The organism is Robinsoniella sp. KNHs210, from assembly GCF_000686105.1.
Lineage (GTDB): Bacteria > Bacillota > Clostridia > Lachnospirales > Lachnospiraceae > Robinsoniella > Robinsoniella peoriensis.
Genome location: NZ_JMLZ01000002.1, coordinates 3,805,757 through 3,921,099, shown reverse-complemented (window position 1 = coordinate 3,921,099; position 115,343 = coordinate 3,805,757). Strand labels below are relative to the sequence as shown.

Annotated in this window: 81 protein-coding genes, 1 tRNA gene, 1 pseudogene and 1 riboswitch (1 of these 84 cut by a window edge); of the genes and pseudogenes, 24 read left to right on the top strand and 59 right to left on the bottom strand. The window is 41.8% G+C overall.

Annotated elements, in window-relative coordinates; genetic code table 11:
- Positions 1-349: 349 nt before the first annotated feature.
- From CD03_RS34565 to CD03_RS0123520, 3 genes are all read right to left on the bottom strand, one after another.
- The gene (locus tag CD03_RS34565) at positions 350-610 is read right to left on the bottom strand and encodes a recombinase RecT (protein WP_027295723.1); all 261 of its coding nucleotides are present in this window, start codon (positions 608-610) and stop codon (positions 350-352) included.
- Positions 610-762 (bottom strand): hypothetical protein, encoded by a 153-nt coding sequence (locus CD03_RS38040; protein WP_156043007.1) that lies wholly within the window; start codon positions 760-762, stop codon positions 610-612. Before CD03_RS38040 ends, CD03_RS34565 begins: the two co-directional genes overlap by 1 nt.
- Positions 763-906: 144 nt before the next feature.
- Complete coding sequence (locus CD03_RS0123520; protein WP_027295722.1) at positions 907-3,432, bottom strand: hypothetical protein; 2,526 nt, start codon at positions 3,430-3,432, stop codon at positions 907-909.
- A 101-nt stretch (positions 3,433-3,533) separates the two neighbouring features.
- Between CD03_RS0123520 and CD03_RS0123515 the strand changes: the two genes are divergently transcribed.
- The 4 genes from CD03_RS0123515 (at position 3,534) to CD03_RS0123500 (ending at position 7,953) form a co-directional block, all read left to right on the top strand.
- Entirely contained in the window at positions 3,534-5,309 is a 1,776-nt protein-coding gene (locus CD03_RS0123515; RefSeq protein ID WP_027295721.1) for a hypothetical protein, read from the top strand.
- Positions 5,310-5,328: 19 nt separating this feature from the next.
- Positions 5,329-6,444, top strand: coding sequence for a hypothetical protein (locus CD03_RS0123510; RefSeq protein WP_027295720.1), 1,116 nt, complete (start codon positions 5,329-5,331; stop codon positions 6,442-6,444).
- Positions 6,434-6,607 (top strand): helix-turn-helix domain-containing protein, encoded by a 174-nt coding sequence (locus tag CD03_RS37390; RefSeq protein ID WP_081820357.1) that lies wholly within the window; start codon positions 6,434-6,436, stop codon positions 6,605-6,607. The genes CD03_RS0123510 and CD03_RS37390 overlap by 11 nt, the downstream gene beginning before the upstream one ends.
- Positions 6,608-6,684: 77 nt before the next feature.
- On the top strand, positions 6,685-7,953 hold the full coding sequence (locus CD03_RS0123500; protein ID WP_027295719.1) for a tyrosine-type recombinase/integrase: 1,269 nt from the start codon (positions 6,685-6,687) through the stop codon (positions 7,951-7,953).
- 62 nt (positions 7,954-8,015) lie between these two features.
- On the opposite strand, the gene CD03_RS0123495 is transcribed toward CD03_RS0123500, so the two are convergent.
- A tRNA-Pro gene (locus CD03_RS0123495) sits at positions 8,016-8,089 on the bottom strand.
- 306 nt (positions 8,090-8,395) lie between these two features.
- Here CD03_RS0123495 and CD03_RS40165 point away from each other — a divergent pair.
- Together CD03_RS40165 and CD03_RS40160 are read left to right on the top strand one after the other, a co-directional pair.
- Positions 8,396-8,461 carry a DUF6783 domain-containing protein gene (locus CD03_RS40165; protein WP_394910230.1) on the top strand — a complete coding sequence of 22 codons (66 nt, stop codon included), beginning with the start codon at positions 8,396-8,398 and terminating at the stop codon, positions 8,459-8,461.
- 36 nt (positions 8,462-8,497) lie between these two features.
- The gene (locus tag CD03_RS40160) at positions 8,498-8,566 is read left to right on the top strand and encodes a hypothetical protein (RefSeq protein WP_416389808.1); all 69 of its coding nucleotides are present in this window, start codon (positions 8,498-8,500) and stop codon (positions 8,564-8,566) included.
- On the opposite strand, the gene CD03_RS0123490 is transcribed toward CD03_RS40160, so the two are convergent.
- The 8 genes from CD03_RS0123490 to CD03_RS0123455 all read right to left on the bottom strand — a co-directional run bounded on the left by CD03_RS0123490 (position 8,547) and on the right by CD03_RS0123455 (position 32,560).
- Complete coding sequence (locus CD03_RS0123490; RefSeq protein WP_156043005.1) at positions 8,547-12,635, bottom strand: family 43 glycosylhydrolase; 4,089 nt, start codon at positions 12,633-12,635, stop codon at positions 8,547-8,549. The two genes, CD03_RS40160 and CD03_RS0123490, sit on opposite strands and share 20 nt — an antisense overlap.
- 197 nt (positions 12,636-12,832) lie before the next feature.
- The gene (locus CD03_RS0123485; protein ID WP_027295717.1) at positions 12,833-15,697 is read right to left on the bottom strand and encodes a LamG-like jellyroll fold domain-containing protein; all 2,865 of its coding nucleotides are present in this window, start codon (positions 15,695-15,697) and stop codon (positions 12,833-12,835) included.
- Between the two features lie 17 nt (positions 15,698-15,714).
- Positions 15,715-17,961, bottom strand: coding sequence for a family 43 glycosylhydrolase (locus CD03_RS36415; RefSeq protein ID WP_052377941.1), 2,247 nt, complete (start codon positions 17,959-17,961; stop codon positions 15,715-15,717).
- A 19-nt stretch (positions 17,962-17,980) separates the two neighbouring features.
- The gene (locus CD03_RS40155) at positions 17,981-18,061 is read right to left on the bottom strand and encodes a DUF6783 domain-containing protein (protein ID WP_394910253.1); all 81 of its coding nucleotides are present in this window, start codon (positions 18,059-18,061) and stop codon (positions 17,981-17,983) included.
- A 211-nt stretch (positions 18,062-18,272) separates the two neighbouring features.
- Positions 18,273-26,021: a LamG-like jellyroll fold domain-containing protein gene (locus tag CD03_RS38035; RefSeq protein WP_044289619.1), complete on the bottom strand. Its 7,749-nt coding sequence runs from the start codon at positions 26,019-26,021 to the stop codon at positions 18,273-18,275.
- Between the two features lie 257 nt (positions 26,022-26,278).
- Positions 26,279-27,679, bottom strand: a complete 1,401-nt coding sequence (locus CD03_RS0123465) for an RsmF rRNA methyltransferase first C-terminal domain-containing protein (protein ID WP_027295715.1) — start codon at positions 27,677-27,679, stop codon at positions 26,279-26,281.
- A 44-nt stretch (positions 27,680-27,723) separates the two neighbouring features.
- The gene (locus CD03_RS0123460; protein ID WP_242849143.1) at positions 27,724-31,800 is read right to left on the bottom strand and encodes an FtsX-like permease family protein; all 4,077 of its coding nucleotides are present in this window, start codon (positions 31,798-31,800) and stop codon (positions 27,724-27,726) included.
- Positions 31,801-31,840: 40 nt separating this feature from the next.
- On the bottom strand, positions 31,841-32,560 hold the full coding sequence (locus CD03_RS0123455; RefSeq protein WP_044289618.1) for an ABC transporter ATP-binding protein: 720 nt from the start codon (positions 32,558-32,560) through the stop codon (positions 31,841-31,843).
- 363 nt (positions 32,561-32,923) lie between these two features.
- Between CD03_RS0123455 and CD03_RS0123450 the strand changes: the two genes are divergently transcribed.
- The 3 genes from CD03_RS0123450 to CD03_RS40150 are packed head-to-tail and all read left to right on the top strand — an operon-like array spanning position 32,924 to position 34,961.
- Positions 32,924-34,240: a glutamine synthetase family protein gene (locus CD03_RS0123450; protein WP_027295712.1), complete on the top strand. Its 1,317-nt coding sequence runs from the start codon at positions 32,924-32,926 to the stop codon at positions 34,238-34,240.
- 54 nt (positions 34,241-34,294) lie between these two features.
- A complete protein-coding gene (locus CD03_RS0123445) occupies positions 34,295-34,867 on the top strand; it encodes an ANTAR domain-containing response regulator (protein WP_027295711.1) in 573 nt (190 codons plus the stop codon).
- Positions 34,854-34,961 carry a DUF6783 domain-containing protein gene (locus CD03_RS40150; RefSeq protein ID WP_442969728.1) on the top strand — a complete coding sequence of 36 codons (108 nt, stop codon included), beginning with the start codon at positions 34,854-34,856 and terminating at the stop codon, positions 34,959-34,961. Before CD03_RS0123445 ends, CD03_RS40150 begins: the two co-directional genes overlap by 14 nt.
- On the opposite strand, the pseudogene CD03_RS40145 reads toward CD03_RS40150, so the two are convergent.
- Positions 34,917-35,018 (bottom strand): annotated as a pseudogene (locus tag CD03_RS40145) (DUF6783 domain-containing protein); the annotation flags it as partial. The gene CD03_RS40150 and the pseudogene CD03_RS40145 overlap by 45 nt on opposite strands.
- On the opposite strand from CD03_RS40145, the gene CD03_RS40140 reads away from it, so the two are divergent.
- On the top strand, positions 34,992-35,096 hold the full coding sequence (locus tag CD03_RS40140; protein WP_442969727.1) for a hypothetical protein: 105 nt from the start codon (positions 34,992-34,994) through the stop codon (positions 35,094-35,096). The pseudogene CD03_RS40145 and the gene CD03_RS40140 sit on opposite strands and share 27 nt — an antisense overlap.
- 8 nt (positions 35,097-35,104) lie before the next feature.
- On the opposite strand, the gene CD03_RS34550 is transcribed toward CD03_RS40140, so the two are convergent.
- The 12 genes from CD03_RS34550 to CD03_RS0123385 all read right to left on the bottom strand — a co-directional run bounded on the left by CD03_RS34550 (position 35,105) and on the right by CD03_RS0123385 (position 47,577).
- On the bottom strand, positions 35,105-35,995 hold the full coding sequence (locus tag CD03_RS34550) for a hypothetical protein (RefSeq protein WP_044290282.1): 891 nt from the start codon (positions 35,993-35,995) through the stop codon (positions 35,105-35,107).
- Positions 35,996-36,240: 245 nt separating this feature from the next.
- A complete protein-coding gene (locus CD03_RS0123435; protein WP_027295710.1) occupies positions 36,241-37,641 on the bottom strand; it encodes an alanine/glycine:cation symporter family protein in 1,401 nt (466 codons plus the stop codon).
- 85 nt (positions 37,642-37,726) lie between these two features.
- Positions 37,727-37,829, bottom strand: a riboswitch (glycine riboswitch).
- A 110-nt stretch (positions 37,830-37,939) separates the two neighbouring features.
- Positions 37,940-38,512, bottom strand: coding sequence for a hypothetical protein (locus tag CD03_RS0123430; protein WP_027295709.1), 573 nt, complete (start codon positions 38,510-38,512; stop codon positions 37,940-37,942).
- A 322-nt stretch (positions 38,513-38,834) separates the two neighbouring features.
- Positions 38,835-39,617 (bottom strand): uridine phosphorylase, encoded by a 783-nt coding sequence (gene udp, locus CD03_RS0123425; RefSeq protein WP_027295708.1) that lies wholly within the window; start codon positions 39,615-39,617, stop codon positions 38,835-38,837.
- 32 nt (positions 39,618-39,649) lie between these two features.
- On the bottom strand, positions 39,650-40,390 hold the full coding sequence (locus tag CD03_RS0123420; protein ID WP_242849142.1) for a Crp/Fnr family transcriptional regulator: 741 nt from the start codon (positions 40,388-40,390) through the stop codon (positions 39,650-39,652).
- 39 nt (positions 40,391-40,429) lie between these two features.
- On the bottom strand, positions 40,430-41,524 hold the full coding sequence (locus CD03_RS0123415) for a BMP family lipoprotein (protein ID WP_027295706.1): 1,095 nt from the start codon (positions 41,522-41,524) through the stop codon (positions 40,430-40,432).
- A gap of 11 nt (positions 41,525-41,535) precedes the next feature.
- On the bottom strand, positions 41,536-42,201 hold the full coding sequence (gene deoC, locus CD03_RS0123410; protein WP_027295705.1) for a deoxyribose-phosphate aldolase: 666 nt from the start codon (positions 42,199-42,201) through the stop codon (positions 41,536-41,538).
- Positions 42,202-42,291: 90 nt separating this feature from the next.
- Entirely contained in the window at positions 42,292-43,245 is a 954-nt protein-coding gene (locus CD03_RS0123405; RefSeq protein ID WP_027295704.1) for an ABC transporter permease, read from the bottom strand.
- Positions 43,242-44,342 carry an ABC transporter permease gene (locus CD03_RS0123400; protein ID WP_027295703.1) on the bottom strand — a complete coding sequence of 367 codons (1,101 nt, stop codon included), beginning with the start codon at positions 44,340-44,342 and terminating at the stop codon, positions 43,242-43,244. Before CD03_RS0123400 ends, CD03_RS0123405 begins: the two co-directional genes overlap by 4 nt.
- The gene (locus CD03_RS0123395; protein WP_044290279.1) at positions 44,326-45,867 is read right to left on the bottom strand and encodes an ABC transporter ATP-binding protein; all 1,542 of its coding nucleotides are present in this window, start codon (positions 45,865-45,867) and stop codon (positions 44,326-44,328) included. Before CD03_RS0123395 ends, CD03_RS0123400 begins: the two co-directional genes overlap by 17 nt.
- A gap of 73 nt (positions 45,868-45,940) precedes the next feature.
- Entirely contained in the window at positions 45,941-46,357 is a 417-nt protein-coding gene (gene cdd, locus CD03_RS0123390) for a cytidine deaminase (protein WP_027295701.1), read from the bottom strand.
- 44 nt (positions 46,358-46,401) lie between these two features.
- Positions 46,402-47,577 (bottom strand): phosphopentomutase, encoded by a 1,176-nt coding sequence (locus CD03_RS0123385; RefSeq protein ID WP_027295700.1) that lies wholly within the window; start codon positions 47,575-47,577, stop codon positions 46,402-46,404.
- 310 nt (positions 47,578-47,887) lie between these two features.
- Between CD03_RS0123385 and CD03_RS0123380 the strand changes: the two genes are divergently transcribed.
- Positions 47,888-49,009 (top strand): dipeptide epimerase, encoded by a 1,122-nt coding sequence (locus CD03_RS0123380; protein ID WP_330377489.1) that lies wholly within the window; start codon positions 47,888-47,890, stop codon positions 49,007-49,009.
- Positions 49,010-49,126: 117 nt separating this feature from the next.
- On the top strand, positions 49,127-50,584 hold the full coding sequence (locus tag CD03_RS0123375) for an alanine/glycine:cation symporter family protein (protein WP_052378094.1): 1,458 nt from the start codon (positions 49,127-49,129) through the stop codon (positions 50,582-50,584).
- Between the two features lie 183 nt (positions 50,585-50,767).
- Here the strand turns inward: CD03_RS0123375 and ybaK are convergent, their stop codons facing one another.
- From ybaK to CD03_RS0123355, 4 genes are all read right to left on the bottom strand, one after another.
- The gene (ybaK, locus tag CD03_RS0123370; RefSeq protein ID WP_027295697.1) at positions 50,768-51,244 is read right to left on the bottom strand and encodes a Cys-tRNA(Pro) deacylase; all 477 of its coding nucleotides are present in this window, start codon (positions 51,242-51,244) and stop codon (positions 50,768-50,770) included.
- A 5-nt stretch (positions 51,245-51,249) separates the two neighbouring features.
- Complete coding sequence (locus CD03_RS0123365; protein ID WP_027295696.1) at positions 51,250-51,816, bottom strand: NUDIX hydrolase; 567 nt, start codon at positions 51,814-51,816, stop codon at positions 51,250-51,252.
- Between the two features lie 140 nt (positions 51,817-51,956).
- Positions 51,957-52,391, bottom strand: a complete 435-nt coding sequence (locus CD03_RS0123360) for a hypothetical protein (protein ID WP_027295695.1) — start codon at positions 52,389-52,391, stop codon at positions 51,957-51,959.
- A gap of 3 nt (positions 52,392-52,394) precedes the next feature.
- Positions 52,395-52,592, bottom strand: a complete 198-nt coding sequence (locus CD03_RS0123355; RefSeq protein ID WP_027295694.1) for a helix-turn-helix transcriptional regulator — start codon at positions 52,590-52,592, stop codon at positions 52,395-52,397.
- A 188-nt stretch (positions 52,593-52,780) separates the two neighbouring features.
- Here CD03_RS0123355 and CD03_RS36410 point away from each other — a divergent pair, with 188 nt between their 5' ends.
- From CD03_RS36410 to CD03_RS0123330, 4 genes are all read left to right on the top strand, one after another.
- A complete protein-coding gene (locus CD03_RS36410; RefSeq protein WP_052377939.1) occupies positions 52,781-54,586 on the top strand; it encodes a sensor histidine kinase in 1,806 nt (601 codons plus the stop codon).
- Entirely contained in the window at positions 54,583-55,380 is a 798-nt protein-coding gene (locus tag CD03_RS0123340) for a response regulator (protein WP_027295693.1), read from the top strand. The genes CD03_RS36410 and CD03_RS0123340 overlap by 4 nt, the downstream gene beginning before the upstream one ends.
- A gap of 53 nt (positions 55,381-55,433) precedes the next feature.
- Entirely contained in the window at positions 55,434-57,788 is a 2,355-nt protein-coding gene (locus CD03_RS34540) for a sensor domain-containing diguanylate cyclase (RefSeq protein WP_044289617.1), read from the top strand.
- Positions 57,789-57,856: 68 nt separating this feature from the next.
- Positions 57,857-58,174: a DUF6951 family protein gene (locus CD03_RS0123330; RefSeq protein ID WP_027295692.1), complete on the top strand. Its 318-nt coding sequence runs from the start codon at positions 57,857-57,859 to the stop codon at positions 58,172-58,174.
- Positions 58,175-58,243: 69 nt separating this feature from the next.
- Here CD03_RS0123330 and CD03_RS0123325 read toward each other — a convergent pair whose 3' ends face one another.
- From CD03_RS0123325 to CD03_RS36405, 10 genes are all read right to left on the bottom strand, one after another.
- Positions 58,244-59,560 (bottom strand): RNA-binding domain-containing protein, encoded by a 1,317-nt coding sequence (locus CD03_RS0123325; RefSeq protein WP_044290277.1) that lies wholly within the window; start codon positions 59,558-59,560, stop codon positions 58,244-58,246.
- A 234-nt stretch (positions 59,561-59,794) separates the two neighbouring features.
- Positions 59,795-60,079 (bottom strand): HPr family phosphocarrier protein, encoded by a 285-nt coding sequence (locus tag CD03_RS34535; protein ID WP_044289616.1) that lies wholly within the window; start codon positions 60,077-60,079, stop codon positions 59,795-59,797.
- Positions 60,080-60,159: 80 nt separating this feature from the next.
- Positions 60,160-62,325 carry a 1,3-beta-galactosyl-N-acetylhexosamine phosphorylase gene (gene gnpA / locus CD03_RS0123315; protein ID WP_044289615.1) on the bottom strand — a complete coding sequence of 722 codons (2,166 nt, stop codon included), beginning with the start codon at positions 62,323-62,325 and terminating at the stop codon, positions 60,160-60,162.
- A 20-nt stretch (positions 62,326-62,345) separates the two neighbouring features.
- Positions 62,346-64,148, bottom strand: coding sequence for a sensor histidine kinase (locus CD03_RS0123310; RefSeq protein WP_197041692.1), 1,803 nt, complete (start codon positions 64,146-64,148; stop codon positions 62,346-62,348).
- A gap of 37 nt (positions 64,149-64,185) precedes the next feature.
- Positions 64,186-65,706, bottom strand: a complete 1,521-nt coding sequence (locus CD03_RS0123305) for a response regulator transcription factor (protein WP_027295688.1) — start codon at positions 65,704-65,706, stop codon at positions 64,186-64,188.
- 129 nt (positions 65,707-65,835) lie between these two features.
- Positions 65,836-66,651, bottom strand: a complete 816-nt coding sequence (locus CD03_RS0123300; RefSeq protein WP_027295687.1) for a carbohydrate ABC transporter permease — start codon at positions 66,649-66,651, stop codon at positions 65,836-65,838.
- Between the two features lies 1 nt (position 66,652).
- Complete coding sequence (locus tag CD03_RS0123295; RefSeq protein WP_044289614.1) at positions 66,653-67,561, bottom strand: carbohydrate ABC transporter permease; 909 nt, start codon at positions 67,559-67,561, stop codon at positions 66,653-66,655.
- Positions 67,562-67,658: 97 nt separating this feature from the next.
- Positions 67,659-69,080: an ABC transporter substrate-binding protein gene (locus CD03_RS0123290; protein ID WP_027295685.1), complete on the bottom strand. Its 1,422-nt coding sequence runs from the start codon at positions 69,078-69,080 to the stop codon at positions 67,659-67,661.
- An 85-nt stretch (positions 69,081-69,165) separates the two neighbouring features.
- Positions 69,166-70,326, bottom strand: coding sequence for a serine hydrolase domain-containing protein (locus CD03_RS0123285; protein ID WP_027295684.1), 1,161 nt, complete (start codon positions 70,324-70,326; stop codon positions 69,166-69,168).
- A 171-nt stretch (positions 70,327-70,497) separates the two neighbouring features.
- On the bottom strand, positions 70,498-76,389 hold the full coding sequence (locus CD03_RS36405; RefSeq protein ID WP_052377938.1) for a glycosyl hydrolase family 95 catalytic domain-containing protein: 5,892 nt from the start codon (positions 76,387-76,389) through the stop codon (positions 70,498-70,500).
- Between the two features lie 1,211 nt (positions 76,390-77,600).
- On the opposite strand from CD03_RS36405, the gene CD03_RS0123275 reads away from it, so the two are divergent.
- Together CD03_RS0123275 and CD03_RS0123270 are read left to right on the top strand one after the other, a co-directional pair.
- Complete coding sequence (locus CD03_RS0123275; RefSeq protein ID WP_027293389.1) at positions 77,601-78,020, top strand: HTH domain-containing protein; 420 nt, start codon at positions 77,601-77,603, stop codon at positions 78,018-78,020.
- A gap of 11 nt (positions 78,021-78,031) precedes the next feature.
- Positions 78,032-79,045, top strand: coding sequence for an IS3 family transposase (locus CD03_RS0123270; RefSeq protein WP_027294394.1), 1,014 nt, complete (start codon positions 78,032-78,034; stop codon positions 79,043-79,045).
- 209 nt (positions 79,046-79,254) lie between these two features.
- Here the strand turns inward: CD03_RS0123270 and CD03_RS39020 are convergent, their stop codons facing one another.
- Positions 79,255-79,377, bottom strand: coding sequence for a hypothetical protein (locus CD03_RS39020; protein WP_255348111.1), 123 nt, complete (start codon positions 79,375-79,377; stop codon positions 79,255-79,257).
- Between the two features lie 99 nt (positions 79,378-79,476).
- On the bottom strand, positions 79,477-80,742 hold the full coding sequence (locus CD03_RS0123260; protein ID WP_027295683.1) for a hypothetical protein: 1,266 nt from the start codon (positions 80,740-80,742) through the stop codon (positions 79,477-79,479).
- A gap of 198 nt (positions 80,743-80,940) precedes the next feature.
- Here CD03_RS0123260 and CD03_RS0123255 point away from each other — a divergent pair, with 198 nt between their 5' ends.
- Positions 80,941-81,801, top strand: coding sequence for an AraC family transcriptional regulator (locus CD03_RS0123255; RefSeq protein WP_027295682.1), 861 nt, complete (start codon positions 80,941-80,943; stop codon positions 81,799-81,801).
- A gap of 44 nt (positions 81,802-81,845) precedes the next feature.
- Here CD03_RS0123255 and CD03_RS0123250 read toward each other — a convergent pair whose 3' ends face one another.
- Positions 81,846-82,553: an MBL fold metallo-hydrolase gene (locus CD03_RS0123250; RefSeq protein ID WP_027295681.1), complete on the bottom strand. Its 708-nt coding sequence runs from the start codon at positions 82,551-82,553 to the stop codon at positions 81,846-81,848.
- A 209-nt stretch (positions 82,554-82,762) separates the two neighbouring features.
- Between CD03_RS0123250 and CD03_RS0123245 the strand changes: the two genes are divergently transcribed.
- On the top strand, positions 82,763-83,944 hold the full coding sequence (locus tag CD03_RS0123245; protein ID WP_052377937.1) for a GGDEF domain-containing protein: 1,182 nt from the start codon (positions 82,763-82,765) through the stop codon (positions 83,942-83,944).
- A 48-nt stretch (positions 83,945-83,992) separates the two neighbouring features.
- On the opposite strand, the gene CD03_RS36805 is transcribed toward CD03_RS0123245, so the two are convergent.
- From CD03_RS36805 to CD03_RS0123205, 8 genes are all read right to left on the bottom strand, one after another.
- On the bottom strand, positions 83,993-85,861 hold the full coding sequence (locus tag CD03_RS36805) for a substrate-binding domain-containing protein (protein ID WP_027295679.1): 1,869 nt from the start codon (positions 85,859-85,861) through the stop codon (positions 83,993-83,995).
- Positions 85,851-87,656, bottom strand: a complete 1,806-nt coding sequence (locus tag CD03_RS0123235) for a sensor histidine kinase (RefSeq protein ID WP_027295678.1) — start codon at positions 87,654-87,656, stop codon at positions 85,851-85,853. Before CD03_RS0123235 ends, CD03_RS36805 begins: the two co-directional genes overlap by 11 nt.
- A gap of 93 nt (positions 87,657-87,749) precedes the next feature.
- Positions 87,750-88,730, bottom strand: coding sequence for a galactofuranose ABC transporter, permease protein YjfF (gene yjfF, locus CD03_RS0123230; protein ID WP_197041691.1), 981 nt, complete (start codon positions 88,728-88,730; stop codon positions 87,750-87,752).
- Complete coding sequence (locus CD03_RS0123225) at positions 88,727-89,758, bottom strand: ABC transporter permease (RefSeq protein ID WP_027295676.1); 1,032 nt, start codon at positions 89,756-89,758, stop codon at positions 88,727-88,729. Before CD03_RS0123225 ends, yjfF begins: the two co-directional genes overlap by 4 nt.
- Positions 89,742-91,271, bottom strand: coding sequence for a sugar ABC transporter ATP-binding protein (locus CD03_RS0123220; RefSeq protein WP_027295675.1), 1,530 nt, complete (start codon positions 91,269-91,271; stop codon positions 89,742-89,744). Before CD03_RS0123220 ends, CD03_RS0123225 begins: the two co-directional genes overlap by 17 nt.
- A 99-nt stretch (positions 91,272-91,370) precedes the next feature.
- Positions 91,371-92,468, bottom strand: a complete 1,098-nt coding sequence (locus CD03_RS0123215; RefSeq protein WP_027295674.1) for an ABC transporter substrate-binding protein — start codon at positions 92,466-92,468, stop codon at positions 91,371-91,373.
- Between the two features lie 169 nt (positions 92,469-92,637).
- Positions 92,638-93,843 (bottom strand): response regulator transcription factor, encoded by a 1,206-nt coding sequence (locus tag CD03_RS0123210; RefSeq protein ID WP_027295673.1) that lies wholly within the window; start codon positions 93,841-93,843, stop codon positions 92,638-92,640.
- Positions 93,844-94,055: 212 nt separating this feature from the next.
- A complete protein-coding gene (locus CD03_RS0123205; protein ID WP_081820352.1) occupies positions 94,056-99,641 on the bottom strand; it encodes a PA14 domain-containing protein in 5,586 nt (1,861 codons plus the stop codon).
- 307 nt (positions 99,642-99,948) lie between these two features.
- Here CD03_RS0123205 and CD03_RS34525 point away from each other — a divergent pair, with 307 nt between their 5' ends.
- The 3 genes from CD03_RS34525 (at position 99,949) to CD03_RS39620 (ending at position 102,202) form a co-directional block, all read left to right on the top strand.
- Positions 99,949-101,046 carry a VanZ family protein gene (locus CD03_RS34525; protein ID WP_052377936.1) on the top strand — a complete coding sequence of 366 codons (1,098 nt, stop codon included), beginning with the start codon at positions 99,949-99,951 and terminating at the stop codon, positions 101,044-101,046.
- Between the two features lie 98 nt (positions 101,047-101,144).
- On the top strand, positions 101,145-101,870 hold the full coding sequence (locus CD03_RS0123195) for a glycerophosphodiester phosphodiesterase (RefSeq protein WP_027295671.1): 726 nt from the start codon (positions 101,145-101,147) through the stop codon (positions 101,868-101,870).
- A 110-nt stretch (positions 101,871-101,980) separates the two neighbouring features.
- Positions 101,981-102,202, top strand: a complete 222-nt coding sequence (locus tag CD03_RS39620; RefSeq protein ID WP_334291682.1) for a DUF6783 domain-containing protein — start codon at positions 101,981-101,983, stop codon at positions 102,200-102,202.
- Here CD03_RS39620 and CD03_RS0123190 read toward each other — a convergent pair.
- The 3 genes from CD03_RS0123190 to CD03_RS0123180 all read right to left on the bottom strand — a co-directional run bounded on the left by CD03_RS0123190 (position 102,182) and on the right by CD03_RS0123180 (position 106,207).
- Positions 102,182-102,805 carry a manganese efflux pump gene (locus CD03_RS0123190; protein ID WP_027295670.1) on the bottom strand — a complete coding sequence of 208 codons (624 nt, stop codon included), beginning with the start codon at positions 102,803-102,805 and terminating at the stop codon, positions 102,182-102,184. The genes CD03_RS39620 and CD03_RS0123190 overlap by 21 nt on opposite strands.
- A gap of 336 nt (positions 102,806-103,141) precedes the next feature.
- Positions 103,142-104,893: an adenine deaminase C-terminal domain-containing protein gene (locus CD03_RS0123185; protein ID WP_027295669.1), complete on the bottom strand. Its 1,752-nt coding sequence runs from the start codon at positions 104,891-104,893 to the stop codon at positions 103,142-103,144.
- A 9-nt stretch (positions 104,894-104,902) separates the two neighbouring features.
- Entirely contained in the window at positions 104,903-106,207 is a 1,305-nt protein-coding gene (locus CD03_RS0123180; protein WP_044289613.1) for an NCS2 family permease, read from the bottom strand.
- Between the two features lie 146 nt (positions 106,208-106,353).
- On the opposite strand from CD03_RS0123180, the gene CD03_RS0123175 reads away from it, so the two are divergent.
- Complete coding sequence (locus CD03_RS0123175) at positions 106,354-107,268, top strand: LysR family transcriptional regulator (RefSeq protein ID WP_027295667.1); 915 nt, start codon at positions 106,354-106,356, stop codon at positions 107,266-107,268.
- Between the two features lie 43 nt (positions 107,269-107,311).
- Here the strand turns inward: CD03_RS0123175 and CD03_RS0123170 are convergent, their stop codons facing one another.
- The 6 genes from CD03_RS0123170 to ltrA all read right to left on the bottom strand — a co-directional run.
- Complete coding sequence (locus tag CD03_RS0123170; RefSeq protein WP_027295666.1) at positions 107,312-107,737, bottom strand: Hsp20/alpha crystallin family protein; 426 nt, start codon at positions 107,735-107,737, stop codon at positions 107,312-107,314.
- A gap of 122 nt (positions 107,738-107,859) precedes the next feature.
- Positions 107,860-108,285 (bottom strand): Hsp20/alpha crystallin family protein, encoded by a 426-nt coding sequence (locus tag CD03_RS0123165; protein WP_027295665.1) that lies wholly within the window; start codon positions 108,283-108,285, stop codon positions 107,860-107,862.
- A 241-nt stretch (positions 108,286-108,526) separates the two neighbouring features.
- On the bottom strand, positions 108,527-110,485 hold the full coding sequence (locus CD03_RS34520) for a beta-N-acetylhexosaminidase (protein WP_052377935.1): 1,959 nt from the start codon (positions 110,483-110,485) through the stop codon (positions 108,527-108,529).
- Positions 110,485-111,987 (bottom strand): response regulator, encoded by a 1,503-nt coding sequence (locus tag CD03_RS0123155; protein WP_027295664.1) that lies wholly within the window; start codon positions 111,985-111,987, stop codon positions 110,485-110,487. Before CD03_RS0123155 ends, CD03_RS34520 begins: the two co-directional genes overlap by 1 nt.
- Entirely contained in the window at positions 111,959-113,725 is a 1,767-nt protein-coding gene (locus CD03_RS0123150; RefSeq protein WP_044289612.1) for a histidine kinase, read from the bottom strand. The genes CD03_RS0123155 and CD03_RS0123150 overlap by 29 nt, the downstream gene beginning before the upstream one ends.
- A gap of 214 nt (positions 113,726-113,939) precedes the next feature.
- A protein-coding gene (gene ltrA / locus CD03_RS0123145) for a group II intron reverse transcriptase/maturase (RefSeq protein ID WP_027295662.1) crosses the window boundary here: on the bottom strand, positions 113,940-115,343 show its 3' portion. It continues 255 nt past the right edge of the window; 1,404 of the gene's 1,659 nt are visible here — the last part of the coding sequence; the start codon falls outside the window, past its right edge — the gene reads right to left on this strand; the stop codon is at positions 113,940-113,942.

The window sequence follows — 115,343 nt, the reverse complement described above, 5'->3', positions numbered from 1 at the left end:
AATAATGAATTTTTCTACTGCTTATTTAAAACAGCTTTTTTACCCAACTTTTATATTTGCATATGAAATGCTACTAAGCTTTCATGTGAAAATCGTTTGGTTTCACCTCACTTTTAAAAAAGTCGGGAAATTTATCCATTTTTTCTCACCCATCCCATAACACTTGATCCTGAATCAGGCTTTTCCCCAGGTACCCTTTTGCACTACACAATCTGTCTTAAAAGACAACCACACCCAAAATTTTCTGCGTCGTAGATCCTACAGTATCTGCCTCATACAAATTCCACCTTTACATCTTTCATGCCTCCAATTATAACGCCTAATATATTTTGGAATATAATTCATACTTCTACACACCCTGTTCCGTGTAGTTTGCATCAAAAATATCCTCACTATGAATTTCGGACATCTCTTCACTAATTTCAAAGTTAATGGTTTCGTCCGTAGATAACGCCTGTTGGAAATCTGCTTTAATAGGTGAGTATTTCAGCACCTGCTTTATGACTGTCTTTTTTGCCATGCCGATATAATTGCTCTTACATGGACTAAAGGAGGAATCAAATGCTTTAGAATATTCATTCGCATAAGCATCTATGTCTTCCTTGGACATCACTTCAAAACCGATACACCATTGGTAAGTTTAAAAAGGCCATAGAAAAGCTTAACTTCTCCACGGTCCTTCAGCGCTGGGCGATGTATCAATGTTGGCTTCAACCCTAATTCGTATTCAAATTCATCATTTTCATAGACCGCTTGTGCCATACCCCTCTTAAAATTTATTCAATTTTACTCTCCTATATACAACTAAGAGTTGATTTTCTAAAAACATGAAAATCAAACCTTTGCTGTATATATACCTAGACGATAGTCCCACCAGTCTCCCCTCTCGAAGTAAGTTCCTATCAGTCATTTATCAACTTCATTTATAAGTTTTATTGTTCTATTTACTCCATAATTTAGCCTTTCATACGTAATAACACTTTCTACACCTGTATTCTTTATACATTCTTTAGGAATCTTCCTGATAGCCTCAAATAATTTTATTTTGCTTTTTTCTATTTCTTCTTTTGTACCTTTTTTACCTCTTCCTGCAATCACCACTGCAAAAATTTCAGCTATATAAGAAAGTTCTTTAATATTAATCGGCGCATTATCTAATGACGGTCCCAATTTTCTTAATTCTTCCTCATATTGATAAATTATACTTCCACTATTTATATCCCAACCATATTGAAGCAAAATGTAATAGCCAAATATTATCTGTAAGCATTTTATTTTAATCTGGTAATATCTATCCTTCATTTCTGAAAATTTATCATAAACCTTATTTAGTATTATAAACCCTTTATAATAATCACCTAAACAGCAAGATATCAATCCTTCATAATAGCATATTTCTAATCCCAACTTATATTCTTTTTTTATTCTCTGGATTTTATATAAATATTTTACCGAGTCATAAACATATGTTTCAAAGAGCTCCACATTTTCTGATAGATTTGGTATTAAAAAATCTAATTGCTCTTTAATAAAATCTGTTAAAAAGTCAATCAAACTTACTATATCATTCTTTTCATCTCCGGTATTTACTGATTCAATAAGTTTAATTCTTTTTGATAGTGTGTTAATTATTTCTGTATATTTTTCATTTTTTTCCTCTACATTATTTTCTATCCAATAATATTTTGATAAACATGAATTTACTTTCAGACCTTGAATATAATTTCCCACAAAAATATTATCAATCTGATATAATGTCTTCATAATAACTTTAGCATGAGCTGTATCTGCATATTTTATAAAATACAGCAAACACAAATAGACAAACTCCCACCACTCGGATTTAATTCTGCTAACATTTTTTTGCTCTTTATTGTTGTAATTTTTTATTGATCTATCAAATCTTAAGTATAGTGAAAATAATATGTTTCGCATTACTAAAGGATCAACTGTTAGCGCAAATGGCTCTGAAATATCTTTTTTAATTTTATCAATGAATTCTTTACAATCACTAATTGATACTTTTTCACCAAAAAAAATTGATTCTGAAATTAAACTATGCATTCTTATCTTATTTTTTTCATTATCAAATTCAATCCAACCGCCTTCAATTAAGTAGTTTAAACCTTGTACACTATAATCTTTATCCCATCGTTCCAAATATTCTATACACAGATCACAATTCAAAAAACATGACACATGTTTTAACAGATTTACTTCCTTTAATGGTATATTATCGTATAACTTATATATACTAAATATATGCCCTCTAATTATAAGTTCCTTACCGTTATACCCGGATTTAACTTTTGATAAATTGTTTATTCCAAAAATATTCTCTTTATGTAAATATTTTGCCATATTATCAATAGAAATATCAGAATTTTTCATTGCTTTACCAAGTAATGATATTATCATAGTATGATATTCTACCTTATCAAAAATAAACTCCAGTTTTTGTTTATTCACTCTTTGCCCTTGGAGGTAATTACATAGAAATATTTTCTTTAAACTTTCATAATTCATTATTCCTATGTGAATACTTTTAAATATTTTATGTTCAAACTGACATCTTGTAGTTATTAGTATATGCAATGGTAAAAATGATAAAAAATTTAATTCAGACATATATGAATTTATATCCATGCCATCAATGACAAGAATCGAATCTTCTTCTTTATTTAAGAGGTATTTTATATTTCTACAAAACTTTTCATCCACTGTTAAAGATATATCATCATCAGTATTTGTTCTAAATTCAATATTACTAATAGTATTTTTAATGTCAATAGAGTATTTCACAAAATAAAAATCCTTATATTTTCGTTTGATCTCATCTTCACTACTATCTCTATATATTTTATTGTTATTAATAAACTTTTTTGCTAATTGTGTCTTTCCAACACCTCCTATTCCATATAGTATGACCTTAGTATACTTATAGATATTTAATTCTATCTCTCTTAGCTTATCAATTCTACCGCAGAAATTATCGCACACCAGAACTCTACTATTAATGAATCTATAGTTTGGAAGTGACAGCTTACGTACTATAATTCCAATAATAGTATCATCCTCTATCTTATTTTTATTATCATTAAAATAAGGAATATTGACAATTTTCCCATATAGCTTTCTTAATTCTTCAATCAGAATTCTCTTTGTATCATCTTCTTCTGCAATTGTAGATTCTCCCTTGTGCTTACATATAAAACTATCAAGATCCCAATTCTTTTTCTTTAAAATAACTTTCTGCATATTCTTTGGTACATTTCTTTTACCATTAGCTAAACGACTTATTGTCGAATCTTCAAGCCCTTCTTTATTAATAGTAATATCCAGCAAAAAATCCATAGTGTCATATATTGCCAGTCTATCATTAATATGTGATTTAAATAATTCATGTATACTCTTAAACCATATTTCATTCATAATTTTTAATATCGCCCTCCATTTCAAACTTTTTGTCAATGTAAATACCTACTTTTTATTATATTATTAAATCACAAAAAAACATAGATGGAGGAAAAAAAATGTTAGATAACTCAAACGCTTCATACGATCAAACTTCCCAATTAATCCATGCAAATAACTGCCTGCGTTCGCAAATAGACATACTTCGCCAAAAATATCCGAAGGAACATGACAGACAGTATCTTTTGGAAAACCCACATAATGGTTCACTCGATCTCTTGACGCAAAAACCGAACGGAACCGCATTTTATTCTGTTTTCTCATTTTTTAAGATTAAATCCTTACTTTTATTAAGCTCTCCGCTAAAATCGGATAACGACCAGATTATGGATTTCTGCTTTGAACACTTTTCAACACGTGAAGAACACAGCATTAAAATTACTGTAGAACAGTTTAGGAAGCCAGGGCATTTTATTCAAGCACTTCTCCTAGATGGCATTGTTTTTACTGCCAAAGTACGCGATTCGCAAAAAGAAGCGTTAATTAAGGGCTATGCTCTGTCAAATTGCAAAATAGAAATTGCCAATCTTCCTATACTACCCGGTTGGAGATTTACCGAAAAAAATCCAAAACCACTATTTGTTATAAATCCTTACAATACAATTCCTGAATTTTTAGATGGCCCAATAGTACAAAAAAAAATTATTTGCTCTTCGGCTTTACTAAACGATAAACATGAAGAAACCCATTCACAAAGAACTCTTCCAACAATTAACGAAAATCTTACCTATTTACACCTAATTTTCGTAGCTTCTATATTGCAAACTTTATTCAATAAAAGTGAAGGCATATATTGGGATAAAATTGTAAATATTTGTGTGGATAATTTTAACCAAACTACTGATAATTTTATTAAACATTTTTTATGTTTTTATGAGAATCCCACGAAAATCCCTGAGCTTCCCCTTTCAGAAAAAGAGTTAACTAATTTAATTCGTTCAAGTAAAGATGAAATTCTGTTACTTAAAGTCAATAATCAAAAGAAAAAACCCGCTGATATATATCAAATTGAACGTAATCTTAATCTAATTCTAACTTTAAACGGAACTGAAGTTTCTTATTCAGAAGGCACTTTCAATAATTTTATTCCAGTTGTATTATCTACCACACCTATCGCGGGGGTGTCCTCTGATAATATAATAACCATATCTATTGATAGCAATCAACTTAACAATTGTTACAAAGCGAACTATATAATTGGCGACCTAGTTATTCATCTAACTAATTATATCTCCGAAAATTACGACAATATCTTGTTAATGATTCGAAAGATTTTTGAAACTCAATACTCTAGCAACTTAGAAAGTTACAACGCTTGTTTTCTACAGATGTTAGCTGCATATAAGATATCTCAAGAATTCATTAATGCTTTAAGGGACGATACAAATTGTGATAAAAACTTTTCTCTACTTTGTGATATTCAAGGTTGGTTCAAAAAACAGCTAGCAACATCCGATGTTTCCGGAATTGCAGAAATTTTTATTGAACACTTTAAAAATATGTATATGTATGGTGTATTTAAATGTATTAATCCGTACGATAAATACCCTGATGAAGAAAATTGTATCCCTATAATCATAGACAAAAAATCCATCTATTTTCGGAGAAGTGTCTTTCAAAATAAGATAGTTCCTGAAATATTTTCAGATGTATTACCAGTTAGCATTCTTAGATGCTTAGCCGATGCAGACATCTTAGTAATTGACTCGTCTACAAAACGCTGCTTTGAAATAAAAAAAAGGCTTACTACCACAGATGGAGCTTGTAAATATGAACGCTGTATTGTACTTCGGAAATCTGCATTCACAGAAATAGGTGAAGCAAATATATTTTAAAAAATGAGGAGCGATTTAAATGGACAACAAACTATACATAGGCCAAAACAATACCAATCCCATATATTATCTTCCAGACAAAAATATAAATGGGCACATATTAATAACCGGTAAATCAGGAAGCGGCAAGACTAGTGCAATAAAAAATATTTTAAACCAATTATCCCAAACTGATGCATTATTATATGCTTTAGATTTTTCCAAAAGTTTAGAACTAAAACCTACAGATTTCTCAAATCTGGATATACTTTTAGATTTCAGCATTACTAAACCGTTTTCTACACACTATAATGGTAATAATGCTTCCCAGACTCTCCTTCAGAAAGCCGACATTATAAGTTCTGTTTGGAAACTCGGATCTACGCAAAGAACTTGTATAATTAAAGCATTGCTTGCCATGCAGAGCATCTTTTTAAAAAATTCAATGATCTTGAACTCAAATAATTCTTTTTTACCTTATATGAAAGCAAGCACCAATCTCCCCGAACCAGATTTCGCACTTCTGTCCTATTTATTGGAGGAGATTAATACTACCACATCAATCAATTTATCCGAAAAATTCATAGATATAATATTGCATGTGTACAGTGATAATGTTCTATCTCAGAAAATACTACCTTTAGATCATAGAAGACATATCATTTATAACTATCCTTCATCCAATTGCGAGATCAATAAAAAATTGACCGAACTCTTCCTCTGGAACATATGGATAATTCGTTCAAATAATTACGATATTTCTATGCCACCAATCTATATCATTTTAGACGAATGTCAGCAATTAAGTTTTAATGATAATACCATAATGAAAAAACTACTTACCGAAGGCAGAAAGTTTGGTTTTAACCTAATTTTATCGACTCAATCTTTATTTTATGGATTTGATAAAGCAGCTCAGTCTAGCCTTATGCAATGTGGATTGCGCTTAATATTTAACCCTCCAGAAGCAGAACTATCACTCACTGCCAAATCTATTGAGCAATCAAACTGGAAAGAATGGCATGATATATTACGCAATTTATCTGTAGGAGAATCCATAGCTGTTGGTTTTTTTTCGAGTCTCAGAAATAATGCATTTCAAAAAATCAGGCTCAAAACTCCTAGGGCTATAAAGGAGGTCAACCATGTTCAATGATTTCCCTGATGTTGTAGATGTCACAACTTTATGCAAGATGTTGAAAATCGAAAAAAAATCTGCTTATAATCTTTTGCATAAAAAACAGATTCCATACAAAAAAATTGGACGCTTATATAAAATCAGAAAAGATGCTGTTATTGAATTTATGAATTCAACCTAAAATACTGTAAAATTGAGGGCAGATATGGTATAATATAATAACTATTATCTGCCCGCCATGATGAAAAGGAGAGAAATATGACGGGTAATCTTCAAATAAAAACAACTGCTAACGGAAAACAATATTTTTATATGGTTTTAAATTTCCACGATAAACACCTGGGAAAGAGACGTCAAAAATGGATTTCAACTGGTCTGGAAGTCAAAGGAAATAAGAGGGAAGCCGAAAAAATGCTGCGCATCGAATTGGCGAAATACGATGATTGCAATGTATACAACTATAACGCTGATATGCTCTTTTCGGACTGGATTGAGTATTGGCTAAAAAGTATACAACCTGATGTAGAGAAAACTACCTATGAAGGCTATTTGCTTCATAGCAAACATGCAATTGTATATTTTAAGAATTCCATGTTGAAGCTCAAAGACTTAAAAGTGCGACATTTTGAGGAATATTACCATGAAATGCTAACTCATGGGAAAGTTAATCAGAAAACTAAAGAATCTAGTGGCCTGGCAGTCCGAACTGTTAGAAGTCACAAATTCATAATCAATGCTGCATTAAACAAGGCTGTTTTAAATGAAATTATACGTTCAAATCCTGCCCAAAGCGTCAAGGTTACAAATAAAAGCAATAAACAGCTACAACGTAAGATACAATTTTTCACTACCGCTGAGGCCAACCAGTTTCTTGAATTTGTTTATACTCTTAAAGACGTAACATCAGATCTCATCTTTGCTACACTGCACTTTGGACTCAGGCGATCGGAGGTACTTGGACTGACTTTTGATTCTGTAGATTTTCAACGCCATAAACTATTTATTTCCAGGACTGTAGTAAAGATAACTACCTTACATGACAAAAATGAAACAAAGACGCCAGACAGTTACAGAAGCTATCCCATGACACTCGAAATTGAAGACTTTTTTAGAAAGGTCATCTCCAAAAAGAAAAAATACGAGCAGTTTTTTGGAAATACCTATCATAAAAGCAGTTTCCTTTTCACCTGGGAAGATGGTCACCTGTTTTCTCCAGACTTCATATATCATCATTTTTCTTTGTTGGTAAAAAAGTTTGGCAGGAATAATTTCACATTTCATAACCTACGTCATTCCACCGCATCTATTCTTCAAGAAAAAGGATGGCAGCCAAAAGATATTCAGGAATGGTTAGGTCATGCTGACTTTTACACTACAATGAATATATACACACATATTTCTAAATATCATCAAGATGAACGTGCACAGAGCCTGACAGGTACTCTGATGCTACCTTCCCAAGGTGTTAGAACAAATGTTAGAACAGATTCAAATCCATGTAATTCCGAGGTAAAATATATATCATGAAACAAATAAAAAAGACCGGAAACCCTATATAACATAAGGTTTCCGGCGCCCCTGCCAAGGAATCGAAGCGACGGGATTCGAACCCACGACCTCTGCGTCCCGAACGCAGCGCTCTACCAAACTGAGCCACGCTTCGCTATTCAGCTTTATCATTATAGCATTGGATCGCTATAAAATCAAGTATTAATTTATAAACTTTTACATTTTTTTCAATTTATTTTTTATATCATTTTAGACTTTTTTTTCAGGTACCGTACCACGCTTTCTAATATGTAAGTGCCAAATTTAGGCTTGATACCTTCTGGTCTAATCACACAGAGGCAGGATTGAAATCCTTACAAAAGTATCGAATTCTGTACCCTGCCCCGTGTATTTCCGGAAGTGGTGACGTTTCTATATCACTTCCTCTACTAGAGCGTGTTTGAAAATTGCTTTCTGACAGATGTGCGTCACAGTTTGTGGTAGATTTGTCCCGGATGAAGGGCGCGTAGCGGGCTACGCAACCTGAATTCGGGGCAAATATGCCGCAAAGTGGGGCGTGCAGATGGCAGGAATGAATTTTATAACACGCTCTAGCGCGTGTTTTACACTTATTACTTTTTCTTTACATTGATTACTATCTTAGCACTTTTACCATTAAATGTAGTTACCTTAATGGTTGCTTTTCCTTTTTTCTTTGCAGTAACTTTTCCGGTTGATGAAACAACAGCCACTGATGAATTGTTAGATTTATATTTTAGCCTATAACTGGCTGTCTTTGATGGGAAGTTTACTTTTATCCTCCAGGACTTTCCTTTCTTCAGATCCTTTGTTTTTGTACTGATTGAAATTGCCTTTGGTGCTTTTTTTACAGTGACCTTGCAGTAACTCTTTTTGCCATTTGCTGTCTTTACTGTAATCGTAGCCTTTCCAGGCTTTCTTCCGGTGATCTCTCCCTTTGACGTCACCTTCACTACTGACTTCTTGTTTGAACTCCAGGTAACTTTCTGAGATGCATTTGCGGGTTTAACTGCTGCTTTTAATTTTACCTTTTCTTTGGCTCCAATGGTGATTTTTGTTTTGTTTAGCGTCACTTTTGATGCTTTCGGCGTTTCCGGTACCGGCGGTTTGGGCGGAGTCTGAATCTTCGTAAAGTTTGCTGTCAGCTTTTTGGATGCTGTTATATTTCGGTCACTTCTCTTTGCCGTTTTTACTCCGTCACTCCATCCGGTAAAGGTATATCCTGTATTTGCCGTTGCCGTTACTTCAGTTGTGGAACCGCCCTTCACTATGGTCTGGACAGCTGTTCCGCTGATTTTTCCACCCGTCTGTGCCACGTACTCTACTGTTACCTTTTCTTCTGCTTTTTTGGTTACGGTTACCTTTAAAGATACGGTACTGTATGCATCCAGTAATTCTTCTTCATAGGTCATTTTTAATATAGGTGAGCCGTCGGCTGTCCAATGTACGCGTTTTAATCTTGCATGGCGGCAGGGGTCGTTCAGTGGCTCTCCGTTATAGGAGCTGTTATTTCCATTATAATCAGAACCGCATTTCCGGTAATTATGGGAAGTTGGCCTTGCGTGGTATACGAAGATCGCATTCCCGTCCTGATCTACCGTAAAGGAGTTGTGTCCAGGTCCTTCTTCTCCATTTACATCCCTTGATGTAAGCAGCGGATAAGGGCTCTTCGTCCAATTGGCTGGATCCAGCAAATCTTCCCCTCCTTTTGCACTGCACATACCAATGGCGTATTCTGACCCGGTTCCGGATGCAGAGTAACACATAAATATATTGCCGTCTTTCTGTAAAACAGTTGCTCCTTCATTTACGCAATAACGGATCCGTTCCCATCCATAATCAGAACAGGTAATACGGGTAGGCTCTGAAGTCACCAGCCATGGCTGCTGCTCATCCACACTGGCTATAAATAAATCAGTACTGGAGCCCTGATAAGCTGCGGTAGGTTTGCCTGCCCAGATTACATAGGACTGTCCGTTCACTTCATCTTTAAAGTAAGTCATGTCCAGACAGAAGGACCTGCTAAACGGATTTTCCGATACCTCTGAAGTTACACCCAGTTTATAGTCTGTCCATTCGGATTCCTGACCGGATGCCTGTAATGCAGTTTCATAAGGATCACGGTCTCCGGGCAGTACCAGTGCATGGCAATAGATATCAAATAAATTACTGCTGTGGCTTTCTGTGAAATAAATAACCCAGTTATCACCCACTCTGTGTATTTCCGGTGCCCAGATATAGCGGTATCCTCTGGAAGCGTAGTCTGCTCCATCATAGAATCCCTGGTTTCCGGCCTTCCAGACGGTTACCTGGGTACTTCTGTCCTGCAGCCCTTCCAGTGTCTTAGAACGTCTTAAAACTACACGGTCATACTGTTCCAGCTGATCGTTTGAATCAATCTGATCCTGATCCTCCGGGAAATATGAACCGGTCATATAATAATATCCGCTCTGTTCATCCCAGTAAATGCAGGGATCCGCCATGCCTTCCACGAATTTTGTCTCATCGTAATATACCGTACCGGTTTCTTCATTATAATTATCCGGATCATCCGGATTTGCATTCTCCGGATCATCTTCCGGAAGGGTGCTTCCATTTAATTCTTTTAATTTATTGATATACTGGGTCTGAACCACCTTACCGGTTAATGTATACTCTCCCGGTTGGGATAAGCTGATGCCCTGCAGCGCTCCCTCCCAGTCGATACTGAATTTCTGACTGGATCCGTCTGTATAAACTGCATTAACACTTGGGTACAGTTTTTCCAGCTCCTGTTCCGTAAGCCCCTGCTGCGCATCTACATTTAAGCCGGTCAGGGACTCCAGTCCATTATTTACAACTGTCCCCAGTTTATTTACGATATACCGGTACTCTTCTTCTGTCAGGGAAACCGCATTTCCAAGGGTAATCTGCTCATCTGTGTCTAATATATTTTCCCCATTCAGCATTAATGTAAAATTAGAACGTTTCAATGGCAATGCATTTAATTCAGTTTCTGATACCATGATGTCATCATAATAAGCTACTCCATCTGTGGAAGTAAACAGATGGATTCCCCTGGAGGACGTCGCATCCGGTGCCGCCACTGTAAATCCCTCTTCTGTCTTAAAGATACGGGGATCTGTAACCTGAAGCGTGCCATTGGTATTCTTAGTGAAAATCACTGCACCACCATTGTTCAGAACTTCAAAGTTTTTTCCGTCTTTGCTCACAGCCATGTAGACACTGCGGGTTTCCTGGGCTACATTTGCTGCGGAGGCATAGAAGTCTGTAGAAGTGGAATATACAGCTGCATAATATCCCTCCTGCAGTTCCCTGACTGACTCTACTCCATGTACTGTAATTTCAAATGCTTCTGATTCCATACCGCTAACGATTGCTGTCACATGTGCAGTCCCTTCGGAAATTCCTCTTGCAACACCCTTTTCGTCTACCGTAAGTACCTCTGGATTATCAGATACCCAGGTTACTGTCTTGTCTACATTTGTAGATGCGGGCTGCAGTGTAACGCTGAGGCGGATACTTTTATCTTCATCCACCGTATTTTTGCCTGAAATAGTGACACTCTCCAAGGGGATTGGCACCATGGTTTCCTGATATAGAGCAGAAACTTCATCATCAGTCAGTGCTTTTCCATAGAAGGAAACGTCATCCAGCATAGCTCCGGCACATTTCCAGTATGTTGCCAGGCTGGCGCCCAGACGGACATTGGTTGCGGATGGATCTTCGGCAAGGCCTCCTGTCAGATCGCTGATCATCTGCCCGTATTTCTCGGAACCGGAGGTAATGGTATGCTGCTTTTTCACACCGTCGCTATAAAAAGTGATTCCGGACTCTGTGACTGTCATGGTAACCATTTTCCATGCATCCTTTTGGTCTAGTCCCAGGCTGGCAACGGAAAAATCTGTATAAAAAGTATTCTGGTCTGTGGTATTCCAATAAACCATCAGCTGGTTCACCGCAAATGTACCCGCTCTTTTTCCCGTAGAAGGTGCTACTTCAAAGTCTATCAGACATCTGTCACCGCCTGCTTTGCCCGTAGTCTTTGTCCAGAAATTGAGGGTAAGGCCATTCTCCGTCTCCTGTCCTGCAAAAGGATTTCCCGGGAGCAGTGCATATCCGCGGTTGTTATAATCCGCTTCATTTAACTGAAGCACCTGTCCCCTGTATACATCATTTACCAAGGACGGTTTTTTTCCGCTTCCAACAGTCTCCAGTAAAAGCTTCTGACCGTCATATTCAAGCGCCTTTCCATCCGATGACAGCTTATAATCAGTAAAGTCATAGTTCTTAAGAGCCGTGGAGGAGATTTCCCCGGCTGCTTTATTTTCCCCAGACTGTTTCTGATTACCGGACTGTTTCTGATTACCGGGCTGTTCCAGAACTTCATCCAGATCTGTGTTCACGTCCTGCTGATCCAGTGGTTTTTCTGTCTGTAACAGAACCTCCGATTGATCAGTCTCCTTAGCCGATTCACCGTCCTGCTTTTCTGACTCAGGTGTAATGGCTGCACTATCCTGTTCCTGTATTTCGATTGCCGTATTTTCGCTGGCAAATACGGTACCTGACATCGGTGTCGCCGCCACTGCTACCGCGGTTACCACTGCCAAAATCTTTTTATATATTTTATTTTTCATTTTTATACCCATTGTATATTGCAGGCTTGCCTGCAATACTGCCACAATAAAACAGATTGAAAGAATCACACCGTGGCATCCTTTCTATAACATAATTTTCTTTCAACCTTTTCCTCCCTTTACTGCTCATCAAATGTAAATGAACTTCCATAAAAGCATAATTTTGAAATTCTCTTCAGTCTGCAAGCCGGAACCTCTGCCCACAGGCAGACCTGCAGATCATTTCCGGAAGCTCTGAAGTTCTATTTTATTTTGATTGTCTTCTTCATGGTCACCCCTGATACCTTTGCTGTTACCACAACTCCGCCTTTTTTTAAAGCTTTCATTTTACCTTTTGCCGATATCCGGGCTACTTTTTTATTATTTACCGACCATTTCACTTTACCTGAAATACCGGCAACTTTTAAGGTAATTGATTTTTTTGCTTTTACACTGCTTTTTCCGGTTATTCCACCCACCGATATACTGACCGATCGTGTAATACTCTTTCCATCAACTGCAACCGTTACTCTAACAGTCCCTTTTCCGGTTTTCTTTCCCGTTACTTTTCCACTGGAATTTACTGTAACTGCACCGGATGCCTGATAAGTTATCTTGGGATTTTTGGCTTTGACTTCATTTGGACAGCTGACTGCTATCTTCGTTGCAGATCCTTTTGCAATTTTAGTCTTTGCGGATTTTGCAGTCACCTTTGACAAATCCACAACTGCTGCTGGAGGCTGTTTCTCTTCCTCAACTGTTGCTATCGTTATAAAATCCATCGGATATCCATCTGCCCCTGAGATAACTCTGGCAGTGAGAAGTGCATACCCTGCCTTTTGTGCAACTGCTGTACCATTTTCATATTTCACCACATCCGGAGCACTGGAACTGTAGCTTACGGTAACGCTATTTTTTAACTGATCCGGCAGGCGGAATATCGTTGCTGTTCCCTTTACTTTTAATGATACTTTAGAAGCAGGCTCGGCTTTTTTCAGCGTATCCCATACACTGTCATAGCTGTTCTCAAAGCGCAGGCTCTTCACCGCCCTTTTTAACATGGCGGCTGCTGCATCTGCTTCCCCCTGGGAAACAATCCCCGCTGCTGACTCCAGTGCTGCATATAACTGTTTCCTGGATATAGCACTTAAATACGGCGTATCATAAGACCGTGCATCCTGTACAAGTGCATTGAGCTCTATTAGATTCAGTGCCTTTACCTTCACGGTAAATGACTTTTCGGCTGTAACCATTCTGGCTGTGAGAACCACCTGGGTATCAGCGGATGGGTTGTTAACTTTTCCCAGCCCCGTCACTACCTCAGGCACCGATGATTCCCAGACTACATCCATGGCATTAACTTTTAAAGGCAGCTTTAAATCATAAGCTACTGCATCCATACTTCCATTTCTGCTTCCTAGCAATATGCTATCCGTTACCGCATTATCCAGCTTTTCCTGAATGGCTTCCCGGTAAGCGGAATTTGTTCCTGCCACATCTAAATCGGACAAGGCTTTATTGTGAATTTTAAAGGATGAAATTTTGCCCTGGAAATTATCGTCACCTGTCCAGCAGGATTTTCCTATGTATCCCAGTATGTCATTTTCCGTACCCGGAGTTACTACATCATCCATGATGCTGTAACCGGTCTGTTTTTCATCAATTTTAATTCCGTCCACATAGAGGGTGATGGTTCCCCGGTCAAATACCATAAATACAGTGTAATATTCCTCATTTTTATTCAGCGGTGTATTCTGGAATAGAATTTCGGTATTGCTGTCCTTGATTCCTCCCCGAAGATTTCCGCCGGAAAAGGATGGACAGCAGAACATATAATTAGCTCCGCTTTTCCGGACTTTCGAGCCAAGGGTGAATAACCAGGCGTTCGTACCGCCGCTTCTGCTGTAAGTTGCTTCAACGGTAAACTGCTCTTTATCGGCAAGATCATCCATAATGGATACCGGGAACTGTACATAGCTGTTTTTCCCTGTTATATGCATAACATCCCGGTCATTTTCCGTATCAAAGGATACGCCTTGCGGATTTATAATCGTTCCATCATTCCCATGTCCGGATATGTCAAGTAGCCTGTCGCCGTCAACAGATGCCATCTGATATTCAACTGCCAGATTCTCATTTACTTCTTCCGGGTCATTTACGGTAACCGCAGTTGTCTCTGTTTTGGCTGTTTCTCCGATACTCACCGTAGTTGTAATCTGAGTATTTCCTTTTTGGAGTCCGGTAACCATTCCCTCTTCATTTACTTCTGCTATAGTGCTGTCCAGAGACTCATAGGTAATCGTTACGTCTTCCGGTGTTACACCTGCCGGAAGGCTGACATTAATCTTTGCCGCTTCATCCTTCATAAGCAGGATGCTCTTCTGTACATGAAAGCCTTCCTCACCCAGAATCTGCTCCGGAGAAAAGTCTCCATACAGTTTCAGGATCTGTGTATCGGTCAGCGCCTGATCATAAATGCTGATATCATCCGCCAGACCTTTGAATTCTTCATCCCAATTGCTGACTCCCAGATAAATATCCTGATTTTGTCCGCTTAAGGCACTGGATGCCAATCCATAGCCGACCTTTTTACCATTTACGTAAACGGCTGTTTCTTCTCCATTTCCGCAAAGGGTAAGCATACTCCATTCTTCAGAGGGGATGTCTGCTTTGGCAATGACTGTCCAGGCATATGAGGTGCCCTCTTCCCGGGTCCAGAGTTTGTAATTATTTTCCCCTTTATTGCCGGATAGAGCCACCCATTTTTCCGGTGAATGATACCCAAGAAACAGGATTGGACTATTGTCTGTGATAGGGGCATCCGGTTTTACCCACAGGGATATCGTATAGGATTCTCCTATATTCTTCTGATTCATTTTCAAGCCATATTCGCCAAGCTCAATTGCCTGATCACTCCGGCCCCGGGCAAATGTTACATCTCCTTTGTAATCGCTAAGCCCCGTTACAATAGCCCGGGGACCTTCAGCCATTCCGTCATTAAAGTCATAATATGCCAGCGGCACAGGATCTGGCTCCTGGGCTAAAGCTGTGACTGCCTGAACACAAAAAGCTGTTGATACAGCCATGACTCCGGTAAAAGCTGCATATAATAATTTTCTGAACTTCATATTCATTCTCCCCCTCATTATGAAATCTTCTTCAGTTTCATGGTCTTCTTTTCAAACCCTGTCTTTGCAGTGATCAGTTTATTAATTGTTTTATATCTGGAAGAAGGAATCTTAAATACTGCCTTTTTATTGATATTTTTGAAAGCATTTTTTCCTATGCTCTTTATATTTTTTCCCATTGTCACTGTTTTGACTTTTGTCTTTTTATAGAATGCTTTGCTTTGAATGCTGGTTACTTTAAATGCATATCCATTTATTTTTACTTCAGCCGGAATTTTTATGGATGACGGATTCTTTTTTGAAGTTCCTGTCACAGAAACCGTTCCATTTCTGGCTGCTGATTTCGTTACCTTGTATTTCAGTCCCCCGCTTGTATAAGCTGCACCTTTTTTAGGTATGGTCTTTTGCGGCTGCACCGGTTTTGGAGTTTCCTGCCCGCTGGACGCTGAAGGTTTTTGTTCTACCAGAATTTTAATATCCGCCGATGCGGTTGTCCCCTGATCGGTATAGCTGACTTTTAAAGGTTTTTCACCTGACGTCTTCATATCCAGTGCACTTGCATTCGTACTGAATCCCGTTACTTTTTTACGGCTTCCGTCTGTATAGCAGGCCATTACCTGAAGGTCATTGGTGTTCAGGGTATCCCCGACAAGATAAGTACGTTTGGTCTTTAATACACGGATACCGCTTAACTTTGCCTGTTCTTCCGGTTTTTTATCTGCATCTGTATCTATGACAAACGTACACTGTTTTTCATTTGGATTTGTCTGCAATACCAGCTTTCCATCCTCACAGGCGAGATAATATCCAGGCTTAGCCACGCTCTCCAGGGTAACTCCGTAACCTGCAAATCCTTCCAGGGTACGAAAAGTCATATTATCTGCCTCCTGGGCAGTTCCATATGTATCCTGAGTCAGCACTGTCTCTTCTCCTTTTGCAGACAGGTACAGTCCCGGCTTATTGTAGGATTCAATGGAGACATAGGATGCTTTCGTCTTATCCGCCTTACCCGGCACAATCTCCCAGGAGGCATCTTCTATTTCCGCACTGAGGCTGGTCATTACCGAAGCACTGATCGGATAATCCCCATCGTTCCAGCTGTTCACAAAATTCTCATGTGCCACCGGCACTCCCGAATAGTCATAAATGCGGCTGACTTTTCCGGTCAGGCCCGTAGAAGTCTCCTGGATCATGTCAATGCTTCCATCTGCCTGAATGGAAAATTCTTCTACACACACGGAACGCCGAAATCCGCTTCCATGAGGAAGGGAGCCATTGTGGTAAATAAAATATGTTTTTCCCTTAAAATCAAATACTGCCGGATGATTTGTATTGGAAGTGGCAGTAGGGGGCATCAGCAGGCCTCCAAAATTCCACTTTCCGTCAGTGAGATCATCGGTGGTGCAATATGCCATGCCTTCCCGCCAATTTGCCGCAAAGAAGAGATAATAGGGTCCGTAATAATTTCCGCCCTCATCCTGCTGGCGGTAGAGATAAGGCGCCTCCGTATAGGTATAATCCATGCCTTCTATGGTCTGCTGCCAGATATCATCTCCCATGGTAATCTTTCCATCCTGGTTCTGGTCTTTTACCGATATCATATCCTGGTTCAATTCACACAGGTAGAGAAGTCCGTTTCCCCATGAAAGGTAGATATGTTCTTCTCCATTTTCATCTGTCTCTATCCAGGCTGTAGGATCAATATCGTTCCAGGTACTGGTTTCTGGTTCTGTTACGTATCCCTTAATCATAGAATAACCAATATCCCGAAACGGTCCCGTAGGGCTGTCCGATACAGCCACACCGATAGACTGTTTCCCCCATGCCGTATTATCCCAGGAACAGAAATACATATAATATTTGCCGTTATGTTTCATCACCTGCCCTGCCCAGGCAGAGTTATTGTCGCCCCAGGATACGTCTGTCATATCCATCATTACGCCCTCGTATTGCCAGTTCTCCATGTCCTGGGTGGAATAGCATAGATAATTTGGCATAACATAGCTTTCATTTTGTGCCACATCGTGCCCCACATAGAGATACACGGTATCTCCGTCTACCAGGACCGATGGATCTCCCCCATAGGTAAGATTCTCCTGATCATCGAATCCGAGAATGGGATTTCCAAGCGTACTCTTTTCTACCACCGTTTCCTTTGGAACGGTATTCCCTGCCGCCATCGATTTTAGTTCCATTCCGGGAACAATACCCGCCTGAAGCAGAATGGAAGCAGTTAGAATGCCTGCCATTACTTTCTTTTTCATTACCCTTTTCCTCCTTTTTCTATCTGAAAACTGCTGAGCGTATCTTAAAAATACTTTCTGCAAGATTTGGGTCACAATTTGCGGCAGATTTTTCAGACACGCACTTGATATATCAATTATCCCATACCCCTATAATTATTCAATTGAGTTATTTCTTCATTTGTTTCGATTATTTTGTATCTTTTTGTGTTTATCCGTGACAGGGTTTGTTTTTTTATGTATTTTGTAAGAAATCTTTTGATCAGAATGCAAAACAGGATCCACAGCCTTTTATCAGCCATGGGTCCTGTTGTGTTACTTTCATCTGTTTCTTATTTTTTTACTACCTTGATTTTTATCTTTTTATACTTTCCGTTAAATGCTTTTACCTTGATTGTTGTTGTTCCTTTTTTCTTGGCTGTGATCTTACCAGTGGAAGAAACAACTGCAACTGATTTTCTGGTGGAAGAGTACCGGATGTTATAGCTTGCCGTCTTGGACGGAAGATTTACTTTTAGCTGGAAACTCTTTCCTACCTTTAATTTCCTGTCTTTCGTATTTAGAGAAATTTTACTTGGAGCTTTACGAACGGTTACGGTACACTTATAAGATTTCTTATTTGCTGTTTTCACCGTTATCGTAGCTTTTCCTGTTTTCTTTCCTTCAATCTGTCCCTTGCTGTTTACTTTTACTACTGATTTCTTGCTGGAGGACCAGGTTACTTTCTGGGAAGCTCCTTTCGGATATACAGTAGCTTTTAATGTTACTTTTTCTTTCAGCCCAATTGTTATTTTTCTTTTGTTAATTTTTACACTTTTTGCCGCAGGTGTTGCCGGTTTTGGTTTCTCCGTGGATGGCTGAGAAGGTTTTTCTGTTGACGGCTGGGACGGCTTTTCCGTTGACGGCTGGGACGGTTTCTCTGTGGGCGGTGTTTCTGTTTCCGGTGCATCGGTAGGTGGTGTTACCTGGGTTTTTACAAAGTATGCCGTATAAGTAACATCCTTTTCTGCCAGATCGGTACGTGCCGCCTGGGTACTGCCGTCACTCCACTTACTAAATTCATATCCCGAATCTGCCACAGCTTCAACCTTGGTGCCAACCGTTCCCTTTTCCAGTATCTGGGTAGCGGTACCTTTGATTTTGCCATGTTCCCCTGCTTTGTAAGTAATGGTGAATTTTTCTGCTGCAGGTTTTTCACCATACTTATCCGCAACTTCTTTTGCTTCCATTGCACGGTTATATACTTCAATATTGTCGAAATAACCTTTGAAATAATTGTCTTTGCTGTACAAGGATCTGCCAAGGTAAGCAAACAGGTTGGTGCCAAGCTCTGCCATCTTAACCGTAACTTTCTGCTCTCCTAAAAGCTTTCCGTCTTTATAAACTGTAATCTTATCCGGTGTTACCACCATAGTAATATTCATCCATTTGCCTTTAATGGCAGATGTCGTTCCGCTGGCGGTCTGTTCCGAACCGTAAGAACCGGTGGTTATCGATACCCTGGATTGTGTATTCTGTGTTTTTAATAAAAGGTATCTGTTGCTGTTTTTACCAATACCAAACGTAAAGAAGTCTCCGTCAACCATTTCTGCCTTCACATCCATTGAAATGGTCATCTTATTTCTTCCGTCAAAGAATCCCTGGGGCAGTTCCGCATAAGTTCCCTTGGTACCGTTCAGATACAGAACATTTCCTTTTACCTGATCCTCTACATAAGCTGCATTTCCATAAATCTTGCCGTCATGGCCTTTTCCGGAATCATCTTTTATGGTATTGCTGCCGGCAGCATCTTCAAAGCTATATTTAAGTACTGCATTTTCCTCTTCTTCTTCCGTATTTACGGACGCTTCATCATACCATTTTTTCTGGATAGCGTCATACTCCTGACGGGTCAGTGACATAACGGTACCATGTCGCATGGTGGACGGGAAGGAATACTTACTGCTGTCCAGTCTGGTAAATGCTCCGCTGCCCAGATCTGTTGTAATCATCGGATAATATCCCACTCCGCCAAAGTCATCCAGAAGCAGGCACCACTTGTCCTCTCCATTGAACTTAAAGCAGGTTCCACCTTCTACATAGCGCTGGTCTTTTAAGGATGTTACCTCGGTCCAGCCGCCAATTAAGGAGTTACTCTTTTCCACGATTGTGTATTTTCCAGTGCCGCCCTTTACATCATGATCTTCTCCAGCTTCATTTTTAGAAAAACGGTAGTATACTTTCTTACCATTTTCCATGACGGAAATCACGGAGGTATCTATCACGCTGATTGCATTACCTTCCTGGTTGTGAAGCTCTATCCAAAGCTCCGGTTCTGTAAAGCTGTAGAAGTCTCTGGTCTTGCTGTAGTACACTCTCTGTACACCATAGTTGTCTGCGCTGGTCTTGGATGCCCAGAATACAATATATTCTCCTGTCTTTTCGTCATAAAAAGCTTCCGGTGCCCAGGTGCAGCCTGCATCATCCAGGGCAACCTTAGCCATACGCTGATTGGACCAGTTTACCATATCCGTTGATTCCCAGACCATAATACTCTGGCTTCCGGCTGTCTGTGCAGCTCCCCAGCCATTGCCGCCGTTAATCTTCAGATCCGTTGCGATCAGATAGAATTTGTCCCCTTCCGGTGAACGGATAATGAATGGGTCACGGAGTCCTTTTTCTCCCAATTCAGATTTGAGCACCGGTTCCCCGTCATTCATATCCTTCCAATGCAGGCCATCTTCACTGGTAGCAAAGTATATCTGTTCGCCTGTAGCTGATCCCTCACCTTTAAAATAAGCAAATACATAAGCTTCAAAATCTTCTTCTGTTATATCGGATTTTGCCTTTACGGTTACGGTTATCTCCTTTGTATCCTGTGCTTCACCTTTGGAGATCAAAGCAGTAAGAACAACGTTTTTGTCCTTTTCCCCTCTGTTAACCACGCCCGCCGGGGTATTGTCATAGTTTTCATTTACAACTTCTTTTGCGCTGACAACCTGCTCATCGGAACTTGTCCAGATAATTTTTGTTCCATCCATTTCTGCCGGCAGTGTAAGATTACCAAGGATGGCATCTGCATTTGGAATTGTCAGAGCTTCTTTTACTTCTGCTACAGTTTCCGCATCCGTTTTCTGGTATTTTGCATCTTCCTGCTCATAGTTTTCTTTTATCTGCTTTCCGGACAATATGGATTCCACGAATTTTACTTCACGGATTCCACCCTGGAAATCCTTAAAGGAATCGTTGTTGCCGGTTCCAATATAAGCATAGGTAAGTGTTCCCAGACTGGAGATAGATGCAGGTGTCGTTGCCGTACATAACAGTTCTCCATTCATGTAGTATTTCAGTGTTGTTGCAGGTGTTCCGTCTGCTCCGGTTACATCCCGGATTGTCACAGCGATCTGATACCAGGAACCAAGAGGTGATTTTTGGTTACCGGGTGTATCCCCCAGAATACTGGTTCCGTCCTGCGCTCCCCATGCGCCTCCGGCTTCTTTGCCGTTTAACATAAATGTCGTTCTGGCACTTGCCCAGTTCAGTGTTGAGAACGCATATCCGTTTTTCTCATCACTTCCAAAAGCAAATACAGTTGAACGGTCATTGGAATTGGTATTTGTCACATCATTACGTACCCATGCCGTAACGGTTAATTCTTTTGCATCCTGCAGTTTTGTAAGTATACCGTCATCCAGCTTAACATAATTCTTGCCTACGGATGCCGTACCTGCCGGGAATACAATGCCGCCTTTGTCATTAACTGCAAAGTCAGCCTGACCTGTCAGGGCACCGTCAAATCCATTATTTGTACCGTCTTTCAGATCATTTGTCAGCGGATAATATGCGAATGGTTCTGTTACTGCTGCATCTTCGTCATCCTCTGCTTCTGCTTTCCCATATGCCTTCATAACTGCATCATACTCTTTCTGAGTCAGATTCAGAATGGTGCCATGGCGTTTTTTCAGGGTATCAAAAGAGTACTCATCAGATGCTAATTTCTTCCATGCCGTTCCGGTTTTATCATTTAAATCTGTAGTAATAACCGGAAGATATCCTTTTCCTTCTGCAAACTGGTCGCTATACAGTCCAAAGGTTGTGCCGTCATTAAATTTAAACAGCTCCGGACCTTCCAGTTTCCTGCCGGTCATATCCCCGCCTAATCCAAGGCTGTCCAGATTGGTTACAACTTCCCAGTTTCCAAAGATGGAAGTACTTCTTTCCAATGTGATCTGTCCGTCTGCTGATGCACGATAATAATATCCGTCGTTACCCTTAATCATGGTTGTATCAATTATGGATTGATCTGCTCCACGGGTTATATATTCTTTTGCTTCCGTGAACGTAACAAAGTCTCTGGTCTTCGCATAATAAATCTGAAGAACGCCGTCACCGATATCATCGGTCATATCATTGGTTGCCCAGTATACTACATATTCACCTGTTGTCTCGTCATAAATTGCTTCCGGCGCCCACGCACATCCTCCTGTAGGAGAAGATACTGTCACCGCCCGTGGCTCTGACCAGTTTACCAGGTCAGTAGATTCCCATATGATCAAATCCCTGCTTCCGGTGGTGGTTCCCATTGCCTGTCCCCAGCCTCCCCGGTGATAAATGCTCAGATCGGTTGCCAGCATATAGAACCGGTCTCCTTCTGCGGAACGCATAATGAATGGATCACGTACTCCCTTTTCACCCACAGTGCTTGTCAGTACCGGTTTGCACTCATTTAGATCCGTATAGAAATATCCATCCTTACTGGATGCAAAATAAATCTGCTCATCAGTATCTTTGCCTTCTGTTCCTGTAAAACTTCCAAACAGATATGCAACATATGGATCCTGTTTCACCGCTTTTCTTACCGTCAGCTCAAATGTTTTGCTGTCCGTTACATCTCCGCTGGTGATCTGCGCGGTCAGGGTAACCTTCTCATCTTCTTCCCCTCTTGTAACCACACCCGCAGGTGTTACGATATCATCCTGACTCTGTGCCTTGGAGGTAATCACATCTTCATTACTTCCGGACCAGGTAATCGCTGCACCTTCCAGCTCATCCTGAAGTGTAATATTTCCACGTATATCATCAGCATTTGGGATTTCCAGTGCTTCTTTTGCTGCTGCTACCTTTGCGCTGTCATCCCGGCTGGCAGTCTGGGAGATCTGCTCCTGGGTCAGTGCCTTATCATAAATTTTAAAGTCTGCTACTTTTGCTTTTAAACCTGGATCTGCAGACCAAAGAGATCGTCCGATATAACCCATAACGTTATTTTCGGTTCCATTCTCCAGAATTTCTTTTACGCTGGTATTAAACTTAAAGGTTGTTATAATCGCCCCATCCAGATAATAGGACAGGATTTTATCTTTATAAGTAATGGTAATCGTTCCATAGGAACCGTCTTTTGGAAGACTGTGGCAGCCGCCAAAAATCCGTTCCTCTGTTTCTCCTTTGATTCCTCCTCTTACATAGCCTGTGCTGTAGCAGGGATCTACATAGAGATAATTGTTGCCGGTTCCTTTTACCTTTGAACCAAGGCACCAGAGCCAGTGATATGCCCCATTGGATGTACTTACCGTTGTTTCAATGGTAAATTCCTCATCCATAACACCTTCCAGCATGGGCAGTTCTATGTACTGGTTTTTATTTCCGGTAAAGTTCAACGCCGGAACCTCCTCAACTACCAGGATATTTTCCTGTGTCATGCCAACTGCATTCGCATCATTTTTAAGTCCGCTGACGTCCTTTAGCTTTCCGTCTTCAATTGTACTCATATCATATTGTACTAATAATCCGCCATCTTCCACTACATCCGGCGCAACAGGTTTAACCGGTTCCGGATTTTTAATTGAGCTATGTTCTTTGATAAACTCCGGAGATTTTGCCGTATTGTAAATCTTTACATTATCAATGAGTCCCTGATAATATTCTCCGCTTCCCCAGTTTGCCTTACCAATCTGAATAATTCCACCGCTTTCACCCAGAATGTCGCTCAACTTGTAAGTACTGATTTGTTCTCCCACTTTTTCCCCGTTCACATACAGAGTAGAAGTATCTTCTGTAACAACCAGATCCACATGTTTCCATTCCGGGGAAGATCCTGCCGAAATATTATTTCCAGGCCTTTTTCCGGTATTGTTATAACGCTCTACCGTAAGTCCCGATGCCTTATCCATAATACCAAGATAGTGTTCATTTGCAGGATTCCCTACCTGGGCATTCAGATTTGGCGCTGCATAAAATGCCCATCCATTTCCACTGCCGGATGCTTTGCTGTCATAGGATATTGTAATTTCATCCAGTCCCTTTAAAAGGGGAGTTTCATCTTCTTTGGCGATGCCAAACCAGTTAGTACTGCTTATGGACATTGCCTTTCCGGCATTATCATAGCTGTCTTCCAGTACCGGTGTTCCATTTACCGTTGCTTTCGCCCCTGCTCCTGCAAATCCGTTTTCTTCGTCATCAAAGGTGAAACTGGCAATCAGATTCTCATCTGGTATCTCCTCATCTTTTTCAAAGGTTGCGGTTACTTCGAAACTTTCGGTTACATTCTCGTCTTTTCTCACCGCATCGGTAACGCCATCGCTCCACTCTTTAAAGTGATATCCCACGTCTGCAACCGCTTCCACTCCGGTAGTGCTGCCGCCTCTTGGGATCTTCTCTTCTGTTACTCCCTGAAGAGTACCATTGCTGCCAGCTTTGTAGACTGCCGTTACCTGATCCTTGATCTCGTCTTCCGTTCTGGCATAATTATAAATCTGGATATTATCGATCTGACCTCCGAAATATTCTCCGTTTCCCCAGTTTGCCTTGCCCAGCTGAAGCACTCCGCCATCAGCTCCCAATATATCCGTCAGCTTATAATCGCTTGTATTTTCGCTTTTTACACCATCTACATAGAGAGTTGTAGCATTTTCCTGAATAACCAGATCCACATGCTTCCACTCCGCTGAAGAGGTTCCCAGAACGTCATTTCCGGGTCTGGTTCCTTCGTTATAAAAACGTTCTACCTTCATACTGTCCGTTTTGTCTATAACACCAAGATATTTTTCATAGTTAGGGGTCTGTGCCGCCCCGCTTTGAGCTGCAAAAAACGCCCATCCATTTCCGGTTGTCCCGGCCTTGCTGTCATAGGAAATAGTAACTTCTTCAAGATCCTTCAATAAAGGTGTATCATCATCCTTGGTAATATTAAGCCAGCTGCGGCTTCTGCCACCATCCAGGCTCAGTGCCATATCCTGCGATTCACTTCCATGATCTGTAAACAATGCAGCTGCTGCGGAGGCCTCTCCCCCGGTAAATCCGGTTTCATAATCATCAAATGTGAAATCCGCTAACAGTCCCACATCAGCTGCTTTTGAGGTATCTGCAATCTGCTCCTCTGTCAGCGCACCGTCATAGATTTTAAAGTTATCCAGAGTTCCACTGTAGTATTCCCCTTTTTCCCAGTTCGCTTTTCCAATCTGCAGTACTCCGCCGTCTGCTCCCAATATATCAGAAAGCTTAAATTCACTTTGCTGTCGTGCAGTTTCTACACCATTTACATAAAGTATGGTTTCCGTCTCTGTTACAACCAGATCAACATGCTTCCATTCAGAGGAAGTAGGTGCTGAAATGTTATTGCCCGGTCTCTTACCGATATTGTTATAACGTTCTACTCCCAGGCTTGTCTGTTTGTCGATAATGCCCAGATAATGTTCCTGCTGATACTTTTGCTCATTGGTATTAAGTGCCGCATAAAATATCCAGCCTCTGTTTGCCGAGTCCGCATCGTCTCTGCTGTCATAGGAAATGGTAATATTTTCTTTCCCTGCCAGCAAAGGAGTTCCGTCTGCTTTTGTTACATTCAGCCAGTCTTTGGTTGAGGAAGCAAGGCTTAATGCTTTTCCCCCGTCATCCATATCCACCAGCGTATAATCCCGCATCAGAACTGCTGCCGCACCTTCTCCTGCCAGAGGTGTCTCGCCATCGAAGGTGAAATTTGCAATCATCTTCTTTTCCGTGCTGTCCGACACTTCCTCAGCCATAACATTTACGGGTATACTCGTAACAACCATTGCAGCCGCCAGTGAAGCGGCTATCATTTGTTTCGCATACAACTTTTTCCTCATAAAACCTATCTCCTTTTCTGCCTGATTTGATTATCTGCAGCTTGATATAGATATTGTAACAAATTTGACTTTTTCTTGAGTTTAATAATTTTTGCATTGATTACGATTTTATTGGAGATTTTGCGGGATTTTAGTTTAAACTTATGTTTTTTTACGATTTTTGTATTATATTTTATTATCGTTGCAGACCGATCGTCTGATTGCACAAAAAAAGGCACTGCAAAGCTCTATGCCCTGCAATACCTTCTCATATTTCTTTATTTCATCCTCCATCCCGGATGATATTTGTTTTTTAAAGTCCCATTTACCAGCTTGCCCCATCCCAACGGGAATCCATTGATACAGACCAGCTGCCACCCTTTGCTATGCTTCACTTGCATATCATCAATATAAATAGTTTCTCCACGCAGATATTTTCCTACACGGCTGTCTGACCAGTTAAAGTTTACGGTGGAAACATACTGCCCCTTATGAAGTGCCATTGCAAATGACTGGCTGGGTTCAAAGCGGTCTTTTTTCAATTCTCCAAGGTAGAGCCCGTTTCTCAGAAAAGCCAGACCTTTTCGATCTCCTAACAGACCCGGTACATAATATACCTGCCCTTTTCGGACTTCTACATAATTTATATCCATATCCATGGAGATATCTTTCAGGAAATCGTTCAGTATGGTGCGGTCTGCTTTGGATATTTTTAATTTTACTCCATTAGCTTTCACATATTTCTGCGCTGTTTCTTCCTCAGACGGTCCTTTTTTCATTAAAAGCGCAATAAAATGTCCCTCTCCTGACATCTTGTGAGGCCAGATCCGGATACATTTAGTAAGGTCCGGATGGCCACCCGTCTTCACGAGATCCGGACGCCCCCCGGAAAATCCTTCATATCCCGGCATCTCCTGTATTTCAAACTCCGGGCACTCCTCCAGGAGATATTGAATCACTTCTTCATTTTCTTCCGGAGAAAATGTACAGGTAGAATACAGCAGCTGACCTCCCGTGCGCAGCATCTTTGCCGCCTGCATAATGATTTCTTTCTGCTGTTTTGCACAGAGCAGCGGTTTCTGTTCATCCCAGACTTTTGCAACTGCCGGATCCTTACGGAACATCCCTTCTCCGGAACACGGTGCATCTACCAGAATTTTATCAAAAAATCCCTCAAACTGCCCCGCCAGCTTTCCGGGTATCTCATTTGTGATAAAAGAATTCGGGATTCCAAATACCTCTACATTTTTCAGAAGTGCCTTAGCCCTTGATGCACTGATATCATTGGCAACCAAAAGCCCTTCTCCTCTGAGCTTAGCACCTAATTCCGTGGCTTTTCCACCCGGAGCCGCACATAGATCCAGCACTTTTTCCCCTGGCTCAACTGCAAGTCTTGATGCAGGAGTCATGGCACTTGGTTCCTGAAGGTAATACATGCCTGCATAGTAAAATGGATGCCTTGCCGGTGTATCCTGCTCCTCATAATAATAGCCGTTTTCCACCCAGGGGATCTTTGTCAGGTGAAAGGGGGCAATCCGTTCGAATTCCCCGGCAGAGAGTTTTGCCGTATTAACACGCAGCCCAAAATTGCGGGGTGCATCATAACTTTTTAAAAAATCGTCAAACTCATCTCCCAGTATCATTTTCATTTTTTCTATAAAAGCTTCCGGTAAATTCATAAATATCCTCTGTTTCTGTCATTTTATCTTTGTTTCCATAATTCCTATTCCACACTCTTCAATGATTCAACCATATCAATTTTCTTTAACTTGAAATACATGACAACATTTACAATCAGCGAAAATCCACAGGTGAATAATATAGAGTATATAAAACTTGGAAAGTTAATATTCCTTCCAAACATACATGCATCTACCTCAACTGTAACTATAACAAACCGATGCAGAACCATGCCAAGTACAATCCCCAGCAGAACGCCAAAAAACGTAAGTAAAATATTTTCCCGGTACACGTAGGCACAAACCTCATTATCATAAAATCCCAGTACCTTGATGGTTGCCAGCTCCCGCTTTCGCTCATTAATATTAATATTGTTAAGATTATAAAGTACCACAAATGCCAGCATACCTGCTGAAACAATTAATACTACAATTACCACATCCAGCGAACTCAGCATATCATCCAGCTGCTTCATTACACTGGAGGTATAGCTGACGCTAAGAGCCGCCTTATTCCCCAGAATATTCTGCCCAACATCTTCCACGTGATCTTTGGCATCCGGTACCGCCTTAAATAAAATGCTGTTATAATCCGGATTTTTTCCCGTGACTTTTTCATATAGTGACGGTGACATATACACATAATGTGCCAGATAATTTTCACATATATCTGCAATTGGTGCTTTTATAGTGGTTCCGTCCTCATTATGAAGTTCTATGATATCGCCTTTTGACAGTCCCATCATATTAGCCGTTTTCTCTGTTACAATCACCCCATCGTCTCCAAAGCTGACTTGCCGTTTTGTCTTCCGGTCTCTAAAATTCACAAAGGTATCAAAACCATCCATCTCTTTTGGTACGATGATATAAACACTCAGGTCTTTTTTCCCTACTTTTACCGACATTTTCTGCATCATGGAATCTACAGATGCATCAATCTGGCTGTCCGTTTTCATATAGCTCTCAAGATCTGCCCTCTTCTCATCGGATGCATCTTCATCGACTAATACGGTTCCATCATACAGCTGTATCTCCTGATACTGTAAAACTGCGATATTCCGGACAGAATCTCTGATACCGTATCCAACCAGAAGCAATGCCATACATCCTCCAATCCCGAATATAGTCATAAAAAACCGTTTCTTATATCGAAAAAGGTTGCGGATTGTGGACTTCCAGGTAAAACTCAGATGCTTCCAGATAAATGTTACCCGCTCTAGCAAGACACGCTTTCCCTCTTTCGGAGCAGGGGGCCTCATTAACTTTGCCGGCGTCTCTGCAAGCTCTTTGTAGCATGCCGCAAATGTAGCAATCATCGTACAGCACACCGCTGCAACAGTGGCAATTGCAGCAAACTTCAGATTATACGGAAGTTCTACATTAGGCATATGATGATACATAATCCCGTAGGCTGTAATGATAATATACGGCAGGATTTTCTCACCTACCAGAACACCCAGAATACTTCCTCCAATAGTAGCAAACAGCGCATAGTTCAGATATTTGGATGCTATGGAAAACTTGCCGTACCCCAGCGCTTTTAAGGTACCGATCTGGGTTCGTTCCTCTTCTACCATTCTTGTCATCGTAGTGAGACTGATCAACGCTGCTACCAGGAAAAACAATACCGGGAATACTTCCCCGATATTTTTAATCCGGTCGGCATTCTCACCGTAACCTGTGTTCTCAGGAAGTGAGCTTCGGTCATTGACATGCCATTCCGGTTCTTTCAGATCATCGATCTCTTTCTCCGCATCTGCAATCTTCGTCTCTCCGTCAGAAATTTCTGTTTTGGCATCCTTCTTTGCCTTTTTATATTCTTTTTTACCATCTTTTAATTTCTGCTCATTCTCTGTTATTTCTTTTTCGCCATCCGTTATTTCCTTCTCAGCATCTGATAATTTAAGAAGTCCGTCTTCTATCTGCTTTTGACCATCCGCAGTCTTTTGTACTGCGCTGTTCAGCTCAGATTCCTTTGATGCCAGCTCTTTTTTTGCCGCTGCCAGCTGGGCTTCTCCCTGGGAAAGTTGATTTTTACCTTCCTGCAGTTCCTTTTCTTTTTGAATCAGCAGTGCACTCTGGCTGTCCAGTGTCTTCTTTCCATCATTTAATACTTTCGTCTGCTTATCTAACTCTGTCTTGGCACTAACCAGCAGAGGTTCCTTTTCATCAATTTCTTTTTTCGCTGATGCCAGCTTTTTTTGGTTGGAATCTATTTCCTTTTTTGCTGCTGCAAGCTTTTTCTCATTTTCATTAATCTGTACACTTGCTACTTTAAGGGCTGCTTCGTTCTTATCAATTTCTGCTTTGCCAGCCTGTAACCCCGCCTCGCTTTTTGTCAGTTCCGCCTGGGCAGCATTGATTTTCTGCTGTCCTGCCTCTATTTGCTGCTTCGCCGGCGCCAGCGCTGCTTCCATCGCTGCTACTTTCTGCTGTTCTATCCTCAGTTGTTCATTTCCTTTATCCAGTTCCGCCTTTTTCTGGGCAAGAACCGGCTCGCTCTGGGCAATCTGCTCCTTCAGCTGCCCTGCCATGGCGATTTGCTCCGCTGTTGCAGTTCCGGCATCGATAGCCGCCTGGAGCTGTGCCAGTGCATTTTTAGCCTGATTGAGTTCTGCCATCTTAGCTTCATATTCAGCTGCTGCTGATGCCAGCTCCGCCTGCTTCCCGGCAATCTGGCTTTTAGCGGCATCCAGAGCTGCTGCATTTTTATCATATTCTGCTTTGCTAATGTCAAACTTTTCTTTTTCTGCCTGGAAGTTCACCTTTGCCTGCTGTAGAACTACTGCATTTTTTTCATATTCTGTTTTCGCGGCTGCAAGTTGACCTGTTCCGGTTTCATACTGCTTTTTCGCGGCGTCAAGCTGGGAAACTCCGTCTTTATATTGCTTGTTTGCCTGATCCAGCTGGGCTTTACCCGATTCATACTGCTTTTTGCCCTGATCCAGCTGCTTCTTACCGGCTTCGTACTGCTTACTAGCTGCTTCCAGCTTCTTCTTACCGGTTTCATAGTCGCTCTGAGCCTTACTGATCTGGGTTTTACCTGCTGCAATTGCTGCTTCCCCATCCTTTATCTGCTTAGATGCTTCCGGATATTTTGCCTGAAACTCTGATTCTTTTGAAGCAAGGGTATCTTTTCCGTCTTTTAACTGTGTCTTAGCCGAATCCAGTTGTTTTTTAGCGGAATCCAGCTCTTTTTGCTTATCAGTAAGGGTTGCTTTATTATCCTGAACTTCTTTTTTGGCATCAGCAAGCTTTTGCTTACCATCCTCCAGTTCCTTTTCGCCGTCCTTAAGTTCCTTTTTGGCATCGGCAAGCTTTTCGTCCGCTTCCTGTTTCCCATCCTCAAGCTCTTTTCTGGCATCGGCGAGCTTAATATCCGCTTCATCCTTTACTTCAGCAAAGCGTCTGGTGCATTGAACAGATTCTATCCCTTCCACATTTTTTGTTACATTATCAACCAGCCTGTCGTATTCTTCCGTATAAGACGTCAGATCCCTGGAGCCTTCTGCTTCCACATATGCAAATGTATATGCCGCCTGATCAAACTCTTCCGGCATTACATATCCATATCCGGATACCTCTCCGGTGCCCAGGGTGGTATTCCCCTTACTAAAAGAAATATAGGCAGGACTATTACCGGTTCCAACAATTTTGAACTCTTTGTTCTTTAATACTTTGTCACTGTCCTTATTTTCTTCAAGCTGTATGGTATCCCCCACCTTATATCCGTTTGCAGATAAAAATTCTTCGTCTACAATACATTCACCGGTAGTTTCCGGCAGCCTGCCCTCTGATACAGACAATTTATTCAAAGTAGGCAGCATCGATTCCATATGAAGTACTTTCTCATCTTTTCCGCTGCCGCACAATACATCCGTCATATATCCTGATTCTGCTTTGCTGACTCCATCTACCGCTAAAATAGCCTGTATATCCTTATCGGTCAATCCCAAAGTACCAATTATTTTCAGATCCATCAGATTATTCTCATCAAAATAAGCATCACCGGAAAGACGCATATCGGGTGCTGCCGATTGAATCCCAGAATAAAATGCCACTCCCATGGCTACAATAAAAAAGATCGATATAAATCGATTAAAACTCTTTTTTATCTCCATAAAAAAATCTTTATGTAATGCTTTTTTCTTCATATGCCCACTACCATTCAATTAATTCTACCGATATCGGTTCATTATTCATTCTCATACTGGAAACTTTTCCATTTTTAATTTTGATCACCCTGTCAGCCATCGGTGCCAATGCTGAATTATGAGTGATAACAATTACGGTCATCCCTTTTTCCCTGCACATATCCTGGAGCAATTTTAGTATTGCCTTTCCCGTCTGATAATCAAGTGCACCGGTGGGCTCATCGCATAACAATAACTTAGGATTCTTAGCTAAAGCTCTGGCTATAGACACTCTCTGCTGTTCCCCGCCGGATAACTGGGCCGGAAAGTTATTCAGTCTTTCACCAAGCCCTACTTCATCCAATACATCTTTTGCTTTCAGCGGATTTTTACATATCTGAAGCGCCAGTTCAACATTTTCCAGGGCTGTCAGGTTTGGAACAAGATTATAAAACTGAAATACAAAACCTATATCATCTCTGCGGTATCCGGTTAATTTTCTTGGATTATACTCCGCAATATTCTCACCATCAACCCATACTTTCCCCTTTGTGGCAGTATCCATCCCTCCTAAAATATTTAATACCGTCGTTTTCCCGGCACCACTTGGACCTACCACTACTACAAATTCACCTTTTGTAATTTGAAAATCTATGCCGTCCACTGCATGAATGTCTACCTCACCCATATGGTATGTTTTGGTTACACCGGACAGTTCAACGAAATTCTCATGATTTCTTTCTGACATCTGAATCCCTCTTCATTATTATTCTTCTTATGCATTGCATTTTGCATGTTTCTTTTTATTTTATCACATCAGGTTTGAAAAAACACTGTTTTACTTATTAAAAAATAATAAAGAACCACCCGGTTAGATGAAAATATTTTCTGTTTGAGACCATTGACAAGGAAAAAAAATTAGTGTATTCTTCTTATTGAACAAAGGCGTTCATCGTACAGGGCTTGAATTTCAATTCGAACCTCGTACGATGAACGCTGTTTTTTAATAATCCTTTTTAGAACGTATTCGAAAAATGCCGGTGTCAGAATCTTCAGATAAATGCATTGATTTTTCAATATACTCTAACCAAAAAATCAGGAGGAATTAATTATGGATCATACAATACAAGAAGTTTTGGAGTTTGTCCGGGACAATGACGTAAAATTTATCAGACTTGCTTTCTGTGATTTATTCGGTACGCAAAAAAATATATCTATTATGCCTGACCAGCTGGAGCGGGCTTTCCGTGAGGGAATCTCCTTTGACGGCTCAAATATACGTGGATTCTGCGGTGTTGAAAAATCAGACTTGTTCCTGATCCCGGATGCCGCTACTTTAAGCGTACTCCCGTGGCGTCCCCAGCAGGGCCGCGTAGTCCGTTTCTATTGCAGCATTAAAAACCCGGATGGAACTCCCTACGTATGCGATACCCGTCATATTCTGAAATCTGCCATTAAACGATGTGAAACCATGGGCTATCTGCCAAAAGCCGGAACAGAATGCGAATTTTATTTATTTAAAACCGATGAAGATGGTAATCCTGTTTTTCAAACCCATGACGAAGCCGGTTATTTTGATATTGCGCCTCTTGATAAAGGGGAAAATGTCCGTCGTGAGATCTGCCTGTGTCTGGAAGAAATGGGAATCACTCCGGAGTCTTCCCATCACGAAAGCGGACCCGGTCAAAATGAGATTGATTTTAAATACTGCGATCTCCTGGGCACCGCTGATAACTTGCTGACCTTTAAATCTGTCGTAAAAGCCATTGCCGCAAGAAATGGCCTCTACGCATCTTTTATGCCTAAACCCATTTCTTTTGAAAGTGGAAGCGGACTTCATATTAATTTATCGCTCTCACAAAATGGTAAGAATATTTTTCTCAGTGGTGAACAACATAATCCTGTAGCGGAAAGCTTTATGGCAGGCATTATGGAACATGCGGCGGAAATGACTGCTTTTCTAAATCCGATTCAGAATTCCTATGAACGCTTTGGATCCTTTGAAGCCCCCAAATACGTTTCCTGGTCTCATCAAAACCGTTCTCAGCTTGTACGTATTCCCGCACAGGCAGGAGAAAAAGCAAGAATGGAACTGCGCTCACCGGATCCTTCCCTGAATCCATACTTAGCATTTGCCATTTTACTTCATGCAGGTCTTGATGGAATTGAACAAAGTGCCGCTCTGACAGAGGCTGTAGATGTAAACCTTTTTACGGCTGATAAAACAATCATAAACAAACTTACCGCCCTCCCCGGTTCTCTGGAGGAAGCAATCCGCATAGCTTCTAGTAGCAGCTTTATTCGGAAAACCTTAAATCCTGCACTATTAGAAAAATATTTTCTTATCAAAAAAGAAGAGGTGCTTGCTTTTGATAAAACCGCGAACAAAGAGGACTTCTACAAACAGATCTACTTTAAGCTCATATAAGCAACGAGAAAAGCAGTCCTTAGATTGTATCAAAATAAGAAAGGCGGCGATGATATGAACAGCGTTCTAATTATATCCCCCACAGAAAAAAGTATTGCAGTTTTCCGGGATATGCTTTCACAAAGTTCCTACCGTGAGCTGGTCACAGTATCGAATTGCGGAGAAGCCAGACGCTTATTGATCGAGCGCAGTTTTGATCTGTGTATTATAAATTCTCCTCTGCGGGATGAGACAGGTGTCAGTATGGCAAGGAATATCGCCACAGACGGATCTACCCAGGTAATTCTGATCGTGAAAAATGAGCTTTACGACGATATTTCTATGAAAGTGGAAGAATACGGAGTATTCACAATTGCCAAACCAATCAGCAAAGTACTTTTCTGGAGCGCATTAAAGTTATGCCAGGCATCCCATAACCGCATGTCTATGATGCGCAATGAAAATAAACAGCTGCTGCAGAAAATCGAAGATATCCGCATAGTGGACCGGGCAAAGTGTATACTCATTGAATATCTGAATATGTCGGAAGCAGAAGCGCATAAATACATTGAAAAGCAGGCAATGGACACCCGGGTGACCAGAAGAATTATTGCTGAGCGTATCTTAAAGACCTATGAGAATGACTAGAGCGTGTTTTAAAATTGCTTTCTGGCAGCTGTGCGTCACAGTTTGTGAGAGATTTGTCCCGGATGAAGGGCGCGTAGCGGGCCACGTAACCTGAATTCGGGGCAAATCTCCCACAAAGTGGGGCGTGCAGATGACGGGAATGAATTTTCAAACAGGCTCTAGTGCCTCCCTGCTTTTTATGATAAATACCACAAGCCTTTGTCAGTGCAGCAAAAATTTACTGCACTGACAAAGGTTTTAATATAAAGCGAGTTTTTCCATGCGAATCCACTCTGCTTCTGACAGATGGTATTTTTTTCTGATTTCACTTATCGGTATCTGATTATGTATCTCCTCCAAAGCGTTGAGAATGTTATCGGTGGTCTGACTTACTGCTTTATTTACTGCTTTATTTACTGCTTCATCCAGTGCTATCTTTACTTCCCTCTCTAAACGTTCTTTAATAAGATCTTCTAATGCTGCACACAACATATTTTCATTCACCTCCTTAAAAATACGGATATTGTTTTTCACTATGATATCCATCGCCGAATTATATAACTTTTCATCCTTGTGTTCATCGTACTCTTGGATCAGGCTGTTTACCATATCCTTTGATTCTAAATGCAGGTTTAAACTTTTAAGCCATAAATTCTTTTCTTTTGACAATTTTTTTGTGTTTATGATCTGTATTGGAAATATATTGCCGCTGACATAATATATCCCCCTCTCGATTTTCTCTACCTCCCATCCCCTTACCTGCTTCAGGTGTTTGACTAAATTTCTTGGAAAACCACTGCTTACCAGTGTTAATGTAATTTCTGAAATATTGATCTCATTTTGTTTATTCCCATCCGACTTGTAAAAACATACATAGCCATAACATTTATAAAAATCATCTATACTGAGATAGTCCTCAGGACTTTTGTACTCAATAATATTATGCATTCTGAAAATACGTCCAATATTCTTTTTTATGGTTTTATTTACAGATTTTTTTATTACCAGTACATCGATCTGCTTCGGTTTCGTCCCTATCATATGTTCATTTTTAAATGTTAATTCACCTGATTCTTCCTGGAATTCGATCTGCCATGATGCAAAAAATGCCGGGTGCCACTGATGCGCATATGAATTATAACACGCCATAGATCCCCCTTTCATAATGGAAACCCTCATGACGTAATGAATAAAAAGATATACTTACATACACAATCATTTCCTTTATTAATTTTTTCATTGTGATTTTGAAGACGGAAATGTCTTCTTAGAATTGGATATTTAGATTTTATGTTTGTATTATATCACCCTTCAGATTTTATTTCAAGTGATTTTATTTTATATTTAAAAACATCACTTTATCAGAAAGTGATGTTTTTAAATGTTATTGCAGATTATTTGATTTTGGAAAAATATTTTTTCGTTTCTGATACGATAACGCCGCTTAATACCAATATTGCAATTAAGTTGGGCAGTGCCATTAATGCATTGAAAATATCCGCAATTATCCAAACTGCAGATACGGTCATAAACGGACCGATAAAGACTGCCAGGATATACAGCCACCGGTAACCATTTAATATCTTTTTATTATATCCGCAAAGATATTCCAGGCACCGTTCGCTATAATAATCCCAGCCCAATATTGTGGTGAATGCAAAAAATACAAGGCATACCATCAATATAAATGCACTGACCGTATTACTGAATGGAAGCCCCTGCTGAAATGCCGCTGTGGTCACCGCAACCCCTTCCAATCCGATATTCCAGGTATCCGTAATAACGATAGTAAGCCCCGTCATCGTACAGATTACAATTGTATCAATAAAAGTTCCTGTCATAGAAACTAATCCCTGGCGGACCGGCTCATTTGTCTGAGCTGCCGCTGCTGCAATGGGAGCACTTCCAAGGCCTGCCTCATTTGAGAAAATTCCGCGCGCTATTCCCTTCTGCATTGCCACCATTATGCTTCCCAGCGCTCCTCCTGCCGCTGCCCGAAGGCCAAATGCTCCCTCAAAAATTGCTTTAAATGCATTGGGGATATGCTTATAATTCAACACTAAAAGCAGCAGGCAGGCAAATATGTATATCCCCGCCATAAAAGGTACAACAATCTGGGATACACTGGAAATTCGTTTGATCCCTCCAATGATTACCATACCAACGGCAATCGTCAAAATAATTCCTGCGATTACCACTGTCCAGGAATAATCCCTTCCTAAAATAGATACGCTCCAGACATTGCCCGGATCAAAAAAATTATTAACGGCATTGGAGATACCATTCACCTGGGTAAAGGTACCAATTCCCAGAAGTCCTACACCCAGTCCGAAGAATGCAAATAATTTTGCAAGCCATTTCCATTTAACTCCCATTCCATTTTGAATATAATAAAAAGGCCCTCCGATTACATGCCCGTCATCATTGATTACCCGGTATTTAATCGCCAATACGCCCTCTGCATATTTTGTTGCCATACCAAATAATGCAGCAACCCACATCCAAAATAATGCACCCGGTCCGCCTGCTACGATCGCAGTAGCCACCCCGACTATATTACCAGTTCCAATGGTTGCGGAAAGCGCCGTACAAAGAGCCGCAAAGCTGGTCACTTCCCCATGGCCGCCCTCTTCATTTTTAAACATATACTTAAGCGCTTTGGGAAGTTTTGTGATTTGCAGCCCTTTCAGGCGGACCGTCAAATAGATACCCGTAGCTAAGATAAGTACAATAAGGGGAATCCCCCAAAGGAAATCATCAATGTTTCCTAATATCGTGTTCATTTGTTTCAGCATAATTCTCTTCTCTCCTTTATCTGTTTCAATGCAATAGAAAAAGAGCTGATAAAATAATCAGCCCCCTAAAGAGTAGAACTTATACAGATATAGCCCTGTCCTTTTGCCTGAGAGATAGGCGGGTCATCATATCGTACCCACTGTACACCTTCGGCGCCCGTTCTTTGAGACTCTCCAGAGTTGTCATTGTATGCCCTAATTGGACATTTGTCTTTGACAGGAGATACTATACCATATGTTAACCGTTGTTGCAAGGAATTTTCTTGATTTTGTACACAAAAGAGTTGGGTTTTGCCGATTAAGGACGCTCCAGCCTTCTGGTATTGGCAAACTGAAATAAAATTCCTGCCAATGCAAGTACCAGACCTGCCACAACTGCCATAGTGTGGTCCTTCAGACCGGCTGCTGTTAAAATAGCACCAACCGAAGATATTCCGCCATGGATTCCGGAACTTACAATAACAGCCGGTCTCACAAACTTAACTGCAATAAGCCCGATTAACAGACCTAAGACAATGCAGATCACAAATTTCCACCAGATATCCGGTGACATTATTTCATTTATGGCAAAATAGGCAAGTGCTCCGCAAAGAATAAATACCCCTGCAAGATAAACCTTAAATGCCAGTCCCATCAATACAACACCACATATGATTGCCGCAATGACTGTAATGATTGAATTATGAATAAAATAATCGGCAATAAAATATCCAGCTCCCGCTCCGGTAACAAATCCAAATAAAGATACCCAGAATTTAAGCAGCCGATATCCGAAAAAACAATTAACCAATGCCATTATAACCGTAATCGCCAGAAATACACCTGACATTTCTGCCGGCAGCCGTTCTAACATGCCTTGAACCTGACTCATATTAGTCCCCTTTCAACAGCGGTACACCAGCTGTTCTAAATTACGTTTCCAAAAAATAGAAATATTTAATAGATTTTAATCCCATTTAGAAGTAGTGTCAAGATTATTGTGCGAATTATTATGCATTTCATGCAAAATTAAGCAAATCTTTGAATTTTCAAGACAGGCAAAAAAACCCGGCGCAGCTTCTTTTTATTAAGAATGCTTATCCGCCGGGATATTTCCACATATACTTCACATCATTATTCCATACAGACCTTTACCCTATGAATTACTCACATAATTCCATAAGTTCCTTAACTCAACATGAATTCCAGCACTATCATGATTTTTTGCTGTTTCCATCTTCTTTGATCAGTTTCCGAAGTGCCAGAACAGCATTTGTGATAGCTATTTCCGTATCGTGAACAACTTCATTGCTAAGCCCCTGCTTTTCTCTTTCCTGATTCGCCACTACCAGAAATACAGATCCCACTCGGACTCTTAAATAACTTCCCACAATAAACAGTGCAGCCGATTCCATTTCAGAAGCTTTGCATCCCAGGCGCAGCCAGGCATTCCATTTACTCTGAAGTTCATAATTTACCGGCATCTTCTCCGGTTCATGCTGTCCATAGAATGAATCCTTGCATTCTACCACACCTGCATGATAGCGGAAATTTAAATCCTTTGCTGAATCGATTAACGCATTTACTACTTCTATATTGGCTACCGCCGGATATTCAATAGGTGCATATTCCTTACTGGTACCTTCCATCCGAATTGCCCCGGTTGCAATAACAACATCACCGCTTTGTACATCCAGATCCATTCCTCCGCAGGTTCCCACACGAATAAAGGTATCTGCACCAGCCTTCACAAGTTCTTCCATTGCAATCGAAGCGGATGGCCCGCCAATTCCCGTTGATGTGACACTTACTTTTACTCCGTCCAGATATCCTGTATAAGTCACAAACTCTCTGCTGTCAGCAACTAATTTAGCATCATCAAAATGTTTTGCAATTTTTTCACACCTTTTTGGATCTCCCGGTAGAATTACATATTTACCTACATCCCCGCTTCTTACACCAATATGATATTGTAAACCTTCTTCTGCATATTTCATAATAATAATCTCCTTTTCAACCATAAATATTTTTACTTCTTTTCATAATTTGCTACTTTGTCTGCTATGAATTCCTTCATTTTTAGATACTGTTCCTTATTTATCTCAAGCGTATAACCCTTTTTTGTGATATATCCGTCCTCTTCCATTGCCTTCACCGACCGGTTTACCGTCTTAACACAGAGACCTGAACTTTCCGATAATTCCTGCCTTGTCATCCGAAGATCACAGATTCCGTTTTCCTGATTGTGCTCGTATAGCCGCATAAACAGGAGAATCATCCGGTCTGCACCCTGCAAAAACAAAAAAATGCGTTCCTTTTTTGCCTGCTCCAATAAATAGTTCCCCATACTTTTTATTTCCATAAGCAGGACATGCCGGTCACTTCTTACCCACTTTTCAAATTTGTGCCTGGAAATCACCAGTAATGTGCAGTCCGTAACGGTAGAGAGAGTCGTTTCATATATTTCTCTGTCCAGGAGGATTTCCATGGTTCCAAAGACTTTAATCGGTTCAAACCGCATATAATCGTAGGCAATTCCCAATACTCTGTGATCTACTGCCCGGACAACTCCCTTTACCAGAATGTAAATCATATTGACTTCTTCTTCCTCGCGTATAAAGATGGTTCCCCTGGGCAGTCTCTGAATCTGGAATGACTGCATCAGCCAGAGCGGTGCCTCTGCCAGATAATCCTCCAGATATTCCCGCTCCTGCCTACCCAGACTTTCAATCAGAGACAGCAATTGTTCCATAGAATCTTGACGCAGCATGGCAATCCTCCTTTCCAAATATCAATTCGTTCTATACACTTACTTAATTAATTCCGTCACCACGATTTCAGTCGGGATGCCTTTTGCATCCTGTGCCACATCATCTTTATAAATCTGTATTTTTCCGTCCACGATCATTTTGTAAATTTCATCATAGTCCGCCTGTGAAAAAGTCTTAAACTTTGAAGTTTTCATAGGAAGCAGTACATTACCCGATTCTGATCCGAGGACAACGGATACGCCGCCTTCAAACTTTCCTTTGTAGAAGCTGTCCAGGACATCATATACGGATTTCTGCAAATTCTTCACTGCGGAAGTAATAACCGTATCCGATTCACCGGACTGGTCAACGTCAACCCCTATTACGGTCTTATCTACGAACATTGCCGCCTTCATCACGGAATTTCCTACTCCTCCGCCGCAGGCAAATATAGTATCTGTTCCCTCGTTATACCACGCCGCTGCTTTTGACATATTATCAGGGGTAGCATCGAAGTTTCCTACATATGTATATTTCATCTCCAGATCCCCCTTCGAAAGCCCTAATTGCTTTCCGGCATAATCTGCTCCCTGTATAAATCCATATCCAAAACGGATAACTGCCGGTACTGCAATTCCACCCATAAACCCAAGCTTCCTGTTCCCATCCATCACTGCTGCATAACCTGCCAGGAATCCCGCCTGTTCTTCTGCATAAAAAATGGAATGGGTATTATCCAGAATTTCACTGTTCCCGTTGCCGTCATGAGGTGATCCATCCAGAATCACAAACTTTACATCCGGATATTTTTTCTGCATGTTGTATACCGGAACCTCGTACAGATAACCGGGGCATACCACAATTTTTGCTCCGCCTTTTACTGCAAGTTCCAAAGATTTGGTATAAGCATCATCCGATTTTTCGGTAGGTTCATAGTATTTGCTGGATAGATTATGTTCTTTGGCATAGGCCTGAACCCCCTCCCAGGACCCCTGGTTAAAGGAACGGTCATCTATGGACCCCACATCCATCGACAATGCCACTTCATACTTTTTATTTGATTCCGATGATTCCTCTTCCCCACCCTTCTGACAGCCCGCCATAGTGAAAACCATGGCTGCCGCTATCAGAAATGCAATACATTTTTTCTTCATATCCCGTTCTCCTAATATTCTTTTGCTGACCTGCCCTTTAACAATTCAACTGCGGAGCTGGTTCCAATACGGCTGCATCCTTCTTTGATAAAAGCTTCCATATCTTCTATGCTTCTGACTCCTCCGGCTGCTTTTATTTTTACCGCCTCGCCTATTTCCCTTTTAAACAGGCGGATATCCTCAAGTTTTGCACCTGCTGTGCCAAATCCGGTACTGGTTTTGATAAAATCAGCTTTGGCATTTGTAACTGCTTTACATAAAGCTGTTTTTTCCGCCTCATCCAGATAACAGGTTTCAATAATAACTTTTAAAATAAAATCTCCGGCTTCTTTTTTTAATGCTGCGATTTCTTTTTCAACTTTATCAAAATCCCCATTTTTCACATCACTGATATTTACTACCATATCAAATTCACTGGCACCGTCTTTCTTAGCCTGTCGAATTTCTTCTGCTTTCGCCTCCGTTACACTGTATCCCAACGGAAAACCAATTACCGTACAGATATTAATCTGATCACCATATGTTTCTTTTACCCTTTTTACATAGCAGGGCGGGATACATACGGATGCTGTATGATATGCAATTGCCTCCTCACATAATTTCTGAATATCTGCCCAGACTGCAAATGCCTTTAACTGGGTGTGGTCTACATAATTTAATACATTTAATTCGCTCATATTTTCCTCCATTAACGCTTTATGCGTCTTTTATTATTTATTTAGTGTGTTTAGAAAAAGGATATCCCAGGCTGCCTTTACCTGCTGCCCTTACCTGCTGCCCTTATCATATGGTATCCCTTCTGCTTTTGGAGCCTGGGAATTCTTGGATAAGAATGCCAGTACCACAAGCGTTGCAACATAAGGTATCATTTTATACAATCCATCCGGCAGCGGAAGATCCTTTAATACCGGTATTCCGGAATAGGTACTGGAAAGAGTCTTCATGATTCCGAAAAATACTGCCGCCCCGAAAATTCTCCCTACTCTCCATTGCCCGAAGATCAGAACTGCAATTGCCAGGAAACCATATCCCGCCACACTTGCACTGAAATTAGTGGATGTTGGTACTACAAATGCCAGTCCGCCGATTCCGCCAAGGACACCTGAAATGATTACGCCTGCATAACGGATCTTATATACATTGATACCAACTGAATCTGCCGCCTGGGGATTTTCCCCGCAGGCACGCAGCCGAAGCCCGAATTTCGTTTTATTAATCACAATCGCAGCTGCAATTAATATGATAATCCCCAAAAATGTAGTCAGATATGTATGTTTAAAAAACATATCTCCAAGTACTGGAATATCGCCAAGGAGCGGTATCTTTTTAATATGGAATGTATCCAGAAAAGAAATCTGCTGCTTTCCCTGCACCATTCTGGCTACGAAAATTGCAAATGCCGGTGCAAAAAGATTCAGTGCGGTACCGCTTATAGTCTGATCTGCTTTCAGATTCACAGATGCAAATGCGTGAAGCAGGGAAAATACACCGCCTGCAATGCCGGAAACCAGGATAGCCAGAATCATGAACGACTGTCCGCTCAGAGTATTTTCAAAGGTATTAATAAACAGTATACCGGCAAAGGCTCCCATAACCATGATACCTTCCATTGCGATATTAATGACACCGCTTCGCTCTGCAAACATAGCGCCCAGAGCTACCACCAGAAGCGGTATGGCAAAAAACATGGTCTGCTGAACTACGAAATAAAGAATATTCATGATTTTTCAGCCTCCCTTCTCCTTCTGCTTATGAATTTTATAATAACATTTTTAAACAGTAATGCAAACGCCCCAAAATAGATGATCACAGATATAATAATATCAATTACTTCCGGTGCAAAGCTCAATAGCTGAAGATTGTCTCCCCCTACGGTTATATGACCGATAAATAAGCCCGCAAAAAGAATACCGATAGGATTTGAAATTCCAAGCAGTGCAACGGAAATTCCGCTGAACCCTTCCGGAGAAATCACATCCAGTACCTGGATACATTTACCCACATCAGCCAGATACATCAGTGCTCCGCCGATTCCTGCAAGGGCACCTGCAATTGCCATAGAAAGGACAATGTTCCTTTTTTCATTAATTCCCGCATATTTACTCGCCTGTGGACTTAACCCGCAGGCTTTTAATTCGTATCCAAAGGTTGTCTTATTAATTAGTATGTAAATGACGATTACAAGCAGAATTGCCACCAAAATTCCGATATTCATATTTGCTTCCGGAAACAGCCTGTCCAGACCCGCCTTTGGTATGGTTGCGGACGCTGCAACCGGAAGTGACTGGTTTTTGATCTGGTCATAAATCGTACCGGCTACCAGCATGTTTACCAAATACATTCCAATATAATTAGTCATAATAGATGCGATGACCTCATTCACGTTCCGGAAAGCTTTTAAAAGTCCGGGTATCATTCCCCATAAGGCGCCAAACAGTGCAGCTCCCAGAATTGCCACAATCCAGTGTATTCCAGCCGGAAGCCAGGTCCATTTCACGCCAATATAAACTGCTGCAAAAGCGCCCATGGTAAATTGTCCGGATGCTCCGATATTGAATAAACCGGTCTTAAATGCAAATCCAACCGACAAACCGGTCATAATAATAGGTGTTGCAATATACAGCATCTGTCCTACCCCATAGGAACCGGAGGTAAATCCTCCCTTTAAGATCATAGAGAAACCTTCCAGCGCCTCCGATGAATTGCTAAACAGCAAAATAATAAGCCCTACTGCCAGACCAGCCACAATTGCAATCAGGGAAGCCGAGAAATTTAGCAGCCCTTTCCGCTCTTTTTTATTTTTAAGCTTTTCTTTCATAACCTGCGCTCCTTTTCGTTCCTGCCATGTAAAGGCCTAATTCCTGCACAGTGACTTCTTCCGGTTTAACATCTGCAACAATTTCCCCCTCGTACATTACCAGTATCCGGTCACTTAACTGCATTACTTCATCTAATTCCAGAGATACCAGGAGAACAGCCTTCCCCTTATCCCGCTGTGCTACCAGCTGTTTGTGTATATATTCAATGGCTCCTACATCCAGACCACGGACCGGCTGAACCGTTACGACAATATCCGGATCCCTGTCCAATTCCCTGGCAATGACTGCTTTCTGCTGGTTTCCTCCTGACATTCCCCGGACTACGGACTCTTCCCCCTGCCCGCACCGGATATCAAATTGTGTAATCAGCTTTTTTGCATATTCGCGGATTGCCTGGAATTTCAGGAATCCATGATTTTGGAACCGGGGCGTATAGTAGGACTGCAGCACCAGATTTTCCTGTAAATCAAAGTCCAGCACCAGACCGTGTTTATGCCGGTCCTCGGGAATATGAGCCATCCCGTCCCGGCATTTTTTCCGGATACTTTCTTTCGTAATGTCCCTGCCATTTAAGGAAACACTTCCTTCATCCAGGGGCATTAATCCGGTGATGCCATAAACCAGTTCTGACTGTCCGTTACCGTCAATTCCTGCAATACAGACAATTTCCCCTTTTCGCACCTGGAAGGAAACATCCTTTACAATATCCTTCTGGGAATTTGCAGATTTAATGGTAAGGTTTTTAACCTCAAGTACGGCATCCCCTGGATCCTGCTGCTTTTTCTCCACATTTAAATTAACTTTACGTCCTACCATCATTTCAGACATTTCTTCTTTTGAAGTTTCCTTTACATCGATGGTTCCAATATATTTTCCTTTGCGCAGTACACTGCAGCGATCGGCCACTGCCTTTATCTCATTTAATTTATGGGTAATAAAAATCAGGGATTTTCCTTCCTTTACAAGCTGTTTCATTACTTTCATCAGCTCATCAATTTCCTGAGGCGTCAGAACTGCAGTCGGTTCATCAAAAATCAGAACTTCATTGTCACAGTAAAGCATTTTGAGGATCTCCACCCTCTGCTGCATTCCAACCGTTATATCCGATATCTTCGCATCCGGATCGATTTTAAAGTGATAGCGTTCACTTAATTCCATGACCTTTTTCCTGGCATCGTCCATTTTTAAAAATCCATTTTTCAAGGTTTCCCTGCCCAGAATAATACTTTCTAATACCGTAAAATTATGTACCAGCTTAAAATGCTGGTGTACCATTCCGATCCCCAATGCATTTGCATCATTGGGATTATTGATCTTTACCTCTTTTCCGTTCATTTTGATCTGCCCTTTTTCCGGCTGGTAAAGTCCGAATAATACACTCATCAATGTAGATTTTCCTGCCCCGTTTTCTCCTAACAGTGCGTGAATCTCACCTTTTCTAAGCTGCAATGTCACATCGTCATTGGCCTTGAAGCTGCCAAATTCCTTTGTGATATGGTTCATCTCAATAACAAATTCCGCCATATCCCCACCCATGCATGCCGCAGTCCCCTCTGCGGCGCTTCCTTTCATAAATTATAATCGTTTTTGCCTGTATCTATAAGTTATCTTTTGAAAAACTCAGTGGAAATAACTCTTCCAGCCGGTATGTCCGGTAATCCGTTTCGCTTTTTGCAAGCAATACCATAAATTCTTTTGGATTACAGAACTCTGCCATCACCTGCCTGCACACACCGCAAGGAGCGCAATAATCCCTTTCCTCGTCTAAAGCACCCTCTTTATTCCCTACAATAACAATCTTTTCAAACTCCCTCTCCCCGACGGACACCGCTTTAAAAAATGCAGTTCTCTCAGCACAGTTCGTTGGCGAATATGCTGCATTTTCTATATTGCATCCGGTATATACACATCCGCTCTTCCCCAAAAGCGCTGCACCTACCTGAAATCCTGAGTAAGGGGAATAAGAGTATTTCTGGGCTTTATATGCCTCCCGAATCAGCTCCTTGTCTTCCATTAATCTCGTACCATCCTCTCTTTTATTACTTGCTTCCATAACTGTTACTGCTTCCATACTTCCTTTAAAAAACTTTCTCCGTCCACCTGGTTTTCGATTCCGAACAAATCCAATACCGTCGCCGCGATATCCGCAAAGGTTTTTCTTGTTCCCAAGGAGACATTTGCTTTGATGCTGTTCCCATAAATCAGCATCGGTGTATATTCTCTGGAATGATCTGTGCTTGCAGTTCCGGGATCGCAGCCGTGGTCTGCGGTGATTATTAAAATATCGTCCTCTTTCATTCTTCCCAGAAATGTTCCAAGCTGCTTATCAAAATCTGTGGCTGCCTTTGCATAGCCGTCGATATCATTTCTATGTCCATACAGCATGTCAAAATCCACCAGATTCACAAAACAGATTCCGTGAAAATCACGGTCCTGAAGTTCTATTGTTTTCTCCATACCGTCTGTATTGCTCACTATGCTTCTGGTATCCTGTATTCCCCTGCCCGCAAATATATCATAAATTTTTCCAATGCCAAGTGTATCGAAACCTTTTGCTGACAAAACATCCAGCATGGTGTTCTTGGGCGGAACCAGGGAAAAGTCATGACGGTTCGTTGTACGCTTATAATCCGGATATGTCCCTTCAAAAGGCCTTGCAATCACTCTTCCCACACCATGTTCTCCACAGAGAAGTTTTCTTGCGATCTCACAATCATGATACAATTCCTTCAGCGGTACCACGTCTTCATGAGCTGCAATCTGAAAGACACTGTCAGCCGATGTATATACTATCAAAGCTCCGGTTTCCACATGCTCTTTCCCATAGTCCCGGATTACATCCGTGCCGGAATACGGTTTGTTACAGATCACTTTCCTGCCTGTCTCTTCCTCAAATCTTTTAATAATCTCTTTCGGAAATCCATTTGGATAAACAGGAAGCGGTTCCGGGGAAATTACACCAGCGATTTCCCAATGTCCGATGGTGGTATCCTTTCCCATAGATGCTTCTGCCATTCTTGCATAAGAACCGGTCGGGGTCACCTCGCTCTTCCCTTTTTCTACCCCTTCGATGTGAAACATTCCTAAATTCTCTAAATTCGGTGTGAAATACTTCCCTGACTTACGTATTGTTCTAAGTGTATTGCTGCCCGTATCATGAAATTTGTCCGCATCCGGAAGTTCACCGATTCCAAAACTGTCCAATACAATTAAAAACACTCTTTTTGCTTTCATTCTCTTACCTATTGCATATTGCCGGTTAGAGGGTAGGCTCTAACCGGCCTTACTGCCCTTTCTTACTATTTTTATATCTTATATGAATCCTCGTACATTTTGCTGTCGCTTGATAAATAGATCATAGTCCCTTGTTGTATTTTTAGATAGGACTTCTGTCCTTTCTTTTATCTAAAATATTCATTTCGTCTTATTTTACAATTTTTGTCTTCTGTATTTGGTCATAATTCACAATTGGTTCACTTCTTTATTATCTGAATAGATAGAAAAAGCTATACATATTCTTTAACAATACTTTCATTAATTTACAATCATTTTTAAGGAGGAACGCATTATAAAAATTTCTAGAATTGATATCCAGGAAATAGATATTCCGCTGGTAACACCCTTTCGGACAGCGCTGCGTACCGTAAGTTCTATCAATGACATTGTAATCACTGTTCATACGGATTCAGGAGAAACCGGCTATGGAGAAGCTCCTCCAACCGCAGTCATTACAGGGGATACCAAGGGCTCCATAATCTGTGCCATTCGTAACTTTATCGCCCCTTCCATAATTGGTAAGGAGATTGATGACATAGAGGGCATCATGCATGCACTTCACTCCTGTATCCTGAATAATTCATCCGCCAAAGCAGCTGTAGATATGGCAGTTTACGACCTCTATGCCAAGAGCCTGCACCGTCCCCTCTATCAGATACTCGGCGGTGCAAAGCAGACGCTTGAGACCGACCTTACCATCAGTGTAAATCCCACAGAAATTATGATACATGACAGCCTTGACGCTGTAAACCAGGGCTTTCAGATTCTGAAAATCAAAGTAGGAAAAGAGGGCATGAAAGATGTAGAACGCATTTCCCAGATCCGCTCAGCGCTGGGCCCCCAGGTCACCATACGGGTAGATGCTAACCAGGGCTGGAATCCCAAAGAAGCGGTCCGTATTATAGCCCGGATGGAGGATCTGGGACTGGATATTGACCTGGTTGAACAACCGGTCCCGGCTCATGACCTGTATGGCATGCAGTATGTTACGTCTCACTCCTGCACTCCCATTCTGGCAGACGAAAGCATATTCACTCCCCGTGACGCCATTCGGATTTTGGAAATGCATGGAGCGGATATGCTCAATATCAAGCTGATGAAAACAGGTGGTATCCATCATGCCCTGAAAATCTGCAGTATCGCAGAAATCTACGGTGCAGAATGTATGATCGGCTGTATGCTGGAAAGTAAAATTGCTGTCAGTGCCGCCGCACATCTTGCTGCGGGAAAAAATATTATTACAAAAGTAGACCTGGATGGACCATCGCTCTGCAGAACTGATCCATTTGAGGGCGGACCGGTCTATGAGGGTTCCTGTATCAAGATGAATCAGGATTATGGGATTGGTATTACCCAAGTGCCTAAACCCATATTTAAAACACTAAAATAACTTACTGAAAAGTGCTTGTATCTAATTATGCGATCCGTTTTCTTACGATGGGTTGTCATAAATATTTCTTTCATGCGTAGTATTATGTGAAGAACAATTCCCATGAAAGGGTATGCCATGCAGACATTGGTCCACTACATATCTGTCCTGAATGATACAATTAACCGTTTCGTCTGGGGAGTTCCCATGCTGGTATTTTTTCTGGCTGTGGGAGTTCTCTATACAGTTGGAACCAGATGTTTTCAATTTCGTCATTTTAAGCTCTGGTTTTCCGAGACGATTCTCACCTGTTTTAAAAAATCTCCACCAAAATCACCTGAGCCCGGTTTACAATCCGGTAAAAAGAAAAACTCCATATCTCCCTGGCAGGCAATGGCTACTGCCCTGGCCTCTACCGGCGGTGTAGGAAATATCGCCGGGGTTGCCACCGCCATTACGGCAGGCGGACCCGGCGCTCTTTTCTGGATGTGGGTTTCCGCTCTCCTGGGTATGATGACTCATTATGGTGAAACCGTACTTGGCATCTGCTTTCGAAATAAAGATAAGGACGGACACTACAGCGGAGGCCCCATGATCTATATGGAAAAAGGTCTTCACTGCAAATGGCTCGCCTGTTTTTTTTCACTTTTTTGTATCGGCGCAGCACTGGGCATGGGCAATATGTCCCAGTCTAACTCCATGGCAGATGCCCTGAACCATTCCTGGGGTACCCCAAAGCTGGCAATCGGTATTGCTGCTGCTCTTATTACGGGACTTGTTATAACCGGGGGAATTGGCCGCATTACTATCGTAAGTGAAAAACTGGTACCAATTATGTCTATCCTGTATATTATTGGTGCACTCCTTGTAGTTCTGACTCACATTGGAAATGTACCGGCTGCCTTTAGCTCTATCTTTCATGAGGCATTTAACTTTCGTGCCGCAGGGGGCGGAATTCTCGGATACGGAATTGCATCCGCCATGCGTACCGGAATTTCCCGCGGGGTCTTTTCCAATGAGGCAGGACTTGGAAGTTCCGTTATGGTACACGCCGCCGCAGATGTGGATCATCCGGCTATCCAGGGTATGTGGGGAATCTTTGAGGTATTTGCCGATACAATGGTGGTGTGCACCATTACCGGCCTGGCTATCCTCTGCTCCAATGTCTATGACCAGACGGCTTACTTAAATGCCATGCAGTTAGACCAGATGTACCAGACTACCCGCTATATTGATGCGCTTCCAAATGGTGTACCGCTTGCGTCAGCTGCTTTTGCTTCCACCTTTGGCTCGATGGGAGATATCTTTGTCTCCTTTTCTATCCTGCTTTTTGGTCTGGCTACATTGCTTAGCTGGTCCTATTTCGGAGAGCAGGCAGTCATCTACCTCTTTGGCCACAAAGTTGTGCCTGCATATAAGTTTATATATATCTTTTTTATCGTAATCGGAGCTGTTGCCCGGCTGGATTTCGTCTGGAGCGTCTCGGATACGCTAAACGGACTTATGGCGATTCCAAACCTGATAGCCATTACGGTACTGTCGCCTACGGTATTCCGGGTAACAAAAGATTATTTTGTCAAATACAAGGGCGGGTGATTTACAGAAAACGTTAACACGGAGTAATTCTTATGTCAGGACATACAAAAGCGCTGCTTTTCTTTCCGGGAAGGTATATCCCCGGGACCCAGCAACGCTTTTGTACAATAAAGCTTTTATTGTATAGCAACTATTATTCTTTTTACAAGTACCTCCCCAATATATCTGCATTTTGAAAAAGTATTAAACAACGATATCCGCAAACTCAGCTTTCACCAGACTTTGCAGGGCTAACGGCGACAGCCTGATCGTGGTTCCAAGTTTTCCGCCGCTGATATAGATTTCATTATATTTCCGGGCACTGCTGTGTATGATTGTCTTGTATTGCTTTTTCATTCCAACCGGACTGCATCCCCCCCGGATATATCCGGTTATTTTATTGATATCTTTTACATGGATCATCTCCACTGACTTTTCACCCACTGCTTTGGCAGCTGTTTTCAAATGTACTTCTTCTGCAATAGGAATCACAAATACGTAGTATTCCCTGCTCTTTCCCTGGGCCACCAGTGTTTTAAAGGATTGCTCAACGGGCGCACCAGTTTTTTCTGCTGTATGGAGACCGTCTATGAACTCATCACATTCATAGGTGATGAGTTCATAGGGTATCTTATTTTTTTCCAGTATCCGCATTGCATTGGTTTTTTGCTCTTTTGCCATTTCACTTATGCCTCCTGATTGTGTCCATATAAATATGTTCCCAGCAACTCCATTTCATCCTGATAAATACAGTGCTTAAGTTCTCCGTTTTCCATCTGATTCATGCATTCCCGAAAAGATAGCCATATTACGGATTCCACCTCTGATGTCTGCAGGATAAACTCTTCGGGGTTCATATCCCGGTAAAGCACATAAACTGCACTTAACTCATAATTCCGCCAGGGTTTTCCGTAGAATTCTGTTTCCAAAAGGGCATCATGGCGCCCTATATAGTGCAGTTCATCCGCTGCCGCCACCACGCCCAGCTCCTCCTTAAGTTCCCGTATTGCCGATTCCAGGTAGTCCTGCCCTGCCGGTATGTGTCCGGCCGAAGAAATGTCATAACAGCCTGGGAAGGAATCTTTGTCACTGCTTCTTTTTTGCAACAGGATATCAAAATCCTCATCTGTATTATTTCTAATGATCCACACATGGGAAGTCCCATGAATATCTCCGTCTCTATGCACCAATGAGCGTTCTTTGGTTTCTCCCGTGATGTTTCCATCTAAATCACGGATATCAAAATATTCCATATAACCTCCAAGAGTCTGTTTTAAAATTGCTTTCTTTATGGATTATCATAGTTTTTCTATTACCGATGATAGATCAAATTTATCCATTTGTAAAGCAGATATGGAGATTTCTCTTCTTTGTCACCAATGCAATTCTCTTCTTACATATTTTTATTGTATCTGCTGATATAAAACACATTTGCAAAAATAACAATCAGATATGCCACGACAAGTGTAAGTGTAACCCAAAGTTCTACCTGCATCAGGGCATATACCAGCATGAGTGCTCCAAATACATAGATCATTAGATCATAAGCTTTGCCTTTTGCCTGGTTCCTTATGGAGATATTTCGCTCGTCATTTGTATCAATCCTAATCTGCTTTGCTGCTTCCGGATTTTTCCGATAGGAAAGGTTTGTAAATACAGTACCAATATTCTGGCCAAATACACCTGCCCCTATACCGATCATAATAAATGGCAGTACAGCCATAATTCCTTCTGCGTCACCATAAAGCTTTGCCAATACCGCCCCTGATGCTCCTAACACCAGACCAATCACTGTAAATATAACATATTTTCCTATTTTATACCCCATATCCTAATCCTCCTCATAAATAAAAATATCTTCAATTGTCATTTCAAAATACCTTGCAATCTTAAATGCCAGTAAAATTGAGGGATTATATCTTCCGTTTTCCAGTGATCCGATTGTCTGCCTGGAAACCTCAAGATCCTGTGCCAGCTGTTCCTGACGGATCCCTCTTTCTTTTCTTATTTCCTCTAACCGGTTTTTCACCTCACCGCCCCTTTCTCATTATGGAAAGCTTCCTTTACATTTTCATCATATACCTTATTTTCTGAAATGTCAAGCTTGCTTTCCATTTTTATTTTTTCTTTTGGTGTAGTGTTGGTGTGGTATTGATTTTATACTTACTCAATTAGATCATTGTAATTACCCGGGTTATCACAGAGGAGGCCTTACATTTGAAACGACATTTACCTTTGCTAATTTCCGTTCTTTTATGTACGATATCCTTACTTTCTGTTATGCTTCTTATTTACTCCATACAGGAAGAAAATAATTATAAACATCCTGAGAATCTTACCTCTGTGCAATTCATTGGAACTTATCAGGCATCACCGTCAGATCTCCCAAGAGATCTGACATCTGAAACCTATATTAACGGAGCAGAGGTGCCTTCACTAATTTTAACCGGACATTTTGACCATGAAATACAGGATAATGAACAACTCCTTTTCCGGCTGAATAATGTCCGATTTAAAATTTATATAAATGGCAGGGAATATTTTTCCTATGGAGAAAAGGGAACTTACCCCTCATTTGTAAAATCTCCCGGTAATATATGGATTGGCGTTATGTTCCCTCACATTACTTTACAGGATGAAATAAAAATCGAACTAAGCAGTATTTACCATAATAATCTCTCGATATCATATAATAATTTTTACCATCAGATATACAAGGGAGACTCTGGTGCACTATTTCAATTTCTGCTCAAGAATAATTTTACTAAAATTTTCCTGGGGTTTTTTGTCGTACTGTTTGGTATGATGCTTTTAGGAGCACTGATGCTATTGAAAATTTTAAAGACACCCATATCTCCGGCACCTTTTTACCTGGCATTTTTTACGATTGTAAGCGGAATATGGGTACTGATCGATTTCAATCTGATCTCGCTAATAATCCCTTATGGACTGTTCACCAATATTTTAGATGTTATCTGTTTATCACTGGCACCGTTACTGCTCGTACTTTACATGCTGAACTTTGTGACAGGAAATGCCAGGTATTTCCTATTTGCTGTTGCATATTCCCTGTTAGGATTTCTTTTGTTCTTTATTCTGACCCAGGGATGCGGTATTTTAGATGGTTATGAACTTTTAACCCCGCTGTGCATCTTACTGGGCATTAGTTCTATCGTAGCATTTTTCTGCCTGCTGCATGAAATCAGGCATAATTCGAATAAAACGACTAAATTTATACTGCAGTCCTGCTGCCTCTGCTTTTTAGGCGCAGGTGATGTAGTGAATTATTTTTTGCAGATCATTCCCTTTAATATTTGGTTCATTACAGGATTTCTGCTATTTATGATAACCCAGTTTATATTCGTCGTGCGTTATCTTAACAAAAGCATTAATAATGCTTACCTGACCAGACAATTAGAAAGTGAACTGGCACAAAGCCGTATAGCGATAGCTCTAAGCCAGATACAGCCTCACTTCCTGTATAATTCACTGACTGCAATCAAACAGCTTTGCGCCATTGATCCTATCCGCGCAGAAAAAGCAGTTGGTGATTTTGCCAGTTTCCTAAGGGGCAATCTGGATTCTCTCTCAAGCAGTGCCCCCATTCCTTTCGAGAAGGAACTGAATCATATTAAGAACTATTTATCCCTGGAACAATTAAGATTTGGACGCCGGCTTCGGATTGTTTACGATATCCATGCAAATGGATTTCTGATTCCTTCCCTGACTGTCCAGCCTTTAGTTGAAAATTCCGTTCGATATGGTGTTACCAAAAAAATTAATGGGGGTACGGTAACCATATCAACCAAAGAAACTGAGAATGCCTTTATCGTTACCATCTCTGATGACGGCATTGGATTTGACCCATATAAAAAACAGGATGACGGACGCACTCATATTGGCATCGAAAATGTTCGAAAACGCCTTTATTCACAGGGGGGCAGTCATCTGTCCATCACAAGTATTCCCAAAGAGGGAACTACAGCTGTCATTACTATTTACAAAGGAGCGACTGAAAAATGAATATTATAGCCGTAGATGATGAAGAACTTGCACTTGCTTACTTAGTCAGAATTCTGGGGGAAGCTGAACCGGATTGTCAGATACAACCTTTTCTGGATCCTTTTGACGCTCTTCAATACGTGAAATCCCACCCGGTAGATCTTGCATTTTTAGATGTGGAAATGTATGGACTGAATGGGATTGACCTTGCAAAACGTTTTAAAGACACTCAGCCTGACATTAATATTATTTTTGTGACAGGTTTTCCTGATTATGCCGTAGATGCCTTTTCCCTTCATGCCAGCGGATATCTTCTAAAGCCTGTCTCCGTTGAAAGTATTCATTCGGAAATAGCCTATCTGCGTAATCCAATCGTCAAAAAGACGGATAAAAAAATTCGTGTACAGACCTTTGGCAGTTTTGAAGTATTTAACGGAAGTATTCCACTTGAATTTTCACGGATCAAATCCAAGGAACTGTTTGCTTATCTGATCGACCGTAAGGGCGCAGGATCAACTACTGCCGAACTCAGTGCAATTTTATGGGAAGACCGGGAGTACAGTATTTCTCTTCAGAAACAGTTTCAAACGATTGTCAGTGATATGATGAAAACGCTAAAAAGCGCAGATGCAGATGATGTAGTAATAAAAAAACGTAACTTTATATCAGTGGACACCTCCAAAATAGAATGTGACTACTATAATTTTCTAAACGGAGATGTCCGTGCCATCAACAGTTATGCCGGCGAATATATGTCAAACTACAGCTGGGCAGAATTTACCACCGGCTTCTTATACCGGCAAATTCATGAATAACTTCTTAAACTATTCATGTATGCCGCATTCCGAACAGAAAGCAGGAATTTTTCATGGAAAAGAGTACCCTTATACGTACAAATATTATTATTTGCGTGATCATCACACTGGGTTTTACAATTACTTCAATTATTAGTTATCGCTCAAATATAGGCATTTTTCAAAAAGATATTGAAAATGTATCCGCCCTGGCTTCAGATGGCATCTACCATAAAATTGATTCCATCTTTGCTAAACCGGTAAATGTTTCACTTACCATGGCAAATGACAGCTTGCTGGTTGATTTTCTCTCCAAAGAAAAGAATCACATGGAAGATGATACTTACATACAGCAGCTTCGGGAATATCTGAATTCCTATAAAGAAAAGTATTCCTATGATTCAGTATTCCTGGTTTCCACAAATACAAACCGCTATTATCACTTTAATGGCATTGACCGGTTGATTACTGTCGATAACCCGGAAAACAAATGGTATTATGATTTTATCGAACACGAAAATGAATATTCTCTCAATGTGGATAATGACGAAGCCAGTGATAACATCATCACCATTTTTGTAAACTGCAAAATCAAAGCAAAGGACGGGAGTACTTTAGGGGTAGTGGGTGTTGGATTAAAAGTAGATCATCTTCAGGAACTTCTAAAAGAATACGACCGGCAGTTTGGAGTCACTGCCAGATTAATAGATCATGATGGTATTATACAGGTCTCTTCCTCAGAGACGGGCTATGAAAATGTAAATATTTTTAAAGATTCTTCACTTGTTGATTTCAAGGATACCATTCTGCAAAATACAACAGGGAAAGAAACTTTCTGGTGTGACCACCCTCAATACCAAAGCGAATACTGCGTTGCCCAATATATCCCTAACTTAAAATGGCACCTGGTTGTTGCTAACAATTCTACTGCAGTGAGCCATCAGCTCCATCTGCAGCTTGGAAGAAATATTGCGATTATAATATTTATTATCATATGTGTACTCCTAACGATTACAAAGGTAATCCGTAAATACAATAAACAGATCCTAAAACTTTCCATTGATGCCGAGCTGGAATACCATAAGCTCCTTCATGAAGCAACGGAAGGTCTGTATGAAAATATTTATGAACTGGATATCACCCATAACTGTGCCTGCGGTGAAGGTACCAAACAATATTTTGAAAGCCTTGGCATAGATAGGGATTCCCCCTATGATAAAGCACTGAAGACAATTGCACAAAAACAGGTGAAAGAAGATTATATCCAGGGATATATGGCGATTTTTTCTCCCCAGCACGTATTGGAAGTTTATAAAAGCGGTATTAATACCCTGACTTATGATTTTTTATTTTTGGAATCACCGGATAAATACCGTTGGATGCGGATTAATGCCAGAATTTTTTTCTGGGCATCCAACCAGTCCATTCGTATGATCACATACCGCCAGAATATAGACGCGGAAAAGAAAAGGGAAATTATGCTTCTTAAAAAATCACAGATTGATTCCCTTACCGGTTTGTACAACAAAAGAACTACTGAGGATATGATATCAGGTATTCTTTACAAAGATGCTCCTAACAGGCTGCGTCATGCATTTATTATATTTGATATCGATAATTTCAAACACATCAATGATACTTTTGGCCATACCTTCGGTGACTCCGTCATTACAGAATTTGCGGCAGAATTAAGATCGCAATTCCGGGACAGTGATATCGTAGGGCGAATTGGCGGGGATGAATTTGCAGCCTGCATGAGAGATTTCCATGATATAGGTTCTGTTATTCATAAATTAGAAAGGTTCTGCTCTAAATTGAGCCGGAAGAATTTTGGAAAAAACAGTGAATACTATATTTCTACCAGTATTGGCGTGTCCCTGTTCCCGGATCATGGAAGCTCCTACACGGAATTATATGAAAAAGCCGATCAGGCATTATATTATACCAAAGGACACGGAAAAGGCTCTTATTGTATTTTCAATAAAAATATTGAAGGAGATTCTGTGTTTCATGTCAACCAGCAGGATATGCTTGCATTAATCAGTACTTCCATTGACGGCATCTCCAAAATAGCATGGGTGGATGGCAAATTCAGAATGCTGTATTTCAATCAGAAAAGAACTGAGCTTACCGGCACCACCGCAAAAACATTTTCCGATCCGGATTATGATGTCCTCTCACAGATTCATCCGGACGACCTTCCCGGCGCTTTGGACATTTATTATAAATCTTTGCCGGAAAGAGTTCCTTTCTCCTTATCTTACCGGCTGCGCCACTCCGATGGCCATTATATTCCCGTGAAAGCCAACGGCCTTTTTGTGGATGAAGTGTATAAAGAGAAATACCCCGTGTTTTATGTGATCTATACAGACATGTCCTCTGTTCTGGATTTCGAAAAAACAAACAAAATAACTGATAAAAATCTATAAAAAGTCTATGCTTTTTTCAAAAGTCGTCTTATAATTAAATATAAGAAATTTATGAAGGAGGTATACATATGACAAAAGTAACTATTAATCCAGGTGTCTGCGGGCTGATCACCAGTATAGAAGCTTCTTCTGAGGATCAGATGGAAGTTACAGTAAAAGTTGATTCCGGGTGCGCAAGTATCCAAAAAATGTTTGACGACCTGGGGGATACCTTTGATGCTTATGAGGTCTGTCTTGGAAAACCGGGCACAGGCCCCTTATATGAGTATGCATCAGAACATCTCCCCGGACATGCATCCTGTCCCGCTATCGCAGGGATGATTAAGTGCATGGAGGTTGAGTGCAAGCTAGCACTTCCCAAAGAGGCATGGATACGATTTGAATGATCTGCATTGTAACGGAAAGACTCATTATCGATATGACAATTCTTATCGATAATGAGTCTTTTCGTCAAACTACTCTTTTAGTTTATATCTAATTAATCTCCCACCCCCACTTTTTATAATAAACCCCTTCTTTGTCATTTCCCGCAGCAGTACAATTGCTGTTGCCTGTGATACTCCAACGGCTTCTTCAACATCTTTTCGAACAATATAATCTTTTTTATCAAAAAGATTAAGAACTTGCTCCTCTCTCTCCGTATAACGGTTAATACTTGCATTTATATGTTCGTGTGTAAGCCTATTGGCATAAAAATTCCTATTTGGCAAAGTAATCTTAAAGGCATTATTCGTCACATCAAACCGAGGCTTTTCATCAGCCTCTTCATAGCTCTCCACAATCTTAGGTACCCCGGTTCCATATGCTTCAATCAGGTTCAGACGATAGAATATATTTGCCAGTTTTTGATTTCTTAAAATAGATACACCAAGCAAAATATCATCTAATGTCATTCCTTTCACCAAACCGCCTACCGTCACAAATTCAATTCTATCTTCAAAAATACTAATCAATGTACTGGCGCTAAACGAATAATCCCGATGTACAATTGCATTCAAAAGAGCTTCACGCAAGGCTTCTTCGGGATAATCCCTACGATCAATTCTATCCAGACCTTTAAATTCAGCTCTGGTACGATTATATAATTCGATATATTCATATGCATCCTCTACCTGTCCTAGCAGCGATCCGGTAAACTCCTTTCTCTCCTTAAAAACTGCTTTTTTACTTCCTTCAAATACTGCCAGTTTTATTGTATGCTGGCATTGTTCTGACAATAAAAGCCCTAAACACGTATATGCCCCATCCATTCCAATCAAGCCCAGAGAAATCCTTTGATTATCCTCAAACGCAACCTTTTTCCTCTTAAAGTAGTCTGCCGTCTTTACAAAAGTAAGCTGCTGTTCCAGCGACCGTGCTGTTTCATAACAGTCACCGCTAGTTTCCTTGATCATATTTCGAATCCCGGTCTCTGTTGCCGGAACGGTAGACGCTCCCTGCCTTACATATACCCCTTCCGGACGCAATCCTTTTTTAGATATATAATAAGGGCGTGCTGTCCCCCTCTGTACTGAAACAACAACGACTTCTTTATCTTCCATTACTTCATTATTACATTCTACAAAAAGTGTAACATCCGGCCGTATTGCATCTCTGACGGCATTGGTCATACGCAGCATGGTATCATCCACATCATTTACTCCAACGACTGATCCATCATCCTGTATACCAATATATATTGTACCACCGTCAGAGTTAGCAAAACCAACCACTGTTTTCTTTATATCATCTGTAAACTCTCTTTTAAACTCAATTGTTTTACTTTCATTCATACCCGTTTCCTCATAATTCTTTCTGATTATCGTTCTAATTATTCTAATCATTATAATAATTATTATATCATTATAAAATACCTTGTCAACGCTATAAATATAAAATTGTTTAACAACTGTATTCTCCAATCAATATGCACCTCAAAAAAGCTGCCGGCACCTGCCAGCAGCTTTTCCTGTTTGAAGAGATTCATACTATGGAATCATGGTTACAAATCAGAAAGCAGTATGGAATTAACGTCCCGCCTTGTCTTGATCCGGTCTGTGTGAATTCCTGGAAGCCATCATTCTGCGGCTTACAAATGGTCCTACCTCTTGTACCAGTTCCATGCATTCATTATCATGGATGATCATTTCAATATTTTTTGCAGAGCTTAGCGCCAGAGTTCCCACCAGCGACTTTGCATCAACGATATGGTGTCCATACCGCAGGTCTACATCTACATCATATCTGCTGACAATATTGACGAACTGGACAGCGTCATCCGGGGTCTGGAATGTAATGGGTATTTTGATCATGTGTTTATACTCCTTTCATGAGATGTTTCATTAATTGGAGTATATCCAGTTTCTGGAATTATAACGGTTAATATTTCATTCTACAGGAAAATATTTATAACTTCTGTCTGATATGCTTTCAGTCTGCAGGAAATTTCTTTTCCTTCCACCTTTACCAGTGTTTCCTGTTCTGTATCCGTATTATTAATTACTACCAGTGCGTGTCCGTCAGGAAAATAAGCGCATTCCGTATTCAGATTCGATGTGACTCCCTCCTGATCCATTTTCTCCCCTGCCCCGAATAAAATGAGATTTTGCAGCATTCTGGTATTCGCCGGGCAAATCCGGTAAGATGACAGATAGATTCCGCAGCCCCTTCCAAATGAATGAACCGTTAATAACGGCTGACCTTCATTTTCCAACAGCACCCTGGCTGATCCGTCTGTGAGATACATTCCTTCCCCGGATTTTATGCCGGCTCCTTCGGGGATCAGCCCGGGAATTTCCTCGGCTGTAAATTTCCATTTTCCATGGCACACCCTTGCCCCTGTGTCTTTATCCACTCCCAGTATATGCGCCATTCTGAAGTAAGTATCGTATCCATCCACAGCGGAAGGCTCATTTACACCAATAAATGCGCCTCCATCGTGGACCCACTTAGTCAGTCTTTCTACAATTTCACAATCCTTCCAGACATCTCCGCCGCTCCATGCCGTACCTGCCGCGCCTGCATTGATCAGAACGTCTATCTGGTCCAGTGCTCCCTTTTTCACATCTTCAAAATTGATAAAGCTGACCTCAAAGGGAAGACCTGACAGACTTTCATTGATATGGATCAGATCATGCATATAAGTCTCATGAAAATGCCCCGACAGCGTCCAGGAACGAAGTCGCCCCCAATAATGCAAAACAGCAACTCTCGGTCTGAAATTCATCGGTGCCCCTGTTTTATGTAATTCCCGGATCTTACGGAAGTCATCTGCCAATTCTTCCATATAATCGGCAAACTCCGGTTTTCGCTCAACCAGATGCAGATAGCCGCCCAGCCCGATACGGTCGACCGGCTGCCTTAAAATTGCTCTTCGTACATCTTTCCAGTATCTCTGTGCCTCCGCCTTTGGATCACCGTCAGCCAGAAAAGAGGGCGAACCGTCCACTCCTGTTGGAAACAGATAGGGATGAAGTCGCAGTTCATGGGTCTTTACCCTAACCCCGCTGCAGAGTCTGGATTCAAAACCACTGAAAACCGCTTTGATGATGCCATCAAATCCAAACTTTTCAAAATTTTTACCATAAGGTTCATTTCCAACCCAGCTGTCATCGTAGAACACATAGGCTTCCTTACCATAGTCGTGGACGATTTTCACCAGCTTTTTTCCAAACTGAATTACAAAATCGTTTATAAACTTCATCCAATCGGCTTTCTTTTTGTCTCCGGGCATGTGGGTAACATGGAATTTTCCCTTATTTACAAAATCTTCTGCCGTCATCGAGTAACCATATTTCTTCTCAAATTCATCCAGGGCAAGGGGACTGACGGTAAAGTCATAGGACGCCCAGTCCGTAAATAAATGTCTGTTTCTTTCACTGCTTCCCCACATCCACACAAAATTATAGAACATGGAAGTAAAACGGACCACTGTGGTATCCGGGTGCGCCTCACACCAGTCCTTCATCCACCCCAGCATATATTTCTGTGTCTCAGGATACCTGGGATCAATCTGCATCAGATGTTCCTTGTCCCATCCATTAGTAGTATGGTTATACATGGAAATTTCTTCCCAGATGCGGTATGCCAGAAAGCTTACGGTATACTTGTGCCAGAGTGCAGTTTTATTTACCTTCACCGTCTTTTGTTCTCTGTCATAGCTCCACTTTTCCCGGGATATCTCTTCATTACTGGTCCGGTCATATACCTGCCAGTATTTCATTGCATTTTCCGAATCATTCACCTGAAACTGCCCTTCAAAAAAGTCTTCCATCAACCGAAAGGAAACGCTTTCCTCCACAGCCGTTTTCGGCTGTGTCACCAGAAAGGTCTGCTGCAGTTTATCCATATTCTTTTTCGCCCAGTCATTATGGTCCCGGATAATGCAGATTGTAGAATAAATTCCGTAACCTGCATCCAGTATTTCCCGGGATAGTTCGGTGCCGTCACTGTCACGGATTACATCTGCTCCCCACTGCTTTGCCAGTTTTAAGGTGAGTTCTTCGTATCCGGCTTCACCCGGCAGAGTAAATCCACCCTTTCTATTTTCTATATTCATAGATTCCTCCTGTTAAATCGTTAAATACATTTATTTTGATCCAGTTTCAGAAACGGAATATACAGCACTACTTCCGTGCCTTTACCGGGCGTACTCTTAATTTCCATTCCATAATTTTTTTCACCAGTTTCATTTTTACATCCGTTTGCCTGTCTGCTGCCAGACTGTTTCCCGTAGATATGCTCAATTCTGCTCTTGACGTTCCCCACACCAATGGTGCGCATCTGTCCCTGTATGGAATCATCCTGATTCAGAATACGTTTTACAACATCTTCCTCCATTCCAAGACCGTTATCACGTATGGTAATTCGTATATCATCTGTGATCCCTTTTATACGGCAGATAATAATCTCTAAAATCCCTTTTTCTGTTTTCCCCGCCAATCCATGAAAAATAGCATTTTCTACTATGGGCTGGATCAGTACATTGGGAACTGCTGCCTGACATACACTTTCGTCAACATCATAGATGACATCAAACCGCTGGGGATACCGGTAAGATTGCAGCAGCAGATAATTCTTTATATTTTTCAGTTCCTGCTCCATGCTGATAAAGATACTGTCTTTTTGTACCCGAAGGGTATCCTGAAGTAAAGATATAAAAGCATTGGAAAATCTCACGATCTCTTTATTTCCTTCTATTTGCGCCATATAAACAATGGAATTCAACGTGTTATAGATGAAATGAGGATTGATCTGCAGCATGAGCCGGTTAATTTCCATTTCCTTTGTGGTTTTCTCGTATTGAATGCTCTCTTCCATTCTTCTCTTAATATCGGCAACCATAGTATTAAACGCTTCTCCCAATACCATTAATTCGTCGTTTGTACGGATATCCACTGCAATTTCAAAATCGCCTTTCCCTACCTGGACAGCCGCTGTATGAAGCTGTTCCAGGGGTTTGGTAATATTTCGGATACAAAAATATAAAACCAGGGCCAGGATACTGATTGCACCCATAAAAATAGCAAGGAAGAATAATTTTATATATTTTAACTGCTTCAGAAGCAGCGTATTCGATACTTCTGATACCATCATCCAGCCATCCTCCAAACTGCGGTTTACCAGAATGGTATTTTTATTTACAAGCTGTATCTGTCTGCCGGTCTGTTGTTTTACTTCCGGAAATGGCATACTGATGGAACCATTATGCAGTATTGCATTTCCCCCACGGTCATACAGTGCATATCCGCTTAGGAGACCGGTATCCAGTTTTGCGTATTTTTCCATCTCCGGGACACCGGCATGCAAAATGATATCGCCCAGAATATCTTTGCCATTTCGAATATCCTTAAAACTCATGATATAACTTACCACTTCTTTTTTTTGGATTCCCTGTTCCAGGGTATAAATATGCGGTGCAGAAAATCCTTTGTACAGGCCGGTATCCTTAAATTTTGTATACCATATTTCCTCTTCCGGATTAAACTTTCCTTCCGTCTGGTTGCTGGAATAAGAATCCATTTCGGGAGATACAATTGTGACTCCATAAATGTAAGGAAACTGATTGATATAAGTACGCAGTGTCTGTTTTACGCTGCGCTCGGTAATCAGGCTTTCCAGTACATCTTCATTGCGCTCTTCTCTGAGCAGATTTTGCACCTGTTCATCGATTACAATCTGTTTTGCAATATTAATTACATTGTTTTGGATATACTGAAGCTGCCTTGCTGTCTGCGCCAGCTTTTGATCTTCCCCCATAACCGTATGGCTCTCCAATATGCGGTAAAAATATTGGGATGCTCCAATGCCGCTGATTAAAAATGCCGCTATAACGGGAATAAAAACCATCAGCATAATTTTAGTACGGATTGTCCGCTTCATGATTTTTGCCTCCTGCATCCTACTTACCTCCCGTTCTCTATAATGATTTCAGAAATTCGCTGGGAGTAACACCCTCGATCTTTTTAAACACGTAACTAAAATACTGGCTGGACGTAAATCCAACCTTTTCATAGATCTCCGAAATTTTATACTCCCCGCTCTTCATCATTTTTTTAGCCCGCCGGATACGGTAATTTGTGAGATAATCAACCACTGTAATATTCAGTTCATTTTTAAAACATTTCCGCAGATGTCCCTCTGAAATATTTGCCGCATTTGCAATATCCTGGACAGAAATATTTTTTTCAAAATTCTTATGAATATATTCCAGGCACAATCCGATCATTCTGGAATACTGTTCTCCTTTGTATGAATGCAATCTCTCATAGATTTCATTCATGCCTTCATATAACCACTCTTCTACCTGCAGGACGCTGGCAAATACATGATTTTCCCAAATAATCCCCGCTTCCACTTTTTTACGTTCCGCATATCGTTTCAGGATACCACGTATTTCCCGCAAAATTCTGGTGTATTCTGTTTTGGAGTAAGCAGCTTTGTATTTTTCCAGCATCTGATGCAAGGTAAACTCTGATGCATTCTGGTCTTCTTCATCCAGGGTATACATCAGCTGAAGCATAAGTCCATCATAATCAGGGTCTGTTTTACAGCACTTTTGCAGTTCTTCCTGCCAGAGAACCCTGTCCCCACCACAGAAAAAAGTATAGTCAGACAGATCCGCCAGTTCTTTATACAAATCCGGCAGTTCCAGAAACTTTTTTGTAGCCCTGGAAGCTATACAACTTACGTGGATTCCTTTTTGCAGCATGGCACTGCGGATCACTTCTCCTGCCTGCATTAACAAATCTTTACTTACTGCAACATTTACATCAATAAAAAAAATGGTACACCATCTGCCTTCTCCCATTGCCACAGCACTTCTGCATACAAGGCCCCCGGGATATTCCAGCATTTCCAGCAGCTCCCCATCGTATACGGACAGCCGTTTGTTCTCACCATCCAGACTCAGCGGCTGATCCTCACAGATATACAGCAAGCCATATCTTTGCAGGGGATGGTTGCGGTAAATAATATCCTCTTCCTCTGCCGCCTGGCTGGTCAGAAACTTTCTCAGATTGTGTTCTGCATACATATGGGCTTTATGACGTTCTTCCTTCAGGCTGCTCATAATTTTTTCTATTTCTTCCTTCAGGGTCTCCCCGGTCAGCTCATTTTTCAGCATATAAGAGACAACACCCATTTCCATGCCTTTTTTTACATAATCAAAATCCCGGTAAGAAGTCAGCAAAACAATTTTCACTGTTTTATCCGCTTTCAGCAATTTACCGGCTAGTTGAAGTCCATTCATCACAGGCATACTGATATCTACAAATATGATATCCGGCTTCAGCCTGCAGATCTCAGGATATGCCGCCGCACCCTGCAATGCCTCCCCTACAATTTCAATATCATCGGATGCCTCCCTCACCAGGGATTTAAAATAAGCGATCGCCATCATTTCATCATCTACAATATAAATCCTAGACTTTTCGTTCATAAACCTACCTCCAAGAATTAAACGAATATGCCCGTATTCATCGAAAGCATTTTCGGCATGCTTAAGCCCACACATGATATCAGAAAGCACCTTTTCGCCTTTATCTGGTGACTATTATACCATGGACACTCACCCTTTGACTGCTCCCGCAGTCAAACCGTTGATAAAGTTTTTGGATCCCAATATGAACATCAGTAAGAGGGGGATTGTTGCAAACACCAGTCCTGACAGCTGAGCACCATAATCTGTCCGGTATGCATTGGCAAGCCCTTTGATAAATATAGGAATGGTATTCAGGCTTTCGTTGTTTACAAAAACCAAAGGAACCAGATAATTATTCCATGACCAGAGGAAAATCAACAGGCACAGTGTGAGGATACCCGGTTTAATGCAAGGCAATACCATTTTAAAGAATATGCTCATTTCCCCGGCTCCGTCAATGCGGGCACTTTCCACTATTTCCACCGGAAGGGAGCCGCCGATAAACTGAATCATCCAAAAAGCACCAAATCCATTTGCGCACCACAGCAGAATCATGGGCCACAGGCTGCCTGTCAGATGGAACGTACGCATTTCAATCATGTATCCGATAATTCCAATCTGGGTAGGTGCCATCATGGTCAGCATGATGAAGTTGGTGAGTGCTTTCTTAAACCGGAATTTATAAACGGTCATGGCATATCCTACCATTGCGCTGACCAGAACGCAGATAAACATGGATAAGAAGGACACCAGCAAACTGTTCATATACGTCTGTACAAAGTTTGATTGGAACACTGTCTTAATATTCTCCGCAAAATATCCTGACGGTAAAAATGGAAGACCTTTGAAAATCTCTTCTGTTTTGTAGGTAGACATGGTCACCATCAGATAAAAGGGGACCAGTGAAACAAAAGAAATGATGCCTAAAATAATATAAGAAGAAATCTTTGCTGTTCTTTTCATATCAGTTTTCCTCCTTCCGGTTCATAAACCGCATACCGATTAAAGATGCAGCAACAATAATAATGAATAGTGTACTGGATACCGCTGATCCATACCCAAGCCTTGCAGTAGAGCCAAATGCCACATCGTAGAAGTTCCAGACCATAGTCAGACAGGAACGGTCCGGTCCTCCGATAATACTGGTGGTGGAAACATTAAACATCAGATTCGGTTCATCAAATAACTGCAGTGCATAAATCAGGCTTGTAATCGTAATAAAAATAGTAATTGGTTTTAATAAAGGCATGGTAATCTTAAAAAATGTCTTTACGGTTCCAGCCCCATCAACCTTTGCTGCCTCATAGATATCTGTCGATATGGAAGTAATGCCTGCAAGGTAAAGTGCCATATAATAGCCGGTACATTTCCAGATAATCATAATACCGATTACAACCGGTGCAAACTTTGCATTTCCCAGCCAGTTGATTCCTTCACCTCCAAAAAATTCAATGATACGGTTTATGATCCCTGTGTTCCAGTCAAACAAAAAAGTGAAAATAAGCCCGATTGCAACCGGAGTCGTAATATATGGCAGAAAGTTAATTGTCTGAAACAGATTTCTGAATTTTTTCAAATTGCTTAAAAATGCTGCAATTAAAAGCCCCAGGAATACAGAGATGGGAAAACCCAGCACCATGATATATAAAGTGTTCCAAAGAGATTTTAGAAAGGTCGTATCTTTGGTAAATATACGGATGTAGTTATCAAGGCCTACAAAAACTTTCTCACCGATTCCGTTCCAATCTGTAAAGCTTAAGAAAAAAGAATAAATGATGGGAAATAAATTAAAAGTAAAAAAGAATATTATGAATGGTGCAATAAAAACTACAGGCCAGAATACACTATATTTTTTATTTCCTTTGCTGTTCATCTTAGAGATCCTCCTTATAACATTTATTTTTGAGCATAAAAAACGGAGCAGTGTTTTTTACACCGGTAAAAGCTCCACTCCTCCGCTTTTTCATACACTATTTGATTTCTATACCGCTGTCTGTTATCCGGTTGGTACATTCCTCCAGACCTTTTTGGATTGCCTGGTCTGCCGTCATACCGGAATCTGACATCACAGCTGCCGCCAGCAGATCACGGATATCGATCACTGTCTGATCATAGATGGAAGACTTGGGAAGCTTAATGCTTTGCGCAATCTCTCCATATAAGAACCCGCCTACATCCTGTCCTCCAAAGAAATCATCTTTTCCGGAAGCATAAGTAGCATCTTCATAAAATTCTTTTGTCGGTACATAATATTCTACTTCTTTTTTAGCTGTATCTACACCTTCCTTGGTGAAAAATGCCCAGTTTAAAAATTCCCATGCTGCTTCTTTCTGTGCATCTGTGCTTGTATTTGTAATACCAACCGAACATCCTCCATGGCTGTAGCCGCCGGTTGCAGGCATCATTAAGCCCCAGTTTCCGGATCCATCCGGATCGTTGGCTTTGATGTAATACGTTATTGCCCAGTTAGGACATGGATAGAAGAGATGATTCTCATCTGAGTAAGTAGCGTTTGCCTGGGGTGTTCCATTTTCAAAGGTGTCAACCACTTTGTTATCTCTCATGTCGCATAAAAGCTTCATAACAGGTGACATTTTCTCTGTAAAGTTTACTGTATTTCCACTCTGCAGATCCGTAGTATCCGCAAAATACAGCCACTCTGCTACTGCACCGCCGGAATGGAAGAGATAATCCTTTCCGCCTGATTTTTCCTGCACTTCTTTTCCATACTTAATATAATCATCCGTTGTCTTGAAGATTTCTGCTAATTCTGCGGGATCATCTGTTCCAAAGTATTTTTTCGCTAAATCTCTTTTATAAGCAATTGCAGAAGGAGATACCGACTGTTCAATACCGATCAATGCTCCGTCATCCGTCATGGCACGTCCTTTAATAAAGTCAAAGAATTTATCCGGATCTACATTATATGGATCTTGTGTAAGATCTTCAAAAATCCCCAGTTCTTTATAATTTTCAATCAGGGTACAGCTCTGCTGAACCATGGTGGGCAATTCGGAACCCGAAGCAATTGCCTGCTGGATTTTGGTAAAATAGTCGCTGAATGCTACCGTAGTCGCTTCTATTTTGATATTGGGATGGGTTTTTTCAAACTCTGCAAACATTGGTTCATACCAGTTGGTATCCCACCCCCAATAGGTCAGTGTGGTCACTTCACCATCTGATGCTGCTTCACCCGCTGCTGCTTCTTTGGTTTCCTCTGCCGCAGATGTGGTGCTGCCGGCTTTATTATCCTGCGCCGTTGTCTCCTTAGTTTCTGCTGCTTTTGAACCGTTATCCGCTCCTGCTGCGTCCCCTGATCCCCCGCAGCCTGCAAGCGTTCCCGCCAGCATTGCCGCTGCCAATACAAGACTTAATACTTTCCTTCTCTTCATAATACCCTTCCTTTCGTTCTGCTGTTTAAGAACCTGTGTTTTCTTGATGAATTTATGATATCACAAAGATTTCAGGATATTGATTTCAAGATTCACTCATTTTGTTCGAAATCCGAGCATTCACTACTGCTTTCATTTTACGGAGCAGTTCCCAGCCGGAATAGCCGCTGACTTGGGTCATATATAATACTACCAGCTGCCTGGAAGTATCAATGGAACAGTACGGACCGCTCCATCCGTCCCAGCCAAATTCTCCGATGGGTGAGTTCATGCCCGATACACCGGGCTGCATATGGATGCGCATCAGGTTTCCATATCCAAATCCCCTTAAATGGGCAAACGCTTTGCACAGATCTTCTCTCTGACCGGGTCCCAATTGATTCCTTGCCAGCATATCCACCGTATCTTCGGACAAAATCCGCTGCTTTTTATAAATACCTTTTGCCGCCAGCATATTGGCAAAATGAGCATAATCTTCTAATGTAGCGTAAAGTCCGGCTCCAGCTGATTCAAATGCCGGCGGTTCTAAACCAAAACCCAGCCCCAGGTGGCGCTCATGATCTTCCTGCAATACCGTCCCCTCCGGAGTGACCTTTTTACAGTAAAGCTCTGTCAGACGCTCCTGTTTTTCCAGGGGCACATAGAATCCCGTATCCTCCATTTCCAGTCTGTCAAATATATTTTCCTGATAAAATGCACTTAATTTCTGACCGGTAATTACTTCGATTACACCGCCCAGAACATCTGCACAAAGCCCGTAGCGGAAGTTTTCCCCCGGCTGGAAAGCCAGCGGCTGGGATGCAATAATATTCATGATCTCTCTTGTGGTGTAAGCCTCCTGTGTCCCCGTTTTTTGCTGAATATCATCAAAAGCCTTCTGCATAATTTTCCCAGGCCCATCCTCATCGGGATAAACAATTCCCGCCGTCATATTCAGTAAATCCCATATGGTAATCGGTTTACCGGACTTTTTAAGTCCATCCGGTGTCCAGACTTCCATTTCTTCAAATTCAGGCAGAAAAGTACTGACCGGACTCAAAAGATCCAGCCTGCCCTGCTCAAATAAAAGCATTGCCGCCACAGCTGCCACCGGCTTGCTCAGCGAATACAGGCGGTAAATAGTGCCCGGCTGATATCCATATGCATGCTCATATACCGGTAATCCATTGTGATACACACCTATCTGTGCCCCTTTGATCTGATTTCTTTTTACCTGTTCCCATAACAACTCATCTAAGCGTTCCATTTACATTTTCCTCCCTAAATTCTTTTAGATCATCATATCATAGTTCGGACCCGGCGGTATTTACAAAATACGGTTCATTTGTATAAAATCGGAAGAATTTTATGCCTCAAAAAAAGACCGCGGTTATATGCTGTTTTCTTTCCGGCATATAACTGCGGTCTTTTTCACAAATTAGAATTCTCCTATTTTCTCTGAAGCATACTGTAATATCCGTGCTGCATCATCGCTGTCTGTAACTCCATCACGATTCACATCTGCAGCTTTGCCCTGCTCATCCGTAAGTTCTTGTAATTCTGCCGAAAATTTCAGCACATTTGCAGAATCATCTGTATCTACTTTTCCATTCAGATCCACATCTCCCATCAGCCGGGCTTTCAAAATTTCGTTAATCAGTTTCTTCAGAATGGTCCCCACGGTATCCATATCTGCGCTTTCATCTTCATACACGGCCCTGGCTTCCTGATCCACAGTCTCCAGACCGGCAATGCTTTCTTCCAGGTATCTGCCGGATTCCTGCAGAATCTCTTCGGCTTTTTCCAGTCCATTTCTCAATTCTTCTTTATTTGCCTTTCGCACAAGGGCTGTTATGGCCTCTGCCAGACTTTGATAAGCCTCATTGATTTCATTCTCCGTTGCCAGACTGTTCGCATTGACTGCCCTGGCTGCCTCAAGTTCTGTTTTCAGTTTGTCCACGCTTTCCGTGGTGTATTTGTCTGCATTTTTCAAAAGTTCTGCTGCTTTTTGAATGAGAATACCCAGTCTAGCATCTGCTTCTTTCACCAGCAGATTGGTCACCGCGTCCATAAGCTTTCTGGATACACGGTTGATTGTTTCCTGGTCTGCACTGCTCTCAGCAAATGCAAACCGTGCCTCTTTTAGGGCTTCTCTCACTGCCGCAACACTTTCCGGTGTGTAATCAGCCATTGCAGATGTGTCTGCCAGAATAGCTTCCGTTCCATCAATGACTGCTTTCAGACCGGATTTCTGTACACCATTTTGAAGGAGATTACATGCCGTAATTAATTCCAAAAATGCATGGTCAATCTCATCCTGGTCTGCATCCGTCTTCATTAATGCTCTTGCATTGTCCAGTGCCTCCTGCACTGCCTGCCAGCTTTCTGTAGTATAGCAGCTATATGCTGACTGCACTTTCTCCAGCTTTTCAGCCATTGCAACTGCCAGTTCCAGTTCTCTCCATCCTGTGGTTTCCGGCTTCAGGCACAATGCTTCCCTTGCTGCTTTCAGTTCCTGAATTGTCTGTTCCACCTGTGCTTCTGTATACACGCCTTGCTTAAGCAGAGCCAGTGCCCTAAGATAAACCTCCCGGTAGCTGTCCCAGCTCTCTTTTGTGTATTTGTCTGCTTCTGACTCTACTACGGTATATTCCAGTATGCCTGCTTCCAGAACAGAGGTAAGGGATACCAGGTTATTCCAGGCTTCCTTCAGTTCACTGACTGCTCCGTCAACTTCTGACTGCAATGCATCCGCTTTGTCCAGGATAATCCGGGCCTGGTCATATGCCGCTGCATAAATTTCCCAGGATTCTGCAGTATAATCACTTTCTTCTGTCTGTTCCAGTTCCTCAAGGAGCTGTTCCAGTTTCGTCTTATCAACCGTTTCGTCTTCCGGCACACTGAAAAGATAAAATGCGTCCACGGACATTTTCGGGGCTTTTCCTTCCTGATTCTGATTACCCAGCAGCTCTACCGTCACGGTATGGATACCTTTTTTCAGATCCATGTATTTGAATATGCTCTGTCTCTGGTATCCTTCACTGTGGGAATCATAAAGGGAAACTTTCTCGCCTCCCGGTATATCCTCACCGTCCACCGTGATTTTTACATATCCCAGTCCCGGGTTCTTATTGCCCATCATCTCAAATCCAATTCCATCAAACCGGAAGCTAAAAGCTGCGCCGGGATCCGATGTATAAATTTCTTTCTCTGAGAAAAGCCTGTCATCAGCCCATTCCTCCCACTGTCCGGTGAGGTTTACCGTCCTGTCATCATTATAAAGCAGACCCGGACGTTTCAGATTGTCAATTGCCTTTTTTAACGCCTTATATACTTCCTGTATGTCCGCTTCCGGTGATTCCGCGGTAATCTGCTTTGCCCTTTCCAGTGCCTTTAATAGTCTGGAAACAGATCCCGGCTCATACCCTTCTGTGCCGATACTTTTTCCATACGCTATGGCATTTTCCAATCCGTCAAAAGCATTCACTGCCTTTCCGTAGAATTCCAGTTCCGCTACATTGCAGTACTCTGAATCTCCGCTGTAAACCCGGTAATAAGAGTAGGGCTTTAAGGGCCTTTCTTCTTCGGGAAGGTCTGCAAACCAGACGCTGTTATATACCGGATGATCCAGGCTTTCTTCAATGGTGTAAAGGGTATCCCAGTTGGTCATGTCATCGGAACCCTGAACCCGGACTCCGGGCCATCTGTCGCTAAAACCTCCCCGCACAACATACCGAAAACCTTCCAGGGTAAATGCTCCCCCCATCTCTAGTCCGGCATACCCGCCGTTTTGACCGTCATACGCTGTATCTGTATTGCCGTCAAATGCCAGCGCCGGGGGAGAACCCGCTTCCCATTCCCCTTCCTCTCTGCCGAATACCGTGCCCATGAGCTTATCCTGATCTAAAAGTCCCTCTTTAATCTCATAAACTTTTTCCTGTACATAACGGGGCGCTTTCTTTGGGGATACCTGAACGGTTACGGCGCCTGCTTTTTGGGCTGTCAGGACGCCCTGGGCATTGATCTTCGCCCTTCCATGGGTTTCCGTCACACTCCACTGCAGTTCCATATCGTTTTGCATTCCCTCCGCAGTTTCCACCAGGGCTTCCAAAGAAATAGATTCACCGCTGCGTATACTTTTGGGACCTGTTATTTCAATACTGCCCACAGCCAGGTTTTCTTCTGTATATTCCTGAGGTACCATCTGGAAGACCGCAGCCCCACCGGCATCACCGATTACGGGCACCCCATTTTTTATGGTAAGAGCTTTTGTTCTATCCGGGGTAAGAATCCGGCAGCCTTCCTCCAGCTCCTCTATCTGCCATATATCTCCATGGAGCGTCTGCACCACCTTGCCGTCAGCAGCGGAAAGTGCATATCCTGAGTCTACACTGGTGATTAAATACTGTCCGATTCCTCTGCCCGTGAGATTCCACTTCTGGGCTGCCGAATCTGCCGGAGTCCCAAGCACTACATCTGTTGATTCGTCCGTATAAACAGATTCCAGGCTTTTGTCTTCGGCTATTATCTGATAGGTTCCCTGGCTTATCTGCCCTCTGACAAATCGTACCTCAGCGGTCTCACCTTCCTCCATCGTCAGCCTGACAACACCTTCCCCTGTTATGATCTCTCCTCTGCCTTCCAGGATCACAGCGCTGCTGCTGTCCATACCACAGATTAAATCGATCTCCTGTGCAGCATCCGACCTGATCCTGGCTGTGACTTCTCCTTTTTCCATATCCCAATCCAGACGCTCAATTTGCGCACGTGACCTTGCCATCATTCCGGTAATGCTGCCTTTTCCCCAATCATCCGGAAGTGCCGGCAGCAGTTCAATTTTCCCGGTATCTGAATAGGCCAGTGTCTCCAGCATAATAGAAGGTATGGTAATCAGGGCATCTGTGCAGTATGCACTGTCCCGGTTCCTGTCATGATTGGTCATCATGGAACTGTAATACAGTTTACTTCCCGTGAACAGTGGCAGAAGGCTGTCTGTCACTCCCTGCGCATTTTTCAGGCGTGCCTCTGTCAATGCCTGATGCAGCCAGCCGTGGCTGGCATTGTCATCTCCCGTGTTATATTTCTTTCTGTTCTCAAGCGCCTTTTTAGCACCTTCCATTAGTTTGGAGTCATCAGCGCCATCATGGGCCGGCCAGACTCCATACATATGACTTACATGCCTGTGGTTATTCTGTTCTGAGTAATCCCGGAGCGCCCATTCCTTCAGACTGCCGTCAGTGTCATATTTATATTCAGGCAGCAGTTTTTTCAGCGACTTCCATTTTTCTACTGCTTCCTCATACCCGGGACGCTGTACAGCCTCTTCCATTGCGATTGTCATATCCAGTCCGTCTCTGGCTGCGGCAATATCCATGGTAGAATTTGCAGAAATTGCAATTCCTGTATTACCCGGTTTATTCTCCGGCGAATACCCCGGAAGTATCAGGTATTTTTCATTTCCTTCCAGGGATGTCTTCCCCCCGTCATAATGTTTATATCCGTCTTCCCCTTCATAATATCGGGGATCTGCCATCTGTTCCCAGAAATTCGCCTGCTTTGTCAGCAGCGGCAGCAGCAGGTCCTGCTCCAGGTCAAAATACCCCCGCTCCTCTATCTGGCTGATCTGGGCATCCGATAAATCCTGGTCATGGATGGAAAGCACCGAGCGCAGCGCATTCAGGTCGATATCTTTGCCCAGGGGAATCTGGCTGTTGCCAAAGCACTGCCAGTATTCGTATACCGGGAGTAATAGCCAGCTCGCCCCCGCGTTCCAGTAATTAAATGGATAGTCCGCATTGAAGTGCACCAGGTTCCCTCTGTCCCCGTCTGTCCTGGGCGGTGCCAGGAGCGCATCGTGCATGCCATAAACCTGGGTGGCATTCATTTCAAAATCAGGAAGAATCCTGAGAAGGAAATTAATATATCCCTCAGAGGCATTTTGCATATTTCCGATATTAACACCGGAAATCTGGAGATTTACATTTGCATCCGTGGTATAATCCGCCTGCCAATATCCATTCCATGCCCCGATCCACATGCCGCTGAGCCTGGATGTACTATAACCGGAGGTACATACCTGTGCATATCTTCCGGCATAGAAGGCACGCTCCAGCATTGCATGGTTCAACCGGTCAGAATTCCTCTGTTTTGAAATTAATTCTTCGTTGGTCAGGCTGTCATCTGCCTCATCTCCTGCCAGATCAAATTTAATCTTATTAAATTCACTGCCATGGAGCTGTTCGTGTGGCGCAAGTGCCTTGCTGTAATCAAAGTATCCGTTTGTCCGGTACGCTTCATTTTCCGCAACTGCCCGGGTTTCTTCAATCAGACGCTGTACCAAAGGCAGTTCATTTTGTCCGGCAAATGCAGATGCCGGTCCCATCTCTTTATCCCTGGCAGATTTTGTGATCAGTACCACGCCCTCTGCATCCTTTACCTTTATTCCAAAGTTATCCTCTGTTCCGGCATTCAGGTGATCCTGTATATCTCCCAGCCTGACCCTCTCTTTTGTTCCACCGATATTTATCACATAAGTAACTCCGGCGAACCCCGCTTCTTTCAGCTCACTGTTGTCATACACGGGATAATGAGCAGTCAGTCCCAGATAGCTTCCATCCTGTGCCGCAATCTTTTTGTATTGAAGCCCTTCATCTATTTCCCTGCCCTGGTCAATCGCCATATCGGAAAGGTCATCAATTGACAGCGTTGTATTCAGCCTGCCGCCGTTCTCCGGCTGACGAAGCCATGTTATGGTCACATTGTCCTCTCTGGATGTAAATGTGCTTCTCTCCCATGTCTCACCATCCGCCTGAAAACTCACCCCGATCTCGGCAGTTTCATAGTCTGTCCATCTCTGATAATCGGATACATCCGTCTCTTCCAGATCATCCAGCCTCATCCGAAGCTGATGGCCCGGGTGCAGTGTATAGTCATAGTCCAGTTCCGGCTGTACCTGACTCCAGAAATTCCAGTTGTTCATCACGGCCTCTCTGGCATCTCCCAGCTCTCCTGTCAAATCCATGGTTTCCCTGTAATCATCCGTAGGCATGTTAAATGTAGTATTTTGGAAAATAAAAGTATCATTCACAGGATGGCAGGATTCCATCACCCCGTTCTCCCCATTTCCGCTCACCATAGCCTCTCGCCAGTTCAGGTTGCCTTTCTGCGGATCCTGGTACGTATCTGAGAACACTTTTCCGGCAAATAATGGTTCTTTATTTTTAACCTCCGCCCCCAAAACAGGAGCCGGTATGCTTCCAGTCAACAGCACCGCCGCCATTCCTGCACCAATGCAACGGTAAATTTTATGTCTCCATTTTTTCTTTTCCATGCTTATCCCCCGTAAATTTTGTAATATGTTACTGCTGTTATTATCATAATTTTAGCATGGGTTAAAAAAAACACTTAGGACTATATTTTAAAAAATTAGAAATTTTTCAGGATACTTTTTATATTTTAGGACTTTCTTTTGAGATTAGGACATATTCGTGTTTACAATTCTGTCTAGTATTTCAGCGAATAGTTTATAGATGGCTTATGGCTCATTATTCAAAACAATTTTATGAGTCATTACTTGAAATTGAGACTCACTGCAGGTTTATTATATTGGGGTTTAGCTGAGAAATGACGCTTTGTAGATGTAGGTAGTGTACGGAAAGAGAAGGAGGCGGACCAGGACATTGGTTTGGAAGGCTTAACGCAGAACTGGCATTTTCTAACCTTCCCGGAGCACTTTTTGGCGGCACGCGGGCATTCGCTCCGAAATCCTGATGCATTTCGCAGCTCACTGCCCGCTTACAATCCGATGGGAGCCAGTCGAATTGTATCCGCCAAAAATCACTCCGGGAAGGTAAGTAAATGCTCAGCTCTGCTATACGCCTTCCAAACCAATGTCCTGGTCCGCCCCCTTCTCTTTCCGAGATAGCATTCGTTGATACAAAGCTGGTTTTCTCAGCATGATGGGACCCCGGGGTTGTGGCATGCCGGACGCGATTGGCTGAAAGCAGCTTGATCTTATCACTATAGTGGGATTCTTCATTCTAATACAGTATATTTATGGTTATAGTACTTACATCCAGTTACTTCTGTGATTGGAAAGCAAGTAAAATCAAACTTATTTCTCCCAATTCATACTGTACTGCCGAAACACACTCTGCTGAATCCAAAAACGAACAGCTGGTCACAGCCCCAGGGTCTCCACTCGGCTGAGAAAACCAGCTTTGTGGTACAACCTGGATCTCGGAAAGATGGGTGTGGGAAACTGGTATGGGCGGAGGAAGCGTAGAGCAGAGCTGAGTATTTTATAATGTACCCATAAGTGTGGACACATCATTTAGCGGGGCTCCCATTTTTTTAGACATCCCTTCCCATTAGTTCCATATAAATGGACACCCCCTCACCTTTCAGAACCCCAATTGTGGACATGCCTTGCTGGTATACCCTGCTTCTGGGACAACTGTCTTGGATGATTGCTGAGGCCTCTTTTGGCTTAGACACCTCTCTTGGCTTATGGTATTCTTATCTAAGAACAGGAGGAATACCATGACCAAAAACCCTTTTACCAATGAACAAATGCTGCTGCTTCGTCAAAATCCTTACACCTACAAGGTGTCCAAATTCCAATTAACCTTTACCAGGGAGTTCAAGGAGATCTTTTACTCGGAATACCAGTTAGGGGAGATTCCGCGGCAGATCCTCGCAGATCATGGCTATGATCCTGCCGTCCTTGGGGACCGCAGGGTATGGAGCATTGCCAGACACATTCGGGAACAGTACGATAAATATGGCGGGTTTCACCAAGGACATTCCCCTCACAGGATGCAAAGCTCCGTCTCCCCGGCTGCTGATCTGCCGCCATCCGAAAAGGATGAATTAAAACAGCTTCGGCATGAGGTTGATTATCTGAAACAGGAAGTTGAGTTCTTAAAAAAAATTTCCTCACTCAGGACTACAAGGAAGTAGGTGCACTGCTTATGAACGACTCTTCCTGTATATTTGAGATTATCCAGCAAACGATCCGGCAAAGCGCGAATTCCCTTTCTGCCAAAGAACTCTGTTCCATAGCCGGTGTTTCCAGAAGCGGTTATTACGCCTGGATAAAGGCAGCTCCTGTCCGTGCGCTTCAGGAACAGAAGGACCGGGAGGATTTTGATCTGGTTCTGGCCGCTTACAGGCTGCATGGTTATGCCAAAGGGGCCAGGGGCATCTATATGGAACTGCTCCATATGACCCCGCCGGTGATCATGAACCTGAAAAAGATCCGCAGGCTGATGGAAAAGTTCCACCTCTCCTGTCCATACCGAGGCCCAAATCCATATAAAAGAATGGCAAAGGCACTAAGGACCAGCAATGTAGCGGACAACCTGCTAAACCGTGAGTTCGAATGTTATGGACCAAGAATAGTCTTGTTGACGGATATCACTTATCTGTCCTATAGCGGATCCTTTGCCTACCTGTCAACCATCCTGGATGCCTTTACCAGGCAGATACTTTCTTATGTGCTCAGTGACTCCCTGGAAGTGGATTTTGTTCTTGAAACGGTCAATAAACTGGTGGCCGATCATGGGATCTCACTTCAAGCAGAAACAATCATCCACAGTGATCAGGGGTGCCATTACACCAGCCAAAGTTTTCTTCATATACTTTATAACAAGAAGCTGCGCCAGTCCATGTCCCGGCGTGGCAACTGCTGGGACAATGCGCCCCAGGAGAGTTTCTTTGGGCATATGAAGGACCATATCAAGGCAAAACTGGCTGAATGCGTAAGCTTTGTAGAGGTACAGTCTGTCATTGATGACTACATGGCTTATTATAATAATCAGCGGTACCAATGGCATCTGGCGAAGCTTGCACCCAATGAGTTTTATAAATTTGTCATCACTGGAGAATATCCACTGGATGTTCCCAAAATACCTGCGCATCCGGTCATAGCCAAAAAACCGGAAGAACTTGGATGCCAATTATATCAGAAAAATACGGATAGTTAAAAAATTTCATAGAATACCATGACATTTAAAGAGGTGTACCTGTATGCAGGATACTTTGGAAGTAAAGGTGCGAAAAAAGTGCCCCACTTTTTAAAATGTCCTTGACAAGGGGTACAGTTCATTTACTTACCTTTCCGAAGTGTTTTTTGGCGGATAGTATTCGACTGGCTCCCATCGGATACTAAGCGGGTACTGAACCGAGAAATGCATCAGGATTTCTCGGTGAATACCCGCGTGCCGCCAAAAAGCGCTTCGGAAAGGTTAGAAAATACCAGTTCTGCGGCCAGCTGACGGAGCCCATGCCAGTTTCCCACACCCATCTTTTCGTACACTACCTACATCTACAAAGCGTCTTTAATCAGCAAAACCCAAATCTAAGATGAATTTGTTCGCTCCAGTGCTAGTGGAAGGCTTACGAAAAACCCTACTCTTTATTTCCAATTCTCCGCTATCTCCTGGCGAATAATCTCCACATACCTTCTCGCCTTCTTCTCATCATGATTAATCGTATACACATCCCTCTGTGTAATCTCCATCCTGCATCCGCTGGCAGCCAATAAGCTTTTCCGGATATGCTGGCGGAATGCCTCTTCATCCAGGTTCGCCCCCACGCCCAGGAAGTTCGGGCTTGGCTTACGATGGAATATAATATTTCTTTCCCGCAGGCGTTCTCCCATAAATTCTTCATTACACCATGGAGAAATGGATACCTTGCGCAGGTTCTCCAGTTTGCTGATACAACGGTCCCAGATAGGATCTACCGGCTCGCAGCAGCCATAAGAAAGCATTCCATACTGCTGTGATATCTTTTGATAACATGGGAAGATGAACTCTTCATACATTTCAGGAGAAATCCCCACGGTTTCCTGGGAATCCATGAATCCCCACACATCCTTCGTAGTAAACGGACGTTTGGCGAACTCCTCAGCCCCGGGCAGATCATTGGTAAAACTCCAGCTTCCCTGGCCAACGGCTTCAAATCCTGTTGTTGGCAAAATTACCTTCTTTTCCTCCAGAAAGCGGTAGTAAGAAATAGTGTCTTCTGCAATCCGGTTCATCATCTCTTTAAAAAGTTCCGGATAATCATAAATGTTGAACATCATATTTTCCATACTCATAAAGTGAACCAGCATCTGCGTTGGTACACTGTATAAGCAGTCCATTTTCATTTTCACAGGAAGAATATCACCAATGGCATCTTCCACGATCTTCCTTTTCTTTTCCGTGTTTTCCAGATCTACTCCAAACCGGGATGGCTTTAGTTTCTCATAATCGTCCTCCAGATCTTCGATTACTGACACAAAATGATGCCCCAGGCTTTCCTGTCCGTCTTCCGCCATTGTATGGTCAACCTGAACATTAATGCCGAACAATTCAAAATAGGTATCGTAATTCATCCCAAAATAATCCGGTGTCACCCTATCATCGTCAAATAACTCCTGATTTAAAAAATTGCAGTAGATACCCGTCTCAATTTCTCTGGCAAAGCTTCCTTCGCATCTCAGTCTCTGCGGAAGGATTTCCTGGGAAAATGTCCACATTTCCAGATGTATCATGGGTCGCTCTCCCTGAAGTGCATTATGCCTGTACCACTTTTCTATTCTCTGTAGATTGCTCTCCTGATTGGCATATTCCTGCTGCTTTTTAGCCAGTTCCCTTAATATCATCCTGTCTTTATCGGAAATTCTATATTCCATTTGTATAACCCCCTGTGATCTTCTGATTGTTTTATCTGCAATCATCATATCCTAAATATCACATTCTGGCATTACATGGAATTGCCCTTTTATATAAAAAAATTGCGGTAAAAAGCAAACTATATTTGACTTTATCAAGGGCGTAAACTATACTGGGATTATATTTTTTTATTATTCACCTGATTATGGAGGATTTTTATGACAACCATTTCATCCGGCCTGCTCCCGGCATCACAGATTTATTTCCATACTCCTTCGTCCACCGCTGCAAATGGATTTTTATATCCTTTATGTATTGGTCATTTTTACTGCGATCACACCTATCAGATACGCAGGAGCAGTTTCGACAGCTTCCTGGCTATTCTGGTGATACGCGGTACCGGCTTTATAGAAATCGATGGAGTTACCCATATCATAAAAGCCGGGGAGCTTACCATGATTGACTGCTATAAACCACATGCATATGGTGCCAGAAATTCCTGGGAGTTTTACTGGATTCATTTTGATGGAATGACTGCAAGGCATTATTTTAATCTGATTCAGAATAAATACCCCCACATATTCCATCTTTCCCAGGATGCGTTTGCAGAGACTCTTTTACCTGTAAGTGCAATCCTGGACAGCTTTTCCTGCCAGATCTCATGCAAAGAAATCCAGATGTCCAAATTTATTACAGATATGCTGACTTCCATTCTCATATCTGAGGAATCAACTCCGGCGGATCACAGCCCTTCAGCAGGAGTATCCCCGGTGGAACTGGCTACCGCCTATATCCGCCAGCACTATCAGGAAACAATCACCGTAGAGGAACTCGCTGAAAAGGCCGCCTTAAGCCCCTACTATTTTATCCGGGAATTCAAAAAAGAAACCGGGCTGACACCCCATAGCTATTTAACAGCAATGAGAATCAACTCGGCTAAGTTTTATCTGCGCACTACAGGCCGCTCCATTAAAGAAATAGGTTTCGCCTGCGGATTTCAAAGCGAGAACAGTTTCTGTATTACGTTTAAAAAGCAGGAAGGCATGACACCCACTCAGTTTCGGGATGGGGATTTATAATCACCTGTTTTTTATAAACGCTTTACGTATTAGACATCATATATCTATAACTTTTCTAGATCATACGCCCTGCCCTTTTCCATAACAACGGTTCTGCAGCCGCTGCCCTTAAGTCCGTTTACATATTTCATGGGATCTTCCGTATTCTCTGCGAACATTCCATAATGATTCGGTATTCCGGTTTCAGCCTGTACCCGCTTTGTCAGTGTAATGGCTTCGTCCACAGACATATTCCCAAGCTTGCCATTAATACAGACAAAGATGACATCTGCCTTAATCAGCTCTTTATTTTCATAATAACCTACTTCCGGGGTCAAAAGGCTGTCACCGGTAAAATAATAATCCCGCCCGTGATAATGGAGCACATAACCCTGACTGTCCTGTGTATGCTCTGCAAAGACCGCTTCCAGGTCACAACCTCCATATTGAAAATGTTCTCCTCTGTTGATGCAGCGGATATTATCTTCCGGAACACCGCATGCTTTTAATATTTTATAGCCGCTCTGTGGACCGGCAAAAATAGCAGATCCCTTCTCCATCCCTTTGACCATATCGGAATCCAGATGATCAATGTGATCATGGGTATACAAAATCACATCTGCCTTAACATCTTTACAGGCAGCCGGTGCCGGTACCAGCCGCTTTAATCCTTCTTCTTGTTCTACCAAATCCGAAAAATAAGGATCAATTAGTATCGTGTACCTTCCTTCTTTCAGCTCGTAACCTGCCTGTCCCAACCATTTTATCTGCATTATAAAACCCTCCATCCAGTCTTTTATCAAAATTTGCAGTACAAACATCCATATCTTTCTCAACATAATATCATAAATCTTCTATTTTGCGAACACTTTGTTGCAGTGTTTAAAAAATCTTAATAACTTATACGCCCGGGTTGCTTGAAATCACGTTGTGTTTTATATATAATAAGTATAAATTGTTATTTTTAAGAGGAAGGATTTATATGAAAGAAATTAAAAAATATTTGGACTTTCCATTTGAAAAGTCCTACCTGGAACCGATAAAAAAACGCCTGTTCCAAAATGTCATAAGGACGCATATCGCCTTCCAGAGTCTGATTATTATTTTTCAGCTGATTATGATGCTCTCTATCTCCCTAAGACCGGGAGGGCCTTTTTTTAAGCCCAGAAGAACAGCTTATTTCAGCATGTATGTTATCCTGGCTGTGATTACTTTAGGGGTGTTGATTATTAATGTTATCTTAGCGAAAAAACAATCCCTCAATCATCATTTTTATTTTCAACTGAATTTCTTCTATATGGGATTTCTATGCTTTTGGAGTACTTTTGTAACATTAAATGACCAGCTTGGTGGAAATGGATTAAATGTCTTTACCTATGTCATGCTCACCGTTGCTGTGCTGACCCTGTCCAAACCCTGGCATAACATTTTAATTATGGGCGGAAACTTTCTTCTTCTCAACTGTCTGCTTCCGTATTTTCCGGATCCTCATGGCGCTGACCAATCCTTTAATAACCTGATGAACAGCATGTTTACAACGGTACTGGCAATTGCCATCTCGACGATCTTTTACCGGAATCGGATTATGTCAGAATACAATCAAATCATCATAACAGAGCAATATAATCAGATTAATGATATTAATTCCCAGCTTCATCAGGAAGTTCTGACGGACAAACTAACCGGATTATATAACCGCAGATATCTGGACGACACCGTTAAAAACATCTTCCGGAATAATCAGGAGGAACGCAACAGCGCTGCCTGTATGATGCTTGATATTGACTTTTTCAAACAATACAATGATACATATGGGCATCAGGCAGGTGACAACTGCCTAGCAGCCATCTCCCACCTGCTTTCACGGGATATCAAGACAGAGGACGTCTGTCTGATCCGATACGGCGGGGAAGAATTCCTGATTTTCCTCTTTGGGAAATCTTCCCTTGACGCTAACGAGAAAGCTGAAGTTATCCGCAGTTCCGTTGAACAGGGCTTGTACAATACCCCTGATATTCCAAAAAGGAATATGACAATCAGTATCGGATTATATCAGGAATCTCCTATGAAAGAGACCGATATGGAACGTTTTATTTTCCGTGCGGATCAGGCGCTTTATGAAGCAAAAAAGAACGGGCGCAATTGTGTTGTGGAATATAAGTAACATCTGCTGCAGTATCTGAGAATAAGAACATGCCGGGCATAAGAGCAGTTAATATTTTCTGCTTCGAAGATATTCCTTTGCCATACTCTGATCATACCATTTCTCTTCCGTAATGATTCGAAGCGGCAATTCCTTTCCTGCTACAAGATCCTGGATCGCTTTCATAAGCTGCGGTCCAAGCAGAGGATTGCATTCTACCGCACAATTTAATTTGCCGTCAATCATAGCCTCAAAGGCTTCCCTGGTTCCATCTACGGATACAATTTTCACATCTGTACCGGGAGCAATCCCGTTTTTTTCCAGTTCTTCAATTGCCCCAATTGCCATATCATCGTTTTGTGCATAGATAATATCAATATCCCACTCATGAGATTCCAGATAATTCTTAATAATGTTTCTTCCCCCTTCAATGGTATAATCCCCATATTCAGAATGCACGATTTTGTATTGCTTATTGTCTTTCAGAACTTCTTCAAACCCTTGCTTCCGTTCCACGGTAGGGGAAGCTCCTTCGTTACCCTGCAGCTCCATAATCTTCATACAATCTTTGTCCGGCGGAACATTATCCCGAATCCAGCGCATTGCCCTTCTTCCCTCTTCCAGGAAATCCGCGCCTATGTAAGTCATTATCCAGTCATCATTTTCTACTGCAATCTTGCGGTCAGAAGCCAGCACCGGAATCCCCGCCGCCTTAGTTTCTTTAAGAATCTCATCCCATCCGCTGTCAACAACCGGAGATACCACAATTACATCCACACCCATTTTAATAAATTTCCGGATAGCTTCGATCTGTTTTTGCTGGGATTGATTGGCATCTTCAAAGATCAGATTCATTCCGAAATCTTTTGCCGCCTCTTTTATGGACTCTGTATTTGCTTTCCTCCATGCACTCTCCATTCCAACCTGGGCATAACCTACGTCTATAATTTTATCCGGCTTTTTATAAATTTCACTCAAACCTTCTACATATGCCTCAACATTATCCTTCGTAACTACATGGCTCCTTAGAATGACCTGCTTAGGAACTCCGCTTGCCTGTTTTAATATGTCAAGGGCATATTGTATGGCTTCTTTTCCTCCGGTCGGACAGGTGATGGTCTCATCAATTTTGCCCTGGGAGATCAGATCAATCCCTTCATTTTCCCCAAGGAAACCATCGATGCCTACAATTTTTGCTTCTGCTCCGACTTTTTCCATTGCTAAATATGCCCCCAAAGCCATATAGTCGTTATGGGCAAATATCACGTCATATTCTTTTAGGTGCTCTCCCATGGCGAGCATGGTATCTTCCGCATCATCCTTTGATCCTGATTCAATCCTGCAGACACTTTTCTCGATATCCGGATACCTGGATATAATAGAATCAAATCCCTTACTACGGTTCTGGCTCGGCAGCGAGTCCGCACTTTGGCAGATTTCCAGTACTTTTCCCTTTTCATCGTTTAGCAGCCGCATCACACCTTCGCCTGCTCTCCTGCCAATCTGTTCATTATCCGGTCCGATAAATAAAGAGTAATCAAATCCTTCTACCCCCCGGTCCATTACAATCACAGGAATTTTTTTATGGTACACCCCACTGATAATTGATGTCATAATCTCGGTGTCACAGGGTGAAATTATCAACAGATCAATCCCAAAATCAATGAGTTTATCCACATCCTTTACCTGTTTAGTCACATCCGATGTGGCATCCGTCATAATTAATCTGATATTCTTATATTTCTTTGCCTCTTCTTCTATTTCACTGGTCAGGGCCAGTCTCCAGGACTCTCGCATATTTGCCTGTGAAACACCGATAACATATTCAATTTGCTGATATTCTCCACCGCCTGAACCTCTATTATAAAAATGCAGCCCCAGGAACATAATAAGGAGCAGCGAACATATTGATGCGGAAACGATCATCTTATTTTTCATCCCTGTATCCTCCTTCCAGTACATCCACACTCTGAGGTATCAGGATCGTTACCTTTGTTCCTTCTCCCAGTTCACTGGTTACCCTGACACAGAACTTATCCCCGTACCGGATTCGTAACCGTTCTTTAATATAGAACAATCCAAAGCTTTGATTTTCTTCCAACCGGGAATGTTCGTTGAGTAATGCATTGATCTGCTCCGCTTTTTCCCGGGTCATTCCTGCACCATCATCTTCTACCGTAAATTCCATCCAATTGTCTGCTGCGCTTTCACACCGTATAATCAGATGCCCCTGTCCCCGCTTCGTTTTAATACCGTGATAGATGGCATTTTCCACCAGCGGCTGCAGCATCAATTTCGGAACCACACATTGATTCAATCCGTCATCCACAAAAAGCTCATAGTTTAATTTCGGTCCATACCTGATTTTCTGTATATAAAGGTAATTGGAAACATATTTAATTTCCTGTTCCACTTTAATATAATCTCTGCCCTTACTCAGCCCGATCCGGAACATATTTGTCAGCGCATCCACCAGTCTTACAATATCATCCGCCTTATATTCTCTCGCCATCCAGCTGATGGTATCCAGTGTATTATAGAGAAAATGAGGTTTGATCTGCTCCTGCAGCACTTTAAGTTCTGCCATTCTCTTGTTTTTCTGCTCCACATAGACCATATCTACCAGACTTTCAATCTGTACCAGCATATGATTAAACCCATATCCCAGCTCACTTACCTCATCTTTATAATTCCCGTCAAAACGGACTGCCAGATTACCGGATGCTGCTTCACGCATTAAAAGTTTCAGTTCCACAACAGGATTAGTTATGGTCTGGGATATTTTCAAAGAAATAACCAGAACAAATATAAGGGTCATTGCAAGGCCTCCGGTTAAAATATAGAACATGGAATTCGTACTTCCCATAATTTCGTCCAGAGAGAATACACCTACAATCTTCCAGCCTGTATATTCGGACTCTTCATAGCGTATCTGATAATTTTCCCCGTTTATTCTGGCATCCACCGGTACCTGTTCCGGAGTCAGCCATGCAGGGTCGATACGGTATGTCACTTTATTCGGAAGGGTATAGACCATGCGGTCATCCTTGTCCAGTACAAATACAAACCCATTATCTCCTATGGTTACATTTTGTATGGACTGGGAAATAATATCATGCTTTATATCAAGGAGTAAAACTCCCATTATTTCACCGGTATTTGCATTTTTAATTGCTTTTGCTATGGAAAACACATCATCTATGCTATAACTCTTATCCGTGGCAATATTTCTTCCTGCAATGTTGCTGATGATCTGCATTTCATCGGGATGCGCTGCCGCCTGGCGGTACCAGTCCTCATTTTTAAAGGAATCTCTGGAGATACGCATCATCCCGGTATTCGTACATAAATCGTTTTCCGTGGCTACAAAAATTCCTGCAATTTCTTTATTGGAAACAGCCAGATTGTCCAGTATATTTTCTAAATTTAGCTTTGCCTGTTTCCAGAAGACATCCTCTTCGGATTTCATAGACCCAAAGTCGGTATTTTCCATCCCACAGATAATAAAATTTGCAATTTTATCAATGCTGTTGACATATACGTCAATGGATGTTTTGACCTGGCTCATCATCTGATCTGCATGCTGGGAGACACTTTTTTTTGCCTGTCCGGTAAATACACTGATCCCAATCATTCCGAACACACAAAAAGGGATCAGCGAAGCGACAATATAAGACCAGACCATTTTACTACGGATTGTAATATTCATGAATTTGTTCTTAAGCTTGTTCATTTCGCTCACCCCTCTTCGTCAATTCCTGTCTTTTTATTATAGCTTTGACCGGGTAATTTCGCAATCGGATTCTAATTATTCTAATTTAAAATCCTATTTTCCTTTTAATTTTTCTGCCCGTATGGATATGATTCTCTGAATAACAATGAATACGCATAACAACGCTGCAATCGTTACTTTTGTCCACCATGTATTCAGATTTTCGTACGTTACAATGGTCTGGATAATTCCCTGAATCAGAACTCCTATGGTCGTACCGATTACAGTACCGACACCTCCGGTCAGCAGGGTGCCGCCGATTACGGCTGAGGATATGGCATCCAGTTCCAGCCCCATATTCTGGAGCGAGTAGCCTGCTAATGTATAGAAGCTGAAAACTACACCTGCAAGTGCTGCACAGAAGCTGCTGATTGCATAAACTGCAATCTTTGTTCTTGCTACCGGAAGCCCCATCAGAATCGCTGACTGTTCATTCCCACCTAAAGCATAAATACTTCTTCCGAACTTGGTAAATTTTAATATGTAGTAAGCTGCAAGAATTACTACCAGAGCAATAAATACATAAGAATAAATCTTACCTTTCCCAATTACCAATTTGCTCAGCGCCATTTTTTTATAAAAATCATTGGAGATAGAAATGGATTCCGTACTGATTACCGCACAAAGTCCTCTCATCAAAAACTGTCCTGCAAGCGTTACGATAAATGGCTGCAGTTTAAAGTAGTGGATAATGTATCCCATCCCAAATCCAATTGCTGCGCCGATCAGTAATACTAAAGGAATCACTACAAATGCCGGTGCACCCTTCTGCAGCAAGAATGCGGATAGTACACAGGTAAATGCAATCGTGGACGCTATGGATATATCGATTCCGCCTGTCAGTAATACAAAGGTAACACCAATAGATGCTATAATCAGGTAGGCATTATCATTAAATAAATTAAAAAATGTAGATAAGGATAAAAACCGGTCATACGAAACAGATCCGAATATAAATAGTGCAATAAACAGCACAAATGTGATTACCAGCGAAACGTTATTAATTTTTAATCTCTTTTTTGCCATCTCTCTCATGCCTGCTTCGCCACCTTTCTCTTAGAGAATTTTCTTGTAAATGTCTCTTTAAATTCTTTTGACTGTGAAAGACAGATGATAACAACTAAAATAGCTTTTACTACCTGGGTAATTTCCGGTGCAATTCCTATGGCATAAACAGTTGTTGTAATACTCTGAATGATCAGGGCACCTGCGATACTTGCCGGTATTGAAAAACGTCCCCCGCTTAGTGAAGTCCCGCCAATGGCAACTGCAAGAATTGCATCCATTTCAATCATAAGACCTGCATTGTTACAGTCCGCGCCTTTGATGCTGGCACTTTCAATGAGACCCGCTAAAGCTGCAAAGATACCACAGCAGGTATAAACAACCAGTTTAATCGCATCTACATTGATTCCGGCAAATTTACTGGATACAGAATTACATCCGGTTGATTCCAGAAAAAGTCCAAATGCCGTTTTTTTGGTAAAAAGCAACACGATGATTAATAAAATAACTACCAGATATACCGGAAATGGAATTCCAAGAATATATCCACCATTAATAAAGTAATATGCGTCTGAGCTAACTGTTACAATCTTACCACCGGTTACTAATTGGGCTATTCCGCGCCCCGCAACCATTAAGATCATCGTTGCTACAATCGGCTGAATCTGAATCTTTGCAACCAGGAATCCATTCCAAAGCCCGCATAACAGACCTGCCAAAAGTGCCAGTATAATGGCGATTGCCACATTTCCACCCACTCCCGGAAGAATGCTTCCGCTTACGATACTGCAGGCAATTGCCCCGCTTATTGCCATAACAGAACCAACCGAGATATCGGTTCCCCCTGTAGCAAGTACCATTGTCATACCAATGGATAAGATCATCAGCTTACTGCCATTTCTTATAATATCAATAATTCTTCCATAAAGATGCCCATCAACTATTTTCATCTGAAAGAAACTTCCACCAGATATGATTCCGTTAAACAGGATAATAGCCAGTAATATCACAAAGGGCCAAAATGCCTGATTTTTAGAAATTTTATTTAGTTTTTTCATGATTATCACCTCCAGCTATATAACGCATGATTGCCTCTTCTGAAATCTGGCTGCCCCGGAGTTCTGTTACTTTTCGCATGTCCCTTAAAATAACCATTCTGCCGCAGCACCTGGTCATCTCATCTATTTCCGAAGAAATAAAGATAACCGCCATTCCCTGTTTTGCCAGGTCTACTACTATTTTTTGTATTTCGGCTTTCGTTCCAATATCAATTCCCCTTGTCGGCTCATCCAGCATGAGAAGTTCCGGCTCAGTTGCCAGCCATCTGGCAAGGATTACCTTCTGCTGGTTGCCTCCGCTTAAATTCTTAATCAGCTGTTCTGACGACGGGGTCTTGATTTCCAGTTTCTTAATATACTCATCTGCTATCTTCTCTGACTCCTGTCTGGATATAAAGTGAAACATCCCCCGCTTCGCCTGCAGTGCCAGGCAGATATTTTCACGGATGGTAAGTTCTCCTACAATACCTTCCGTTTTACGGTTCTCCGGACAGAATGCAATGCCTCTCCGGATTGCATCCAGTGTACCCTTTAATTTTGTCTTTTCTCCTTTAATTTCAAGAGTTCCTTTTTCCAGATTATCTACTCCGAATATTAAACGGGCTGTTTCTGACCTTCCGCTGCCCAACAGCCCGGAGAGTCCCAATACCTCGCCTTTATTAATCTTCAGACTAAATCCCTGGATGGTTCCTGCCCCCGTGACATCTGCCATATCTATTAATAATTCATCTGATTTATTTTCTTCTTCATAAATAGCCATTGTCTGATTTAATTTTGCATAGTCTTTGCCAATCATCTTTCCTACCAGTTCTACCCTTGGCAGGTTCTTTGTTTCATAAGTTCCTACGTATTCCCCATTTCTTAGAACCGTTATACGGTCTGTTATCTCATATACCTGATCCAGAAAGTGTGTTACGAAAATTATTCCCATACCCTCTTTCCGGAGCTTTCTCATTGTTTCAAACAATTTTTCTACTTCCATTGCAGACAAACTGGAAGTCGGTTCATCCAGTATCAGTACTTTTGCTGATACATCGCAGGCACGGGCGATTGCAATCATCTGCTGAATTGCCACAGAATAATTATCCAGATTCTTAGTTACATCAATATCCAGATCGAATCTCTTCATTAATTCCTTAGACTTCTGGTTAATTGTTTTCCAGTCTATTCTGCCGCCTTTTCTTATTTCCCTGCCTATGTAAATATTCTCTGCTACAGACAAATTCGGACAGAGGTTTACCTCCTGGTATACCGTACTGATTCCGTCTGCCTGCGCCTCTAACGGGGATTTCGGATAGATTTCTTTTCCTTCCATCAGAACCGTTCCGCTGTCTCTTTCCTCTACTCCTGTCAATACCTTAATCAATGTGGATTTACCTGCACCGTTTTCTCCCAAAAGTGCCAGTACTTCCCCTTTTCTTAATTCCAGCTGCACATCACTCAGTGCGATTACAGCTTTACCAAAGCTCTTTGATATATGATTCATTTGAAGTAAGATATCCTCTTTACCCATATCACATTTCCTCCATTCCTGCTGTTTATCTGCCCCCTTATCCAAAATCCGCTCTCAGTCGTACTGGAGCGGATTTTAATAAGATCATAAAAATCTATTTTAGTATTGGCGATTTGGTAAATCTGCTGCCGCCGTATCCTGACGATAGATACCTTCTTCAGATTTAACCCATTTTTCAACTGTTTCACCATCTTTTAATTTCTGGCATGTATTGAAGAACTGTTCACCAAGTAATGGATTACATTCTACAGTAACGTTTGCTTCTCCTGCTGCCATAGCTTCAAAAATGCCTTTAACGCCATCTACTGACACTGTCTTAATGTCTTCACCCGGTTTAAATCCAGCTTCTTTAATTGCTTCGATTGCGCCAAGCATCATATCATCGTTATGTGCATATACACCTTTGATTTCTTCGCCATAAGTCTTTAAGAAAGATTCCATAACTTCTTTCCCTTTTGCTCTTGTGAAGTCACCTGTCTGGGACTCCAGAATTTCAATATCCGGATGATTTGCTTTGATTTCTTCATCAAATCCTGTTTTACGGTCATTTGCTGCGGAAGCACCTACGGTTCCCTCTAACTCAACAATTTTTCCTTTTTCTTCTAATAATTTGCCCATTTCGATTGCTGCATTTTTACCTTCTTCGATGAAATCTGATCCGATGAAAGTTGAATATAAGCTTTCATCTACATCTGCTTTTCTATCCACCAGTACAATTGGGATTCCAGCTTCCTGAGCCTCTGTAAATACTGCGTCCCATCCGGTTTCTACTACCGGAGCAAGTCCGATAACATCTACGCCCATTTCAATAAAAGACTTAATTGCTTTAATCTGGTTCTCCTGTTTCTGCTGAGCATCTGCAAATTTCAGGTCAATTGTATCCACGTTTTGTCCTGCATAGAATTGAATCGAAGCTGTCTCAGCATCACGCCATCCGGATTCCTGTCCGATCTGGGCAAAACCAACTACCAGTTTATCACCGCCTGCACTGTCATCTTTTGCTTCATCACCTGCAACTTCAGAACCCTTTACCGTTTCCTGTGCTTCTGTTGCAGGAGCTTCTGTCTTCGCTGCCTCTGTTGTCTTTGCCTCCGTTGTCTTTGCTTCTGTTGTTCCTGTACTGCTGGAACCACATCCGGCTGCCATAGCAGCTACCATACTGACACATAATAATACACTAACAAGCTTTTTTTTCATTTTAATATCCTCCGTTTTCTTTGGGTTCTTCCCTTGCTATGAACTTATTATATTCTATTTATGTCTTCAGGTCTTTGCAATTTTCCTTTATAAAATTGCAAAATTTTAGCATCCATTTGCCAATCAACTCATGGATGCTAAATAAATATCCCTGTGTAATTTTCATTCCTTATCTTTTTTGTGCACTCTTACGGTACTCAGCCGGACTTACTCCGGTAATCTTTTTAAATACATTGCTGAAATAATGCTGAGTGGTATATCCTACCTTCTCCGCTATTTCATACATTTTCAGATCTTCTTCAAAAAGCAGGTCGATTGCTTTTCGGATACGCACTTTTGTAAGATAATCAATAAAGGTGATTCCCATCTCTTTTCGAAAAATCCTGCTTAAATGCTGAGGCGAAAGATACGTATAATCCGCCACATCCTGCAGCGTCAATTCTTCTCTGTTATAATTATCTTCTATGTATTGTTTCACAATTTTAATTACGCTGGAACCGCCCTTTACTGATTCCATCTGCTCTGCTGCCCGGTTGTATACCGCAACCAGATTCTCATATCCTTCTCCTGTCTCCTGAACAGAAACTACTTTTAACGGAAGACATCCCTCGATGCTTTCCATACATTTTAACTGCTTGCGTCTAAGCTCTTCTGCTCCCATATCTTTTGAGATCACCACCAGATCACCATTTTCTACCTGGCAGGAAGAGACATTTTTCAGGTCATTAAAAATTTCATTACTGATATTCTGAACAGCATAGGATAACAGGTCATCATCCCAGTTTTCACCCAGATCTTTATCCACCGCCTGTTCCAGATGAATAATGGTAACTGCATATTGTTTTGGAATACAAATGTCCAGATACTGCATCCGTTCCTCGATTTCTTCCTCTGCAAGTCTCCCTTCCAGCCAGTTCTTTAAAAAGGCATCCACCAGATGTATTTTGTTCTGCTGTAAAGTCATCTTTGCCCACTTCAGATATTTATCTTCCTTATTTTGCTGCTGTACTTCCTTTAATACCTCCTGAATCATATTGTCAAAAGGTTCTTCCATCAATGGTTTTAAAATGTACTCAAAGACTCCGAGCCGGAGTGCCGTCCTTGCAAATTCAAAATCATCATATCCGGTGATAACAACAATGATTGCCTGGGGCTGTAAATTCTTTAATTTTTCAATAAACTGCAGCCCGCTTAAAAAAGGCATGTTAATATCTACAAAGAAAATATCAATGTCCTCTTCCTGGGCAATTTCCAATGCCATTTCTCCATCTTCTGCTTCTGCTACGACTTCAATTTCTTCATATTTCCGTAAAAAACTGATAATCCCCCTCCGGATTATGTACTCATCATCTGCTACCATAGCTTTGCAATTCATCTTTTTCTTCCTCCCATAATTTAGAACGTGTTTATAAATTCATTTCCCCCTCTTCATCAAATGAGACGATAATCCCCCGATGATAAAATACATTATAATGGAAAAATCATCCTTTGACTATGCAAAATTTTAGCACTAATTTATAAAAATACCACGCCGGAAAAAAGCGTGGTATTTTATATTCATTATTGTTATCGTTTTTATCTTAATATTTATTTCTTAACCAACACGGATACAGTCCTGCTGTATTTTCCATAGACCTTTGATTTGCCTGACGTTTTAAATGCCCTGATTTTTACGTAGCAGACCTTCTTAGCCTTGAGATTCTTAAGGGTTCTGGATGTTGTTTTCCCGGAACTGATTACAATCTTTTTGACTCCCTTTTTGAATTTTTTATCCGCTGAGTATGTGATCAGGTATCCACTTGCACCACTTGTACGCTTCCATGACAGTTTCAAAGTTTTAGTTTTCTTTGATATTGCTTTCACATCAGTAGTTTTCTTTGGGGCAACCGAAACGGTAATTCTTCTGACTGCAGAATCATAATTGGCATTGCCTGCTGCCGTTATGGTAATCTGTGCCTTACCGGTACCCTTGATTGTCACTTTACCCTTGCTGTCCACTTTTACAACCTTCGTATGATCGGACTTATAAGATAACTTACCTTTTCCGGATGCCTTTGCCTTAATATAGAAGCTCTTATCTCCATCTGTTTTCTTAAAGTCTTTAGCTGTAATCGTCTGTTTCTTTTTCTGGATATCAAATATTGCTTCCAGAGTTACACTTTGTGCCGGCATCAGGAATGTAATCGTCTGTGACTTTTGCTGTTCTGCTGTCAGTGTAATTCCGGCTGCCTTCCACTGTGCAAATACCTTGCCGGAAGGAACAGACACCGATGCCTGAATTCTGGTTCCTGCCGGATACATCTGGTCTTTTGCTGCATTTATTATGGTAATCCCGGCTCCTGCCTTCAACTGGTATTTCGGTTTTTCCGGAACTACTATATTTTTAAATCCTGCATTTAATACAACTTCATTCTCAGGCATCACGAAAGTAATGGACAGTGCTCTTTTTTCTGCCTCTGTTAACATGATTCCTTTGACTTCCCAACCGGTGAACTCTTTGCCCTGTGGTATGGCCACCGTTGCCTTAACCGTAGTTCCTGCCTGACAGGTACCGTTTGAAGAAGCATTTTCAATTGTTACATTTGCTCCTGTTGTAACCTTATAATACGCATTTTCCTCATAGACCGGAACGATACTTCCCCTGCCTCTTGGAACCGTAAATGTAAATTCTCTGGATTCTTTCTGGTCATCCGTCAGTTCCAGACCGGATACTTCCCAATTACTAAAAGTTTTACCCGGAATATCGATTGCCTGTACCGTGACCTCGGAACTAATTCGGAACATATCATCTTTTACATCGCCGCTTACGCTTACGTTTTTATCCACATAAAAACGAACATAAGCAGATAAATCCTTTGCTGCCGATTCTAATGATAAATAACGGTTTGAAACAGCCTGCACTGCATCTTTATTAACGGCTTTTGCACTTAACAGCGCTCCATAAAAGATTCTCCAGGTCTCAATAGAATATTCCGCTTCCAAAAGCCCCTCCACATCAGCGATCAAAGCATCCAGCTCAGCCCCTGTCTTAACAGTCTGAGGTGCCGGCTGTTCATGAGCTTCCTGCACAGTTATATAATCAATATATACATTTCCACTGTTCTCTGCATCTTTTACGTAAGATATGGTGTTATCACCTTTTTTCAGGGTAACGCGGCTGCAGACAGTCATCCAGTGCTGCCAGTCCGTTTCTGTTTTGTCAAAGGGAACCGTGACACTTTTTTGACCTGCATTATTTACATAGAGATTCAAGGTTCCCGCCTTTGGTGTAATATCCGGTATATTTGCTTCCCATTCTCCGCGGTTGTCCGTACTACTGATCGGAGCCTTAACTCCATTCGCATAACGAGCTCTGATAAAATAGTCGCCATCTTCCTGTACGTTTACCTTAAACGTTATTTTTTCTCCATTCTTGTCTGTGAATTTACCATATCCGGTTCCCTGGAATCCTTTCCCTTTATATCCTTTTTGGGCACCGCCTGACAAATCTCCGTCTTCTGCCTGATATGCAAGTCCCAGACCCGGATCGCCGGATGGCAGTGCTGTAAATTCATATGGCGATACGGGCCTGCCAAAGTTCGGTGATCCATCTTCATTCCATGTGAATTTCTTAATACTGACCTGTCTCCATGCATTATTATTTGACGGATACACTTTTGAATGGAATGCCATCCAGTCCTCTGTCCCATCAGCTGACTGAAAGAATGAAGCTCTGGCTGGTCCATAGACATCTTTCGATCCCTCGAATACGCCTTCTTTATAGGTCCAGTTATCCGGATTTAACACATCCTCCTTTGTCGTATCAAATACATACATACCCATGTGATATCCTGCTGTCTTAAAGCTTCCCTGGGAAACAGTCATAAACAGATGCTCCCCATTCACAACTGCTCTGGGGCCTTCACCTCCGAAGCCAGGCAGAAAACTTCTTTCCTCCGTAATCTTAATGGGTGATTCCATTCTGGCAATGGCTGGTGACTCTACGCCGCTTTCCATGCTTCCCCAGCAGGCATATAACTGTCCGCGGTACTGGAAAACGGTAAAATCATTTCCCTGTGCAAACTCATTGGGGTTATTTATTTCCATTCCCGTATACAATACGCCTCTGTCAATCCAGTCTCCCTGGGGATCATCAGTAACAGATTCCATAACACATGCCATATGCCTCCAGTTATATTCTTTTGCATCTGCACAGTAATAAATATACCATTTACCGTCAATGAAGAACATTTCCGGAGCAAAGATCCTGGATTTTGAATCATTAAAATCAAAAATCCTTACTTTTTCTCCCTGATCCAGCAGCGATTTTGATTTTGATACATACATTTTATTGTGGGATGGATCGTTACTGGACGAAACAAAGTAATAATATCCGTCATGATAGCTGATAAATGGATCCTGTCCCTGATAGAGTGCATTATTGAACTGGGTTAATGCTTCCCCTTTTTGTGCACGAATTACATTTAATTTAAATTCTGCCACCGCATCGGTGATCTTATTGGAATCTTCTTTCAGAACAGATGCGATGATATCAAAGTCTTTTGCATCTGCTGCTACTTCATCTACAACTGCAGAGAACTTATCCATATACTCTTTCGCAATCTGACCCTCACCAGATCCTACCTTCGTATTTTTGCGAAGATTCACTGCCTCTGTGAGACCCACATATAATTTTTCTCTCGCCATAACGCTTTCATACCACATTGCTTCCGGGGCATACAACTGATCTTCTCCAATCACCGATTTTACCCCATCCCGTGTCCAGGATAAATTCATATCTTCCTTAAGATTCAGATTCTCTGCTATAATCGTAAGATTATAATAAATTCCCTTTTCCAGTTCTACTTTTTGGCTTTGGGTTTCTTTATACACATTTCCCGCATTTTGAGAAATAATTTTTTCATCATTCAGATACACCTGATAGTTACCGGAAGATCCAAATGCCAATTCATAGGTTCCGGATACATCTGGTTTAATTTTACCGTTTAATTCTACATTTGCCGGCGCGTTCTCATTTCCCTCGTAATAGCTGACCAGGGAATTTACCGAAAACTGCTCTGTTGATACCTCATTTGCCATTACCTCAGCCAGTTTTTCCTGATTACCGCCTTTTTCCTGATAGATTTCTCCGATTAATCCTTTTTTTGTACTTGCCGGATAAAGACTTTCCGTTGGAACGACCTCTTTTTCCTCTGCTCCGGGTTTCAGCCATTCCAGCATAATATAAGCTCCGCCATAACCCTGGAAGTATTCAATACGAATGTCATTTCTTCCTTCATTTAGATGAATTGGCTGGCTTTCCTGTTGCTTATCCCATTTGGATTCCCAGAAATCAATCGCCAGCTCATCATTTACCCAAAGGCGGAAACCATCATCTCCTATCAGATAAAAGGTATAATCACCTGCTTCTTCTGCGTTTACCTGTCCGGTAAAACGGAAAGAACCATATTCTTCCGAACCGTTATACTGGGATAATATTTTTTTAATGGAAAGTGTCTTGTCAAGTACGGGTGCAATTACTTCACCTTTTTTTTCTTCCAGGAAGATATCACCATACACCTCAGCCAGAAGTCCATGCTGGTCTTCTGCTGCAGTTTCTCCCTGGATTGCCTTTGCAGCCTGCCGAAAACACTCAGCCGGAACAACCTGTGCCTGTCCGCCATCCTTTTTCCAGGATAAATTCAAATTGGCATCTCCATCTGCCTGGGCATAATTAATACGGATTTTGTAAAGAAATCCTTTTTCCATATGTACTGGCTGACTGACCTTGGTCTGGTCGGAATGAAGTTTCCAGGAATTAATCGTCAACTGGTCATTCATCCAGAAACGAAAAGCATCATCCCCGTTCATTACAAATTCATAGTCACCGCTCTCCTGAGGCGTAATATACCCGTGGATAATAGCCGTTGCATATTCACTGCTTCCATTACTTAGCTCAATTGCATCTTTTAAACCTTCCCGCCCATCCAGGTTTGGTAAAACCTGATTTACCGGTTCCCCTGCAAATCCAAAGGACGTAATACTGGAAGGTGTTCCGCTTACCTTATAGATCTGGGCTGTTAAGCCCGCATCAGCGGGAGCTTTTGCATGATAATAAGCTTTTTCAGGAATCACTTCCTTGGCTATACCCGCATTTACAGACTCCCATGAAAGCTTCAATACGGCGCCGCCCCATCCCTGTAAGTATTCAATCTTGATATCATGCAGTCCGCTACTTAAGGCAACTGCTTTACTTGTCTGTTCCTTTTCCCATTCCTGTACCCAGAAATCGATGACCAGTTTTCCGTCGATCCATATACGGAATCCGTCATCTCCCCAGCCGTAGAACTTATAATCCCCGGCTTTTTCTACGTTCAGCTTTCCGGTGAATCTTGCCGTAGCAAATTGCTCATCTCCCTTATTCCCATTATATTTGTCAAAAATGGGCCTTAAGTTCTGTCCGTTTAAGGTAGGAAAAATCTGTTCTCCTGTTTTATTTTCAAAATTAAAAAGTTCAATTGGACCCCCACGGTATCCCTCGGTATTAAAAATCTCGCCAAACAGCCCCGGTTCCAAGTCCTCCAGCGCTTTTACCGTATTTACATCAGACACGTATTCAGGCTCCTGTACGAAAGCAGACCCGTCCTCTGATTGTATTACCGCTTCCGTATCCTTTTTTCTTTCAGATGTGGCTGCCTGTCCGTCGGTTGATTCTGGCTCTGTATCTGAAGTTATCTCCGTAGGTGAATCTATCTCTGTTTCCCAATCTATTTCAGATCCTGGAGCTATCTCTGCATCCGAAGCTGTCTCTACATCCGAATCTGTCACCGCTTCCGAATCTGTCACTGCTTTCGAATTTGTCACTGCTTCCGAATCTGTCACTGTTTCCGAATCTGTCACTGCTTCCGAATCTGTTTCAGATCCTGGTGCTGTCTCCGCTTTTTGATCTATCCCGTCTTCTGTTACACGGTTTTCTTTCTTCTCTTCTGCCCTTATCACAACGCTGCGCTCATTTCGGTCTGCTTCTCCATATCCCTGCTGCTTATCATTCGTCTCCTGCACCTGTCCGTCGGCAGTCACCTGCGCTGCTGCGTTTTGTCCCGCTGCTGATACGGGCATCACAATTGTGTTTAACACCAATGCCATAGACAGCATAAAACTAACTCCTCTGGCAAACCTCTTCTTCCTCTTCATAACAATCCTCCGTTCTTTTTTCCCAGGGAACCCAGATGCATCCAGACCCTTCCGGAATTTTAATATTTATAGAAAATCATAGCATACAAACTCCGGTTTCTCTTTACAATATTTTGTTTGTATTTTTCACTTTTTTATCATTTCTTTATTTTAAGTACCTATTCTTTCTATTAATAATGTCTGATGGTAAAGGCAAAAAATCTCTGACTTACAAAATTGTAAGCTATATTCCTAAAATGTAAGCTGCAATTATGGCAGACCTTGATTCATTTTGGTATCATTAAGCCATGAAAGGTGGTGCTATATTATGAATATATACCTGATCCCAATTAAAGAAGCCATCGCAGTTTTTCCGCTGCTGGCTGTTATATTTACATTTCCATACATGATTTATCAATACCGCAGATACGGTTCCATACCGCTATTTCGATCCGTTATCACGTATTCCTTTGTTCTGTACCTGCTATGCATGTATTTCCTTGTAATACTTCCGCTCCCCTCTATTAGTGAGGTGGCAGGCTACACAGGACCTCAGACTCAGCTGGTTCCATTCCAGTTTGTACGAGACTTCTTAAGAGAAACAACTTTTCGAATCTCTTCACCGGGAACCTGGATAAGTGCACTGACACAAAACTGCTTCTTGCAGGTCATCTTTAACATACTGCTGTTTTTGCCTCTCGGTATCTACCTGCGGTATTATTTCCGATGCAGCTGGAAAAAAGTATTATTGGTCAGCTTTTCCCTGAGCCTGTTCTTTGAACTTACACAGTTAAGCGGATTATATGGAATATATCCCCGCGGATACCGTCTGTTCGATGTAGATGACCTGATGCTGAACACCAGTGGTGGAATGCTTGGTTATATTTCATCAGCTATCTTTATGAAATTACTGCCAAGCAGAGAACGTTTGGATAAAATTGCATATGAAAAGGGGTTACACGTCTCTTTTTGCAGAAGGCTTGCTGCATTTACCCTGGACTGGGTTATCCTGGCTTTTATTGGTGTACCGACCGTAATCCTGACAACATTTATCCCTCCGTTCTTATTCCTGATCCAGTTTGCTTCCTGCTTCTTGCTGCCTGTATTTTACTTTGTGGTGTGTACCTACCTCACAAATGGTTACACTCCGGGAAAATGGCTGCTGCGAATCAGGGTTACTTCAAACGATGGTGAAAAAGCACTTACACTGCAGCAGTGCATATTCCGTTTTGGATCACTTTACCTGATTTTCGTTCCGGTTCTAATGATCTGGGCAAGTTATCATCTGTTCTGCTTCTGTACCGGACGCCCCAGAACATTAGTATATGAACAGATAAGCAAGACTACCTGCATCAGCACCATCGGGCAGGACTCTGTTCAGTCGAAGTACAGGAGGCATTATTTATTAACAGCCCACAAAATATAATTGTATCTCATCCCAAAGAGTACTATAATGAACCAAAGCATTCATACACAGAAGTATAGAAAAACTAAAATATATTAGTGAATTAGTGAGGTTGTATTATGAAAACAAAGATTTGGGCGCATCGAGGCGCTTCCGGCTATGCGCCTGAAAATACACTGGAAGCATTTGAACTTGCAATACACCAGAATGCAGATGGTATTGAACTAGATATACAACTGACAAAAGACGGGGAAATCGTCGTTGCTCATGATGAAAAGATTGATCGTGTCACTGGTAAAGCTGGTTGGATTAAAGACTATACCCTTAAGGAACTAAAACAATTACGTTTTAACAGGACTCATCCCGAATTTACAAATACATGTATTCCCACCTTAAAAGAAGTGTATGAATTGATTCAGCCCACAGGCCTAACCGTTAATGTTGAACTTAAAACCAGCATCTGTTTTTATCACGGAATAGAGAAAAAAGCATTGAATCTTGCCCGGGAGATGCAGATGGAAGAGCGGATTATTTACTCCTCCTTTAATCACTATACCTTAAAACATTTAAAAGAACTGGATTCATCTATAAGAACCGGACTTCTCTATGAAGACGGCTGGATAAATGTTCCTGCCTACGGAAACAGTATAGGGGTTAATGCCTTGCACCCTGCAATCTATCTTCTTCAGTATCCTGATTTTCTGCAGGACTGTAAGAAATACAATCTTCCTCTGCACGTGTGGACAGTCAATACAAAAGAGCACATGGAAAAATTAATAAAACTGGGAGTTGAAGCGATCATAACAGATTTTCCGGACATTGCCCGGGGGCTTTCAGATATTTAGAAAAAATGAAAAGCAGGATATTAGTTTAGATTTTGTCGGGGAAGGGACGCTTTTCAGATGGAGGTTGTGTTCGGAAAGAGTCGGATGCTATATTCACAGTTATTTGTGCAATGCTGTACCAGTATAGCATTGAGGCTTCGCCGGCTTACCGCACTCCCCATCTTTCCGTACACTTTCCCCATCTGCATGCCCCACTTTGCGGCATATTTGCCCCAAATTCAGGTTACGTAGCCCGCTACACGTCCTTCATACGGGTCAAATTCCCACAAAGTGTCACGCACAGCTGCCAGAAACCAATTTTCAAACACGCTCTAGACAAACATTTCATATAAACCCATACCAAAAATAATCAGACCAGAGACAACCGTTGCATATTTACCAAATAATCTCGACAAGCATCCCCTGCCAAAACGCTGCCCTGCAGATATAAAAATATAGCTGACTAAAAGGGTAAACACTGACGTCCAGAATACGGATAGTCCGGTAATGCTCCCTGCGATTCCAAGCCCTATATTATTTACTGTCAGCGCAAACGCCAATGTAACTGCCTCGCGCATATCAATATTGCCGGATCCGTCCTTATCCCCTTCTTCCATGCTCTTCTTCAGCCACGTCTTATCCTTTTCCTTTTTTTCTTCTGCCTCAGCTTTAACCCGTTTCAAAATCAACTCTTTCCAGACAAATTCAGCTATAAACAGCCCACCCACAAAAACCAGAATAGATGATCCAATCAGATTCGCTGTCTCTGTGCTTATTATTTCTGTAAACAGCGAGCCCAGAGACATGGACAAAAATGTACCAATCGCAGTGATACACGCTATTACCAGATTACTTTCCGGTTCAATCTTAATACGCTTTATACCATATGCAACGCCAATCGTCAGATTATCCAGATTAGCGGAAATTGCAAATAAAAATGCAGATAAAAAATGCATAAAACAAAGTCACCACCCATATAATATTCGTTATATAGAATCATATGCATTTTTTATTATTCCGTGCCCCTTCCGGTTTTCAATGCTCTTCCATACTTGATACTCTTGGCAAAACTTTATTTTCCAGCAGATCAATTTTTATGTATTATTAATATGTAACTAATTATTTAAAGTTATTTTATTTCGCATTAATATTTAGCCAGCTCAGCTCGTCCTGTCCCCAGTCTCCCATGCTCTTAGAACATATAAAAATACTCACGGAAAAGATCCACCAGACCTTCACTGTGAGTACTTTTTTACTTCTCTATTCACTTTCTACTCTTTGATCCCTGTTTTTTAACTGCACACCAGATCTACAATCTCTCCCTTTATAACATCCACCAGCCCTCTGTCTGTCAGTTTCAGTGCCGGGCTCACGGGAAGTCCCAATGTGCAGAGGGACATTACCGGATTATAGTGGCGATAACCCAGCTGAAACAGGCTGTTGCGTACTTTCTTAAGAGCCGGTCCGATTTCTTCAATTGGCTGATCCGATAGAATTCCCGCCACCGGCAGCGGCAGCTCTGCTTTGATTTCTCCCTGATAAACGGTCAGAATCCCTCCCTGCAGCGACTGGATTCTCTCCACAGCAGCCTGCATATCCCCAACATTTTCTCCAACTACAAATAAGTTATGATGATCATGGAAATAGGTTGTTGCCGCTGCTCCCTCTTTCAGACAATCCCCTGTAACAAAGCCATAACCGATATTTTGATTTTTACCGTACCGCTCCACTACCATTGCCAGGAGGCATCCGGTTCCTTCCCAACAGATTTTATAATCTTTGACAGGCATGGATACAATTTTTTCACTGGTCTGCGTTCTTCCGTTTGAAACTTCAATTACTCTGACAGACACATTTCCGGATTCCTGTTTCGCACAAATCCAAAAATCTTCCGGTCTAAGTACTGGTATATGAACGCTGTGATAATAATCCTCCGGGAAAAAATGGCGGTTCTCTGAAGTCAGTTCTTTTCCGGGATGATTTTCATTTTCCTGATCCTTGGATGCAATTAGCTGTCCGTCTTTATATACATAATCCGGTTCTAAACTGTGAAATCCGGTAATCAGGGCAAAATCTGCTGTTTTTCCAGGTGCTATCACCCCTCTGTCTCTCAGATTCATGCGTCTTGCATTGGTATATGTACCGCAGTAGATTGCTTCTTCTGTGGGAAAGCCCATACGGATTGCTTCCTCAATCACCTTATTTAGCTGCCCTTCTTCATACAGCTTGTCCGCCATAGTATCATCTGTTACAAATCCGCAATGTTCATATAGCCTGTTTTCCCTGATATAATCCAGAATCTCCGGCCTTAACATCTTCTCCTGCAATTCCACAAACATTCCATTTTCGAATCTCTGGCGTATTTCTTCCAGCGTATGCTCCGTATGATCTCCGTCAATGCCAAGATAAAGAAATTTTGCCAGGTCTAATCCCGTAAGTGATGGACAATGGCCTTCTATAACAAAATTCGGATCAACTTCATGAAGGTAGTTTAAAAATTTTGTAATTTCCAGATCATTTTCCCGAATGATCTGCCTGTAGTTCATAATTTCACCGACGCAGACTACCTCTTTTTTCTCATACAATTCTTTCATTGCCCGGCAGTCAATTATACCTCCTGTAGTCTCCAGCTCCTCATTCGTAGATGGTACACTGCTTGGTATTCCATAGAAGATATCAATCGGTGCATTTTCCCCATCCGCGATCATTTCATAAATACCCGATAACCCCTTTATGTTAGCCATTTCATGGGGTTCTGAAACCACGGTAGTGACACCGCACTTTCCTGCATATCCGGCAAACGTCTGAGGCGTCATCATGGAACTTTCGATATGCATATGGATGTCAATCAATCCTGGAATCATATAATAGCCGGAAGCGTCCAGCTCTTCTTTTGCAGTAATTAATGGGATGGTATTCTCATTATCTTTTACATCAACATAATAAATTTTTCCATCCAGAACATACACATCTGCTTTCCGGAAACACTTCAGATAACTGTTAAAAACTTTCGCATTACGAATTACTAAATCCACATTTTCCATATATGTCCCCTATACAATGGTATAAAAATATAAAAGGCAGACAATTACCAGAATATACATTACCTTGGATATTTCCCTGATCTTGCCTGATGCAATTTTCATAATAAAATACGTAGGAATTGCAGCGCAGATACCATTTGCAATGTTATTGGCAAAAATAGTAAATGTCACACAGACAAATGCAGGTATACTTTCTGTAATTTCTTCGTATTTAATATTTTTCATAGCACTTAACATTCCGATTCCAATATATATTAATACCGGTGCGGTTGCTGCTGACGGTATCATTAATGCAACCGGCGCAAAGAATAGTGCAAGGGCGAAACAGGCTGCAGTTGCTACTACCGTAAGTCCGGTTTTTCCACCCGCCTCTACTCCTGCAGAAGATTCCAGATAGGTTGTCATGCTTGGCATACCAAATAGTGCTCCAAAACTGGTTGCGATTGCATCCACTTTAAAACAACGGTCTATTCCAGGCAGGTTTCCATCCTTATCCAGATATCCGGCTTTTGCCCCAACACCCAGTACTGTTCCAAAAGTAGAGAAGAAGTCCGGAACAAAAAGTGCAATTAAAAATGGAATATAAGCAAAGTTTAATGCTCCGGCAATATCAATGTTTAAAAACTGGCTTCCGATATTTGCAGGCATCGATATGATACTTCCCGGCAGCTTTGTGACCCCGAACGGGATTCCCACAATTGTAGTAATTAATATGGTCAGAATCATTCCTCCTGCAATATTTCGTACCTTCATCACCAGAAGAATAATAAATCCAATTACAGTTACAATGACTTCCGGAGATGCAAGATCCCCGAATGCAAGGCTTTTCTTGCTTTCATTTGCAATGATTAACCCACAGCTTTTTGCGCCTAAGAGTGCAATAAACAGACCGATTCCGGCACTTACCGCATGTTTAAGACTCATAGGTATTACTTTCACAACTGCTTCTCTAAGTCCCAAAAATGTAACTAATATAAACAATACACCGCTCAGAAAAATAACGCCTGCTGTGATCTCCGGGGAAATTCCGTCGTTCTGGATCATTGCTGTAACAATTCCCACACTGCCAAGTCCCGGTGCCAGGGCAAACGGACGGTTTGTAAAAATTGCCATTGCCACGCTTGTCAAAATAATTAACAATACCATTGCGGTGAGCATCACATGCTTATCCAGTCCCGCAGAGCTTAACATATTCGGTACCGTCGCCAAGACATACGCCATTGTAACAAAAGTTGTAACACCTGCAATCAACTCTGTTTTCATATTCGTGTGGTACTTTGACAACTGAAACTGTTTCTCCAACCACTGTTTCATTTTCTTCTCTCCTTTAATGTGCTTTTATTTGCTTCTTTTCTACATCTATTGTATGATAAGGATAAAAGCATGTCCAATTCCTATTTACCATAATCATTATTCCAAAAGTGAATAACTGCCTATGTCTTTCAAAAACGAGGTATCCCATGAATATCAAAGAATTTGACTATATATTATGCATTGCAAAACACCAGAATATTACAAAGGCTGCACAGGAACTGTATATTTCCCAGCCCACACTAAGCAAACACCTGCAGAAACTGGAACGCCAGTTAGGCTGTAAACTTTTCGGCAGGGTTGATAACCGCTATATTCCCACCCATGCGGGAAAGCGCTATCTCGCATATGCAAAAAAAATGATGGCTTTAAATCAGGATTGGGAAAAAGAACTAAAAGATATTACACAATGCAATGAAGGCGAACTGAATATTGCCTTTCCCCTGATGCGCAGTTCCTGCATGATTCCTGCAATTCTTCCTGCTTTTTATCAAAAATATCCCCATATCCGTATTAATTGCCTGGAAGAAACTTACGCTATACAGGAGAAACTGCTGCTGGATGACCAGATCGATTTTGCCATATTTAATGAATCATCTCCCCATCCCAAGCTCACTTATGAATCCCTTGGCGAGGAAGAAATTGTCCTTGTGGTATCCCCCCGTCACCCGTTTGCATCTCTGGGCGTTAACGGACCGGACAGTCCCTATCCATATATAGATCTTGCTCTTTTTGCAAGCGATAATTTCATCCTTCATTTCCCGGAACAGACTACTGGCAGAATTGCTCTTGATCTATTCCGGAAGCACAAAATCAGCCCCACCGTTTCACTTCATACCAGAAATACCCAGGCAGCAGTTCTTCTGGTACTGCAGGATCTGGGCGTATGTTTTGCACCGGAGAGCTATATTAAAAATATGCATTTCCAGTCTGCTCCAGTCTGCTTTTCTGTAGGTAAACCTCGGATATGTACCACTCTTAGCATTGCATACCGCAAGGGCTCCTATATGCCTCTTTATGCCCTGGATTTTATAAAAATGGTTAAAAAAATGATGTCCCGCTGAATATTCAGCAGGACATCCCGTATCACATCTAAGTATTTACTTTTTATTGTATCGTAATGAGTTTCGGCTGCTCCTCAATTTTCTGCGCAGCTTCTTTGGGAATCATCAGACGCAGAATACCATCCTGAAATCCTGCCTGAATATCTTCCTGGCGAACGCTTTCTCCCACATAAAAGGATCGTTTGCAGGTTCCCGTAAAGCGTTCTCTTCGGATATAATTACCATCCTTATCCTTTTCATCTTTGTTTTCATTCTTGTTCGCGATAATTGTCAGATATCCATCCTTCAGCTCTGCCCTTACATCTTCTTTCGCATATCCCGGCAGCTCCATATCAACCAGATAGTGATTATCTTTTTCCTGAACATCAGTCTTCATAATCTGGGACGTGTTGTCTGAAAATGGTTTGCTAAAGAACGGGTCACGGAACAATTCATCAAATAAATCAAAAGCTCTGTTTGAAAGTAACATAAGTCATACCTCCTTGAAAATAACTGACTGGCGGCCTCAGCCGCAATACTACTTGTTTCTATTTGTTTCTATTTGTTTCTATATGATAAACTGTAACAGAGGGAAACATCCCCTCCGACAGATTACTGAATTGAAATCAGCTTTGGCTGATCATCTTTTAAAACCGGCTCCTTTGGAATGCTGAGCCTCAAAATACCATCCTGGAATCCAGCCTGAATATCTTCCTGTCTTACCTGATCCCCCACATAGAAGGTCCGCTTGCAGGAACCGCTGTAACGTTCTCTTCTGATATATTTTCCCGCCTCGTCTTTTTCTTCCTTATTTTCATTCCTGGACGCCGTAATTGTCAGATTGCCGTCTTTCAATTCTGCTTTAATATCTTCTTTCGCATAGCCCGGCAGTTCAATATCCACCAGATAGTGATTTTCCTTCTCCTGGATATCTGTCTTCATTACTTGGGTAGTTCTGCTGTCTCCATAAGACGGATTAAAAAATGCGTCCTTAAACATCTCATCAAATAAATCATAAGCTCTGTTTCTAAGTAACATAAGTCATACCTCCTTGGTTTCTTATTTAAAAATGGTTGTTGTAATTGGTTTGTTGTAACTGTTTTATTTGTTATATATGTGTTATAACATAAAAAATTAGCACTGTCAACCACCGAGTGCTAATTTTATTATTTTTTTATAATTCTTCTACTATCCCCCTGAATCGCGTCAGATAACGCACTAAAAAAGCCAGCGTCAGGATTCCACTCCTTACGCTGGCCTTACACCTTACTGAAAACACTCAAATCCCTGCAATATTCCCCGCGGAAACCATGCCCTGCCAAAATCCCCCCATACACATCTTATGGCTGTCATCTGCCGGGTCATCCTGATACACAATCATAGGTTCCCCCAGTTCCTCCAGAATGTCTGCCTTGCCCTCCAGATAATTACGCAGCCTTTTTTCTGCACTTTCCAGGCGCACCATGACACCCCCGATACGAATATCCAATACTTCAAAACCAAAGGGCCTGCATTCCGAAAACCATAATTCCTCTCTCATCGCTTTTAGGCGTGATACCATCGGCAAGAGTCTTTGTATCCTGTCTGCCAGCAAAACAAGCGTCTCTCTGTCACCGCCGCGGTATGCTTTTCGAATTTCTATCCCTGACATCGCTTTTTGTGACAGAATTTCAGCAAGCGTATTATAATAGCGGAAAACTGCATCCATTGAAACTTTATTTTCTATATCCATAGAGTATTTATTTTCTATATCCATATAACCTTTGCTTTTTCCATTCAGAAGATCTTCCAGCTGTTCAGCCAGTTTCTTGTAATATTGACCCATATCCAGTCCCAGACCTGCTATCTGGCCGTCAAACAAACCGGTAAGCACATCCTGATACAGCAGGTATTTGGACGGGTTATCTGCATTTTCATTGTCTTTCTTTACGCCAGGGGTATTGTCGAAGGCATCCAGCAGATGATAGGCATCAGAAGTATATCCCGTCAGCTGCATAAGCCAGCGGTCAAGCTGTTCTGTATCCATTTCTTCGCTATAACAAAGCTCTGCAAAATACAATGCGGAATAGAATGCAGTCCGTACAGGTGTCTCTGTACCATTGTCAAACCAGAAGGTACACATTACCTTGTCAATGCTCTGATCTCTGCAGGATGCCAGGCCTTCACGCAGTGTTTTCTCCGCTTTACTGTAATTTGGTGCAATTCCATTCCAGGTCCAGCCGCCCCCTGCAAACCGTATCTTATCCGTCAGCTTACGATGAAGCCGGATATTCTTGTCATACATTCCTTTATCATGATGGTAATAGTCCCAGTATACCAGCGTCAGATCCTTTGGCAGCGGCTTCAAAAGATCAAAATCCGTATCCTCCGGCAAATCATAATATTCTCCGTCCGGGGACTTCAGGCGGAAAAACATATCACTCCACAGCATCATTTCCAGTCCATCTTCCAAGCAGATCTGTGACACCATCTGAAGATGCTTTGTCATAATCTCGTACCGTTCCTCAAATCCATTATTGCGCAGGTACTGCCCCAGCCCTAAAAGATCTGCTTCATCCATGCCCACGTGTATTTTCTTTGACGTAAAAGGTCCAGATGCGCTTTGTATCATTTTCCTCACGAATTCCTCTGTATCCTTCGTTCCCACCATAAGGATATCTTCTGTGTCCCGCAGTTTTTTAGTCTTCGGCCAGCGAAGGTATGTATGGAGATGTGCCAAAGTCTGAATTGCAGGAATCAATTCCACTCCGGCCTTATTCCCGTATTCATCCAGCTCTTTCAGATCCCCATAAGTATATTTGCCGCGATAGGCTCCAAAATATGGATCACCTGGAACTTCATATACATCCTCCATATAAAGGTAAAGCTGATTCATTCCGGATGCCGCACAGAGCCGTATAAACTCTTTCAGCATTGGCTTATTTACTGTTCCGTTTCTGGAACAGTCGATCATAATACCAGTTTCTTTAAAACAGATTTTCTCTTCCTTCACAAATGGCTCTGTATTTCCATATTTGATTCTCTGGAGAAACAGATGCAGAGCACGGTAAAAATGTACATCTTCCTTACCATACAAGTTCAGCTTCTTTCCGTCAAACTCGGCTTTCAGCACATCTCCCTCTGTAAATTCAATTATAATGTCCATATCTTTTTCGACACATTCATACCCCTGATACGTTAAGAACATTTCTGTCATTTCTTTTCTGTTTCCGTCAATTCCTGATAAATAAAATTTCATTACCTGCTGCCTTCTCCCTTACTCTCCATTTTATTTTTTCGGTATTCCGATGGGTAAACACCTATTTTCTTTTTAAATACCTTGGAAAAATACAGCGGATTGGGATATCCCACCATATCCGCCACATCCTTTGCCAGAATTTCCTCATCCATCTCTAGCAGATTTTTTGCCCGGTCCAGACGTATTTTCTGAATATACTGAGACAGTGTATAACCGCTGTATTCTTTAAATAAAGTGCTTAGATACGGTGCCACAAGCCCGAATTCAGACGCCAGTACGGCTGCGGTTATAGGCTCCGCCATATTTTCTATGATGTAGTACTCTACTTTTTTCATGAGATTTTCTGAAGACTCCGCTTTTCTGTATAGCTTCTTTTCATCCAGCATCTGCCTTAAATTAAGAAATAACTGCCTGGCATCCGACGAATACAGGATCAGATTCCATATGGTTTCTTCCCGGTCTTCCTCGCTTCCATATGACGGTACTGTCTGATCCTCCATGCTCTGCAAAATCCTGCTGATTATCTGCTGGCATTCTTTTTGGCGGATTTTCCTTGCATTAAAAAATGCCTCTGCTTCTTTCAGAAATACTTCCTTTCTGGTGTCAGACATCTCTTTACCCAGGGAATAAAAGGTATCATCTCCGGCAGGGTATGCCGTTCCGGTGGTGTCTGCATCGTCCTCAACCACTGAACTTTCGCCAAAAAGAATATTCTCCTGAAGCTTCCTGCGCAGCTGGTGGCTGATCATGGAGATTTCATGGGTTTCAATCAAACCCTCATGGAAGGCTGCAGTAATCTGGATTCCTCTTCCCTTTATCTCTTCCAGCAGCTTCTTAGAAAATACTTTTAAATCTGCTTCATTCTCCGGAACAATCAGCAGTATTTTTTCATTAGCCTGGTTCTTTTCAAAAGAATATACACAGGACGCTTCCGGAAGCAGGTCTGCCGCAGCTGACTCTATATCAATTCCCCGCCAGAAATCACATTCAGCGATATTCTCCTCCATACCGTCCCGGATCAGGGGACCAGCACAAAAGTAAACCATCTGAAGCTTTTCCCCAGGGTTCGCGGGTTTCCCGGTATAAACTGCCTCAGCCAGTCTCGCTTTCTGCTTTTCCTGAAGCATACTTAAATATCTCTGTGAGATATTGCTAAGAGTTTTCTCTAATTCTTCTTTTACGATAGGCTTTAACAGGTATTCCGTAACCCCGCAGCGGATTGCCTGCTGTGCATAACTAAAATCACTGTATCCGCTGATAACGACTTTTTCTGCCCCGGGGTATTTTTGATTAGCAAAATCCATCACTTCAATACCGTCTGCCAGTGGCATATTGATATCTGTAAAAATTGCATCCACCTGATTATCGGTCAAATACTTAATTGCTTCTTTTCCATTGTGGGCACACATAACCACTGAAAATTCAGGATTTAGTTTTTCTATCATATTCTTAATTCCCCTTAAAAGAGGAATCTCATCTTCCGCAATAAGTACTTTTATCATTTATTTCTCCCCCCAATAATACCACGGCACCTTTTTCTCTGTTATACAACTGAAAAACAAAAGATTCACCATAGATAATTTTCATCCTGGTATAGATATTCGGCAGGCACAATCCTCCAATACCTATATTTTCCAATATGTATTTTACATCACTCCGGTCCAGTTCTTCTTTCTGCCCTCGGAACTTTTCCAGGAACTCTTCGGTAAATCCGCTTCCGTTATCTTTTACGGTAATATACCATTTATCCTTTTCTGTCCAGGCATGTATGGAAATCTTCCAGACCGGATTCACATTTTTAAGCCCATGCTGGAAACAATTTTCACAAAGGGGCTGTACAATCAGCTTAGGAATACAGATATATCCTGCATCTTCCTCTGCCTGTATCTGGAACTCAAACAGTTCTTCGTATCTCACTTTCATAAGCAGCATGTAATCTTCTGCGATTGCACATTCCTTCTCTATCGTACTGAAACCATCCCCCATCTGAGTATTATACCGGAGTATTTCTCCCAGCCTGCGGCAGATATCCGGTACTTTTTCATTGCCGTCCATCTGGGATTCAATAGAAATAATCGCCAGCATATTATGTAAAAAATGCGGATTCATTTGGGACTGAAGCGCAAAGAAATGGGATTTCACTTCATTTGTCTTGGCTGTTATCTGTTTCTGCATACTATCATTTAATTTTTTCAGCATAGAGTTAAAAGAATCCTCAAGGCGAAGCACGATATCTGTAGAATCTTCATCCGCAATTGCCACATGGAGATTGTCCATGGTAATAGATTTCAGAGAATGATTCAGATTCACCAGCGGTTTCGACAGATGTTTTACTAAGATCTGTTCCAGCAAGATGGCTGCCAGCATTACAATTCCCACTGTTGCAGCCAGAACCAGGTAAAATTGATTCATCGCATTGTTAAATTCTATGGGATTTTTATATAGCTTCACAGTGTATGGAGCATTTTCCAGTGGAACTTCCATTCTGTAGATATCCTTCCCATCCAAATCCATGTCCCCTGCTGCCCGGTAAATGCTTTGACCTTCCTGGTTCAAAATCTCCGCCTGAATGCCCGGACCAAAATCAGCCAAAATCTCATCCAGTTTCTCTGTTGATTCCTGCACTTCTACAAAACCGCATCTGGAACTGTTGGAGTAGTAATCCTTTATTTCCCTCACGACAGCCAGATAATCCGTCCGCTGTGCCTCTCCTGATGCCAGGACATCCGTCCCCGGTTCCCTGTAAAATACAAACCTGTCCGCTTCCTGAAAATATTCCTGTACATCCTCAAATGCTTCTCCGGAAAAAAACTGTCTGACTCCACTCTCCGTAATCGCCCGGTTGGACGTGCAGACCCAATCATCGTACCGGTTATAAAGGCAGATTCTGGAATGCCCGTCGTTTTTAAAATTATAGGATTCCAGAAGCTTCTTCACTTCTCCTGTGGTAATCGGATGGCTTGTAAAATAATTCTCGTCCGGTTTTGCAGGCAAGGATTGAAAGACCCTGACAATATCCGGATTTGCCGCAATCTGAAGCGCCGCCCTGTCCATATCGTAAAACAAAATGTCCAGCTGCGTTGCCGTCTTTTCTGTTATAATCCGGAAGTCCTGTTCTTCCTTCTCCTTCATCTCGCCTACAACCATTCTGTAAAAATATCCCACAAGTCCTAATATGATCAACATCATTATCACGGTATGATACAGAAAAAATTTAGTCTGGTATTTTAACTTTTTCATATTTTTCTCCCAAAATTCATTCAAACATGCTCTGATGCGTAATTTTGCATACTCAATTTTATCATACCTTATCTGTAATAAATTTTGAAGTACCAGAATCTGTCATCAACCTCATCAAATACCTAATCGGGTAGGCTCCTCCGTCGCCGGAGTTCACCCCCCTAAGAACGCAACGTACGATTTTCACCGTATTGCGCTCAAGCAATTGTTAGCTTTAGCCTTGTAGGACTAAAACCGACGACGTTAATTGTAATTCCGGGTGTAGTTTCCTGTGGCATTCCGGATGGACGATCTCTGTCTTTCCTTTTCCATTTCGATGTGTTCTCCATCCGGTTTCCACCACTACACCTTCCATACACAAGGTGCACTTTCCCTTTTGTCCTTTCCATATATTGTTTAATGCTTTTCTTCCTGACATTCCTTCAAACATCCGCTCCCCCTCTCGTTCCTCGAAATAGCTTTGCCATTCTTCGGCGTATGGGTTTGCTTCTTTTTGTATCTTTTTGTGACGGATGATTCTTGTGTCACTTGCCCTTACCAGCCTCACGGTCTTTTCGTTCCCGGTTGTTGCCTCAAATATCCAGTTTCGGTTTCCTTCCCGGTGAAAGTATTTCTCGCTGATCCACCATTTTCCCTTTTTGTTATGTCTGCGCCTGCACCATTTCCATATCGACTTATAAATCTGATAGTCTACATAGCTGTATGTTTCCTTACTCACGACATGGCGGTGGTAATTCGCCCAGCCACGTATCTTTGGGTTCAGTATTGCAATCAGCTCCTCCTGCTTTACCATCTTGTGGCTCTGAATCTCCTCTCTGATCCGTTCTAAGAAGTTCTTAACGTTTCCCTTTGACGGTTTTATCAATACCTTCTTTTTATACTTTCGGATGTTCTGTCCCAGAAAGTCAAATCCCTTGCTGATGTGGGTTATCTTTGTCTTTTCCAGTGACAGTTCCAATCCACGTTCTTCTAAGAATCCTCTTATTTCCGGTAGTATTTGTTCCTCCAGCAGTTCACAGCTTTTACCCGTCACCACAAAATCATCCGCATACGCAATGGTATGTATCTTTGAATACACGGACTTACCTTTTACGTAGTGCACTGGCTTTATCTTCTTTTCCAACCGGCTTCCTAATCCATTAAGCGCAAGTCCTGCAATACACGGCGATATAATCCCGCCTTGCGCGGCTCCTTTTTTCGTTTCTTGCAGACTTCCTTCAAAGATGAATCCCGCTTTCAACCACTCCTTCAGCATCCGTTTATCAGTTGGGATATGTTCCAGTAACCAGTCATGACTGATCTCATCAAAACATGATCTTATGTCACCTTCCAGTATCCACTCGGCACAACCCGCGTTTGCCGACGTTGCTTTGAAGATCGCTTCTATTGCATCGGCTGTGCTGCGCTTTTTCCGAAATCCATAGGTTCCGTGATCCAGTATCGTTTCCGCTACTGGATCGAGCGCCATCAGATACAATGCCTGCTGTGCTCTATCCTGCATCGTTGGTATTCCGAGCGGACGCTTTTTCCCATTCTTTTTGGATATATAGATTCTTCGCAATGGACTCGCTTTATATCCCTTTCGTTTCAGACTTTTTACCGCTTTTTCTTTCTGCTC

Bases quoted from the DNA above. Each gene is read 5' to 3' on its own strand.
- CD03_RS34565 (WP_027295723.1), bottom strand. From the start codon at position 610: ATGTCCAAGGAAGACATAGATGCTTATGCGAATGAATATTCTAAAGCA.
- CD03_RS38040 (WP_156043007.1), bottom strand. From the start codon at position 762: ATGGCACAAGCGGTCTATGAAAATGATGAATTTGAATACGAATTAGGG.
- CD03_RS0123520 (WP_027295722.1), bottom strand. From the start codon at position 3,432: ATGAATGAAATATGGTTTAAGAGTATACATGAATTATTTAAATCACAT.
- CD03_RS0123515 (WP_027295721.1), top strand. From the start codon at position 3,534: ATGTTAGATAACTCAAACGCTTCATACGATCAAACTTCCCAATTAATC.
- CD03_RS0123510 (WP_027295720.1), top strand. From the start codon at position 5,329: ATGGACAACAAACTATACATAGGCCAAAACAATACCAATCCCATATAT.
- CD03_RS37390 (WP_081820357.1), top strand. From the start codon at position 6,434: ATGTTCAATGATTTCCCTGATGTTGTAGATGTCACAACTTTATGCAAG.
- CD03_RS0123500 (WP_027295719.1), top strand. From the start codon at position 6,685: ATGACGGGTAATCTTCAAATAAAAACAACTGCTAACGGAAAACAATAT.
- CD03_RS0123485 (WP_027295717.1), bottom strand. From the start codon at position 15,697: ATGAAGTTCAGAAAATTATTATATGCAGCTTTTACCGGAGTCATGGCT.
- CD03_RS36415 (WP_052377941.1), bottom strand. From the start codon at position 17,961: ATGAAAAAGAAAGTAATGGCAGGCATTCTAACTGCTTCCATTCTGCTT.
- CD03_RS38035 (WP_044289619.1), bottom strand. From the start codon at position 26,021: ATGAGGAAAAAGTTGTATGCGAAACAAATGATAGCCGCTTCACTGGCG.
- CD03_RS0123465 (WP_027295715.1), bottom strand. From the start codon at position 27,679: ATGAATTTACCGGAAGCTTTTATAGAAAAAATGAAAATGATACTGGGA.
- CD03_RS0123460 (WP_242849143.1), bottom strand. From the start codon at position 31,800: ATGGAGATAAAAAAGAGTTTTAATCGATTTATATCGATCTTTTTTATT.
- CD03_RS0123455 (WP_044289618.1), bottom strand. From the start codon at position 32,560: ATGTCAGAAAGAAATCATGAGAATTTCGTTGAACTGTCCGGTGTAACC.
- CD03_RS0123450 (WP_027295712.1), top strand. From the start codon at position 32,924: ATGGATCATACAATACAAGAAGTTTTGGAGTTTGTCCGGGACAATGAC.
- CD03_RS0123445 (WP_027295711.1), top strand. From the start codon at position 34,295: ATGAACAGCGTTCTAATTATATCCCCCACAGAAAAAAGTATTGCAGTT.
- CD03_RS40150 (WP_442969728.1), top strand. From the start codon at position 34,854: ATGAGAATGACTAGAGCGTGTTTTAAAATTGCTTTCTGGCAGCTGTGC.
- CD03_RS34550 (WP_044290282.1), bottom strand. From the start codon at position 35,995: ATGGCGTGTTATAATTCATATGCGCATCAGTGGCACCCGGCATTTTTT.
- CD03_RS0123435 (WP_027295710.1), bottom strand. From the start codon at position 37,641: ATGCTGAAACAAATGAACACGATATTAGGAAACATTGATGATTTCCTT.
- CD03_RS0123430 (WP_027295709.1), bottom strand. From the start codon at position 38,512: ATGAGTCAGGTTCAAGGCATGTTAGAACGGCTGCCGGCAGAAATGTCA.
- udp (WP_027295708.1), bottom strand. From the start codon at position 39,617: ATGAAATATGCAGAAGAAGGTTTACAATATCATATTGGTGTAAGAAGC.
- CD03_RS0123420 (WP_242849142.1), bottom strand. From the start codon at position 40,390: ATGCTGCGTCAAGATTCTATGGAACAATTGCTGTCTCTGATTGAAAGT.
- CD03_RS0123415 (WP_027295706.1), bottom strand. From the start codon at position 41,524: ATGAAGAAAAAATGTATTGCATTTCTGATAGCGGCAGCCATGGTTTTC.
- deoC (WP_027295705.1), bottom strand. From the start codon at position 42,201: ATGAGCGAATTAAATGTATTAAATTATGTAGACCACACCCAGTTAAAG.
- CD03_RS0123405 (WP_027295704.1), bottom strand. From the start codon at position 43,245: ATGAATATTCTTTATTTCGTAGTTCAGCAGACCATGTTTTTTGCCATA.
- CD03_RS0123400 (WP_027295703.1), bottom strand. From the start codon at position 44,342: ATGAAAGAAAAGCTTAAAAATAAAAAAGAGCGGAAAGGGCTGCTAAAT.
- CD03_RS0123395 (WP_044290279.1), bottom strand. From the start codon at position 45,867: ATGGCGGAATTTGTTATTGAGATGAACCATATCACAAAGGAATTTGGC.
- cdd (WP_027295701.1), bottom strand. From the start codon at position 46,357: ATGGAAGACAAGGAGCTGATTCGGGAGGCATATAAAGCCCAGAAATAC.
- CD03_RS0123385 (WP_027295700.1), bottom strand. From the start codon at position 47,577: ATGAAAGCAAAAAGAGTGTTTTTAATTGTATTGGACAGTTTTGGAATC.
- CD03_RS0123375 (WP_052378094.1), top strand. From the start codon at position 49,127: ATGCAGACATTGGTCCACTACATATCTGTCCTGAATGATACAATTAAC.
- ybaK (WP_027295697.1), bottom strand. From the start codon at position 51,244: ATGGCAAAAGAGCAAAAAACCAATGCAATGCGGATACTGGAAAAAAAT.
- CD03_RS0123365 (WP_027295696.1), bottom strand. From the start codon at position 51,816: ATGGAATATTTTGATATCCGTGATTTAGATGGAAACATCACGGGAGAA.
- CD03_RS0123360 (WP_027295695.1), bottom strand. From the start codon at position 52,391: ATGGGGTATAAAATAGGAAAATATGTTATATTTACAGTGATTGGTCTG.
- CD03_RS0123340 (WP_027295693.1), top strand. From the start codon at position 54,583: ATGAATATTATAGCCGTAGATGATGAAGAACTTGCACTTGCTTACTTA.
- CD03_RS34540 (WP_044289617.1), top strand. From the start codon at position 55,434: ATGGAAAAGAGTACCCTTATACGTACAAATATTATTATTTGCGTGATC.
- CD03_RS0123330 (WP_027295692.1), top strand. From the start codon at position 57,857: ATGACAAAAGTAACTATTAATCCAGGTGTCTGCGGGCTGATCACCAGT.
- CD03_RS0123325 (WP_044290277.1), bottom strand. From the start codon at position 59,560: ATGAATGAAAGTAAAACAATTGAGTTTAAAAGAGAGTTTACAGATGAT.
- CD03_RS34535 (WP_044289616.1), bottom strand. From the start codon at position 60,079: ATGATCAAAATACCCATTACATTCCAGACCCCGGATGACGCTGTCCAG.
- gnpA (WP_044289615.1), bottom strand. From the start codon at position 62,325: ATGAATATAGAAAATAGAAAGGGTGGATTTACTCTGCCGGGTGAAGCC.
- CD03_RS0123310 (WP_197041692.1), bottom strand. From the start codon at position 64,148: ATGAAGCGGACAATCCGTACTAAAATTATGCTGATGGTTTTTATTCCC.
- CD03_RS0123305 (WP_027295688.1), bottom strand. From the start codon at position 65,706: ATGAACGAAAAGTCTAGGATTTATATTGTAGATGATGAAATGATGGCG.
- CD03_RS0123300 (WP_027295687.1), bottom strand. From the start codon at position 66,651: ATGAAAAGAACAGCAAAGATTTCTTCTTATATTATTTTAGGCATCATT.
- CD03_RS0123295 (WP_044289614.1), bottom strand. From the start codon at position 67,561: ATGAACAGCAAAGGAAATAAAAAATATAGTGTATTCTGGCCTGTAGTT.
- CD03_RS0123290 (WP_027295685.1), bottom strand. From the start codon at position 69,080: ATGAAGAGAAGGAAAGTATTAAGTCTTGTATTGGCAGCGGCAATGCTG.
- CD03_RS0123285 (WP_027295684.1), bottom strand. From the start codon at position 70,326: ATGGAACGCTTAGATGAGTTGTTATGGGAACAGGTAAAAAGAAATCAG.
- CD03_RS36405 (WP_052377938.1), bottom strand. From the start codon at position 76,389: ATGGAAAAGAAAAAATGGAGACATAAAATTTACCGTTGCATTGGTGCA.
- CD03_RS0123275 (WP_027293389.1), top strand. From the start codon at position 77,601: ATGACCAAAAACCCTTTTACCAATGAACAAATGCTGCTGCTTCGTCAA.
- CD03_RS0123270 (WP_027294394.1), top strand. From the start codon at position 78,032: ATGAACGACTCTTCCTGTATATTTGAGATTATCCAGCAAACGATCCGG.
- CD03_RS0123260 (WP_027295683.1), bottom strand. From the start codon at position 80,742: ATGGAATATAGAATTTCCGATAAAGACAGGATGATATTAAGGGAACTG.
- CD03_RS0123255 (WP_027295682.1), top strand. From the start codon at position 80,941: ATGACAACCATTTCATCCGGCCTGCTCCCGGCATCACAGATTTATTTC.
- CD03_RS0123250 (WP_027295681.1), bottom strand. From the start codon at position 82,553: ATGCAGATAAAATGGTTGGGACAGGCAGGTTACGAGCTGAAAGAAGGA.
- CD03_RS0123245 (WP_052377937.1), top strand. From the start codon at position 82,763: ATGAAAGAAATTAAAAAATATTTGGACTTTCCATTTGAAAAGTCCTAC.
- CD03_RS36805 (WP_027295679.1), bottom strand. From the start codon at position 85,861: ATGAAAAATAAGATGATCGTTTCCGCATCAATATGTTCGCTGCTCCTT.
- CD03_RS0123235 (WP_027295678.1), bottom strand. From the start codon at position 87,656: ATGAACAAGCTTAAGAACAAATTCATGAATATTACAATCCGTAGTAAA.
- yjfF (WP_197041691.1), bottom strand. From the start codon at position 88,730: ATGAGAGAGATGGCAAAAAAGAGATTAAAAATTAATAACGTTTCGCTG.
- CD03_RS0123225 (WP_027295676.1), bottom strand. From the start codon at position 89,758: ATGAAAAAACTAAATAAAATTTCTAAAAATCAGGCATTTTGGCCCTTT.
- CD03_RS0123220 (WP_027295675.1), bottom strand. From the start codon at position 91,271: ATGGGTAAAGAGGATATCTTACTTCAAATGAATCATATATCAAAGAGC.
- CD03_RS0123215 (WP_027295674.1), bottom strand. From the start codon at position 92,468: ATGAAAAAAAAGCTTGTTAGTGTATTATTATGTGTCAGTATGGTAGCT.
- CD03_RS0123210 (WP_027295673.1), bottom strand. From the start codon at position 93,843: ATGAATTGCAAAGCTATGGTAGCAGATGATGAGTACATAATCCGGAGG.
- CD03_RS0123205 (WP_081820352.1), bottom strand. From the start codon at position 99,641: ATGAAGAGGAAGAAGAGGTTTGCCAGAGGAGTTAGTTTTATGCTGTCT.
- CD03_RS34525 (WP_052377936.1), top strand. From the start codon at position 99,949: ATGAATATATACCTGATCCCAATTAAAGAAGCCATCGCAGTTTTTCCG.
- CD03_RS0123195 (WP_027295671.1), top strand. From the start codon at position 101,145: ATGAAAACAAAGATTTGGGCGCATCGAGGCGCTTCCGGCTATGCGCCT.
- CD03_RS39620 (WP_334291682.1), top strand. From the start codon at position 101,981: ATGCTGTACCAGTATAGCATTGAGGCTTCGCCGGCTTACCGCACTCCC.
- CD03_RS0123190 (WP_027295670.1), bottom strand. From the start codon at position 102,805: ATGCATTTTTTATCTGCATTTTTATTTGCAATTTCCGCTAATCTGGAT.
- CD03_RS0123185 (WP_027295669.1), bottom strand. From the start codon at position 104,893: ATGGAAAATGTGGATTTAGTAATTCGTAATGCGAAAGTTTTTAACAGT.
- CD03_RS0123180 (WP_044289613.1), bottom strand. From the start codon at position 106,207: ATGAAACAGTGGTTGGAGAAACAGTTTCAGTTGTCAAAGTACCACACG.
- CD03_RS0123175 (WP_027295667.1), top strand. From the start codon at position 106,354: ATGAATATCAAAGAATTTGACTATATATTATGCATTGCAAAACACCAG.
- CD03_RS0123170 (WP_027295666.1), bottom strand. From the start codon at position 107,737: ATGTTACTTTCAAACAGAGCTTTTGATTTATTTGATGAATTGTTCCGT.
- CD03_RS0123165 (WP_027295665.1), bottom strand. From the start codon at position 108,285: ATGTTACTTAGAAACAGAGCTTATGATTTATTTGATGAGATGTTTAAG.
- CD03_RS34520 (WP_052377935.1), bottom strand. From the start codon at position 110,485: ATGAAATTTTATTTATCAGGAATTGACGGAAACAGAAAAGAAATGACA.
- CD03_RS0123155 (WP_027295664.1), bottom strand. From the start codon at position 111,987: ATGATAAAAGTACTTATTGCGGAAGATGAGATTCCTCTTTTAAGGGGA.
- CD03_RS0123150 (WP_044289612.1), bottom strand. From the start codon at position 113,725: ATGAAAAAGTTAAAATACCAGACTAAATTTTTTCTGTATCATACCGTG.